Source organism: Polaromonas sp. LjRoot131, from assembly GCF_964252805.1.
Taxonomy (GTDB): Bacteria; Pseudomonadota; Gammaproteobacteria; order Burkholderiales; family Burkholderiaceae_C; genus Polaromonas.
The window spans coordinates 367,501-482,086 of record NZ_CAXUPF020000004.1 but is presented as its reverse complement, the minus strand read 5'-3'; the positions used below and the strand labels follow the sequence as shown (position 1 = coordinate 482,086).

General features: G+C 66.6%; 94 protein-coding genes (1 of these 94 cut by a window edge). 64 read left to right on the top strand and 30 right to left on the bottom strand.

Annotated elements, in window-relative coordinates:
• The 3 genes in view from ACSQ27_RS19730 to glnE are tightly spaced (at most 45 nt apart) and all read right to left on the bottom strand, a layout consistent with a single transcriptional unit that may run on beyond the window.
• Positions 1–330 carry the 5' portion of an efflux transporter outer membrane subunit gene (locus ACSQ27_RS19730; RefSeq protein WP_436157177.1) on the bottom strand. It extends 1,203 nt beyond the left edge of the window, so only the first 330 of its 1,533 coding nucleotides appear in the window; it begins with the start codon at positions 328–330; its stop codon lies off the left edge, out of view.
• Positions 317–1,075 carry a CerR family C-terminal domain-containing protein gene (locus ACSQ27_RS19725; RefSeq protein ID WP_436157176.1) on the bottom strand — a complete coding sequence of 253 codons (759 nt, stop codon included), beginning with the start codon at positions 1,073–1,075 and terminating at the stop codon, positions 317–319. Before ACSQ27_RS19725 ends, ACSQ27_RS19730 begins: the two co-directional genes overlap by 14 nt.
• A 45-nt stretch (positions 1,076–1,120) precedes the next feature.
• Positions 1,121–3,892, bottom strand: a complete 2,772-nt coding sequence (glnE, locus tag ACSQ27_RS19720; RefSeq protein ID WP_436157175.1) for a bifunctional [glutamate--ammonia ligase]-adenylyl-L-tyrosine phosphorylase/[glutamate--ammonia-ligase] adenylyltransferase — start codon at positions 3,890–3,892, stop codon at positions 1,121–1,123.
• Positions 3,893–3,965: 73 nt separating this feature from the next.
• On the opposite strand from glnE, the gene ACSQ27_RS19715 reads away from it, so the two are divergent.
• The 4 genes from ACSQ27_RS19715 to ACSQ27_RS19700 are packed head-to-tail and all read left to right on the top strand — an operon-like array spanning position 3,966 to position 11,726.
• The gene (locus ACSQ27_RS19715) at positions 3,966–8,180 is read left to right on the top strand and encodes a YhdP family protein (RefSeq protein ID WP_436157174.1); all 4,215 of its coding nucleotides are present in this window, start codon (positions 3,966–3,968) and stop codon (positions 8,178–8,180) included.
• A gap of 2 nt (positions 8,181–8,182) precedes the next feature.
• On the top strand, positions 8,183–8,989 hold the full coding sequence (locus ACSQ27_RS19710) for a carbon-nitrogen hydrolase family protein (RefSeq protein WP_436157173.1): 807 nt from the start codon (positions 8,183–8,185) through the stop codon (positions 8,987–8,989).
• Between the two features lie 13 nt (positions 8,990–9,002).
• A complete protein-coding gene (locus ACSQ27_RS19705; RefSeq protein ID WP_436157172.1) occupies positions 9,003–11,090 on the top strand; it encodes a two-component system sensor histidine kinase NtrB in 2,088 nt (695 codons plus the stop codon).
• Positions 11,091–11,099: 9 nt separating this feature from the next.
• A complete protein-coding gene (locus tag ACSQ27_RS19700) occupies positions 11,100–11,726 on the top strand; it encodes a response regulator transcription factor (RefSeq protein WP_436157171.1) in 627 nt (208 codons plus the stop codon).
• A 2-nt stretch (positions 11,727–11,728) separates the two neighbouring features.
• On the opposite strand, the gene ACSQ27_RS19695 is transcribed toward ACSQ27_RS19700, so the two are convergent.
• Complete coding sequence (locus ACSQ27_RS19695) at positions 11,729–11,872, bottom strand: hypothetical protein (protein ID WP_436157170.1); 144 nt, start codon at positions 11,870–11,872, stop codon at positions 11,729–11,731.
• On the opposite strand from ACSQ27_RS19695, the gene mltA reads away from it, so the two are divergent.
• Together mltA and ACSQ27_RS19685 are read left to right on the top strand one after the other, a co-directional pair.
• Complete coding sequence (mltA, locus tag ACSQ27_RS19690) at positions 11,820–13,061, top strand: murein transglycosylase A (protein WP_436157169.1); 1,242 nt, start codon at positions 11,820–11,822, stop codon at positions 13,059–13,061. The genes ACSQ27_RS19695 and mltA overlap by 53 nt on opposite strands.
• Positions 13,062–13,081: 20 nt before the next feature.
• Positions 13,082–13,408 (top strand): hypothetical protein, encoded by a 327-nt coding sequence (locus ACSQ27_RS19685; protein ID WP_436157168.1) that lies wholly within the window; start codon positions 13,082–13,084, stop codon positions 13,406–13,408.
• On the opposite strand, the gene ACSQ27_RS19680 is transcribed toward ACSQ27_RS19685, so the two are convergent.
• Complete coding sequence (locus tag ACSQ27_RS19680) at positions 13,405–14,064, bottom strand: hypothetical protein (RefSeq protein WP_436157167.1); 660 nt, start codon at positions 14,062–14,064, stop codon at positions 13,405–13,407. The two genes, ACSQ27_RS19685 and ACSQ27_RS19680, sit on opposite strands and share 4 nt — an antisense overlap.
• A gap of 11 nt (positions 14,065–14,075) precedes the next feature.
• Here ACSQ27_RS19680 and ACSQ27_RS19675 point away from each other — a divergent pair, with 11 nt between their 5' ends.
• Positions 14,076–14,564 (top strand): hypothetical protein, encoded by a 489-nt coding sequence (locus tag ACSQ27_RS19675; protein WP_436157166.1) that lies wholly within the window; start codon positions 14,076–14,078, stop codon positions 14,562–14,564.
• 15 nt (positions 14,565–14,579) lie between these two features.
• On the opposite strand, the gene ACSQ27_RS19670 is transcribed toward ACSQ27_RS19675, so the two are convergent.
• On the bottom strand, positions 14,580–15,053 hold the full coding sequence (locus ACSQ27_RS19670; RefSeq protein ID WP_436157165.1) for an Lrp/AsnC family transcriptional regulator: 474 nt from the start codon (positions 15,051–15,053) through the stop codon (positions 14,580–14,582).
• Positions 15,054–15,234: 181 nt separating this feature from the next.
• Between ACSQ27_RS19670 and ACSQ27_RS19665 the strand changes: the two genes are divergently transcribed.
• The 6 genes from ACSQ27_RS19665 to ACSQ27_RS19640 all read left to right on the top strand — a co-directional run bounded on the left by ACSQ27_RS19665 (position 15,235) and on the right by ACSQ27_RS19640 (position 25,222).
• The gene (locus tag ACSQ27_RS19665) at positions 15,235–15,396 is read left to right on the top strand and encodes a hypothetical protein (protein ID WP_436157164.1); all 162 of its coding nucleotides are present in this window, start codon (positions 15,235–15,237) and stop codon (positions 15,394–15,396) included.
• Entirely contained in the window at positions 15,393–18,959 is a 3,567-nt protein-coding gene (locus ACSQ27_RS19660; protein ID WP_436157163.1) for an indolepyruvate ferredoxin oxidoreductase family protein, read from the top strand. The genes ACSQ27_RS19665 and ACSQ27_RS19660 overlap by 4 nt, the downstream gene beginning before the upstream one ends.
• A gap of 214 nt (positions 18,960–19,173) precedes the next feature.
• Positions 19,174–19,515, top strand: coding sequence for a preprotein translocase subunit YajC (gene yajC / locus ACSQ27_RS19655; RefSeq protein ID WP_436157162.1), 342 nt, complete (start codon positions 19,174–19,176; stop codon positions 19,513–19,515).
• A 116-nt stretch (positions 19,516–19,631) separates the two neighbouring features.
• Positions 19,632–21,509: a protein translocase subunit SecD gene (gene secD / locus ACSQ27_RS19650; protein ID WP_436157161.1), complete on the top strand. Its 1,878-nt coding sequence runs from the start codon at positions 19,632–19,634 to the stop codon at positions 21,507–21,509.
• Between the two features lie 35 nt (positions 21,510–21,544).
• Positions 21,545–22,498, top strand: coding sequence for a protein translocase subunit SecF (gene secF / locus ACSQ27_RS19645; protein ID WP_436157160.1), 954 nt, complete (start codon positions 21,545–21,547; stop codon positions 22,496–22,498).
• Positions 22,499–22,525: 27 nt separating this feature from the next.
• On the top strand, positions 22,526–25,222 hold the full coding sequence (locus ACSQ27_RS19640; protein WP_436157159.1) for a DUF1631 family protein: 2,697 nt from the start codon (positions 22,526–22,528) through the stop codon (positions 25,220–25,222).
• 67 nt (positions 25,223–25,289) lie between these two features.
• Here ACSQ27_RS19640 and ACSQ27_RS19635 read toward each other — a convergent pair whose 3' ends face one another.
• The 3 genes from ACSQ27_RS19635 to ACSQ27_RS19625 form a co-directional block, all read right to left on the bottom strand.
• On the bottom strand, positions 25,290–25,808 hold the full coding sequence (locus ACSQ27_RS19635; protein WP_436157158.1) for a DUF494 domain-containing protein: 519 nt from the start codon (positions 25,806–25,808) through the stop codon (positions 25,290–25,292).
• 78 nt (positions 25,809–25,886) lie between these two features.
• Positions 25,887–26,993 carry a DNA-processing protein DprA gene (dprA, locus tag ACSQ27_RS19630; RefSeq protein ID WP_436157157.1) on the bottom strand — a complete coding sequence of 369 codons (1,107 nt, stop codon included), beginning with the start codon at positions 26,991–26,993 and terminating at the stop codon, positions 25,887–25,889.
• 96 nt (positions 26,994–27,089) lie between these two features.
• Complete coding sequence (locus ACSQ27_RS19625) at positions 27,090–28,313, bottom strand: LysM peptidoglycan-binding domain-containing protein (protein ID WP_436157156.1); 1,224 nt, start codon at positions 28,311–28,313, stop codon at positions 27,090–27,092.
• Between the two features lie 229 nt (positions 28,314–28,542).
• On the opposite strand from ACSQ27_RS19625, the gene def reads away from it, so the two are divergent.
• The 6 genes from def (at position 28,543) to pyk (ending at position 34,059) form a co-directional block, all read left to right on the top strand.
• Entirely contained in the window at positions 28,543–29,064 is a 522-nt protein-coding gene (gene def / locus ACSQ27_RS19620) for a peptide deformylase (RefSeq protein WP_436157155.1), read from the top strand.
• A 65-nt stretch (positions 29,065–29,129) separates the two neighbouring features.
• Positions 29,130–30,116 carry a methionyl-tRNA formyltransferase gene (gene fmt / locus ACSQ27_RS19615; RefSeq protein WP_436157154.1) on the top strand — a complete coding sequence of 329 codons (987 nt, stop codon included), beginning with the start codon at positions 29,130–29,132 and terminating at the stop codon, positions 30,114–30,116.
• 7 nt (positions 30,117–30,123) lie between these two features.
• Entirely contained in the window at positions 30,124–30,870 is a 747-nt protein-coding gene (locus ACSQ27_RS19610; RefSeq protein ID WP_436157153.1) for an AzlC family ABC transporter permease, read from the top strand.
• Positions 30,867–31,202 (top strand): AzlD domain-containing protein, encoded by a 336-nt coding sequence (locus ACSQ27_RS19605; protein ID WP_436157152.1) that lies wholly within the window; start codon positions 30,867–30,869, stop codon positions 31,200–31,202. Before ACSQ27_RS19610 ends, ACSQ27_RS19605 begins: the two co-directional genes overlap by 4 nt.
• A gap of 114 nt (positions 31,203–31,316) precedes the next feature.
• Positions 31,317–32,510: a phosphoglycerate kinase gene (locus ACSQ27_RS19600; protein WP_436157151.1), complete on the top strand. Its 1,194-nt coding sequence runs from the start codon at positions 31,317–31,319 to the stop codon at positions 32,508–32,510.
• 115 nt (positions 32,511–32,625) lie between these two features.
• Positions 32,626–34,059, top strand: a complete 1,434-nt coding sequence (gene pyk / locus ACSQ27_RS19595) for a pyruvate kinase (protein WP_436157150.1) — start codon at positions 32,626–32,628, stop codon at positions 34,057–34,059.
• Positions 34,060–34,192: 133 nt separating this feature from the next.
• On the opposite strand, the gene ACSQ27_RS19590 is transcribed toward pyk, so the two are convergent.
• The gene (locus tag ACSQ27_RS19590) at positions 34,193–34,936 is read right to left on the bottom strand and encodes a phosphatase PAP2 family protein (RefSeq protein ID WP_436157149.1); all 744 of its coding nucleotides are present in this window, start codon (positions 34,934–34,936) and stop codon (positions 34,193–34,195) included.
• A 129-nt stretch (positions 34,937–35,065) separates the two neighbouring features.
• Between ACSQ27_RS19590 and ACSQ27_RS19585 the strand changes: the two genes are divergently transcribed.
• From ACSQ27_RS19585 to ACSQ27_RS19560, 6 genes are all read left to right on the top strand, one after another.
• Positions 35,066–35,761, top strand: a complete 696-nt coding sequence (locus tag ACSQ27_RS19585) for a response regulator (protein WP_436157264.1) — start codon at positions 35,066–35,068, stop codon at positions 35,759–35,761.
• Positions 35,758–37,095: a histidine kinase dimerization/phospho-acceptor domain-containing protein gene (locus tag ACSQ27_RS19580; protein WP_436157148.1), complete on the top strand. Its 1,338-nt coding sequence runs from the start codon at positions 35,758–35,760 to the stop codon at positions 37,093–37,095. The genes ACSQ27_RS19585 and ACSQ27_RS19580 overlap by 4 nt, the downstream gene beginning before the upstream one ends.
• A gap of 144 nt (positions 37,096–37,239) precedes the next feature.
• On the top strand, positions 37,240–38,304 hold the full coding sequence (fba, locus tag ACSQ27_RS19575) for a class II fructose-bisphosphate aldolase (protein WP_074579197.1): 1,065 nt from the start codon (positions 37,240–37,242) through the stop codon (positions 38,302–38,304).
• A 102-nt stretch (positions 38,305–38,406) separates the two neighbouring features.
• The gene (locus ACSQ27_RS19570) at positions 38,407–39,315 is read left to right on the top strand and encodes a phosphoribosylaminoimidazolesuccinocarboxamide synthase (protein WP_436157147.1); all 909 of its coding nucleotides are present in this window, start codon (positions 38,407–38,409) and stop codon (positions 39,313–39,315) included.
• Positions 39,316–39,433: 118 nt separating this feature from the next.
• On the top strand, positions 39,434–40,015 hold the full coding sequence (locus ACSQ27_RS19565; RefSeq protein ID WP_436157146.1) for a DJ-1/PfpI family protein: 582 nt from the start codon (positions 39,434–39,436) through the stop codon (positions 40,013–40,015).
• A gap of 86 nt (positions 40,016–40,101) precedes the next feature.
• Positions 40,102–40,497 (top strand): ribbon-helix-helix domain-containing protein, encoded by a 396-nt coding sequence (locus ACSQ27_RS19560; protein ID WP_436157145.1) that lies wholly within the window; start codon positions 40,102–40,104, stop codon positions 40,495–40,497.
• A gap of 50 nt (positions 40,498–40,547) precedes the next feature.
• Here the strand turns inward: ACSQ27_RS19560 and trxA are convergent, their stop codons facing one another.
• On the bottom strand, positions 40,548–41,438 hold the full coding sequence (gene trxA / locus ACSQ27_RS19555; RefSeq protein WP_436157144.1) for a thioredoxin: 891 nt from the start codon (positions 41,436–41,438) through the stop codon (positions 40,548–40,550).
• A gap of 181 nt (positions 41,439–41,619) precedes the next feature.
• Between trxA and purE the strand changes: the two genes are divergently transcribed.
• The 5 genes from purE to ACSQ27_RS19530 all read left to right on the top strand — a co-directional run bounded on the left by purE (position 41,620) and on the right by ACSQ27_RS19530 (position 46,718).
• Positions 41,620–42,129: a 5-(carboxyamino)imidazole ribonucleotide mutase gene (gene purE, locus ACSQ27_RS19550; protein WP_436157143.1), complete on the top strand. Its 510-nt coding sequence runs from the start codon at positions 41,620–41,622 to the stop codon at positions 42,127–42,129.
• The gene (locus tag ACSQ27_RS19545; protein WP_436157142.1) at positions 42,126–43,367 is read left to right on the top strand and encodes a 5-(carboxyamino)imidazole ribonucleotide synthase; all 1,242 of its coding nucleotides are present in this window, start codon (positions 42,126–42,128) and stop codon (positions 43,365–43,367) included. Before purE ends, ACSQ27_RS19545 begins: the two co-directional genes overlap by 4 nt.
• Positions 43,368–43,376: 9 nt before the next feature.
• The gene (locus ACSQ27_RS19540; RefSeq protein WP_436157141.1) at positions 43,377–44,375 is read left to right on the top strand and encodes an L-threonylcarbamoyladenylate synthase; all 999 of its coding nucleotides are present in this window, start codon (positions 43,377–43,379) and stop codon (positions 44,373–44,375) included.
• 210 nt (positions 44,376–44,585) lie between these two features.
• On the top strand, positions 44,586–46,049 hold the full coding sequence (locus tag ACSQ27_RS19535) for a hypothetical protein (protein WP_436157140.1): 1,464 nt from the start codon (positions 44,586–44,588) through the stop codon (positions 46,047–46,049).
• Between the two features lie 45 nt (positions 46,050–46,094).
• Positions 46,095–46,718: a LysE family translocator gene (locus ACSQ27_RS19530; RefSeq protein ID WP_436157139.1), complete on the top strand. Its 624-nt coding sequence runs from the start codon at positions 46,095–46,097 to the stop codon at positions 46,716–46,718.
• 114 nt (positions 46,719–46,832) lie between these two features.
• Here the strand turns inward: ACSQ27_RS19530 and cutA are convergent, their stop codons facing one another.
• Positions 46,833–47,234: a divalent-cation tolerance protein CutA gene (gene cutA / locus ACSQ27_RS19525; protein WP_436157138.1), complete on the bottom strand. Its 402-nt coding sequence runs from the start codon at positions 47,232–47,234 to the stop codon at positions 46,833–46,835.
• 167 nt (positions 47,235–47,401) lie between these two features.
• Positions 47,402–48,922 (bottom strand): D-alanyl-D-alanine carboxypeptidase/D-alanyl-D-alanine endopeptidase, encoded by a 1,521-nt coding sequence (gene dacB, locus ACSQ27_RS19520; protein ID WP_436157137.1) that lies wholly within the window; start codon positions 48,920–48,922, stop codon positions 47,402–47,404.
• Positions 48,923–49,033: 111 nt separating this feature from the next.
• On the opposite strand from dacB, the gene tsaB reads away from it, so the two are divergent.
• From tsaB to ACSQ27_RS19505, 3 genes are read left to right on the top strand one after another with little or no spacing between them, the layout of a single operon-like run.
• Positions 49,034–49,783, top strand: a complete 750-nt coding sequence (gene tsaB, locus ACSQ27_RS19515) for a tRNA (adenosine(37)-N6)-threonylcarbamoyltransferase complex dimerization subunit type 1 TsaB (protein WP_436157136.1) — start codon at positions 49,034–49,036, stop codon at positions 49,781–49,783.
• Positions 49,780–50,259, top strand: a complete 480-nt coding sequence (gene rimI, locus ACSQ27_RS19510) for a ribosomal protein S18-alanine N-acetyltransferase (protein WP_436157135.1) — start codon at positions 49,780–49,782, stop codon at positions 50,257–50,259. Before tsaB ends, rimI begins: the two co-directional genes overlap by 4 nt.
• Positions 50,256–51,026, top strand: a complete 771-nt coding sequence (locus ACSQ27_RS19505; protein ID WP_436157134.1) for a uracil-DNA glycosylase family protein — start codon at positions 50,256–50,258, stop codon at positions 51,024–51,026. The genes rimI and ACSQ27_RS19505 overlap by 4 nt, the downstream gene beginning before the upstream one ends.
• Here ACSQ27_RS19505 and ACSQ27_RS19500 read toward each other — a convergent pair.
• Positions 51,023–51,910: a DMT family transporter gene (locus ACSQ27_RS19500; protein WP_436157133.1), complete on the bottom strand. Its 888-nt coding sequence runs from the start codon at positions 51,908–51,910 to the stop codon at positions 51,023–51,025. The genes ACSQ27_RS19505 and ACSQ27_RS19500 overlap by 4 nt on opposite strands.
• A 163-nt stretch (positions 51,911–52,073) precedes the next feature.
• Between ACSQ27_RS19500 and pyrF the strand changes: the two genes are divergently transcribed.
• Entirely contained in the window at positions 52,074–52,910 is an 837-nt protein-coding gene (pyrF, locus tag ACSQ27_RS19495; RefSeq protein WP_436157132.1) for an orotidine-5'-phosphate decarboxylase, read from the top strand.
• Positions 52,911–53,545: 635 nt separating this feature from the next.
• Here the strand turns inward: pyrF and ACSQ27_RS19490 are convergent.
• From ACSQ27_RS19490 to ACSQ27_RS19470, 5 genes are all read right to left on the bottom strand, one after another.
• Positions 53,546–54,367, bottom strand: coding sequence for an amidohydrolase family protein (locus ACSQ27_RS19490; RefSeq protein ID WP_436157131.1), 822 nt, complete (start codon positions 54,365–54,367; stop codon positions 53,546–53,548).
• A 41-nt stretch (positions 54,368–54,408) separates the two neighbouring features.
• Positions 54,409–55,416 carry an NAD(P)-dependent oxidoreductase gene (locus tag ACSQ27_RS19485; RefSeq protein ID WP_436157130.1) on the bottom strand — a complete coding sequence of 336 codons (1,008 nt, stop codon included), beginning with the start codon at positions 55,414–55,416 and terminating at the stop codon, positions 54,409–54,411.
• Positions 55,417–55,449: 33 nt separating this feature from the next.
• Positions 55,450–56,499, bottom strand: a complete 1,050-nt coding sequence (locus tag ACSQ27_RS19480; RefSeq protein WP_436157129.1) for a LacI family DNA-binding transcriptional regulator — start codon at positions 56,497–56,499, stop codon at positions 55,450–55,452.
• Positions 56,500–56,539: 40 nt separating this feature from the next.
• On the bottom strand, positions 56,540–58,339 hold the full coding sequence (locus ACSQ27_RS19475; RefSeq protein ID WP_436157263.1) for a TRAP transporter large permease: 1,800 nt from the start codon (positions 58,337–58,339) through the stop codon (positions 56,540–56,542).
• Positions 58,340–58,488: 149 nt separating this feature from the next.
• Positions 58,489–59,517: a TRAP transporter substrate-binding protein gene (locus ACSQ27_RS19470; RefSeq protein WP_436157128.1), complete on the bottom strand. Its 1,029-nt coding sequence runs from the start codon at positions 59,515–59,517 to the stop codon at positions 58,489–58,491.
• Positions 59,518–59,992: 475 nt separating this feature from the next.
• Here ACSQ27_RS19470 and ACSQ27_RS19465 point away from each other — a divergent pair, with 475 nt between their 5' ends.
• The 8 genes from ACSQ27_RS19465 (at position 59,993) to ACSQ27_RS19430 (ending at position 67,683) form a co-directional block, all read left to right on the top strand.
• Entirely contained in the window at positions 59,993–61,597 is a 1,605-nt protein-coding gene (locus ACSQ27_RS19465) for an ABC transporter substrate-binding protein (protein WP_436157262.1), read from the top strand.
• Positions 61,598–61,611: 14 nt separating this feature from the next.
• The gene (locus ACSQ27_RS19460) at positions 61,612–62,706 is read left to right on the top strand and encodes an ABC transporter permease (protein WP_436157127.1); all 1,095 of its coding nucleotides are present in this window, start codon (positions 61,612–61,614) and stop codon (positions 62,704–62,706) included.
• Positions 62,703–63,617 (top strand): ABC transporter permease, encoded by a 915-nt coding sequence (locus tag ACSQ27_RS19455; protein ID WP_436157126.1) that lies wholly within the window; start codon positions 62,703–62,705, stop codon positions 63,615–63,617. The genes ACSQ27_RS19460 and ACSQ27_RS19455 overlap by 4 nt, the downstream gene beginning before the upstream one ends.
• Positions 63,614–64,462, top strand: coding sequence for an ABC transporter ATP-binding protein (locus tag ACSQ27_RS19450; protein ID WP_436157125.1), 849 nt, complete (start codon positions 63,614–63,616; stop codon positions 64,460–64,462). Before ACSQ27_RS19455 ends, ACSQ27_RS19450 begins: the two co-directional genes overlap by 4 nt.
• A 26-nt stretch (positions 64,463–64,488) precedes the next feature.
• Positions 64,489–65,238, top strand: a complete 750-nt coding sequence (locus tag ACSQ27_RS19445; protein ID WP_436157261.1) for an ABC transporter ATP-binding protein — start codon at positions 64,489–64,491, stop codon at positions 65,236–65,238.
• Between the two features lie 73 nt (positions 65,239–65,311).
• A complete protein-coding gene (locus tag ACSQ27_RS19440; RefSeq protein WP_436157124.1) occupies positions 65,312–66,280 on the top strand; it encodes a dipeptidase in 969 nt (322 codons plus the stop codon).
• Between the two features lie 27 nt (positions 66,281–66,307).
• Positions 66,308–66,754 carry an acyl-CoA thioesterase gene (locus ACSQ27_RS19435; protein WP_436157123.1) on the top strand — a complete coding sequence of 149 codons (447 nt, stop codon included), beginning with the start codon at positions 66,308–66,310 and terminating at the stop codon, positions 66,752–66,754.
• Between the two features lie 23 nt (positions 66,755–66,777).
• A complete protein-coding gene (locus tag ACSQ27_RS19430) occupies positions 66,778–67,683 on the top strand; it encodes an EamA family transporter (RefSeq protein WP_436157122.1) in 906 nt (301 codons plus the stop codon).
• On the opposite strand, the gene ACSQ27_RS19425 is transcribed toward ACSQ27_RS19430, so the two are convergent.
• Entirely contained in the window at positions 67,670–68,617 is a 948-nt protein-coding gene (locus ACSQ27_RS19425; RefSeq protein WP_436157121.1) for a LysR family transcriptional regulator, read from the bottom strand. The two genes, ACSQ27_RS19430 and ACSQ27_RS19425, sit on opposite strands and share 14 nt — an antisense overlap.
• A 100-nt stretch (positions 68,618–68,717) precedes the next feature.
• Between ACSQ27_RS19425 and ACSQ27_RS19420 the strand changes: the two genes are divergently transcribed.
• Positions 68,718–69,362: an NAD(P)-dependent oxidoreductase gene (locus ACSQ27_RS19420; RefSeq protein WP_436157120.1), complete on the top strand. Its 645-nt coding sequence runs from the start codon at positions 68,718–68,720 to the stop codon at positions 69,360–69,362.
• 697 nt (positions 69,363–70,059) lie between these two features.
• Here ACSQ27_RS19420 and ACSQ27_RS19415 read toward each other — a convergent pair.
• The gene (locus ACSQ27_RS19415; protein WP_436157119.1) at positions 70,060–71,553 is read right to left on the bottom strand and encodes a PLP-dependent aminotransferase family protein; all 1,494 of its coding nucleotides are present in this window, start codon (positions 71,551–71,553) and stop codon (positions 70,060–70,062) included.
• Positions 71,554–71,675: 122 nt separating this feature from the next.
• On the opposite strand from ACSQ27_RS19415, the gene ACSQ27_RS19410 reads away from it, so the two are divergent.
• The 13 genes from ACSQ27_RS19410 (at position 71,676) to ACSQ27_RS19350 (ending at position 81,816) form a co-directional block, all read left to right on the top strand.
• Positions 71,676–72,287, top strand: a complete 612-nt coding sequence (locus ACSQ27_RS19410; protein ID WP_436157118.1) for a LysE family translocator — start codon at positions 71,676–71,678, stop codon at positions 72,285–72,287.
• Positions 72,284–73,222 carry a DMT family transporter gene (locus ACSQ27_RS19405; RefSeq protein WP_436157117.1) on the top strand — a complete coding sequence of 313 codons (939 nt, stop codon included), beginning with the start codon at positions 72,284–72,286 and terminating at the stop codon, positions 73,220–73,222. Before ACSQ27_RS19410 ends, ACSQ27_RS19405 begins: the two co-directional genes overlap by 4 nt.
• Positions 73,222–73,569, top strand: a complete 348-nt coding sequence (locus ACSQ27_RS19400; RefSeq protein ID WP_436157116.1) for an antibiotic biosynthesis monooxygenase family protein — start codon at positions 73,222–73,224, stop codon at positions 73,567–73,569. Before ACSQ27_RS19405 ends, ACSQ27_RS19400 begins: the two co-directional genes overlap by 1 nt.
• Entirely contained in the window at positions 73,566–73,895 is a 330-nt protein-coding gene (locus tag ACSQ27_RS19395) for a DHCW motif cupin fold protein (protein WP_436157115.1), read from the top strand. Before ACSQ27_RS19400 ends, ACSQ27_RS19395 begins: the two co-directional genes overlap by 4 nt.
• A 147-nt stretch (positions 73,896–74,042) precedes the next feature.
• A complete protein-coding gene (locus ACSQ27_RS19390; protein WP_436157260.1) occupies positions 74,043–75,236 on the top strand; it encodes a PLP-dependent aminotransferase family protein in 1,194 nt (397 codons plus the stop codon).
• Complete coding sequence (locus ACSQ27_RS19385) at positions 75,233–75,871, top strand: LysE family translocator (protein ID WP_436157114.1); 639 nt, start codon at positions 75,233–75,235, stop codon at positions 75,869–75,871. The genes ACSQ27_RS19390 and ACSQ27_RS19385 overlap by 4 nt, the downstream gene beginning before the upstream one ends.
• Before the next feature lies 1 nt (position 75,872).
• Complete coding sequence (locus ACSQ27_RS19380; protein WP_436157113.1) at positions 75,873–76,493, top strand: glutathione S-transferase family protein; 621 nt, start codon at positions 75,873–75,875, stop codon at positions 76,491–76,493.
• A gap of 35 nt (positions 76,494–76,528) precedes the next feature.
• Positions 76,529–77,452, top strand: coding sequence for a PhzF family phenazine biosynthesis protein (locus tag ACSQ27_RS19375; protein WP_436157112.1), 924 nt, complete (start codon positions 76,529–76,531; stop codon positions 77,450–77,452).
• A gap of 16 nt (positions 77,453–77,468) precedes the next feature.
• The gene (locus tag ACSQ27_RS19370) at positions 77,469–78,182 is read left to right on the top strand and encodes a VOC family protein (protein WP_436157111.1); all 714 of its coding nucleotides are present in this window, start codon (positions 77,469–77,471) and stop codon (positions 78,180–78,182) included.
• Position 78,183: 1 nt separating this feature from the next.
• Positions 78,184–78,825, top strand: a complete 642-nt coding sequence (locus ACSQ27_RS19365) for a LysE family translocator (protein WP_436157110.1) — start codon at positions 78,184–78,186, stop codon at positions 78,823–78,825.
• Complete coding sequence (locus tag ACSQ27_RS19360; protein ID WP_436157109.1) at positions 78,822–79,832, top strand: threonine dehydratase; 1,011 nt, start codon at positions 78,822–78,824, stop codon at positions 79,830–79,832. Before ACSQ27_RS19365 ends, ACSQ27_RS19360 begins: the two co-directional genes overlap by 4 nt.
• Before the next feature lie 52 nt (positions 79,833–79,884).
• Positions 79,885–80,553: a histidine phosphatase family protein gene (locus ACSQ27_RS19355; protein ID WP_436157108.1), complete on the top strand. Its 669-nt coding sequence runs from the start codon at positions 79,885–79,887 to the stop codon at positions 80,551–80,553.
• A 102-nt stretch (positions 80,554–80,655) separates the two neighbouring features.
• Positions 80,656–81,816: a hypothetical protein gene (locus ACSQ27_RS19350; RefSeq protein WP_436157107.1), complete on the top strand. Its 1,161-nt coding sequence runs from the start codon at positions 80,656–80,658 to the stop codon at positions 81,814–81,816.
• Positions 81,817–81,825: 9 nt separating this feature from the next.
• On the opposite strand, the gene ACSQ27_RS19345 is transcribed toward ACSQ27_RS19350, so the two are convergent.
• The 4 genes from ACSQ27_RS19345 to ACSQ27_RS19330 all read right to left on the bottom strand — a co-directional run bounded on the left by ACSQ27_RS19345 (position 81,826) and on the right by ACSQ27_RS19330 (position 86,788).
• A complete protein-coding gene (locus tag ACSQ27_RS19345; protein WP_436157106.1) occupies positions 81,826–83,163 on the bottom strand; it encodes a PQQ-dependent sugar dehydrogenase in 1,338 nt (445 codons plus the stop codon).
• A 113-nt stretch (positions 83,164–83,276) separates the two neighbouring features.
• The gene (locus ACSQ27_RS19340; RefSeq protein WP_436157105.1) at positions 83,277–83,735 is read right to left on the bottom strand and encodes an Lrp/AsnC family transcriptional regulator; all 459 of its coding nucleotides are present in this window, start codon (positions 83,733–83,735) and stop codon (positions 83,277–83,279) included.
• 201 nt (positions 83,736–83,936) lie between these two features.
• Complete coding sequence (locus tag ACSQ27_RS19335; protein ID WP_436157104.1) at positions 83,937–86,066, bottom strand: ATP-binding protein; 2,130 nt, start codon at positions 86,064–86,066, stop codon at positions 83,937–83,939.
• Positions 86,063–86,788, bottom strand: coding sequence for a response regulator transcription factor (locus ACSQ27_RS19330; protein WP_436157103.1), 726 nt, complete (start codon positions 86,786–86,788; stop codon positions 86,063–86,065). The genes ACSQ27_RS19335 and ACSQ27_RS19330 overlap by 4 nt, the downstream gene beginning before the upstream one ends.
• Before the next feature lie 223 nt (positions 86,789–87,011).
• Between ACSQ27_RS19330 and ACSQ27_RS19325 the strand changes: the two genes are divergently transcribed.
• Together ACSQ27_RS19325 and ACSQ27_RS19320 are read left to right on the top strand one after the other, a co-directional pair.
• Positions 87,012–88,298, top strand: coding sequence for an SPFH domain-containing protein (locus ACSQ27_RS19325; RefSeq protein ID WP_436157102.1), 1,287 nt, complete (start codon positions 87,012–87,014; stop codon positions 88,296–88,298).
• Entirely contained in the window at positions 88,298–89,719 is a 1,422-nt protein-coding gene (locus ACSQ27_RS19320) for a hypothetical protein (RefSeq protein ID WP_436157101.1), read from the top strand. The genes ACSQ27_RS19325 and ACSQ27_RS19320 overlap by 1 nt, the downstream gene beginning before the upstream one ends.
• On the opposite strand, the gene ACSQ27_RS19315 is transcribed toward ACSQ27_RS19320, so the two are convergent.
• Positions 89,716–90,552, bottom strand: coding sequence for a creatininase family protein (locus ACSQ27_RS19315; RefSeq protein WP_436157100.1), 837 nt, complete (start codon positions 90,550–90,552; stop codon positions 89,716–89,718). The genes ACSQ27_RS19320 and ACSQ27_RS19315 overlap by 4 nt on opposite strands.
• A gap of 1,145 nt (positions 90,553–91,697) precedes the next feature.
• On the opposite strand from ACSQ27_RS19315, the gene ACSQ27_RS19310 reads away from it, so the two are divergent.
• The 4 genes from ACSQ27_RS19310 to ACSQ27_RS19295 all read left to right on the top strand — a co-directional run bounded on the left by ACSQ27_RS19310 (position 91,698) and on the right by ACSQ27_RS19295 (position 105,056).
• Positions 91,698–92,198 carry a hypothetical protein gene (locus tag ACSQ27_RS19310; protein ID WP_436157099.1) on the top strand — a complete coding sequence of 167 codons (501 nt, stop codon included), beginning with the start codon at positions 91,698–91,700 and terminating at the stop codon, positions 92,196–92,198.
• 62 nt (positions 92,199–92,260) lie between these two features.
• Positions 92,261–94,903, top strand: a complete 2,643-nt coding sequence (locus ACSQ27_RS19305; RefSeq protein WP_436157098.1) for a beta strand repeat-containing protein — start codon at positions 92,261–92,263, stop codon at positions 94,901–94,903.
• A 116-nt stretch (positions 94,904–95,019) separates the two neighbouring features.
• Positions 95,020–101,070: an SdrD B-like domain-containing protein gene (locus ACSQ27_RS19300; RefSeq protein WP_436157097.1), complete on the top strand. Its 6,051-nt coding sequence runs from the start codon at positions 95,020–95,022 to the stop codon at positions 101,068–101,070.
• Positions 101,067–105,056 (top strand): beta strand repeat-containing protein, encoded by a 3,990-nt coding sequence (locus tag ACSQ27_RS19295; protein WP_436157096.1) that lies wholly within the window; start codon positions 101,067–101,069, stop codon positions 105,054–105,056. The genes ACSQ27_RS19300 and ACSQ27_RS19295 overlap by 4 nt, the downstream gene beginning before the upstream one ends.
• A gap of 20 nt (positions 105,057–105,076) precedes the next feature.
• Here the strand turns inward: ACSQ27_RS19295 and ACSQ27_RS19290 are convergent, their stop codons facing one another.
• The 4 genes from ACSQ27_RS19290 to ACSQ27_RS19275 all read right to left on the bottom strand — a co-directional run bounded on the left by ACSQ27_RS19290 (position 105,077) and on the right by ACSQ27_RS19275 (position 111,263).
• Positions 105,077–105,409 (bottom strand): hypothetical protein, encoded by a 333-nt coding sequence (locus ACSQ27_RS19290; RefSeq protein WP_436157095.1) that lies wholly within the window; start codon positions 105,407–105,409, stop codon positions 105,077–105,079.
• Between the two features lie 43 nt (positions 105,410–105,452).
• The gene (locus ACSQ27_RS19285) at positions 105,453–106,748 is read right to left on the bottom strand and encodes a flavin monoamine oxidase family protein (RefSeq protein WP_436157094.1); all 1,296 of its coding nucleotides are present in this window, start codon (positions 106,746–106,748) and stop codon (positions 105,453–105,455) included.
• Between the two features lie 768 nt (positions 106,749–107,516).
• Entirely contained in the window at positions 107,517–109,214 is a 1,698-nt protein-coding gene (locus tag ACSQ27_RS19280; protein ID WP_436157093.1) for a phospholipase D-like domain-containing protein, read from the bottom strand.
• Positions 109,215–109,334: 120 nt separating this feature from the next.
• A complete protein-coding gene (locus ACSQ27_RS19275; RefSeq protein WP_436157092.1) occupies positions 109,335–111,263 on the bottom strand; it encodes an ATP-binding cassette domain-containing protein in 1,929 nt (642 codons plus the stop codon).
• Positions 111,264–111,473: 210 nt separating this feature from the next.
• On the opposite strand from ACSQ27_RS19275, the gene ACSQ27_RS19270 reads away from it, so the two are divergent.
• A complete protein-coding gene (locus tag ACSQ27_RS19270) occupies positions 111,474–111,953 on the top strand; it encodes a (2Fe-2S)-binding protein (RefSeq protein ID WP_436157091.1) in 480 nt (159 codons plus the stop codon).
• Complete coding sequence (locus ACSQ27_RS19265; protein WP_436157090.1) at positions 111,950–114,262, top strand: molybdopterin cofactor-binding domain-containing protein; 2,313 nt, start codon at positions 111,950–111,952, stop codon at positions 114,260–114,262. The genes ACSQ27_RS19270 and ACSQ27_RS19265 overlap by 4 nt, the downstream gene beginning before the upstream one ends.
• The last annotated feature ends 324 nt before the right edge of the window (positions 114,263–114,586 follow it).

Genomic DNA, 114,586 nt, shown 5'->3' with positions numbered 1-114,586 from the left:
CGAAGCCCGCGCCTGCTCGATGTTGGAGCGCGCCGTCGAGACGCTGGGGCTGACGGCTTCCGCCGCCATGATCAGCTCGACCAGCAAGGGGTCGTTCTGCTGTCCCCACCACCGGGACAGCCCGGCCAGGCTGCCGTCGTGGGGCAGGGCTGCGGTGGTGCCCGGCGCCGCGGCCGGCAGGGGCGCCTGCCACTGCGTGGGAATCGGCGCGGCCGGCATGCTGTGGGGAGAAAGGTCTGTGGCGCAACCGGCCAGCAGCAGTGCGCAGGCGGCCAGAAGCCCCAGCGCCGGCAGGCGGGACGGCTCGCGCCGGAAATCAGGTTTTTTCATGGCTTGCGGTTTTCAGGCGCGGCGTGCCGGCCGCGGAGTGGTCAGGGAGGTGTTTTCGGCGTGCTGTTTCGACGGCCACCATGGCTTCGGCGTACGCCACCAGGCTCTCGGCCCACTGCTCCACCGCGTCGGGCCCGCCGAACAGCTGGGGCCGGATCGCGTCCACCACCTCGCGGCTGATGAACATGTGGATCGCCAGGCCGGTGATGGAAAACGCCAGCCGGTGCACCTCGTCATCGGCTTTGCTGAGCCCCAGGTGGCGGCACAGCACCTTCACCAGTGCCGCGTGCGCGGGCTTGAAGCCCTGGTCGATTTCTTCGGCCCAGAGCCCTGTGGGCTCCAGCATCTCGCGGAAATGCAGCTTGGTCGAGAGCTGTACCAGCTCCCCCTGGCGCAGGGGTTCCAGGAAACCCGAGAAAAATCCCTCCAGCGACTGGCGCAGCGTGAAGTGCGGCTGGTTGTACAGCGCGATGTCGTCGCGCGCGCTGCCCAGCGGCTCGGTGAACACCGCGCGGTAGAGCCCGGCCTTGTCGCCGAAGTAATAGCTGACGGCCGCCACGTTGGCGCCCGCGGCCTGGGCAATGTCGCGTATCGAGGTCTTGGCAAAGCCTTTTTCGGAGAACAGGCGCAGCGCCGTGTGCAGCAGGTGCGCCCTGGCGTGGGCGCCGTCGGAGCGCTGCTTGCGGGTTTCGCCTTCTGGGCCGGCGGCGCGCGAGGCTGTTTTGGGGCGGGGATCGGCATTCATGTGCCCGCATTAGAGCACATGAATCAAACAAATGATTGAATTAAATCAGTCGTTTGATTTGAAGGTGGAAATCCACAGCTGCCGGATGGCGTCGCACTCGGCCTGGAGCGCCGGCGGGCTGACCTGGGTCGGCTCTTCGTTGAGGCGCGCGTGGTGCTGCACGCGCCGCAGTTCGCGGTAGGCGGCGGCGGCACGCTGGCCTACGCCGGCCGGCAGCAGGCCGGCGGCCTCGGCGCGCTGCAGCAGGGAGATGTTGCCCACGTTGGCGATCAGCTCCGGATGCCGGGCGGACTCGGACAGCACCAGGAACTGCACTGCGAACTCGGCGTCCACCATGCCGCCGGGGCTGTGTTTCACGTCGAATTTGTCGCCTCGCACCGGGCGCGCGCTGCGCACCTTCTCGCGCATGGCGACGATTTCGCCGCGCAGCGCCGTGGTGTCGCGCGGCGCCGTGATGACGGTTTCGCGCACCTGGTCGAAGCGCTGGCGCAGCAAATCGCCGCCGAGCACGCAGCGCGCACGCGTCATGGCCTGGTGCTCCCAGGTCCAGGCGGTGTTGCTGCCGCGCTGCTGCTGGTAGCGGGTGTAGGCCTCGAAGCTCGTGACCAGCAGGCCCGAATTGCCGTTGGGGCGCAAGGCCGTGTCGATCTCGAACAGGTCGCCTTCGCCGGTCTTGATGGTCAGCCAGTTGATCAGCTTGCGCACAAAGGCCGCATAGACCTCGGGCGCGCGCTCGTCCTCGTCCTCGTAGACGAACACGATGTCCAGGTCGCTGCCGTAGCCCAGCTCTTTGCCGCCCAGCTTGCCGTAGGCAATGATGGCGAACTGCGGTGTCTCGCGATGCCGGTTTTTCAGGCGCTGCCAGCACCAGCGGGTGGTGATGTCCAGCACGGCTTCGGCCAGCGCGCTCAGGTCGTCGGCCACCTGCTCGACCGTGAGCACGCCTTCGAGGTCGCGCGCCAGCGTGCGGAAGACCTCCGCGTGGTGGGCGCGGCGCAGCAGGTTCAGACAGGTTTCCTCGTCGTCCTCGCCGGTGCTGCGCAGGGCTGCCAGCCGCTGCTCCACGTCGCGGGCGAAGGCCGCGCCGTCAAAGCGCTCCTTGAGCAACTCGTCGCTGGCCAGTTCGTCGATCACGCCGGGGTGCTGCAGCAAATAGCGGGCGGGCCACTTGGCCGCGCCCAGCAGGCGCAGCAGGCGCTCATGCACGGCCGGCCGCTCCAGCAGCAGTGCCAGGTAGCTTTCCCGCCTGAGCAGGGGCTCTATCCAGTCGATGATGCGCACGGCCGCTTCTTCGGTCACCGCGCCCTCGGCCAGCCAGGCCGCAGTGCGCTGCACCAGCCGCGTCAGGCGCGCGCGCGAATCCTCGCGTAGGGCCAGCACCCGGGGATGCTGGCGCCACAGCGCCAGGCGGGCGCGGAACTGCTCGGGCCATTGTTCGGAGAGCTGATCCAGCAGGTCGTCGAGCTGCTGCGGCGGGGCCTTGGCCTTGCCGCCGCAGCCCTTGCAGTCGGGCTTGCCGCCCAGCAGTTTGTCGAACTCGCCGGCCACCAGTTCGCGGTGCGCGTCGAGTTCGCTGAGGAAAGGGCAGCAGTTGCCGTAGCCCAGCGTCTCCGCGATCCAGGCCAGGTCGTCGTCGCGTGTCGGCAGCACGTGGGTCTGCTGGTCGTCCAGGTACTGGATGCGGTGCTCCACCCGGCGCAGGAAATCGTAGGCCCGCGCCAGCGCGTCGGCGGTTTCCTGCGGCATCAGGCCCGCGCGGGCCACGCGCTGCAGGGCGTCGACGGTGGGGCGGGTGCGCAGTTCCGGAAACTGCCCGCCGCGCACCACCTGCAGCAGCTGCACGGTGAATTCAATCTCGCGTATGCCGCCGCGCGACATCTTGACGTCGTTGGCGCGCTCGGGATGGCCGGCGCAGCGCTTGGCCGCGTGCTCGCGGATCTGCCGGTGCAGGGTGCGCAGCGCGTCGAACACGTTGTAGTCGAGGTAGCGCCGGAACACGAAGGGCAGCACCGAGCCGCGCAGGGCCTGGGCGGAGCCGCTCTGTATGCACTCCAGCGGCGCCACCACCCGGCTCTTGAGCCAGGCGAAACGCTCCCATTCGCGGCCCTGCGCCTGGAAATACTCTTCCAGCGCGCTGAGCGAGACGGCAGCCGGCCCGGAATTGCCGTTGGGCCTGAGCGCCAGGTCCACCCGGAACACAAAACCGTGCTCGGTGGCGTCGCCGATCAGGCTGAAGACGGCCTTGACCTGGTGCGCGAAGTATTCGTGGTTTGATATCTGGCCGCGCCCGTCGGCGCGCCCGGCAGTTTCGCCGTCGTGGTCATACACGTAGATCAGGTCGATGTCGCTGGAGACGTTGAGCTCGCGCGCCCCCAGCTTGCCCATGCCGACGACCCACATCTGGGCCCGCACCCCGTCGGGGCCCTGCGGCGCGCCGTGCTGGGCGTCGAGCGTTCTGGCCGAGTCCTGCATCGCGACGTCGAGGGCGAGCTCCGCCAGTTCGGTCATGGCCCGCGTCACCACGGACAGCGGCGCCTGGTGTTCGCAGGCGCCGTCACAGTCGAGCACCACCAGCCTTTCCATGACCAGCTGGCGCAGCACCCGCAGCGCGGCGCCGGTTTCCAGGCCCCGCGCCAGCAACGCGTCCAGGGCGAACTGCATGCCAGCGCGCACCGGTGCGCCGGGAGGCAGCAACGCAAGCCATTCGGCATAGCGGCGGCGAACGCGCTGGACGAAGCGGGAATAGCCTGACGCGCCCGGTGCAGCCGATCCGGCGGCGGAAGGAGAGTCAGGGCTGGCGGTCAGAGCAACGGTCATCACACTACTTCACAAAACTTCATGGGTCCCCGCCGGGCGGATAAGGGCGCCGGCGGTCATAATTCTCTGGTCAATGCCAACGATCCCCAGTCCGTCCACCCTGCCGTCGCGCCGCCTGCAATGGCTTGCCTTCATCCTGCGCGTGTTGTTGTGGCTTGTCGCCGCGGCCTGGCTGCTCTTTGGCCTGAGCTGGTTCGTGCTGCATGGCTGGATTGTGCCGCGAATCGGCGAATTCCGTCCGCGCCTGGAAATAGAGGCCAGCAAGGCTTTGGGGGTGCCTGTCCGCATCGGTGCCATCACCGCGCACACCCAGGGGATGATCCCGTCCTTCGAGCTGCGCGACGTCACCCTGCTGGACGCGCAGGGCCGCGAAGCCCTGAGGCTGCCGCGCGTGCTCGGCGCCCTGTCGCCCTCCTCCATCTGGGGACTGGGCTTTGAGCAGATCTCCATCGACAAGCCCGAGCTGGACATCCGCCGCGCCGCGAACGGAAAAATCTATGTGGGCGGCCTGGACGTCTCGCAGGACCGGGCGGGCGGCGAGAGCGCCGCGGCCGACTGGTTTTTCTCGCAAACCGAATTTGTCATGCGCGGCGGTACCGTGCGCTGGACCGACGAATTGCAAGGCGCGCCGCCGCTGGCGCTCACGCAGGTCGACTGGGTGATGCGCAACGCGCACCGCCGGCACCTGCTGCGCCTGGACGCCACGCCGCCCGCGGAATGGGGTGACCGTTTCAGCGTCAGGGGCATGTTCCGCCAATCCCTGCTGTCGGGCGGCGCCGGCGACTTCGACACCTGGACCGGGCAGCTGTTCGCCGAATTCGGCCGCGTCGACGCTTCCCGCGTGCGGCAATACGTCAGCGTGGACACGCTGGGCGTGGAATTGGCGCGCGGCAACGGCGCGCTGCGCGCCTGGGCCGACGTGAACAAGGGCCGGATCACCGGCGGGACGGCCGACGTGGCGCTGCGGGACGTGGATGCCCGCTTCGGCACCAAGCTCCAGCCGCTGGCTTTCGAATCCGTCGCGGGACGCATAGGCGGCAGCCAGCGCGCCAACGGGTTTGACTTCAACACCGAGGGCCTGCGCTTTCGCACCCGTGACGGCCTGCAGTGGCCCGGCGGCAACGTGACTCTGGTGCACACCGGCGATGAGGCCGGCGCGCCGCAGCACACGGAACTCAAGGCCGACAAGCTTGACCTGGCCGCGCTCGCGCAGATCGCCAACCGCCTGCCGCTGGATGCCGCCACGCACGGCTTCATCACTTCCTTCGCGCCCAAGGGGCTGGTGGAGGCCGTCGAGGCGCGCTGGCAGGGGACCATGGCCGCGCCCAGCAGCTATGCCGCGAAAGGCCGGGTTGCGGGCCTGAGCGTTGCCGCGCTGCCGGCGCCGGCCGCCGCGGCATCCGCGCCGCATGCCATGCCCGGCCGGCCGGGCATCAGCGGCGCCGCGATCGACTTCGACTTCACGCAGGACGGCGGGCAGGCCAAGGTCAGGATCGCCAATGGCGCGCTCGACCTGCCCGGCGTGTTTGAGGACTCGCTGGTGCCGTTTGACCAGCTGGCCGTCGATGCCCAATGGAAATTCTCGGGCCGGAAAATCGAGGCCCAGCTGCGCAACCTGCAATTCGCCAATGCGGACGCCGAGGGGGAGGCGCAGGTCAGCTGGCGCACCCAGGACGCCGCCGGCCCGGCGCCTGCCGTGGGCGCGCCCGACCACCGCTTCCCCGGCGTGCTCGACCTGCAGGGCAGCCTGAGCCGGGGCGACGGCACGCGCGTGCACCGCTACCTGCCGCTGGTGCTGCCCGACCCCGTCCGCCACTACGTGCGCGATGCGGTGGTGCAGGGCCAGGTCAGCGACGTGAAGTTCAAGGTCAAGGGCCCGCTCGAGCACCTGCCTTTCACCAACCCCGCGCAAGGGGACTTCCGGGTGTCCGCGAAAATCCGCAACGGCCACTTCGCCTATGTGCCCAAGAGCGTGCAGCCGGCCGGCGCGGCGCCATGGCCGGCCCTGACCGAGCTCGGCGGCGAACTGGTCTTCAACCGCGCGGCGCTTGAAGTGAACGGCGCCAGCGGCAAGGTCGCCGGCCTGCCGGGCCTGCAGCTGGTCAAAGGCGAGGCGCGCATTCCGGACCTGACCCACAACTCGACGGTCAATGTGAACGTCGACCTCAAAGGTGCGCTGGCCGACGCGCTGGGCTTCGTCAACCAGTCGCCGGTGGGCGCCATGACCAGCCACGCGCTGGCCGGGGCCACGGCCACCGGCACGGGCGACTACCGCTTCCGCCTGGAGCTGCCCATCCATTCGATCGACAAATCCCGCGTGGAGGGCAGCGTCACGCTGCCCGGCAACGACGTGCAGTTCGCGGCCACGGCACCCATGCTGGCCAAACTCAAGGGGGTGGTCAACGTCAGCGAAAAAGGCTTTTCCGTCGCCGGCGGCCAGGCCAAGCTGCTGGGCGGCGATGTGCGCTTTGACGGCGGCCTGCGCTCACAACCGCGCGCCGCGGGCAGCGCCGAGACGGAAACCGTCGCCACCTTCAAGGCGCAGGGCAATGTCACCGCGGAAGGCTTGCGCCAGGCCAGGGAATTGGGCCCGCTGGCGCGCATGGCGCAAAACGCCTCGGGCAGCACGGCCTACACGGCAACGCTCGGCTTTCGCCGCGGCATGCCGGAGCTGACAGTCATCAGCAGCCTGCAGGGCATGGCGCTGGACCTGCCTGCGCCCCTGAACAAGACCGCCGACGCGGCCCTGCCGCTGCGCTTTGAAAACGCCCTGCTCCAGGCTTCCATGGCCCCGGGGCAAAAACTCGAAGACCAGATGTCGGTCTCGGTCGGGCGCGCGGCCTCCATCGTCTATGTGCGCGACCTGAGCGGCGCCGAACCGCGCGTGATTCGCGGCGGCATCGCCGTGGGGCTGGAGCCGGGCGAGACCGTGCCGCTGCAGGAGGCCGGCGTGGCCGCCAACATCAACCTGGCCCACGTCGACCTCGACGCCTGGCAGAAGCTGCTGGGCGACTCGACGGTGGGCGGCACGCTGCAGGCGGCCCCGCCGGCCGCATCCGCCGCGCTCAACCGCGCTGCCGCGACCGCCGCCATGAGCTACCTGCCGACCACCATGGCCATACGCGCCAAAGAGCTGGTGGTGGAGGGGCGCAAGCTCAACAACGTGGTGGTCGGCGGCTCGCGCGAAGGCCTGACCTGGCGCGCCAACATCGACGCGACCGAACTCAACGGCTATGTTGAATTCCGCCAGCCCGGCGGCATAGGCGCCGGGCGCGTCTACGCGCGGCTCTCGCGCCTGAGCCTGGAGCCCGGCACCGCCAGTGATGTGGAAGCCATCCTGAACGAGCAGCCCGCCAGCATCCCGGCCCTGGACATCGTTGTGGAGGACATGGAGCTGCGCGGCAAGAAGCTGGGCCGGGTCGAGATCGAAGCCGTCAACCGCGGCGCGTCGGCCGCGGCGCGCGAGGGCGTGCGCGAATGGCGGCTGAACAAGCTCAACGTGATCCTTCCCGAGGCCGTGCTGACGGCCAACGGCAACTGGGTGGCGCTGAACGCGCAGGCCGCCGCCGCGGCGGGCGCCAACCGCGCCGCTGCGCGCACGGCCGCCGAACGCCGCCGCACGGTGATGAATTTCAAGCTGGAAATCTCCGACTCGGGGGCGCTGCTCAAACGTTTCGGCATGGGCGAGGTGATCCGCCGCGGCAAGGGCAAGCTCGAAGGCCAGGTGGCCTGGGTGGGCTCGCCCCTGAGTTTTGACTACCCGTCCATGAGCGGGCAGTTCAACGTCAACGTCGAATCGGGGCAGTTCGTCAAGGCCGACCCGGGCATCGCCAAGCTGCTGGGCGTGCTGAGCCTGCAGTCCCTGCCCCGGCGGCTGGCGCTGGATTTCCGCGACGTTTTCTCCGAAGGCTTCGCCTTCGATTTCGTCCGCGGCGACGTCAACATCAACCAGGGCGTGGCCTACACCAACAACCTGCAGATGCGCGGCGTCAACGCCGCCGTGCTCATGGAAGGCTCGGCCGACATCGCCAAGGAGACGCAGGACATCAAGGTCGTGGTGGTGCCGGAAATCAACGCCGGCACGGCCTCGCTGATCGCCACCGCCATCAACCCGGCCATCGGCCTGGGCAGCTTCCTGGCGCAGATGTTTTTGCGCCGGCCCCTGATGCAGGCGGCGACCCAGGAGTTCCACATCGACGGCACCTGGTCCGACCCCCGGGTCACCAAGCTGGACCGCAAGGCCCAGGCCGACAACAAGCCCAGCCAGGCTTCCACGGAGACGCGCTGACCATGAAAGTAGCCGCTGTTCAAATGGTGTCGGGCACCCGCATCGAGGACAACCTCGAGGTGGCGCACCAGCTGCTCGGGCAGGCCGCGGCGCAGGGCGCCGAGCTGGCCGTGCTGCCCGAGTATTTCTGCATCATGGGCCGCAAGGACACCGACAAGCTGCAGTTCCAGGAAACGCCCGGCCAGGGCCCCCTCCAGGATTTCCTGAGCCGGTCGGCGCGCGAACTCGGGCTCTGGATCGTCGGCGGCACCCTGCCCATGGCCACGGCCGACCCGGCCCGCGCCCGCAACTGCTCGCTGGCCTACGCACCTTCGGGCGAATGCGCGGCCCGCTACGACAAGATCCACCTGTTCCGTTTCGCCCAGGGCCAGGAAGACTACGACGAAAGGCGCGTGCTGGAGCCCGGCGCGCAGCCCGTGCGCTTCGAGCTGGCCTCGCGCGACGGCCACACCTACACCATAGGCATGAGCGTCTGCTACGACCTGCGCTTTCCCGAGCTCTACCGCGCCTTGAAGGCCGACGTGCTGCTGGTGCCCAGCGCCTTCACCTACACCACCGGCCAGGCGCACTGGGAAATCCTGCTGCGCGCGCGGGCCATCGAAAACCAGGCTTACGTGCTGGCGGCGGCCCAGGGCGGCACCCACGAAAACGGGCGCCATACCTGGGGCCACACCATGGCCGTCGATCCCTGGGGCCAGATCCTGGCTGCGCGCGAAGAGGGCGCGGGGGTGGTGATGGCCGAAGTCCAGGCCGCCAACCTGCAGGGCGTGCGCGACCGCCTGCCGGCCTTGCGCCACTGCGTGCTGTGAGGAGCCGCCGGGCGTGAAGTTTCCGCGCATCAACGTGAGCCGGGCCAGCCGGCGCTGGTCGCTGTGGGCCCTGCTGCTGGTGTTGGTCGCGGCTTTGCTGGGCATCCTGGTGTGGCTTGCGGGGCGCTACGAATCCAGCATGGTGCAAAGCCGGCTCGAGCACGATGCCGCTGAAACCGTCACCGACATCCGTTCGGGCCTGACGCGCAACATCCAGACCTTCCAGGCGCTGCAGTCCGGCGAACGCTCCCCCGGGGCATGGCATGCGCCGGCTAGCGAAGTGCTGCGCGAGCACCGCGAGATCATGCGGCTCGAGTGGCGCAGCGAGTCGCTGGACGTGTTGGCCTTTGTCGAAACGCCCTACCGCACCTCGGTGTTCGAGCGGATCGGCAGGGCGGGCATGCAGGCCGACGTGGCCCTGACCTGCACCACCGCCCGACGCCTGAGCGGCTCGGCCTACTCCACCAGCTATTTCATGCCGCAGCCCGACGGCCTGGGCCTGGAGGTGCTGGACATGTGCCTGCCCATCGTGGTGGCCGGCCGCCTCACCGGCTACACCGTCGCCACCTATTCACTGCAGGACATCCTGGGCGAGCTGGTGGGCCGGCAGCTGGCGCGCGGCGTCGGCCTGTCTTTCACCGAAGCCGACGGCACGCGGCTGGCGCTGCACGGCGTGCCCTCGCGCGGCAACCGCATCTACATCGCGCAGCAGCTGCTCGATTTGCCGGGCAACACGCTGGTGGTCCGGATGGAAAGCCGCCTGGGCACGCCGGCCCTGTTTCCCAACGTGCTGACGGCGCTGGTGACCGCCATGTCGCTGGCGCTGATGGCGGTGCTCTTCCTGCTGGCCCGGGACATGCGGCGCAGGCTCAAGGTCGAGCACGACCTGGGTGAGGCGCTGGCCTTTCGCAAGGCCATGGAAGACTCGGTGCTCACGGGCCTGCGCGCGCGCGACCTGCAGGGGCGCATCACCTACGTGAACCCGGCGTTCTGCAAGATGGTGGGCGTCGAAGCCAAGGATTTGCTGAACCAGAGTTTTCCTTCGCCCTACTGGCCGCCGGAGCTCGCCGGCGTCTACCAGCAGCGCCAGGAGATCCGTCTGGCGGGCAGCAACCTGCCGCGTGAAGGCCATGAGTCGGTGTTCATGCGGCGCGACGGCACGCGCTTTCCGGTGCTGATCATGGAAGCGCCGCTGATCAACGCGGTGGGCAAGCACACCGGCTGGATGAGCGCCATCCTCGACGTGAGCGAGCAGCGCCGCGTCGAGGAGCTCTCGCGCGCCAGCCAGGACCGCCTTCAGGCCACCGCCAGGCTGGCCATGGTGGGCGAAATGGCCTCGCTGCTGAGCCACGAGCTCAACCAGCCGCTGGCGGCGATCTCCAGCTACGCCACAGGCTCGCTCAACCTGCTGCAGGACGAAACCGGCGAGCGGGCCCACGCCGCCGCCCCGACGCCGGCGCCGCTGTCCGAAGACCTGCAGCTGGCCATGCGCCGCATCGCCGAGCAGGCCGAGCGTGCCGGCAAGGTCATCAAAAGCGTGCACGACTTCGTGCGCCGGCGCGACCAGGTGCGCGAGGCGGTGCAGCCGCGCGCGCTGCTCGACGCCATCATGCCGCTGGTGAGCCTGCAGGCGCGCAAGCTCGGCGTGCGCGTGGTGATCGAGGTCGACCCGGCCTGCGAGCCCGTGCTGTGCGACCGCACCATGGTCGAGCAGGTGCTGCTCAACCTCTCGCGCAACGGCATGCAGGCCATGCATGGGCAGCCGGAAGGCGCGGAGCCGGCCGGCGGCGCGGCGCAGCAGGCCGAAAAGGTGCTGACCCTGCGCATACGCCCCGCTGCTTCCAACGCGCACAGCCGCTGGGTCGAGTTCGCGGTGATCGACCGCGGCGAGGGCATTGCCGGGGACGTCGCGGAGCGCCTCTTCACGCCCTTTTTCACCACCAAGGAGGAGGGCATGGGCCTGGGGCTCAGCCTGTGCCGCACCGTGATAGAACAGCACGGCGGTTTCCTCGGATTTGAAGCGGCCGAACCGCAGGGTACGATTTTCAGTTTCACCCTGCCCGCGGCGCCGGCCCGGGACGACGCATCATCGCAAGCCTGAAGGACAGCCATGGAACCGATCCACAATGCCACCGTCTACATCGTCGACGACGACGCCAGCGTGCGCGACGCGCTGGCCTGGCTGCTGCGCTCGCGCCGCCTGCTGAGCGAAACCTTCGACAGCGCCGAGGCTTTCGACGCCCGGGTGTCCACGCGCTTCGAGGTGCGCTCGCCCTCCTGCGTGCTGCTGGACGTGCGCATGGCGGGCCTGAGCGGGCTGGCCATGTTTGAAAAACTCATCGGCTACGGCCTGCTGCCGACGCTGCCGGTGATCTTCCTCACCGGCCATGCCGACGTTCCCACCGCCGTCGACGCCGTCAAGCGCGGCGCCTTCGATTTTTGTGAAAAACCGTTCTCGGATAACGCGCTGGTGGACCGCATCGAGCAGGCGCTCAAGCATTCCGCCGCGGCGCTGGCGCAGCACAGCGAGTCCACCGGCCTGCAGGCGCGTATCGACGGCCTCACTGACCGCGAGCGCGACGTGATGCGGCTGGTGGTGGGCGGCCTGCCCAACAAGCTGGTCGCGGACCAGCTGGACATCAGCGTGCGCACGGTGGAGGTTCACCGCGCGCGGGTGTTTGACAAAATGGGTGTCAAATCGGCGGTGGAACTCGCCAACCTGTTGCGCAACCTGTAGCCTTATTTTTTACCGGGTTCTTCGCCGGGCGCCGGCTGTTCCGGCTCCTTCAGTTCGCCGTTCTTGCGGCCCGAGAACATCGTCCACCACACAATGAACACCAGCAGCAGCAACGCCCCCAGGGCTTCCAGCAAAAGTAAGGCCATGACATTTCCTTGGATACCGTCGATACGCGCCGGGCATGAAAAACGCTCCATTCGGCTTGGGACGATTATCGCCATCACGGCCTTGCTGGCTTCTTGCGCCAGCCCGCCGCTGCCGCCTTCATCGGCGCCGCAGGGGGAGCCCACGGCGGCCGGCAGCCGCCCCGGCGATTCGGGTCCCTTGCCCGCGCCGCTGGTCCAGGGCAAAAGCCGCTGGGTGGCGGTCCGCTGGGCCGAGTTGCCGGGCTTTGAGGAAGATGCACTGTTCGAGGCCTGGAACGCCTGGCTCAAGAGCTGTGAGCGGCCGGGCCCGGTCTTCGCGCCCCTGTGCGCCGAGGTGCGCCGCCTGAGCATCGCGTCGCCCGACGCGCAGCGCAACTGGATGGTGAGCCGCTTGCAGCCCTACCGGGTCGAGAGCCTGCAGGGCGCGGCCGACGGGCTGCTGACCAGTTATTACGAGCCCGTGCTCAAGGCCAGCCGCCAGGCCGGCGCGGGCTACGAGGTGCCGCTGTACCGCCCGCCGGCCTCGCTGGCCAGCCGCAAGCCCTGGTTCTCGCGGCAGGAGATCGAGACCTCACCCGAAGCGAGGGCTGCGTTGCGCGGCCGCGAGATCGCCTGGCTGGCCGACCCGGTCGAGGCGATGTCGCTGCACATCCAGGGTTCGGGCCGGCTCAGCCTGACCGAGGCCGACGGCTCGCAGCGCATGGTGCGCGTGGCCTATGCCGGCTCCAACGAACAGCCCTTTCGCAGCGTCACCCAATGGCTGCTGGACCAGGGCGAGGGCCGCATGACGGCGCCCTGGGTCGAGTCCACCAAGGCCTGGGCCGCCAAAAATCCTCCACAACGCGTGCAGCAAATGCTCTGGAGCAACCCGCGCTACACCTTTTTCCAGGAGCAGCCCCTGAGCGAACTCGACACGGCCTTCGGCCCCAAGGGCGCGCAGGGCGTGGCGCTCACGCCGGGACGCTCCATCGCGGTCGACCCGGGCAGCATTCCCTACGGCACACCGGTGTGGCTGGCCTCTCGCGGCGCGGCCGGCAGCCTGCAAAAACTGGTGCTGGCGCAAGACACCGGCAGCGCCATCGTGGGCGCGGTGCGGGCCGACTATTTCGCTGGCACCGGGCCGGAGGCCGGCCAGTTCGCCGCGCGCATGAACCAGCCGCTGCGGCTGTGGGTGCTCTGGCCCCGCTGAACCTTTCTTCAGGAGTCATCATGAACAAGGCAAGGAATACCTTCGCGGCGCTGCTGGCGATGGCGGCATTGGGCGGCTGCGCCGGCGGCAACTGGCAGGATGCCGGTCCGCTGTACCGCTGCGAGCACGGCATCGAGTTCCGCGCCAAATTCATCGACGACACCGCGCTGCTGGAAGGCCCCGGCGGTCGTGACCTGCTCCAGCGCGACGCCGGCGGCGAAGGGCCGCGGCAGACGGTTTACAGCAACCCGCGCATGCGCGCCGAGTTCGGCCTGGGTGCCAGCGGGCGTGAAGCGGTGTTGCGTTATCCCTTGCTGCCGTTAGTAGCACGTTGCGTGCGTGACTAACGCACTGAGAGGCGAACCTCGACCCGCATTCCGTCGCGCCGCGTCGACTGGCGGCTGTCGGCGATGCCGCTGCTGTTGCCGGCGCTCGCATCGTCCGACTCGGCCACGGTGACCCATTCCCCGAGGCGCACGCTCAGCGAGGTGCTGGTGGACGATGAGGACAAGGGCGCCATCGGCGACGAGCCTGCGCGGCTCGCCTGTCCCGCGGCCAGCTCGAGCTCCACACTGTCGCCGCCGTACCAGAGCGGCCGTGCCGAAAAACCGCTGTTGGCATCGATGAACACGGTGGCGGCCTGGCGCCCCTGCACCAGGCGCAGCGGCTGGCTGTTGCCCAGGTTGATGTTGGCGGGGCGGCCGTTGAGCACTAGCACGCGCTGCACCAGGTCGCGCGTGTCGCTGCGCTGGCTGTCCTGGGCCGTGATGTGGGCATTGGCACCCGAGCGCCCCGGTTGCAGCACGATACCGCCTTGCGCGCCCAGGGCGCTTTGGGAGCGCAGGCTGCTGCCGGCCTGCCGCACTTCGATCTGCAGGTTGCGCATGGGCAGGGCTTCGGCGCCCTGATTCGGATTGCCCGCGGGTTGCGCCATCAACCAGTCGGGGGAAAACAAGAAGGGCATCAAGCCCAGGGCGCAAACGGCGGTTCGGAATTTCATCATGGAGATCTCCAATGCAAGCTAACATGGTACTGAAGTCAGTTGCCCGCCCGCCGTTTCACGCCATCAGAGGCCGTGAGCGCCGTGATTCACACCCGTGCCCCATGAGCCCAAAAGCAAAAGTTATCGCCTGGATTTTTGGCATTGTTGCCGCGTATGCCGCGAGCGTCGGCATCGGTGCCTATCGCATCGTCTCCTCGGACATGTTTCCGCTGGCCAAGAAGGGCTTGGCGGCCTACCTTATCGCCACGAAGTCCAGCGAGGCAAACAAGCCGATTCACTTCAAATGGTGGTCGTCCTGGTATTTCAAAAACAGCACCTCGGATGGGATGGCGCAGTTTTTACTCTGCACCGCTTCCGCCCCGCGTTGTCACAGCATCATTGCCTACGGCGCCGCCGGCAAGTGGCACATCACGGTTGACGGCCACCTGGTCAATACCGACCACTGGATAGTCCAGGCCGACGGCCGCCTGGTGAATGCCGAAAAACCGCCGCTGAAATAAGCCGCGGCTGGGCGATCAGGCTAGATGCCCGAGGGGCAGCGCGCTGCTGGCCTTGACCTCGCCCAGTGAAAAGCTGGTGTGCAGGTCTTTCACATTGGGCAGGTTGATCAGGTTCTGCAGCGCGAACTTGCTGAAGGCCTCCAGGTCCTGCGCCACCACCTGCAATTCAAAAGTGCCGGTGCCGCTGATGTAGTGGCAGGAGACGATCTCCGGCAGTTTCTTGATGGCCTCCTCGAGCTGGCGCGTGGCGTCGCCGCTGTTGCGGTCGGCGTCCAGGCGCACAAAGGCCAGCACGCCCAGGCCTATCTTGTGGCGGTTGATCTCGGCCCGGTAGCCGGTGATGAAACCGCTTTCTTCCAGCGCCCGTACGCGCCGCCAGCAGGGGGCGGCCGACAGGCCCACACGCGAGGCCAATTCGGTGTTGGTCAGCCGCGCGTCAAGCTGCAACTCATTCAGGATGGCGATGTCAAACTTATCTAATCTTTCCATGTTTGCCATTTTGCAGCAATATTCTTTCCAGAACCACCCTAAATCAGGCAAACAAAGCAAAGACATATCAGGGCCGGCGGCATACACTTTGCATGCATATAGAGGGCCGGCCCTAACCGGGCTGTCCTTGCCAGCCTGCCCACAAGGCGGTACTAACAAACAGTCCTGGAGACCCACGAACATGAACGCGCCCCTACCTGAACACATCCGCAAAGCGCTGGAAACCGTCACGCTGGATGAAAACCCGCAAAGCGGGTTTCGCCGAAGGCACAAGTACTCAGGCGGCGAAGCCGGCTGTGCTGGATTTGTCGTCGAGCTTGTTCGTATGGGAGTTGCAGCATGAACGCCCCGCTTCCCGAGCACATCCGCAGGGCGCTGGAAACCGTCACGCTCGACGACAAATACAGCCTGGAGCATGGCCGCGCCTTCATGAGCGGCGTCCAGGCGCTGGTCCGCCTGCCCATGCTGCAGCGCACGCGCGATGCCATGGAAGGCCTGAACACGGCGGGTTTTGTCAGCGGCTACCGCGGCTCGCCGCTGGGCGGCTATGACCAGGCGCTGTGGGCCGCCAAAAAGCACCTGGCCGCGCAGAACATCGTGTTCCAGCCCGGCGTCAATGAAGAGCTGGGCGCCACCGCCGTCTGGGGCACGCAGCAGCTGGACCTGTACCCGCAAAGCAAAAAATTCGACGGCGTGTTCGGCATCTGGTACGGCAAGGGCCCGGGTGTGGACCGCTGCTCGGACGTCTTCAAGCACGCCAACATGGCGGGCACCGCGAAACACGGCGGCGTGATCGCGATTGCCGGCGACGACCACGTGTCCAAGAGCTCCACCGCCGCCCACCAGAGCGACCACATCTTCAAGGCCTGCGGCCTGCCGGTGTTCTTCCCGTCGAATGTGCAGGATATCCTGGACATGGGGCTGCATGCCTTCGCCATGAGCCGTTTTTCGGGCGTCTGGTCGGGCATGAAAACCATCCAGGAAGTCGTCGAGTCCTCGAGCTCCATCCTGGTCGACCCGGACCGCGTGAAGATCATCATCCCCGAAGACTTCGAAATGCCGCCCGGCGGCCTGCACATCCGCTGGCCCGATGCGCCGCTGGAGCAGGAAGCGCGGCTGATGGACTACAAGTGGTATGCCGCGCTGGCCTACATCCGCGCCAACAAGCTCAACTACAACGTCATCGCCGGCCCCAAGGACCGCTTCGGCCTGATCGCCAGCGGCAAGGCCTTCAACGACACGCGGCAGGCGCTGGCCGACCTGGGCCTGGATGAAGAGACCTGCCACCAGCTGGGCATACGCCTGCACAAGGTCAACGTGGTCTGGCCGCTGGAAGCCACCATCACGAGGGACTTCGCCGAAGGCCTGCAGGAAATCCTGGTGGTGGAAGAAAAACGCCAGGTCATCGAATACCAGATCAAGGAAGAGCTCTACAACTGGCGCGCCGACGTGCGGCCCAATGTGCTGGGCAAGTTCGACGAGCCCGAGGGCGATGCCTCGGGCGGCGAATGGGGCCGCTCCAACCCGAGCGACAACTGGCTGCTGCGCGCCAAGGCCGACCTGACGCCGGCCATCATCGCCAAGGCGATCGCCAAGCGCCTGAAAAAACTCGGCGTGCCGGCCGACGTGATCTCGCGCATGGACGAGCGCCTGGCCGTGATCGAAGGGCGCGAACGGGCGCTCGCCGAAGGCAAGGCCGACACCGGCGAGCGCGCGCCCTGGTTCTGCAGCGGCTGCCCGCACAACACCAGCACGCGCGTGCCCGAAGGCTCGCGCGCCGTGGCCGGCATTGGCTGCCACTACATGGCGACCTGGATGGACCGCTCCACCTCCACCTTCACCCAGATGGGCGGCGAAGGCGTGACCTGGGTGGGCCAGGCGGCCTTCACGACCGACGCGCACATTTTTGCCAACCTCGGTGACGGTACCTACTTCCACAGCGGGCTGCTGGCGATACGCCAGGCCATCGCCTCGGGCGTGAACATCACCTACAAGATTCTTTACAACGACGCGGTCGCCATGACGGGCGGCCAGCAGGTCGGTGAGCGGCCCGAAGGCCACTCGGTGCTGCAGATCATGCAAAGCCTGCGCGCCGAAGGCGTGGCCAAACTGGTGATCGTGACCGACGAGCCGCAGAAGTACGACGGCGCGCCGCTGCTCGAGGGCGTGACGGTGCACCACCGCGACGAGCTGGACCGCATCCAGCGCGAGTTCCGCGAACTCAAGGGCACAACCGCCATCATTTACGACCAGACCTGCGCCACGGAGAAGCGCCGCCGCCGCAAGCGCGGCACCCTGGTGGATCCGGAAAAGCGCGTGGTCATCAACGAGCTGGTCTGCGAAGGCTGCGGCGACTGCTCGGTGCAGTCCAACTGCCTGTCGGTGGAGCCGCTGGAGACCGAATTCGGCCGCAAGCGCCGCATCAACCAGAACAGCTGCAACAAGGACTATTCCTGCGTGAAGGGTTTCTGCCCCAGCTTCATCACCGTTGAAGGCGGCCAGCTGAAGAAGCCGAAAAAAGAAAAGAAGGGCGGCATTTCCAGCCTGCCGCCGGTTCCCGAGCCGGTGCTGCCCGTGGCCGAAAACGCCTGGGGCATCGTGGTCGGCGGCGTCGGCGGCACCGGTGTCATCACCATAGGCCAGCTGCTGGGCATGGCCGCGCACATTGAAGGCAAGGGCGTGGTCACCCAGGACGCCGGCGGCCTGGCGCAAAAAGGCGGCGCGACCTGGAGCCACATCCAGATCGCCAACCGTCCTGAAGCGATTTACACCACCAAGGTGGACACCGCCAAGGCCGACCTGGTCATCGGCTGCGACCCGATCGTGGCCGCCAGCAAATACACGCTCACCGTCATGCAGCCGGGCCGCACCTATGTGGCCATGAATTCGCACGGCACGCCGACGGCGGCCTTTGTGACCAACCCCGGCTGGCAGTTCCCTGGCGGCAATTGCGAAACGGCCGTGACTTCCGCAGTGGGCGCTGACTTGTTGGGCAGCTTCGATGCCGAACAGGTGGCGGTGCAACTGGTGGGCGACTCGATCTACACCAACCCGCTGATGCTCGGCTTTGCCTGGCAAAAGGGGCGCGTGCCGCTGTCGCATGCCGCGCTGATGCGCGCCATCGAGCTCAACGGCGTGCAGGTCGACAACAACAAGGCGGCTTTTGAATGGGGCCGTCGCTGCGCGCACGACCTGGCCTCGGTGCAGGCATTGTTCAAGGCGGCGCAGGTCATTGAATTCGTGAAGAAGCCGGCTCTGGCCGAAATGCTGGCCAAGCGCGTGGACTTCCTCACGGCCTACCAGAACGCCGCCTACGCCCAGGCCTACCAGTCCTTTGTCGAGCAGGTACGTGGCGCCGAGGCGGTGCTGGGCAAAACGACGCTGACCGAAGCCGTCGCGCGTTACCTGTTCAAGCTGATGGCCTACAAGGACGAGTACGAGGTGGCGCGCCTGCACACCGACACGGCCTTCCTGGGCAAGGTCAACGCCATGTTCGAAGGCGACTTCAAGCTCCATTACCACCTTGCGCCGCCGCTCATCGCGCCGAAAAACGACAAGGGCGAGCTGCAGAAGAAGCAGTTCGGCCCCTGGATGCTGGGTGCGTTCAAGGTGCTGGCCCGCCTGAAGGGCCTGCGCGGCACGCCGCTGGACATCTTTGGCCGCACCGAAGAGCGGCGCACGGAGCGGGCGCTGATCGAGGAATACAAAACCAGCCTGGAAGAAGTGCTGGCGGGGCTGACAGCCGAAAACCACGCCACGGCGCTGGAAATCGCCCGGATTCCCGAAATGATCAAGGGTTACGGCCATGTCAAGGCGCGCCACCTGGCCGCCGCGCGGCCGCAGTGGGCTGCGTTGATGCAGTCCTTTCGTACCCCCGGATCTACCGTCCAGCGGAAAGCCGCCTGAGCCCGGGGCCGCTCCGGCCCCGGCCTTTTCCCGGCAAGCCGGCCTCGCGGCAAAGCCCGCGGCGGCCCGCTGCGCGTAAACCCGGCTTGAAAAGCCCCTGGGGCGCGCCAGTTACCCCTTGGTGCGGCTGCCCTGCCGCATACAATCGTGGACTCCGTGCGCCGTCCGTGCTGGACGGCGCGCGCGCCTTCTTTAATATGTTGTGGAGTTAGCCGTGTTCATTTCTTCCGCCTTTGCCCAAACCGCTCCAGCCGCAGCCGCCGGTGGTGACATGATGTCCTCGCTGACGGGCATGCTGCCCCTGGTGCTGATGTTTGTGGTGCTGTATTTCGTCATGATCCGCCCGCAGATGAAAAAGCAGAAAGAGCACCGCTCCATGATCGACGCGCTGGCCAAGGGCGATGAAGTCGCGACGGCCGGCGGCCTGCTCGGCAAGGTGACCAAGCTGGGCGACGTCTACCTGACCCTGGAACTGGCCCCTGGCGTTGAAGTCCAGCTGCAGCGCAGCGCCATCATCCAGGTCCTGCCCAAGGGCGCGATCAGCACGGCCAAGTAAGGCCATCAAGGCCCTTGTGAAGATCCACAGGGGCTTGCGGTATATCGGGGCTGCTGCCGTCACCATGTGAAGCAGGCGCCCCTTTTGTTCATTTGTCCACCAGGAACAGCCCTCCCATGAATCGTTACCCGGCCTGGAAGTACGCCATCATCGTGGTCGCACTGCTGATCGCGGCTCTGTACACACTGCCCAATTTCTTCGGTGAAGCACCTGCGGTCCAGGTGTCCAGCGGGAAATCCACAGTCAAAGTCGACACCACGACCATGGCAAAGGTCGAGCAGGTGTTAAAGGATGTCGGCGTGACAGCGAACGCCATCACCTTTGATGGCAATTCAGTGAAGGCGCGCTTTAGCGACACCGACACTCAACTCAAGGCGAGGGATGCGATCCAGAAGAGCCTTGTGCCTGACGCGAATGACCCTGACTATGTTGTCGCGCTCAATTTGCTGTCTTTGTCGCCATCCTGGTTGGCTCAACTCCATGCTTTTCCAATGTACCTGGGTCTCGATTTGCGCGGCGGCGTGCATTTGATGCTGCAGGTGGACATGCAGGCCGCGCTTACCAAGCGGGTCGAGTCCCTGGCCGGAGACATCCGCCTGTCGCTGCGCGAGAAGAACATCCGGCACGGCGGCATCAGCCGCAATGGGCAGGCCATTGAAATCAAGGTGCGCGACTCCGCCACCCTGGCCTCGGCCAAAGGGCTGATCCAGGACCAGTTTGCCGACCTGCAGACCGTCGATGCGCCGGAGGGCACCGAGTACAAACTGACGGCCACCATCAAGCCCGAAGCCGCTCGCCGCATCCAGGACCAGGCCCTTAAGCAGAACATGGTGACGCTGCACAACCGGATCAACGAACTGGGCGTGGCCGAGCCGGTGATCCAGCAACAGGGCATAGACCGTATCGTGGTGCAGCTTCCGGGTATCCAGGATCCTGCCCGGGTCCAGAGAATTATCGGCCGCACCGCCACGCTGGAAATGCGCCTGGTGGACGACAGCGCCGAGGCCCAAGCCGCTGTGAACAACGCCGGCGCCGTTCCTTTCGGCGATGAGCGCTTCTTTGAGCGCAACGGCCAGGCCGTGATCGTCAAGAAGCAGGTGATCCTGACCGGCGAGAGCCTGACGGATGCGCAGCCCGGCTTCGACTCGCAGAACCAGCAGCCCAAGGTGGACCTCACGGTCGATGCCAAGGGTGGGCGCATCATGCGCGATACCAGCCGCGAAAACCTCAAGAAGCGCATGGCCATCGTGCTGTTTGAAAAAGGCAAGGGCCAAGTCCTGACGGCACCGGTCATCCAGGGTGAACTCGGCAACCGCTTCCAGATTTCCGGCTCCATGAGCGTCACCGAAGCCAACGACCTGGCGCTGCTGCTGCGCGCCGGCTCGCTGGCCGCGCCCATGGAAATCATCGAAGAGCGCACCATAGGCCCGACCCTGGGCGCCGACAACATCCTCAAGGGCTTTCACAGCGTGTCCTGGGGTTTTGTCGTGATCGTGGCTTTCATGGCGGCGTATTACATGCTCTTCGGCCTGTTCTCGGGCCTGGCGCTGGCCGTCAACCTGCTGCTGCTGGTGGCGGTGCTGTCCATGCTGCAGGCGACCCTGACCCTGCCCGGCATGGCGGCCATGGCGCTGGCGCTGGGCATGGCCATCGATTCCAACGTGCTGATCAACGAGCGGGTGCGTGAAGAGCTGCGCAGCGGGGCGTCGCCGCAGGCGGCCATCCACGCGGGCTACGAACGGGCCTGGGCCACCATCCTGGACTCCAACATCTCGACGCTGATCGCCGGCCTGGCCTTGCTGGCCTTCGGTTCCGGCCCGGTCCGCGGTTTCGCGGTGGTGCATTGCATCGGTATTTTGACCAGCATGTTCTCGGCGGTGTTTTTCTCGCGCGGCCTGGTCAACCTCTGGTACGGCCGCCAGAAAAAGCTCAAGTCGGTTTCCATCGGCACCGTGTGGCGGCCCGCCGCGTCCGGCGACGTGGCGACCAAATAATCCCGGCCTTTTCCTGAGTTTCCCAAGGACCCCAAATGGAATTCTTCAAAATCCGGCGCGACATTCCGTTTATGCGGCATGCCTTGATTTTTAACATCATCAGTTTTGCGACTTTCGCGCTGGCCGTCTTCTTCCTGATCACGCGCGGCCTGCACCTGTCGGTGGAGTTCACCGGCGGCACGCTGATGGAGGTGAACTACACCCAGGCCGCCGACGTCGGGAAGATCCGCGACACCGTGTCCGGCCTGGGGTTCACCGACGTGCAGGTGCAGAACTTCGGCACTTCGCGCGACGTCATGATCCGCCTGCCCGCCCAGAAGGGCGTGAGCACCGCACAGCAGAGCGACAAGGTGCTGGGCGCCCTGAAGGCCGCCAGCCCCGACGTGACGCTGCGCCGCACCGAGTTTGTCGGCCCGCAGGTCGGCGAGGAGCTGGCCCACGACGGGCTGAAGGCGCTGGCCATGGTGGTCTTCGGCATCATGGTCTACCTGGCCTTCCGCTTTGAATGGAAGTACGCGGTGGCGGCCATCATCGCCAACCTGCACGACGTCGTCATCATCCTGGGCTTCTTCGCCTTCTTCCAGTGGGAATTTTCGCTCGCCGTGCTGGCCGCCGTGCTGGCGGTGCTGGGTTACTCCGTCAATGAGTCGGTGGTGATTTTCGACCGGATCCGCGAGAACTTCCGCCGCTACCGCAAGATGAACACCGTGGAGATCATCGACAACGCGATCACCTCCACCATCAGCCGCACCATCATCACCCACGGTTCGACCCAGATCATGGTCTTGTCCATGTTGTTATTCGGCGGCCCTACACTTTTTTACTTCGCCCTGGCACTGACCATCGGTATCCTGTTCGGCATTTATTCCTCGGTTTTTGTGGCGGCTGCGATCGCGATGTGGCTGGGCATCAAGCGGGAAGACCTGGTCAAGGCGCCGGCCAAAAAAGGCGAAGATCCCAATGACCCCAACGCAGGGGCCACGGTGTAAGCTATAGGCTAATCATCCAGGGCGGTCGTGGCTCCAAGCAACAAAAATAACAGTCTTCTGGTCGAGCAGGCTCGTGCGCTGTTTACGGAGCGTGCCGCACGGATATTGCCCGCACTGGCCAAAACCATCCAGGACAAGCTGTCCGCGCTCGTCGACCAGCCTGGCAGCGCCCGCGACATGCAGGAGCGGCGCGACGGCTGGATGGCCTTCCAGAAAAGCGGCGATGCCTGGGTCCGCGGCACCGCCGCGGCCTGGACCAACGCGCAGTCCATTCCCGCCGCCAACTCGCCTGCCCGCTTCCTGGACAGCGGAAAATTCGAACTGATGGGCAACGACGTGATGGAGGACAAGATCCTCGCCTCACGCCTGGCCCTGCGCCTGCTCGATTTCGCCAGCTGGGAGCTCAACGACCTTCGCTTGCGCATCCAGAACCTGGAAGGGATTTCCGAACTCCACAAGCAGGACATCCTGCGTCCCGAAGTGCTCGCCCAGCATCTGGTCGAGCAGTGGAGCATTGCCGCCCTGCCCCGCGAAGTCTGGGTCACGGTCCAGAGCGCCATCCAGAAGGACATGGGTGAGCACCTGCTCGAAACCTACCACGCGACCAACGAATTCCTGGTGCAGCAGGGCGTGATGGCCGAAATCGACCTGAGGCCGCTGGTCAAGCGCACGCCTTCGGCCGTCGGTGCCGCTTCTGGCACCCCCGCCAAGACGGCCGCTGAAGCGCAGAGAGACAAGGCCCCGCAGGGCGGCGACCCCCGGGCTGGGTCCGGCATGGCGGGTGGCGGTGCTTCAGGCGGTGGTGCGGCCTACGGCGGCCCCGGCGGGAACAATGCCTCATCTTCCTATGGTGACTCCGGCGGCCGGGGCCCGGCTTCCGCGGGCGGTGCCCGGGGAGGCAGTTCCGGCGCAGCTTCATCTTCATCCTCCAGGGGCGGCACCGCCTCCCCCTACGGCGGTACCGGCAGCGGAGTGACAGGCGGCGGCCCGCGAGGCGCCGGCGGCGCGGCCGGCGGCGGCGTGCCGGGTGGGCCGGCAGCGGGCCGTTTCTCGGGCGGTGGCGCAGCGGCTCCCGGCGCGGTAGGCCGTCCCGGCGGCCCCGGCAATGCGGGCAACGGCGCCCAGAGCGCCGGCAGGCCCCCTGCGGCACAAGGCCCGGAAGCCACCACGGGTCCCGGCCAGGGGGTGCACGAAGAAACCCGCATGCAGACCGCCACCACGCCCCTGGCCAGGGCACGCATGCGCGCCCAGGGCGTGATGGGGCAACTCAAGCGCCTGCTGACGAACCAGGCGGTGGGTTTCGACGATACACGGCCCAGCCAGGCCTCGCCGCAGCTGGCGCAGGCCATGGCCAGCGTGGAGCGCGCGGAAGAAACCGGCGCGGAACGCACGCTGCTGGCGGATGCCCAGGGCCAGGTCTATGGACAGGCGCAGGTGGACCAGGCCGCGGGCGTCCTGCGCGAGCGCACCACCAAGCTCAAGGAGGCTGCCTCCACCTCCTCCGAAAAAGCGACGATTGAAATTGTGGCCTTGATGTTCCAGAGCATCCTGGCCGAAGACCGCATTCCCGCAGTGATCCGTGTCTGGTTTGCGCGCCTGCAGATGCCGGTGCTGCGCGTGGCGATCTCCGAGCCCGAGTTCTTCGAGTCCCTGCAGCACCCTGCGCGCCGCCTGATAGACCGCATGGGCTCCTGCGTGCTCGGCTTCGACGTCACGGTGGCGGGCGGTGTGCTCGAGGCCGAAATCAAGCGCGTCGTGCAGGTGATCGAGCAATACCCCGAAACCGGGCGCCGGGTGTTCCAGCTCGTCTACGATGAGTTCGATAAATTCCTGTCCAGGTTTCTGTCGGAGCACGGCAGCACCGCCCGCGTGGTGAGCGTGGCCCAGCAGGTCGAACAAAAAGAGACCATGACCATCCAGTACACCATTGAGATGCGCAACATGCTCAATGACATGCCGGTCCGCGATGAAATCCGCGAATTCCTGTTCAAGGTGTGGGCCGAAGTGCTGGCGATCGCCGCCATGAAAAACGGCCCGCAGCATGAGGAGACCCTCACGCTCAAGCGGGCCGCCGCCGACCTCGTATGGGCGGCCAGCGCCAAGCCCAACCGCAACGACCGCGCCCGCGTGATCGCCGACCTGCCCAAATTGCTGCAACTGCTGCGCCTGGGCATGTCCATGCTGGGCCTGGGCGTGGCCGACCAGGACGGGCATCTGAAAATCATCAGCGACACGCTGGCCGACGCCTTCATGTCCAAGACCGACGCGATTCCCGTGGAGAAGGTGGAGGCCATGGCCAAGCGCCTGACCAACCTCGAGGATTACCTGTCCGACGAGGATGTCGGCGATCTGCCGCTGGATACCGAGAGCCTGGTCACCATGATAGGCATAGACTCCACCGACATCGAGGTGATTGCCGACGGCGGCAGCCATCCCACCGAGGCCATGCGCGCCTGGGCCAAGGAGCTGCAGCTGGGTTCCTGGTTCAGCCTGGACCACAACGGCAAGGTCAGCCACGTGCAGTTCGCCTGGTGCAGTGACCGCAAGCAGTTGCACCTGTTCGCCTCCGTCGAGGGCCGCAATTTCCTGATCCAGGCGCGCCGCCTGGCCGCCTACCTGCAGGCGGGCTTGCTGGTGCCGACGGAAGAAGAAGCGTTGACGGTGCGCGCCACGCGCGATGCGCTGGCCAAGCTCGACGCCAATCCCGAGCGCCTGCTGGGCTAGGCTTTCAATTCCGAATTGGAAGGGCGCCTTGGAGCGCGGAGCCGGCCACCGGCGTTCAGCGCCCGGTTCAGTGGGCCAGGCGAAATTCCGAGTCGTCGCACAGTTCGTCGAGCACCAGCGCATCGGGCTCTTCGCCAAAACTCCAGTACACCATGAGGACGATGATTTTCAGGTCGTCCAGCGACACCGGGTCGCCGGGGGCCGCCATGGCGCGGTCGATAACGATCTCGCGCATGTGCGGCGGCAGCACGCCGGAGGATTCAAGGAAGCTCACAAAACCCAGGCTTTGCGCGCCCAGGTGCACCTGCTCGGCGACGGAGTACACACGCAGGCTGCCGGCAGATTGCGGCTGGATGGCGTGAACGGTTGCGGGGGATACATCGCTGGTGTCTTGCGGGGCTTTGGCCGGCAGGCTGATCTGTGTGCCCTGGGCCGCGGCATTCAGGCCGTCGAGCCAGACAAGGGCTGCCTGGATTTCCTCGGCATCGAAGCCCGCCGCGGTGAGTTTGCGGCCCAGTCGGTGGAGTTCGGGGCAAGCGTCACCTTGCCAGTAATTCTCGTAGACGTACACCAGTACTTCAAACATGCACCCAATATAACGCAGATGCAGCCGGCCGTGTCAATCATCCGGCCAGGGGCTTGAGGCGCATCGGAATTCGCCGCGTCAACCCGCTGCGAGACGCTGGAACAGCCCGCCCGGCAAGCGCACCACCTGCCCGCACAGTTCGAGTTCCAGCAGGCTGGCCTGCAGCCGCGCGGTGTCCAGCCCGGTGCGCGCCTGCAAGGCGTCCAGGCTGACGGGGTCAAAGCCCAGGGCAGCGATCAGCGGGTCACCGGCGTCCGGGCCGCCCTCCGGCTCATCGTTGCCGGCTGGGCGAGGGGCGGTGGAAAGCCTGAGCTCTTCCAGCACGTCCTGCGCCACTTCCACAAGCTTCGCGCCCTGCTTGATCAACGCATGGCAGCCGCGGGACTGGGGCGAGTGGATGGAGCCGGGAATGGCAAAGACCTCCTTGCCCTGCTCCGCCGCCAGCCGTGCCGTGATCAGCGAGCCCGATTGCAGCGCCGCTTCCACCACCAGGGTGCCGCGGGACAGGCCCGAGATGATGCGGTTGCGCCGCGGGAAATTGGCCGCCAGCGGCGGCGTGCCGAGCGGAAATTCGCTGACGATCATGCCGTGCTGCGCAATCCGGTGCGCCAGCGCGAGATGCTTCTTGGGATAGACCCTGTCCAGCCCGGTGCCCACCACGGCAATCGTCTCGCCGCCGCCCAGCAGGGCGCCATCGTGCGCCGCGCCGTCAATGCCCAGGGCCAGCCCCGAGACCACGCAAAGCCCGGCGCCGCCGAAGGCCTTGGCGAACTGCCGGGCATTGGCCTCGCCTTGCGGCGTCGGGTTGCGGCTGCCGACGATGGCGATAAGCGGAGCCGCCGTTGGCTGCGCGGCCAGCGTGCCCAGCATGTAGAGCATCAGGGGCGGGTCCTCGATGTCGAGCAGGGCTGTGGGGTAGGCGGCGTCGCCCAGCGTGGCGACCCGCCTGTCGTCGCCGGCCTGCAGCCATTCGAGGGTGAGCTGCAGCTGGGCCGCCAAAGCCGGCGGCTCTGCCTGGATGGCCTTGGCCAGCTTGGTGGTGCCGAGTTGTGTGAGGGCGGCCGCGCTCTGTCTGAAGACGGCCTGCGCCGACCCAAAAGCTGCCAGCAGTTTGCGCGCGGTGTCGTTTCCCACGCCGGGGGAAAGGGTCAATCGCAGCCAGGCCTGGAGCTCTTGCGTGTCCACGTCGGTCTGGCTTTGGGAGAGGGCCGGCGATGGGCGGGCGTGTCGGCGCCGCGTCCGCGGGCCGCGCCGTGGCGGGCCCGGACGCAGGCGGCGCGCTTAATTCGGGTTGACGAAGCGGTCGCCGACCTTGACGCCGTCGGTGATCTGCAGGATCAGCGCGTAGGAGAGCTTGTCAAAGGTGCGGAACACCATCATCAAGCCGTTGCGCTCGTTGGGCAGCTTGATCTGCGGCCGTGCGCTGTCGGTCTTGTCGGCCAGGCGCTCGCCGTCCTTGAGGATGGCCATCACATGGCCGCGCTCAAGCCCGTCCGCGGCGCCCCGGTTGATCACCACGACCTGGTTTTCAGCCGCATTTGCCACGGCGCTGCCGTAAATGGAGACGATCTGGCCCGTGATAGGGGTGGCGGGCGCGTGCGGGACGTAGCTGACCAGCTCCCGGGCGGGCTCGGGCAGCAGGCGGTCGCCCACCCGCATTTCTTCCTTGGTGGACACGATGTCAATCGTGGCGGGCACGATTTCCGGCTGGGGCTTGCCGTCCTTGCCTGGAATCTGGGTGACGGATTCGCCGCGCATGAGTTCGGCCTTGCCGATGTATTGCGCCTCGTAGCCCAGGATCTGCTGGGTGGTCGGGTCTTTCAGGGCCGTGGCATTGCGGTAGACGCGGTAATCCAGCGGCTGGCCTTTTGCGTCGCTCAGGGGAGTGCCGGTGGCAACGCCGCCCACGTACTCGCCGCGCGCATAGGCGCGGTCGCCACGGCTCAGCAGCACGCGCCCTTCCTGGGCGGCGACGATGCGGGGAGCCCTTGAAAAGGTCGCATCGTCAACCAGGACGGCTTCCGAGAGGAAGGGTTCGATGACATTGTTCGCCAGCGTGGGAATCGAGTTGTCGGCCAGGGATTCGTAGCGGGTGCGGGGCGACACGCGCACCGTGTCCGTCGGCGGGCCGTCGCTCGAGGCCTGGCGCGTGCGCAGGGTGGCGCGGCCACCAGTCTTGTCCAGGTAAAGGTGCTGCCCGGGGTAGATGCGGTGGGGGTTGCGGATGTCCTGCAGGTTCATGCCCCACAGTTCCGGCCAGCGCCAGGGGCTTTTGAGGAACATGCCGGAGATGGCCCACAGCGTGTCGCCGCGCTTGACGGTGTATTCGTCCGGGGCGTTGGGCGCCAGTTCGCTGAGCGGGACGCCCGCCTGGGCCACCTGGGTGGCTGTTGCTTTTTGGCCCGGTGTGATGGGGAAATTCTGGGCATGCAGGCCGCCGGCAATGCCCAGAAGGGCGGTGGCGGCTATTGAAATTTGACTGAAACGACCAAAAATTGTTTGCATCTTTGTAGGCCTTCGGCGCTTTTAGGGGACTGGCACGGCATGATCCGCAACGGTTACAGGCGGAAAAGACCGTGTCATATCTTGATAAATTACTAACGATTTTGTACCTAAGCCCTTGATTAAGCAACGAATACACGATTCTGGGAATATCAGGATGCTGAAAAACCGAGAAAAGTGGCGAAAATAGCGACATCTCCCCTTCGCCCCTCCTTTTCCCTTGCCTTCCCCCATGAGCCAGCTGACCATTCTTCGTTACCCCGATCCCCGCCTGCACACGGTGGCCAAACCCGTGGCGGCCGTGGACGCCCGCCTGCGCAAGCTGGCCGACGACATGTTTGAAACCATGTATGAGGCGGCGGGCATAGGCCTGGCCGCCACCCAGGTTGACGTGCATGAGCGCCTGATCGTGATCGACGTCAGCGAGGACCGCAACCAGCCCATGGTGCTGATCAACCCCGAAATCGTCTGGGCCAGTCCTGAAACGCGCGTCGGCGACGAAGGCTGCCTGTCCGTGCCCGGCATTTATGACGGGGTGGAGCGCTCCACGGCGATCAAGGTCCAGGCCCTGGACCTGGACGGCAAGCCGCAGGTCTACGAAGCCGAAGGCATGCTGGCGGTCTGCATCCAGCATGAGATGGACCATCTGCTGGGCAAGGTGTTTGTCGAATACCTCTCTCCCTTGAAGCGCAACCGCATCAAGACCAAGATGATCAAGCAGAAAAAGGATGAGGACCGCGACGCCGCCCGCTGAGCGCCCGCGGGGCTTTGGCGCCCCCCGGTCCGGGATTTCCCTAGGACTCTTTAGAATCAGGCGCCATGCGCGTCATTTTTGCCGGTACCCCTGAGTTCGCCCGAGTCGCCGTCGAAAGATTGCACGCAGCCGGTTTTGAGATCCCCCTGGTCCTGACCCAGCCCGACCGCCCCGCCGGCCGCGGCATGAAACTGCAAGCCTCCCCCGTCAAACAATGGGCTGAAACCGCCCATATCACGGTCGCCCAGCCCCGCAGCCTGCGCCTGGACGGCAAATTTCCCGATGACGCAGCCAGCGCCCGTGAGGCCATCACCGCCGCGCGTGCGGACCTCATGGTGGTCGCGGCCTACGGCCTGATTCTTCCGCAATGGGTGCTGGACGCCCCCAGGCTCGGCTGCCTCAATATCCATGCGTCCTTGCTGCCGCGCTGGCGCGGCGCCGCCCCCATCCACCGCGCCATCGAGGCCGGCGACACGGAGACCGGCATCACCATCATGCAGATGGATGCCGGGCTGGACACCGGTGACATGCTGCTGGTGGACCGATTGCCCATCGCCGCGCAAGACACCACAGCCTCCCTGCACGACAGGCTGGCCGGCCTGGGCGGGCGGCTCATCGTCGAGGCGCTGGAACTCGCGGCCTGCGGCGGTCTCACGGCCACGCCCCAGCCTTCGGAGGGCGTGACCTACGCCCACAAGATTGAAAAGCACGAGGCCATGATCGACTGGACGCAAAGCGCTACCGTGCTGGAACGCCGTATCCGCGCTTTCAATCCCTTTCCAGGTGCGGCCGGGGTGTTGGCGGGCCAGACCCTCAAGTTCTGGCGCGCCGAAATCCTCGCCGGTGCGGCCCGGCCCGCCGGCGCAGAGGCCGGCCAGGTGCTGGCCGCCGGCGCTGAAGGCATAGACATCGCCGCCGTCGACGGCGTGCTGCGTGTAAGCCGCCTGCAAAAAGCCGGCGGCAAGGCGCTGGATGCGGCCGATTTTTTACGCGGTTTCGACATCCGGCCCGGCATGGTGTTCAGCCAGGCGCCGGCAGATCAACAGGAATGAGGGTTTTGTGAAAACATTGTTCAAGCATCCGGAGTTCCGGGTGGGCGCCAGCGAACTCGCGGCGGTGGCGCCCGGCATTGCCGCCTGGGGCCTGATGACGGGCGTGGCCATGGCCAAGTCGGGCATGAGCCTGATCGAGGTGCTGCTCATGGCCATCCTGGTGTTTGCCGGCAGCTCGCAGCTCGCGGCGCTTCCGCTCATCGTGGCCGGCGCCCCCATGTGGGTGATCCTGGCGACCTCGTTCTGCGTCAACCTGCGTTTTATGGTCTTCAGCGCCCACCTGCGTCCCTATGTGATGCACCAGAGCCTGTGGCAGCGCCTGATATACGGCTACGCCATGGCGGACCTCAACTACGTGCTGTTCACCAAGCGCTTCCCGCACCCTTCCACCGACCCGCTGGTCATCCGCGGGCAGGAGGCCTACTGGGTCGGCAGCTGCGGGGTCAGCTGGGTCAGTTGGGTCAGCGCCAGCCTGCTGGGCGTCGCGCTGGCCAACTCCATTCCGCTGTCCTGGGGCCTGGGCTTTGCCGGCATCCTCGCGCTGCTGGGCATCATGTGCTCGCTGGCCACCACACGGCTGCGCGTGGTGTCGGCCGGCATTGCAGGCGCGGCCGCCGTGGCCACCTTTGCCTTGCCGCTCAAGCTCAACATCCTGGTGGGCATCGCCGCCGCGGTGGCCGTCTGCCTGCTGCTTGAAAAACCGGTGCCGGCCAAGCCCGCCGCACCCGCGCCCGGCACCGGAGACGCCGCATGAACCAGACCGATCTCTGGACCGTGGCCACCATCCTCGGCATGACGGCGATCACCGTCCTCACGCGCTGCTTCTTTTTCCTGTCGGACAAACCCTGGACCCTGCCGGCCTGGGCCCAGCGCGGCCTGCACTACGCGCCCATCGCCGCATTGGCGGCGGTCATCGTGCCGGAAATGGTGATGACCCAGGGCCACCTGATCGCCACCTGGAAGGACGCCCGCCTTTTTGCCGTCATTGCGGGCACCGCCTGGTATTACTGGCGCCACGGCGTGCTGGGCACCATCCTGGCCGGCATGGCGGTTTACCTGCCGCTGCACATCCTCCTGGGTTGGTAGGTAAGCAAACGCAAAGGTGCTTCGCGGCAGGCTTCAGGGAAAAACGCCCGCCTACAATTGCGGCAGCTCAGGCCGGCACCGGCCTGAAGATCCACATCCCTTGCGAGCCTTTCCATGAATTTCATCCGTTTCTCCGACCTGTGCGCCAGCGGCAAAGTTGCCGGCAAGCGCGTGTTCATCCGTGCCGACCTCAACGTGCCGCAGGACGATGCCGGCAACATCACCGAAGACACGCGCGTGCGTGCTTCCATCCCCTGCATCCAGATGGCGCTGGACGCCGGCGCGGCTGTCATGGTGACCTCCCACCTCGGGCGTCCGGTGGAAGGCGAATTCAAGCCGGCCGACTCGCTGGCGCCCGTGGGCAAGCGCTTGGGTGAACTCATGAAACGCGAAGTGCCCGTGATGTCCAACTGGGTGGATGGCGTGGATGTCAAACCCGGCCAGCTGGTGCTGCTTGAGAACTGCCGCCTCAACAAGGGCGAGAAGAAAAACAGCGAAGAGCTGGCCCGCAAGATGGCGGCACTCTGCGATATTTTTGTGCACGACGCCTTCGGCACCGCGCACCGCGCCGAAGCCTCCACCTACGGCATCGCGCAGTTTGCGCCCGTGGCCAGTGCCGGCCCGCTGCTGGCCGCCGAAATGGATGCGATCTCCAAGGCGCTGTCCAGCCCGCGCCGGCCGCTGGTCGCCATCGTGGCCGGCAGCAAGGTGTCGACCAAGCTCACCATCCTCAAGTCGCTGGCCGCCAATGTGGACCAGCTCATCGTGGGCGGCGGCATCGCCAACACCTTCATGCTGGCCGCCGGCCTGAAGATAGGCAAAAGCCTGGCCGAAGCCGATTTGCTGGCTGAAGCCAAGGCCGTGATCGAAGCCATGAAGGCGCGCGGCGCCGAAGTGCCGATCCCGACCGACGTGGTCACCGCCAAGGCCTTTGCCGCCGACGCGCCGGCCACCGTCAAAGCAGCCACCGACGTCGCCGACGACGACCTGATCCTCGACATCGGCCCGCAAACCACTGCCCGGCTCGCGGCGCAATTGATGGCCGCCGGCACCATTGTCTGGAACGGCCCGGTCGGCGTGTTCGAGTTCGACGCGTTTGCCAAAGGCACCGAAGGCATCGCGCGCGCCATTGCCGACAGCAGCGCGTTCTCGATTGCCGGCGGCGGCGACACGCTGGCTGCGATCGCCAAGTACGGCATTGAAAAGCAGGTGGGCTACATCTCCACCGGCGGTGGCGCTTTCCTCGAAGTGCTGGAAGGCAAGACGCTGCCAGCTTTTGAAATTCTGCAGAAACGCGCCGCGGGCTGAGCGCTTTCGCGGGGCGCCGCAGGGGTCGGTAATGGCCCCGGGCGCCAAATTGGTAACGCCTCCGTAACTGTTTCCGTGTGAAAATCAGAAACTAAATTACATGGAGACATTCCCTATGCCGCGTCGCGCCACCAAGATCGTTGCCACCCTCGGACCCGCCTCCAGCGACCCCGCACTGCTGGAGAAAATGATCCGCGCCGGCGTCAACGTGGTGCGCCTCAATTTCAGCCACGGTACCGCCCAGGACCATGTGGACCGGGCCCAGCTGGTGCGCGAAGCCGCCCAGCGCGCCGGCCGCGAAGTCGCCATCATGGCCGACCTGCAAGGCCCCAAGATCCGCGTCGGCAAGTTCGCCGAAGGCAAGGTCCAGCTCGAGCCCGGCGAGAAATTCATCCTCGACGCCTCCCGCACCGAGCCCGGCGACCTGAGGGGCGTGGGCCTGGACTACAAGGAACTGCCGCGCGACGTCAAAGCCGGCGACGTGCTGCTGCTCAATGACGGCCTGATCGTGCTCACCGTCGACGTGGTGCGCGGCGAAGAAGTGCACACCACCGTCAAGCTGGGCGGCGAGCTGTCCAACAACAAGGGCATCAACAAGCAGGGCGGCGGCCTGACCGCCCCGGCGCTGACCGCCAAGGACATGGAAGACATCAAGACGGCCATGAGTTTCCAGGCCGACTACGTCGCCGTGAGCTTTCCCAAGAACGCCACCGATATGGAAATGGCGCGCCAACTGTGCAACGTGGCCGCCGCGCCCTACAAGCACAAGCCCGGCCTGATCGCCAAGATCGAGCGCGCTGAGGCCATTCCCAAGCTTGAAGAAATCCTGCGCGTCAGCGACGGCATCATGGTGGCCCGCGGCGACCTGGCCGTGGAAGTCGGTAACGCCGCCGTGCCGGCGCTGCAAAAACGCATGATCAAGATGGCGCGCGCCGGCGACAAGGTCGTCATCACCGCCACGCAGATGATGGAGTCCATGATCGTCAACCCGGTGCCCACGCGCGCCGAGGTCAGCGACGTCGCCAACGCGGTGCTGGACGGCACCGACGCGGTGATGCTCAGTGCCGAAACCGCCGCCGGCAAATACCCGCTGGAGACGGTTGAGGAAATGGCCAAGATCTGCGAGGAAGCCGAGAAAGCCGAATACAAGGAGCTGGAGGGCGATTTCTCCGGCAAAACCTTCAGCCGCATCGACCAGTCCATCGCCATGGGCGCGCTGTTCACGGCGCACCACCTGGGCGCCAAGGCCATCGTCGCGCTGACCGACAGCGGCTCCACCCCCCTGTGGATGAGCCGCCACGACATCCGCGTGCCGATCTACGCGCTCACGCCGCGCCTGGCGACGCAGCGCAAGATGGCGCTGTACCGCAACGTGCGCCCCCTGCTGATGGACACCAGCGCCGACCGCGACACCGCGCTCGAGCAGGCCGAAGGCCATCTCTTGCGCCGCAACATCGTGCAAAGCGGCGACGTGTACGCCATCACCTGCGGCGAGCCCATGGGTGCGCCGGGCGGCACCAACATGCTCAAAATCTGCAGAGTGGCTTAGATATAGAGCCCCCACGGTCGCTCACTTCGTGTAGCTCCCTGCCCCCCGAGGGGGCCGCCCGCCTGCGGTCTGGCAAAGCCAGTCCCGCGGCTCATGCTGGTGGAATACCAGCCCTCCGCGGCGGTCGCTGGGTTTATGACCCTGGCGCCGCGAGTACAGGCACCTGCACCTGAGCCGGCGACGGCTTTTGTGAAAGCATTTGGCTGACGATGTTGTCGACCAGCGCCGCCGAGACCCAGCACAGCCAGGCGGTCCAGAGCGTATGGCTCATGTAATGGGCGCCGCGCACCTGTTGCGCCAGGCCCAATATGAAACCTGCCAGTAGCGCTCCCGCCAGCCAGCGCCGCGCCGCGCGGGGCCGGGCGTGGCGGAACGCAAAAAAGCCACCGAGGAAAGCAAAACCCGCCGAGGCATGGCCGGCAGGAAAGCAGCCGCCGCTGCCGCCGTCGTGCACGCCCCAGGCCCAGTGCGATACATAGGCCACCGTGCCGCCGAATTCATGCAGTTCCCAGGGGCAGCTCGTCAGGCTGTGCAGCTTGAGGGTGGAGACCGCCAGCAGCGACACCAGTGTGGTCAGCGCCAGTTGCACGCGCCGCTCCACGGCCAGCCGGCGCAGGGCGCCGAAAGGCCGCACGACGGCCGCCAGCAGCGCCAGTTCCACCCCCCAGGGCAGCCAGCGGATGTCGTCGTGCAGGGTGCCGCGCCAGAACCAGTGGTCTTCCAGGGGAAAACCGGCCGGGGTGCCGAACCCGTGTGCCATCCACAGGTCCAGGCCTGAATGGTCCCAGGCCAGCAGCAGCGCGAGGCCGAGCAGCGTTGCCAGGAAAACACGGGACGCGCGGGGGGCGCTGTCGCCAGCGAAGGAGTAAGCGGTCATGGGAGTTTCGCGCAAGCGAGTGGCCAAGGGGAAGCCGCAAGATAGTGGGAGCTTCTTAACTCACCCTTAAGGCCTTGCAGGCGGCCTGCGATATCCCCCGCCATGGCCCGCAGCGCCGACAATGGGCCCATGCGAATCCTGGTGGTGGAAGACGATGCCGGCATCGCCCTGGGCCTGCGGACCAACCTGCAGCAGCGGGGCTATGCGGTTGACGCCTGCGCCAGCCTGGCTTCGGCGTGGTCAGCCCTGTCCGGCGAGCCCTTTGACCTGGTGCTGCTGGACCTGGGCCTGGCGGACGGCGACGGCGGCGACCTGCTGCTGCAGCTTCGGCAGGCCCGCGCGGGCGCGGCCGGGGCTCTGCCCGACCCGCTGACGCCGGTGCTCATCATGACCGCGCGCGACCAGGTCGCCGACCGCATTTCGGGCCTCAACCTGGGCGCCGACGACTATCTGGTCAAACCCTTCGACCTGGATGAACTCGAGGCTCGCATGCGCGCGCTGCTGCGGCGCGCGGCGGGCCGCGCCCATCCGCTGCTGGTCCACGGCGAGCTGGTGATAGACCCGGCGGCCCGCACCGTGCTGCGCGCGGGTGCGGCCGTTGAGTTGGCGCCGCGTGAGTTCGCCTTGTTGCTCCTGCTGCTGGAGTCGCGCGGCCGGGTGCTGTCGCGCCAGCAGCTCGAAGCGCGCCTTTACAACTGGCAGGACGCCGTCGGCAGCAACGCGGTTGAGGTGCATGTGCACCACCTGCGGCGCAAGCTGGGTGAGGGCCTGATCCAGACCATGCGCGGCGTCGGTTATTTCATTCCGCGGGAGGATGGCGCATGAAGCCGGTTGTGCGTCCGCAGGCTTCGCTCACGCGCCGCCTTCTGCTGTGGGTGCTGGCGGCGCTGCTGCTGGTCTGGGCCGGTTTCGTGGCGGTGGGTTACCGGACAGGCGTCCATGAGGCCGGCGAGCTGACCGACGGACACCTGGCCGGTACGGCGACGCTCATGCTCAACCTGGACCTGCCGCCTTTTGTGGACGCCGCCCGGGAAACCGTCCGTCCCGTCCTTCCCGCGCTGAAGAGCCACGACTACCAGCCCTCCCTTAGCGTGCTGGTGCGCGATGCCGGCGGCCGGCTGCTGGCCCGCTCGGGCGACGCGCCCCTGCCGCCGTTCAGTGGGCAAGCCGGTTTCGCCGACCTGGAACTCGGCACGCCGCCGGCCATCTGGCGCAGTTTTTCGCAGTGGGATGCCTCGCACACGCGGCAGGTGATGGTGCTGGTGCGCGCCGACGAGCGCGATGAAATGGCCGCCGACGTCGCCGGCCAGCTGGCCGAGCCGGGCTTGTGGCTGCTGCCCGTGGTGGCGCTCGCGCTGGGGGCGGCCATCTGGCGCGGTTTGCGTCCCCTGCAGGCGCTGTCGCGCGACGTGGCTGAGCTTGAGGTGGACAAGGCCGAGCGCCTCGAGGCCCGCCATCCCTATCGCGAGTTCAACTCGGTCGTGCGTTCCATCAACACGCTGGTGGGCCAGCAGCAGGCTTCGCTGGAGCGCGAGCGCCAACTCGCCAGCGAGGTGGCGCACGAGTTGCGCACGCCGTTGGCTTCCATCGCCCTGCAGGCGGCCTCGCTGCGCGGCGAACTTTCGCCCGAGGCGCGCGAGCAGGCGCTGGCGCAGATAGGCGCCGACGCGATGCGCGCCGGGCACGTCATCGCCCAACTGCTTTCGCTGGCGCGGGCCAGCCGCGCCGACCTGCAGCAGCAAATGCAGCGCCTGGACCTGGGCGCGCTGGCCGGGCAGGTAGTGGCCGGCTACGCGCAGGCCTCCTGGGAAAGCGGCCACACGCTCAGCGTGCAAGGTGAGGAGGGGCTGCAGGTGCTGGCCCATCCGCTGCTGCTGGAGCTGGCTCTGCGCAATCTCGTCGATAACGCCCTGCACCACACGGCCCGCGGCACGGCTGTCTGCGTCCAGTGGGGTCGTGACGAAGGCGCGACGTGGCTGCAGGTCTGCGATGACGGCCAAGCCTCCCAGGGCACCGCGGCGCCCTCGGCCGAAAGGCTGGGCCTGGGCCACAAAATCGTCGGCCGCGTAATGGACGTGCACGGCGGCCGATTCACGCAGCCAGCTGCACCCGCGCCTTTTACACGCTGTTACCGCATGGTTCTGCCGCTAACTCCTTAAATAAGTGGTCTTTACGCAGCCGGTAGAATGAAGGCCTCGGTTACTTCGCGGTTACGGCCTTTGCATGCAGCCCTCGTGCTGCGCGGCCCTCTGCGGGGACCTCGCCTTTTTCGGCAGCGTTTTAACTTTCTGGGGATTCTGATCATGGCACTCGTTTCGATGCGCGAGCTGCTGGACCATGCGGCAGTCAACGGCTACGGCATTCCGGCTTTTAACGTCAACAACCTCGAGCAGGTGCAAGCCGTCATGGAAGCGGCCAAGGAAACCGGCGCACCGGTGATCCTGCAGGCCAGCGCCGGCGCCCGCAAATATGCCGGTGAACCCTTCATCAAGCACCTGATCCAGGCGGCCATTGAGATGTACCCCAACATCCCGCTGGTCATGCACCAGGACCACGGCCAGAACCCCGACGTCTGCCAGGGCGCCATCGACCTCGGTTTTTCGTCGGTGATGATGGACGGCTCGCTTGAAGCCGACGGCAAGACCATCGCCAGCTACGACTACAACGTCGAGGTGACGAAAAAGGTCTCGCAGCTGGCCCATAAATACGGTGTTACCGTGGAAGGTGAACTCGGCTGCCTCGGCTCGCTTGAAACCATGAAGGGCGACAAGGAAGACGGCCACGGCACCGATGCCACCATGACGCGCGAACAGCTGCTGACCGACCCTGAGCAGGCCGCCGACTTCGTCAAACGCACGCAGATCGACGCGCTGGCCATCGCCATCGGCACCAGCCACGGCGCCTACAAGTTCACCCGCAAGCCCACCGGCGACATCCTGGCCATCGACCGCATCAAGGAAATCCACAAACGCATTCCGAGCACCCACCTGGTGATGCACGGCTCCTCCTCGGTGCCGCAGGAGCTGCTGGCCCTGATCCGCCAGTACGGCGGCAACATGAAGGAAACCTACGGCGTACCGGTCGAGGAAATCCAGGAAGCCATCAAGCACGGCGTGCGCAAGATCAACATCGACACCGACATCCGCCTGGCCATGACGGCCGCGGTGCGCAAGTTCCTGGCCGAGAACCCCGAAAAGTTCGATGCCCGCGAATGGCTCAAGCCCGCGCGCGAAGCCGCCAAGCAGATCTGCAAGCAGCGCTACATCCAGTTCGGCTGCGAAGGCCAGGGCGCCAAGATCAAGGGCGACACCCTGCAGGTCGTGGCCGCCAAATACGCCAAGGGCGAATTGGCTCAAGTCGTCCACTGAAAATTCCCGCCGTCCGCCCGCGCGGATTGGCGATAATTCAAAGCCCGCGGACTCTTGCAAGTCGCGGGCTTTTTACTTGACCCCTCTCCCATGCCCCCCACCATGACCCAAGCACTCCATACCTCCGCCCTGACCTCCCTGCCCCTGCTCGCGCGCGGCAAGGTGCGCGATAACTACGCCGTGGGCAAGGACAGGCTGCTGATGGTGGCCAGCGACCGGCTCAGCGCCTTCGACGTCATCCTGGGTGAGCCGATTCCCGGCAAGGGCGCGCTGCTCACGCAGATGGCGCTGTTCTGGTTCGGCAAGCTGGGCCACATCTGCCCCAACCATCTGACCGGCGAATCGCCCGAAAGCGTGGTCACGCCGGCCGAAATCCCGCAGGTGGTGAACCGCTCCATGCTGGTCAAGCGCCTGAAGCCCATCCCGGTCGAGGCCGTGGTGCGCGGCTATCTTGCCGGCAGCGGCTGGAAGGAATACCAGGAAAGCCAGGCGGTCTGCGGCGTGCCCCTGCCCGCGGGCCTGAAGAACGCCGGCAAGTTGCCCGAGCCCATCTTCACGCCAGCCGCCAAGGCCGAAGCCGGCGAGCACGACGAGAACATCAGCTATGAGCAGGTGGTCAAGATCGTCGGCCCGGAGTTGGCCGCGCGGATCAAAAAAATCAGCATCGAGATCTACAGCACCGCCGCCGCCTTCGCGCTGACCAAAGGCATCATCATTGCCGATACCAAGTTCGAATTCGGCCTCGATGAAAACGGCACGCTGACGCTGATGGACGAGGTGCTGACGCCCGATTCCTCCCGCTACTGGCCCATCGAAGGTTATGAAGCCGCTTACGCGGCCGGCCAGAACCCGCCCAGCTACGACAAGCAGTTCGTGCGTGACTGGCTGGAAGCCGTGCGCATCAATGGCAAGCCCTGGGACAAGACCCCGCCCTCGCCGCACCTGCCGGCCGATGTGGTCGCCAAGACCGCCGCCAAGTACCAGGAAGCGTTGACGCGGCTGACGGCCTGAGGCCGCCGCGGGCCGGGCCCGTCCTCTGTACATTGATGTCACAGCCCGCTAACACCACGGATCGCCGTGGTGTGTCCAGAATCTGTCTGTTCCTTCATCCCATCCCCAGGAGACAGACATGGCAGGCAAAAAGATATTGATGATTTGCGGTGACTATTGCGAAGACTATGAAACCATGGTGCCCTTCCAGGCCTTGCTGGCCGTGGGCCACACGGTGCATGCGGTGTGCCCCGACAAGGCGGCTGGCGACACTATCAAGACGGCGATCCACGATTTTGAAGGCGCGCAGACCTACAGCGAAAAGCCGGGCCACAACTTCGCGCTGAACGCCACCTTCGCCCATGTCAAGACCGAGAGCTACGACGCGCTGCTGCTGCCGGGCGGGCGTGGACCGGAGTACTTGCGCACCTACCCGGCCGTGGTGGCCATGGTGAAGCACTTTTTTGAGGCCAACAAGCCGGTGGCCGCCATCTGCCATGCGGCGCAATTGCTGGCGGGCGCCGATGTGCTCAAGGGCCGGACCTGCTCGGCCTACCCGGCCTGCCGCACCGAGGTCGAACGCGCCGGCGGTCGCTATGCCGACATCGCCATCGACGCGGCCCATACCGAAGGTAACCTGGTGTCGGCGCCCGCCTGGCCGGCCCACCCGGCCTGGATTGCGCAGTTCCTGGTTTTGCTCGGGACGCGGATCACACATTGACGCCGGCCGGTGTGCGGCGCATGATTTCCTTGGCCTGAGAAAGTGACGGCGGTGCCGCCCGAAAAAACCGCAGCTGGAGACACATCATGTGCGAGGTATTCATCAACGCCGACCCGGCGCTCTACGAAAGCCGTATCCGCTCGGTCCGCCTGCACGGGGTGGCCACCAGCATCCGGCTGGAGAACCTGTTCTGGGACGTGCTGGGCGACGTCGCCCGGCGCGACGGCATGAGCGTGCCCCAGCTGTGCACCCGCCTGCACGACGAGTTGGTGGCCGAGCGGGGCGGGGTCGACAATTTTGCGTCCTTCCTGCGCGTGTGCTGCGGCCGTTACCTGGCGCTGCAGCTTTCGGGCGGAATCCCGCGCGACGCGTCCATTCCCATCCGCAGCCTCAATGCTCAGCGCGTGCTGGCTACGGAGCGGCGGCCTTTTTCATCTGGGGAAACGCGGGCCTGCGGCGATCCGCAAACACTGGCCGCGTAAAGCGCCTGAACGGTGCTTGACGCAGCGCCACGGCGACAGGCGCAGCCTTCTCAGCTGAGCACCACGCTGGACAGGCGCCGGCGGTAAGTCGCCACAACCGGATCCTCCGGCGGAATCTGCCCATCGGCGACCTTGGGTTTGGGCGCTTCCATGACGTCGAGGACGGCGATATAGGTCTTGCGCGCGAGGTCCTCGTTCCAGGCCTTGTCGCGCATCAGGATTTCCAGCAGCTCGTCGAGCGCGTCGGTCCAGCGCTGCCGGGCCATCAGCCCGCGGGCCTTGTCAAAACGCGCTTCGAAGTCGCGCCTGTTGGCGGCGATCCTGGCGTCCAGGCCGGCAGCGGCGCCCGCGCCCTGGGTGGCGGCGAAGTCCATGGCGTCCATCCAGCGCTTGAGCGAATCAAAACGCCGCACCACCGTGGTTTGCGCGATCACCGGCGCGAATGCCACCTTGGCGTCGTCCTCGCGGCCCATCTGCAGCAGCAGCTTGACGTAGTCGAAGCGAGCGTTGTCGTCGGCCGGGTTGGCGGCCACCGCGTGCTGCAGCTTTTCCAGGACGTCGGACGGGTCGGTGCTTTCTTCCTCGAGCGCCAGTTCCTGCTCCTCGGCCTCGCCTGCCGGGGGCAGGTGCTTGTCGAGGAATTCCTTGACCTTGCCTTCGGGCAGCGCGCCGGCAAAACCGTCCACCGGCTGGCCGTTCATCATCAGGATGCAGGTCGGGATGCTGCGGATACCGAAGGCCGCGCCCAGCTGCTGCTCCTGGTCGGAATCGACCTTCACGAGCTTGAAGCGCCCGGCGTATTCGGCTTCCACCTTTTCCAGGATCGGGCCCAGCGACTTGCAGGGGCCGCACCAGGGCGCCCAGAAGTCGATCAGCACGGGGGTGGTCATGGAAGCGGCAACGACTTCCGCTTCGAAATTGGCAAGGGTGACGTCTATCATGATTCTGTGAAAAATGGGGCTGGAATAAGGGGTTTCAACCGCCGCGGCGCGGCTGGCGTGGCCCGGGAGCAGGCCCAAACGATAGCATGCAGGCCCCGTTTGCCGCTGCCCGCCCGCCTGACCCTTAAAATCAGGGGTTACGGGCGAACGGCCTGCAAACCCCAAGACCCAGAAGGTCCCAATGACGACGACAAACAATACGGCCGCCCCGCTGGTGGGCGTGGTGATGGGCTCCAGCAGCGACTGGGAGACCATGCAGCACGCGGTGCAGATCCTCAGCCAGTTCGGCGTGGCGCACGAAGCCCGCGTGGTGTCGGCCCACCGCATGCCCGACGAACTCTTCGCCTATGCCGAAGCAGCCTCTGGCCGCGGCCTGCAGGCCATCATCGCCGGCGCCGGCGGTGCCGCCCACCTGCCCGGCATGCTGGCCGCCAAAACGGCCGTGCCCGTGCTGGGCGTGCCGGTGGCCAGCAAGCACCTGCAGGGCGTCGATTCGCTGCACAGCATCGTGCAGATGCCCAAGGGCATTCCCGTCGCCACCTTTGCCATCGGCAACGCCGGTGCGGCCAACGCGGCCCTGTTCGCGGTGGCCATGCTGGCCCTGCACGACAAGGCGCTGGCCGCCCAGCTGCAGGCCTTCCGCGCCGAGCAGACCGCCGCCGCCCACGCCATGACCCTGCCGCCCGCATGAGCCTTCCTTCCGGTCTCCCCGTTTTCCCCGGCACCGTTTCCGCCTCCGGCCAGCCCGCCACGCTGGGCGTGATGGGCGGCGGCCAGCTGGGCCGCATGTTTGTGCACGCCGCGCAGCGCCTGGGTTATTTCACCGCGGTGCTGGATCCCGACGCGCAAAGCCCGGCGGGCCTGGTGAGCCACCACCACATCCGGACCGGCTACGGCGACGAGCAGGGGCTCAAGCAGCTGGCCGCGCTGTGCGCCGCCATCACCACCGAATTTGAAAACGTGCCCGCCGCCGCGTTGCAGGCGCTGGCCGCCAGCCGCCCCGTGGCGCCGGGCGCCGCCGCCGTCGCCATCGCGCAGAACCGCATCGAGGAAAAATCGCACTTCACCGCCAGCGCCGCCGAATCCGGCGTGCTGGCCGGCGTCAGCTGCGCGCCCTATGCGGTGATTGAAACGCAGGCGCAACTCGAGGCTGTCCCTGCCGACCTGCTGCCAGGCATCCTGAAAACCGCGCGCATGGGCTACGACGGCAAGGGCCAGGTCCGCGTCAAAAATGCGGCCGAACTCGCCGCCGCCTGGGCCGGCCTGAAGCAGGCGCCCTGCGTGCTCGAAAAAATGCTGCCGCTCAAGGCCGAGTGCTCGGTCATCGTGGCGCGCGGCTGGGACGGCCGCATCGTGGGCTTCGCGCCCCAGCGCAATGTGCACGTGGACGGCATCCTGGCCGTCACCCAGGCCTACGAAGGCAATATGCCCGCGGCCCTTGCGCAGCGTGCATTGGCCGCCACCCGCACCATCGCGAATCACGTTGGTTACGTCGGCGTGCTCTGCGTCGAGTTTTTCCTGGTCGACGACGGCAGTGCCGACGGCGCGCTGGTCGTCAATGAAATGGCGCCGCGCCCGCACAACAGCGGCCACTACACCATGGACGCCTGCGACGTCTCGCAGTTCGACCTGCAGGTGCACGCCATGGCCGGCCTGCCGCTGCCGCAGCCGCGCCAGCATTCGCCGGCCATCATGCTCAACCTGCTGGGCGACGTGTGGTTCGACGCCCAGGGCAATCCGCGCACGCCCGACTGGCCGGCCGTGCTGGCGCTGCCCGGCACGCACCTGCACCTTTATGGCAAGACCGAAGCGCGCGCCGGCCGCAAGATGGGCCACCTGAACATCACCGGCGCCGACGTCGCCGCCGTCAAGGCCACGGCGCGCCAGGCGGCGGCCATCCTGGGGCTGCCGGGCCTTGAAGACATCTGATCGACGCCAATGATTCTGCCCGGCACCGATACGCAGGCCATAGCGGAGGCCGCCCGCCGCATCCAGGCCGGCGAGCTGGTCGGCTTTCCGACCGAAACCGTGTATGGCCTGGGCGCCGACGCGTCCAGCGACCAGGCCGTCGCCGGTATTTTTACGGCCAAGGGCCGGCCGTCCGACCACCCGCTCATCGTGCATGTGGCCGATGCGGCGCATGTAGAGGGTTACGCCAGCAGCGTGCCGCCTTTTGCGGCACGTTTGATGAAAGCCTTCTGGCCCGGGCCGTTGACCGTGATCCTGCCGCGCAAGCCCGGCGTGGCCGCGGCCGCGGCCGGCGGCCAGGATTCCATCGGCCTGCGCTGCCCCGCGCACCCGGTCGCGCTGGCTTTCCTCAAGGCCTGCAACACCGGCGTCGCCGGCCCCAGCGCCAACCGTTTCGGCCGCGTCAGCCCCACCACCGCCCAGCACGTGCAGCAGGAATTCGGCGACGGCCTGCTGGTGCTGGACGGCGGCCCGTGCGATGTCGGCATCGAGTCCAGCATCGTCGACTGCACACGCGGCCGGCCCGTGCTGCTGCGTCCGGGCGTACTCACGCGCGCGCAACTCGAAGCCGCCTGCGGCGAGGCCGTGCTGGGCAAGGACGAGTTCGAGCAGCAGGCCCTGGGCCTGGCGGGCGATGCGCCGCGCGCCTCCGGTACGCTGGAAGCGCATTACGCCCCCAACGCCAAGCTGCGCCTCATGGACGCCGGGCCGATCCAGACCGCACTCGATTTGCTGGGCGCCGAAGCCGCCCACATCGCGGTCTATGCCCGCAGCATCGTGCGCATCAAGTCCGAGCAGGTGCTGTACCGCCGCATGCCCGACGATGCGTTGGCCACGGCCCAGCAGTTGTTCGCCGTGCTGCGCGACTTCGATGCCAAAGGCGTCAAGCTGATCTGGGTGGAAAACCCGCCGCCGGAGGCCGAATGGGACGGCGTGCGCGACCGGCTGGGGCGGGCTGCCGCGAGCTGAGGCCCTTACCCGTGCCGGAACGCGCTGGGGTATAAACGGAGCTCCGCCAACCAGGCCGGTGGCTGCGCAGGATGCACGCGCTGTGCCAAAAGGTCGCTCGGTCAACCTCCACACGAGAAGCGCATTTTGGAACACTCCGCGTCACAACACTCCCTGGACAATGTGTCCGCGAATGCGCCTCATGCCAGCCCCTGGCTGAAGGGCTGGCGCATGGCGGCTTTGGCGATGATCATCATTGCGGTGGTCTTCATCAGCGTTGTGCCCCAGGTGTCCAACGACTTCTGGCTGCAGGCCAAGGTGGGGGAACTGATCGCCCGGGACCATGCCATCCCGAAGACCATCCTGTTTCCCTTCACGGAAATACGCGACGCCCGTTTCAACGCGCACGAATGGCTGCCGTCCCTGCTGTTCTACTGGCTCATCGGCCTGGTTGGCGAAGACGGGCTGCCCCTGGTCATGGGGGCCGCCGGGGTCGCGCTGTTCACCCTCATGGCCTGGCTTGCCTACCGGCGCAGCGGCAAGAATTTGCCGCTGGCCTTGCTGTTGGGCTTTCTGGCCGTGGGGATTGAGAACCAGCGCCACTTCCTGCGCCCCGAGCTTGTTTCCTTGTTCCTTCTGGGTTTTTACTGGCTCTTGCTGGATATCTGCAGGTCAAGGCCGCGGCCGCTTGCATGGGCCGGTGCCTTGCTGGTCGTGGTTCTTTGGGCCAACACACATGGCTCTTTTATCCTGGCGCCCATCATCGCGGCGATCTATGCCGTGGGCCTGTGGCTGGACGGGCTTCGTTCAGGTATTGCGGGGAATATGCGCCCAAAGCAGATTCCCAAGGCATTCGCCATCTTCTCCATTGCCGCCCTGGCCGCATGCCTGGTCAACCCCTTCGGCCTGGATCTGCTGCAGTTTGTCGTGAACTTCGGCCACGCCGACACCGACAAAATGATCATCAATGAGTGGATGCCAACCTTCAACCCGGGTTGGTACGAAGTCCCTGCCGTGTGGATGGGACTTGGCTGTGCCGCCGTCACCGCAACCGTGATGTGGGTCCAATGGCGCAGGCTCAGCGCCGTGGAGGCGCTGATGTTCCTGATGTTCCTGGTCCTGGCGCTGAAGACCGTCCGATTCCTGGTCTATCAGGGCATGGTCGCGGCATTTGTACTTTCGGCGCTGGCGGCGGCGGGACAACAGGGCGCAAAGACCCCTGTTCGGGTCTATGCCGTTTGTGCCTTCGCGGCGGCCCTTGTATTGGGGCTGGCTTCGAAGTTCGGCAACGCCTTCGGCGCGTTTCCGCATTCGGCGCTGGGGATCAGCCCAAGCTATACCAGCTTCATGATCAAGAAGTTGAGCGCCCCCGATTTGCAGGGCAACGTGATCAATTCATATGAGCTCGGAGCGGAGCTGGTGTATCGGGCCTACCCACGGCTTCGCCCTTCCATCGATTCACGCATTGACTCCTACGGAGGCGCCTACACCTGGCTCAACGGCCGCCTTTTTCAGGACGACGCACTGCTGGTTGACTACGTGCAAAAGTACGATGTACGCTACATGCTCTTGAGCCACCGGGATTTCAGGATGGTGGAAAAGCTGCCGAGCTGGACCAGCGGGCGCTGGACCATCCGGGCCATGGACCAGCGGGCCGTGCTGCTGCAAAGAAGCGACCTGCCCGCGGCACCTTGATCGGGCGGCGCCCGCGCTATCGACATCACTGCACCAGGGACGACCATGCTCTCCATCCTCCTCACCATCTGGTTTCTCCATGTCGCGGCCATGATGAGCCCCGGCGCCAACGTGCTGCTGGTCTCGCAGCTCGCGGCCAGCGACCGGGCGCGCAGCGCGGTGTTCGCGGCCCTGGGCGTGACGGCGGGGGCCGCCATCTGGGCGCTCTGCGCGGTGCTGGGTGTCAATGCCGTGTTCAAGATCTTTCCGGGGCTGCGCCTTGCGCTGCAAGTGGCCGGTGGCCTCTACCTGCTGTATGTGGCCAGCCGTCTCTGGCGCTCGGGCGGCCTTGCTTTAGGCAAGGGCGGCCCGTCGGTCTCATCGGCCGCCGCTTTCCGCCTGGGTTTTCTCACCAACATCACCAACCCGAAATCGGCGCTCTTTTTCGGCAGCGTGTTTGCCGCCTCGTTTCCGGCCGCGCCCAGTCCGGCCTTGCAGGGCGCGGCAGTGGCCATGATCGTGGCCAACGCGCTGTGCTGGCACACGCTGCTGGCCTATCTGTTTTCGCGCGAACGGGTGCGGCTGGCCTACGCCCGCACGCGGGGAACGGCTGACCGCATGGCCTCGGTGGCCGTGGGTGCGCTGGGGCTGGGCTTGCTGGCGGCGTCCTTGCGCGAGGCGCGGTCTTAGCGAGAGCTGCTCACAAAACCATCCTGGCGTTGTTGCGCCGCCTTGCCGTGCTGGAGCACTGTCTGCGGCGGCGCGCCTAGCCAGGACCGCTTCGCTGGGTTTTGTGAGCAGCTCTCAGGGAAGTGCGAATTGGGCGTCGGGCTCGGGCTCATCCTGCCCGCCCCGGCTTTCTTCAGCGACCCACTGAAGGTATTCTGCAGAGCCCGCGGTGATGGGTAGCTGCACAATCTCCGGCGTCTCGTAGCTGTGATGCTCCTGGATAAAACGCTCCAGCGCCGCATACCGCGCCTGGCGTGTCTTGATCGACAGGCGAAATTCAGATTCCTTGCACAGCGCGCCCTGCCAGCGGTAAATGCTCTGGATGGCCTGAATCTGCACGCAGGCGCCCAATCGGGCTTCAACGATGCCGCGCGCCAGGTGTTCCGCTTCCTCCGCCGTGGCCGTGGCGGTCAGCACCACGCAATAGGCCTGGCTGTTTCCGGGGGTATGGGGATGGGGTGTACGGGGGGCTTGCATCATGGCGCTCCGGTTCAGCCTGCCTTGCCGGGCAAGCCCTTGCCTAAATTTGAGGCATTGTGGCGCAGGCCGCGTCAAATGGGGTTTTGCCCCGCAAGCCGCGTGGTCATCAACAGCCTTGTCCACACCCGGCAGGGATAACTTGCGGCTTTGGCGGTAGCCAGGGACTATCGGGCGGCTTCTTTCACGGTCCATTCCAGCAGTGCATCCAGCGCCGGACGCGCGGCCCCGGCGTTCGGGTGGTTGATGAGCCCCACCACGATGTAGCGCGTGCCGCTGTTGCCGTTGGCGTAGCCGGCAATCGCGGTCACGTCGCGCAGCGAGCCGGTCTTCAAAAAGGCCTGTCCCACCACGCCCTTGCCGCGCTCACGCAGCGTGCCGTCCACGCCCGCCACGGGCAGCGAGTCGGCCAGGTCCGCGGCCAGCGGGCTTTTGGCGGCGTGCAGCAGCAGGGCCGCCAGGCCCGCCGCCGTTACGCGCTCATTGCGGCTCAGGCCCGAGCCGTTGTCCATCAAGGGTGCTGCCGTGCCCGGCAGGTTTTTTTTCCACCAGGCGGCCAGTGCGGCATGGGCAGCGTCCAGCGTGCCGGCTTTGGGCTGGCCCAGGCTGGCGTGCAGGCCCAGCGTCAGGAAGACGTGCTGGGCCATCACGTTGTTTGAATACTTGTTGACGTCACGCACCACCTCCAGCAGCGTCGGCGACTGGTGCTCAAAGCGTATCGCGGCTTTTTGGCCCGACAGCGTGCCGGTGCTGCGCAGCATGGCGAGTTCCTGCGGCGTGGCGTCGCGCGCCGTGCCGGTCAGCAGGCCGCCCAGTTGCCGCCACGAGCCTTCGATGGCGCGCGCGGCAAAGCTGGCCGGGTCGGCATAGGCACTGGGCCAGATTTTTTCACCGCAGGCCGACGAATAGGTGCCCAGGAATTCGATGTTGACCGGGTTCTCGACGCTGGCGCGCAGTTCGCTGCGCCAGTCGCCGCAGCGGGCCACGCGCACCAGCGGCACGCTGGCACCCACCTGCACGCCCGCCAGCGGCGGCTCGTAGCGCACCAGTGCGCGGCCGCTGGGCAGGTCCGGTGTGAACGTCATCACGATGGACTTGAAATTGATGAGCAGCGCATCGGGCCGCGCGTTGTAGGGACGCAGCGGCTCGCCGTCGAACTCGCCCGGGTCGGTGGCCGGCACGCTGAAGGCGCTGCGGTCCAGCACGATGTCGCCGCGGACCACCCGTGCGCCGCCGGCCTGCACCTGGGCCAGCAGGGCCTGCAGTCGCTCCACGACGAGTTTGGGATCGCCCCCGCCCTGCACCACCAGGTTGCCGTTGAGCAGCCCGCCCGAGGTGCTGCCATCCAGGATGATGCGGGTCTTCCAGGTGAAATCGCGGCCCAGCGCATCGAGCGCCGAATAGGTGGTCACCAGCTTCATGACCGAAGCCGGGTTCATCGGCGTGTCGATGCGCCAGCTCAGGCGCGGTACCGGTTTGCCGCTGGCCGCTTCGACCACCAGCATGGACACCGCGTCGCGCGGCACCTTGGCGCGTGCCAGGGCTTTTTCAATCGGGGCGGGCAGGCGCGGGGCTTGTGCCAGGGCGGCGCGGGGGGCGAAGGGCAGGGTGGCGGCGATCAGCGCGGCGGCCAGCAGGCGCAGCGCAACAAGGTGCGGCGTGCGCGGGCTCGGCGGGTCTTGGGTCATGCGGGGATTATCGCGGCAGCCCGCCGGCCATTGGCGGGGATAATCAGGTGCATATGCCCGCCAGCCTCTTGTTCAAGCGCTGCCGGCCCCTGACCGACCCGCCCCGACCGAATGCCGCAATTCCAGAAATTCCTCGCCTTTGACACCAGCACCGACCGCATGTCGGTGGCGGTGACCGACGGCGTGCGCAGCTGGCAGCACAGCGGCCCGGGCGGCGCGCAGGCCTCGACCACGCTGATCCCGGCCATCCTCGCGCTGCTGGCCGAGGCCGGCCTGGCGCTGGGCGAACTTGACGCGATCGCCTTCGGGCGCGGCCCGGGCTCCTTCACCGGCCTGCGCACCGCCTGCGCCGTGGCCCAGGGCCTGGCGCTGGGTGCACGCAACGGCGCGGGCATGCCGGTGCTGCCCATAGACACCCTGATGGTCGTGGCCGAAGAGGCGCGCTTCCAGCAAGCCGGCGCACAGCCGCTTGGCATCACGGCGCTGCTCGACGCGCGCATGGACGAGATGTATGTGCAGCGCTTTGAATTCAGCGGCGGGCAGTGCCGCGCGCTGGGTGAATGCGAGCTGGTCCGGCCCGAGGATTTTGTGCCCGGTTCCGCGGTCGACCTGCTGGCCGGCAATGTGTTTTCGGTCTACGCGGACCGCCTGCCGGCCGGCATGCCGGCGCAGGCCGAGGCCCTGCCCACGGCCGCCGCCCTGCTGCGCCTGGCGCCCGTGCTGGCAGCCGCCGGGCAGTGTGTGAGCGCAGACCTCGCCCTGCCGCTCTACGTTCGCGATAAAGTAGCGCTCACTACCGAAGAGCGCGAGCGGGTCAAGGCCGCCAAACTCCTCGCCGAGGTTCCGCCCCTTTCACCATGAACGCCATCCTCAAGCCCCTCGAAGCCCAGTTCGAAGCCATGACGCCCGCATGGCTGGACGCGGTGGTGCGTGTGGAGCAAAGCGCCTACGGCCAGCCCTGGACCAAGGGCAACTTCACCGACTCGCTCAATGCCGGCTACCAGGCGCAGCTGCTGACCGGCGGCAACGCGCCCGACGCCGAGCTGCTGGGCTACTTCGTGGCCATGAAGGGTGTGGACGAGGTGCACCTGCTCAACATCACGGTCGCGCCCGAACACCAGCGCCAGGGCTGGGCCCGCATCATGCTCGATGCGCTGGCCATCTGGTCGCGCGCGCAGGGCGCGCAATGGCTGTGGCTGGAGGTGCGTGTGAGCAATGCGCGCGCCAAGGCGATCTACGAACGCTACGGCTTTCGCCACGTCGGCACGCGCCGCAACTACTACCCGGCCGATGCGTCAACGCGCGAAGACGCCGTGGTCATGAGCCTGGCCCTATGAGCCTGGACCTCGACAAACGCCATCGCGCCATGCTGCGCGAAATGGGCGTGCGCGTGTGGCTGCCCGTGTCGGCGCCTGCTGATGCTCCTGCTGCCGAGGCGGTGGTGGAAGTGGCGCTTGCCTCGCAGGAAACCAGGCCGGCACCGGCTCCCACCGCGCCCGACGTGCGTGAGGCCCCGCCGCCTGTGCGCACCCCGCCTCCCCGCCCACCGGTGGCGGCCGCGCCGCCAGCCGAGGCGCGCGAAGCCGCCGCACCGGCCAGCTCCGGTGCCTGGAGCATGGGCGCCGCGCAGGCCTTGTACGCCGAGGCCGCCCATGACCAGGGCGCGCGCTGGCTGGTGCTGGCCGAAACGCCGGCGGCCGCGCTGCAGCGTGAACCCTTCAACCCGTTTGAGGGCGAGGCCGGCAAGCTGCTTGACAACATGCTGCGTGCCGCCCGTTTGCACAAGGCCGGCGTGGTGCTGCTGGCGCCGCTGGTGCGCGGCGCGGCGGCCGGTGTGGGCGCCGCCCTGCCCGAGGCGCTGCCGGCCCTGCTGGCCAGCGCGCAACCCGACGTGGTGCTGGTCATGGGCCGCCTGGCCGCACAGGCTTTGCTGCAGTCCAGTGAGCCTTTCGGCAAGCTGCGCGGCCAGGTGCACGGCCTGCATGGCGCGCACACGGTGGTGACCTACGACGCGACCTATTTGCTGCGCAACCCGTCCGACAAGGCCAAGGCCTGGGACGACCTGTGCTTGGCCATGAGCCGGGTGACTTCGCCCGCAGGCTAGGTCTTGGCGGCGTCCCGGCTGGGCGCCAGCACCGAGGCGATGGCCGCCACCATCAAGACCACCGCCGCCCAGTCCTGCCAGTGCAGCACTTCGCCCAGGCCCAGCGCACCTGAGAACACACCCAGGATGGGAATCATCATCACGCTCAGCGTCGAGGCCACAGGCGGCAGCGCGCGCGCCAGGGTGAACCAGGCCGCGTGGGCAAAACCGAAGATCAGCACCGCGTTGTAGAGAATCGCGCCCCAAGTCATGGGCGAGGGTGCCTTCCACTGCGGCATTTCAAAGACGATGCCCAGCACGGTCAGCATCACGGCCGTCATCACCGTCATCCAGAAGGACAGCGTGAGCGTGGCGGCCGCGATGGTGGTCTTGCGCAGCATCTGTGTGCCCAGGGCCCATACGGCAGCGGCTACCAGCGCGCACAGCACACCCAGTGGCCGGCCCGACAGGTTGGTCAGCTCATACCAGAGCAGCAGCGCCACGCCCAGCGCCGCGGCGGCGACCCCCAGCCAGTTGCGGGGTTTGAGCTTCGCGCCGAAGAACCAGGCGCCCAGCAGCGCCGAAAAAATCGGCATGGTGTAGCCCAGGATGGCCGCCCGCCCGCTGCTGAGGTTTTTCACCGCCAGGATGATGAGCGCATGCCAGACAAACATGTTCGCCGCCGCCAGCCAGAACAGTTCGCGCCACTTGTCGCGTGGAACGAAGAACGGAACCTTCAGCAGCACCATGGCCAGGCCCAGCACCGGAATGCCCAGCCAGATCGAGATCGCCCGGAAGCTCAGCGGCGGAAAGTCCGCGATGCCCATCTTCATGACCGGCCAGTTCAGGCCCCAGACCAGGGTGAGCAGGACGAGGAGTATGAGCTGACGGCGTGAGAGTTGCATGGGTGGGTGTGGCGGACGATGAAGAGTGCCGCTATTGTCCGGGCAGCAAGTAAATCTTGCTGCGGGCGTGTGTGGCCCCCTTTCCCTACCAGCCGGGGCCGCGGAACTGGCTTTGCCAGGCCGCAGGCTCGAAGTGAAAAGCGTGGGGGCCTAAAATGCCACTATGACCTTTCTTGACATGCTGGGCGCCGCAGAACGCCAGAACCACTCCATGCTCTGCGTCGGCCTGGACCCGGAACCGACCAAATTCCCCGGCAAGCTCAAGGGCGACGCCAACAAGATCTACGATTTTTGCGCCGCGATCGTCGATGCCACCGCCGATCTGGTGATTTCTTTCAAGCCGCAGATCGCTTATTTCGCCGCCCACCGCGCCGAAGGCCAGCTCGAACGCCTGATGGAACACATGCGCCGCGTCGCGCCCCAGGTGCCCATCATCCTGGACGCCAAACGCGGCGACATCGGCTCCACCGCCGAGCAGTACGCGAAAGAAGCGTTTGAACGCTACGGCGCCGACGCGGTGACGCTCTCGCCCTTCATGGGCTTTGATTCCGTCGCGCCGTACCTGAAATACGAAGGCAAAGGCGCTTTCCTGCTGTGCCGCACGTCCAACCCCGGCGGCGACGATTTGCAGAACCAGCGTTTTGCTTCCATCGAAGGCCAGCCGCTGCTGTATGAGCATGTTGCGCGATTGGCGCAAGGGCCGTGGAACCTCAATGGCCAGCTCGGCTTGGTGGTGGGGGCGACCTATCCCGCGGAAATCGAGCGTGTGCGTGCCGTTGCGCCTGTCCTGCCCTTGCTGATTCCTGGTGTGGGGGCGCAGGGTGGGGATGCTGTGGCCACTGTCAAGGCTGGCTGGCGGGCCGGGGCGCCCATCATCGTCAATTCTTCTCGGGCTATTTTGTATGCGTCGGGTGGGGATGATTTTGCTGAGGCTGCTCGGCGGGAGGCTGTGAGGACTCGCGATGTTCTTGAGGCGGCTCGCAGCGAGGCTTTGAAATAGGCCGGGTCTTGCGCCGGTCTTTGCGCGCTCCTCCCTCTGTGCTCTCTTCTTAGTTCTGCTGGCCGGGGGTTGCCCGGCGGCAACTTACTTTTCTTTTGCTTCGCCAAAAGAAAAGTAAGCAAAAGAAAAGGCGACCCTGGTTGCTGCGTCCCTACGCTTCGCTACGGGCAACCTGCGGTGCTCGGTCCAGACGGGGTCTCGCTAAACTCGCCTTCGGCTCAGACAACGCGATCCCTGATCCGTCCGGCCCTGCGCTCCTCGGCGCATCCACAAGGGGTGGGAGCGGGGAGAAGGAATCCAAATACTGAATACCTGAAGAAACAAGGACTCGCCTTGGCGAGTCCTTGTTTGTATTTGTCTTCTTTGTGTTTTCGTTTTCTGTCTTCTTTCCCCGCTTCCGCTTGCCCCGTCCTGGCTGGGCCGAGGAGCGCAGACGTAGGCGGATCAGGGATCGCGCTTGTCTGAGCGAAGCGAGTTTGCGCGAGACCCCGCCGTAGTCGAGCACCGCAGGTTGCCCGTAGCGAAGCGTAGGGACCCAGACTGCGGGTCGCCTTTTCTTTGGTGACTTTCTTTTGGCGAAGCAAAAGAAAGTTACTGGCCGCCGGGCCACCCCGGCCAGCCACCCTCAGCAGAGTTCACCGAAAGCCATACAACCCAGCCGGGTTATCAACAAGAATCTTCCTCCGAACCACATCACTCGAAACCCAAGAAAACAGCAAGTCATACAACTCCACTTCCGACGGCGGCGGATTCCGCCCCGGATGCGGCCAGTTACTCGCCCACAAACAGCGTTCAGGAAATTTTTCAGCCAGCGTGCGTGCGATCAGGCTAACGTCGTCGTAGCCTGGCGCGCCAACCTTGGAGGTTTCATAAGGCGCCGACAACTTGATCCACACCTTGCCGGTGTCCAGCACACGCAGCAGCGACTGGAATGAGGGATGGTCGGGCTTGACGGGTTCTAAAAACTTGCCGTTGTGGTCTATCACCAGCTTGCAGGGCAAGCGCTTGAGCAGCTCTTCATGCTCGGGGAAATTGCGGCCGTCCAGTTGCAGGTTGACCATCCAGCCCATGCTCGCCAGCCGTGCGGCCATGGGCTCCAGTGAACTCCATTGCAGTACCGGGTTGATCATCATGTAGCGCACACCGCAGATGCCGCCGTCATGCAGGCGGCGCAGTTCGGCATCCGTCACCTCAGGCGCCACCAATGCGATGCCGCGGCCCGACTCACCTAACTGTGCCACGGCGTCCAGCGTGCAGCTGTTGTCAAAGCCGTAGGCCGAGGGCTGGACGATGACGGCGCGGCTCAGGCCCAGGGCCTTTTGCACTTCGCGATAAGTCGATACCGGCAGGTGCGGCGGCACCCAGGCCACATTGGGGACCATGGGGTATTTGTCTTCATAGATGTGCACGTGGCAGTCGCAGGCGCCGACGTAAGTCGTGTTCTGGGTGGCTTGCATCAAAAAAGCTTTCGCAAAGGAGTTAAAAGTGATGGTGCGGCTCAGGCCGTTTGCGGCGCCTGGGTAGCCTGCTGCCAGCGCCTGGCCTCAGCCGCATTGACCGCGCCCTGCGGCGCGCGCCCTTGCAGCAACTCGGCCACCTGGGCTACCGTCTCCAGCGCCTGGTGTTCCACCGCCGGCGGCGTGAGGCCGCCTATGTGGGGCGAGGCAATCACGCGCGGGTGCGCGGCCACACGCGGCGAGGGCATCTGGTCGGGCGCGCGGCCCACGTCCACCGCGCAGCCGGCAATCGTGCCGGCGTCCAGCGCGGCGATCAGTGCCTCGTCATCGACCAGGTTGCCGCGCGAGGCATTGATGAAAAACGCGCCGGGCTTCATGGCCGCAAAGGTTGCCGCGTTCATCATGTTTTCGGTGGCCTCGGTCGCGGCGGCCAGGCAGACCACGTAGTCGGAGCGCTGCAGCAGCGGCAGCAGCTCGACCTGCTCGAGCTCCTGGCGGTTTGTGGGTGTGTAGGGGTCGTGCACCACGATGCGCATGCCCAGCGCGAGCGCCACGTCGCAGAGATAGCGGCTGATCTGTCCATATCCGATCACACCCAGCGTGGCGCCGCGCAGTTCGCGGCCCATGGCCGGCACCACGGGACGGCCCGCGTGGTAGTCGGCCGTGGTCGCACTGATGTGGCGGCTCAGATCGATCATCACGCCGATGATCCATTCGCTGACCGAGGGGATGAAACCCGCGCTGGCCTGGGTGACCAGCACGCCGTGGCGGCTGGCGGCCGGCACGTCGATGTTGCGGATGTCGATGGCGCAGCGCACAAAGGCCAGCAGCCGTGGCAGCCCGGCGAACAGGGCCTCGTCGCCCACCGTCTGGCGGTAGGAAATGATGACCTCGCAATCGCCGGCCAGCGCGGCCAGCTCGGAGGAGGAGAGGTCGGTGTCACCCGGGTTGAAGCGCACCTCGGCGACGGCCTTGAGCGCGGCGATGGCGCGGTCGCCGAAGTAGTGCGCGAGCTTGCTCTGGGGATGGCTGACAAAAACCGTCGTCATTCAAAAAGCCTTGTGTTTGTTGTGGGTTGACCGTTAGCGCTTGCCCGCGCGGCATTCGGCGACCGAATCGCGGGCCACCAGCGTGGGCTGGAAAATGAATTCCTGCGTCTCTATGGACGGGTCGGCCAGCCGGCTCATCACGCGTTCGACCATGACCTGCGCCATCTCGGGCACCGGCAGGCGTACGCTGGTCATGGCCGGGTGCATCAGCGTGGAGAGAAACACGTTGTCGATGCCGATCACCGACACGTCTTCCGGGACGGCCAGGCCGGCGTCGCGAAAACCCGCCATCAGGCCGAAAGCCATCAGGTCGTTGACGCCTATCACGCCGGTGGGCCGCTCGGGCAACTTGGCCAGCAGGCCGGCCTGGGCGCGGCCCACTTCGCTCATCATCGAATCGCCGTACTCGTCGACGGGTGTGCCTTCGACGACGCTGGCGCTGGCTTCCAGCCCCGCGCTTTTGGCGGCCGACAGGAAGCCGGCGATCTTCTCGTTGCGGCTCATGGTGCGGCCGGCCGGCGTGACGAAAGCCAGGCGGCGGTGGCCCAGGTCTATGAGGTGCTGGGTGGCGATGCGCGCGGACTCGAAGCTGTCCACCGTGACGTGGTCGACGATGGAGCGCATGTTCGGCGTGGCGCGCCTGTCGTAGCTCACCATCACCATGCCGCGTTCAGCCGCGGCCTCCACGTGCTGTTCGTCGATCAGCGAGGAGATGATGATCACACCGCGCACGCCGTGCGCCAGCAGGTCGTCGAAGAAGCGCGTCTCCTTGTCTCGGTCGCGGTAGGTGTTGCCTATCATGATGCGAAAGCCGTAGCGCTCCTGCGCCAGGGTCTCGATCTCGCGCGCGATGAAGCCGTACATCGGGTTGGCCATGGACGGCACCAGCAGGCCTATCAGCGGCGTGTAGCCGGTCTTGAGCTGGCGCGCCGTGGAGTTGGGCCGGTACTTGAGCTCGGCGATGGCGGCTTCCACGCGCGCCAGCGTCTCGGCGGCCATGCGGTTGGCGCGGCCGTTGAGCACGTTGGACACGGTGCTGGTGGAAACCCCGGCCAGGCTGGCGACATCTCGGATCTTGCTCACGTTTTTTGTCCTGTCTTTTTTAATGCGTCTGCTGGCATTTTCACAGGCCCATGCGAGTTGGCAGCCACAGCGAAAATTGCGGCACCAGCACCAGCAGGATAAGCGTGACGAACAGCACCGCCAGGTATTTCATCATGGGCCGGGCCACGTCCTTGACGTTGGTGCCGGTGATGGCGCAGGTGGCGAACAAGCCCAGCCCGACCGGCGGCGCGAACAGCCCCAATCCCATGGCAATCACCATGACGGTCCCAAAATGTAATGGATTGACGCCCAGCTGGGAGGCAATCGGCGTCAGCAGGGGCCCGAAAATGATCAGCGCGGGCGCGCCCTCCAGCACGGCACCGAAGACGATCATGATGAGCACCGACAGCAGCACGAACATGGTGCTGCCGTAGGAATGCGCAAAGCCGATCATGAAAGTCGACAGGTATTGCGGGATCTGCTGGATCGTCAGCGCAAACGACACACTGGACGCCGCCGCGACGATGAAGAGGATGCCGCCGGCCATGGAGGCCGAGCGCACGAAGAGCTGCGCTACCGACTTGACGGTGAGCTCGCGGAACGCCAGCCAGCCCACCACCAGCGCATAGACCACGGCAAAGGCCGAGACCTCGGTGGAGGTCGCGACGCCCGAGGTCACGCCCTTGCCTATCATGGCCACCATCACCAACGCCACGGTCGCGCCGCCCAGCAGGCGGAACATCGGCGTGCGCACGTCAAACGCTTCATCGGGGTTGATACGGGTGCCGACGTAAATCGTCACCGCCGCGAGCGACAGCGCCAGCACGGCGGCCGGCACCAGCCCGGCCATGAAGAGGCCGGCAATCGAGATGTTGGCGACAAAACCCATGATGATCATGTTGATGCAGGGCGGAATCGTTTCGGCCATCACGGCGGTACAGGCCAGGAGGCCGGCAGTTTCGTTCGGGTCCTGCTTGGTTTTGCGCACGGCCGGCATGATGATGCCGCCCACCGCCGCGATGTCGGCCAGCTTGGAGCCCGACACGCCCGAGAAAAAGGCGGTGGCGGTGATGGTGATCAGCCCCAGCCCGCCGCGCACCCGGCCGAACATGCGCAGCAGCAGTTCGATGAGGCGTGACGACATGCCGTTGGACTCCATCAGCAGCCCGGCCAGCACAAAGAAGGGAATCGCCAGCAGCACGTAGTGGTCGGTGCCGGCCATCACCTGCTGCGAATACACCAGCATGGGCAGCGAAGGGTCGGCCATGAAGAACACCAGCGACGACAGTCCCAGCACAAAGGCGATCGGCACGCCCAGCAGCAGGCCGCCGACGAAACCCACGGTCAGCAGCATCCAGGGCTTGATGGCCAGGCCGGGCAGCAGCATGTTCCAGCCCACCACCGCCGCCACCATGGCGATGCCGACGCCCAGCGTGGACCAGACCACGCGCGAAGGGCCGTTGACCGCGTTGGCCAGGCCGAACATGGTCATGAACAGGCTGCCGATGACCACCGGGAAGGTGTAGATCCACTGCGGCAGGCCTATGGGCGTGGTGCTGGACCAGGAGTCCACCAGCAGGCCGACGGACGAGACGAAGAGGCAGGCCGACACGGCCACGATGATCCAGCTCGCGAACTGCATCAGCGCCGGTTGCCAGCGCGCCGGCAGCAGGCCGCGGAAGATGTCCACGCCCACGTGCTGGCTGCGCGCCAGCACCGTGGCCGCCCCGAAGAAGACCAGCACGATCATCAAGGCGCGCGCCACCTCCTCGGCCCAGTCGAAGGGCTCGTGCAGGAAGTAGCGGAACACCACCGAGACAAACACCACCAGCACGTCAACCGCCAGCACCACGCCCGCGACGTACTCGGTCATGCGCATCAGCCAGGCCAGCCAGCGGCCGGGCGAATGGCCGACGCTGAAGCCGGGCGCGGACGCCTGCGCCGGGTTGTGCGAGAGGGCTTCGGGCAGGGCGGCGGGTGCCACGGGCGCCGTTCCGGGCAGGGCCGCGGACATGCGGGCTTCCATGCTCAGCCCCGCGCCGCACTGATCGCCGTGAACAGCGGCGCGGTTTCCGGGTACTGCTTGGCGAAGCCGGCCCAGAGTCTGGCTTCCATTTCCTTGCGGACCTGGTCGCGCTCGTTTTTGGCCATGGGCGTGAAGGTGATGCCCAGTTTCTTGAGGTCTTCAATGCCCTGCAGGCCTTTTTCGGTGCCGGTCTTGCGCAGCTGGACGGTCGAATCGGCGGCGGCCTTCATAAACGCCGGGCGCAGCTCGGCCGGGATTCTCTCAACGCCGCGTTTGCCCATGATGCAGACCATGGGGCTGAACAGGTGCTCGGTCATCCAGCAGTGCTTGACGACCTCGTTGAGCTTGCTGGCCAGCACCGTGCCCGAGTCATGCTCGAAGCCGTCGACCACGCCGGTCTGCGCGGCCATGTAGAGCTCGCCGAAGGAAATCGGCGTGGGGATGGCGCCCATGATCTTGAAGGTCTCGATAAAGGCCGGCGTCGGCAGCACGCGCAGCTTGACGTTCTTGATCTCGGCCAGCGACTTGACCGGCTGCTTGGTGTAGACGTTGCGCGCACCGTAATGGGCGCTCCAGGTGATGACCTGGCAGCCGGTGCTTTTCTGCAGCATCTCGTTGAGCTTGGCGCCCACGCCGCTGTCCAGCGCCTTGGCCACGTGCTCGTAGCTGTCGAACAGGTAGCCCAGGTCCAGCATGCCGAGCTGCGGCGTCACCGTGGCCCAGATGGACGAGCCGGTCAGCATCATGTCGATGGAGCCGACCTTGACCTGCTGCACCACGTCGCTTTCCTTGCCGAGCTGGTTGTTCGGGAAGTAGTCGATGCGGATCTTGTCGCCCACGGCCTTCTTGAGGTTGGCCTCCATGAGCTGCTGCCAGGCGAAGTGCGAGGAATTGAGGTCGGGCAGGTGCGCCGACGACAGGCGCAGCGCGACGGTGGACTGAGCGCTGGCCAGGCCCGAAAACCCCGTCGCCATGGCAACGGAGGCGGCGGACGTGGTCTGGACAAAGCGGCGGCGTGAAAGGGAAGTCATTTTTTGTCTCCTGAGGGTGTTTTGCGATGCGCTGGGGAATCTTGGCGTTCTGTAGTGTTCTTTGTAGAACGATTTACTGTATCGTTACACCAAATCGCCCGTCAAGCCGGGAGGAACGGGTTTTGATAGGTGTTTTCCTCCGTAAACGGGTGTTTTATGGCCTTCCGCCGCACGCGGGCTCGGTCTCAGCGGGGCGGCGGAAAAAGGAGGCACTGGCAGGACGTGCTGGGTTGGCCGACGGTTTTCAGCGAAGTCGGCAATCGCGGAAAACCCGGGTCTTGACGCGCGTGAACGGCGGCGCAGAATGCATCAGTCGCCAGGAGCCCAACTTGTATGTACAAGTTACCGGCGGCCATAACCCAGGGCATGGGCATGATTCCTGCTCACCTCTGATGACACCGGGGTGCTATCGCCACAAGCGCTTGGCCGCCATGTTTGTTTGACTGTCCAACCGAAGGAAACCATCTTGAATCACATGCTTCCCCTCCTCAGCCGCCGCGTCCTTTGCGCCACGGCAGCGGCCGCCATGCTGGCCTGCGGCGCCGGTGCCGCGCTGGCCGCCACGCCCAAGGACACGCTGGTGCTGGCTTTCGGCTTTGACGACATCATCACCATGGACCCGGCCGAAGCCTTCGAGCTGTCCGCCGGCGAAATCATGGGCAACACCTATGACCGCCTGCTGCGCCTGGACGTGAACGACCCTTCCAAGCTGGTGGGCGACGTGGCCAAGTCCTGGACAGTCTCGGCCGACGGCAAGACTTACACCTTCGAGATCAAGCCCGGCCTCAAATTCGCGTCGGGCAACCCGCTGACGGCCGAGGAAGTGGCCTACTCGCTGCAGCGCGCCGTGATGCTGGACAAATCCCCGGCCTTCATCCTGACGCAGTTCGGTTTTTCCAAGGCCAACGTCAAGGACAAGATCAAGGCCGTCGGCCCCGGCACGCTGACGCTGGAGACCGACAAGGCCTACGCACCGACCTTTGTCTTCAACTGCCTGACCGCCAATGTGGCCGGCATCGTCGACATGAAGCTGGTGCAATCGAAAGAGGTCAACGGCGACTGGGGTTATGCCTGGCTCAAGACCAATTACGCCGGTTCCGGCCCGCTGAAATTGCGCGAATGGCGCGCCAATGAAATCGTGGCGCTGGAGCGCAACGACAACTACTACGGCCCCAAGCCCAAGCTGGCGCGCGTGATCTACCGCCATGTGAAGGAATCGGCCACGCAGCGCCTGCTGCTGGAAAAAGGCGACATCGACATCGCCCGCAACCTGAGCCCGCAGGACATCGCGGCGCTCTCGGCCAACAAGGACATGAAGCTCGCGTCCACGCCCAAGGGCACGGTCTACTACATCAGCCTGAACCAGAAGAACCCCAACCTGGCCAAGCCTGAAGTACGCGAGGCCATGAAGTACCTGGTCGACTACGGCGCCATCGGCGACACGCTGGTCAAGAACATCGGCGTGATCAACCAGAACTTCCTGCCGCAGGGCCTGTTGGGCGCCAGCACCGAAAAACCCTACAAGCTTGACGTGGCCAAGGCCAAGCAGCTGCTGGCCAAGGCCGGCCTTCCCAACGGCTTCAAGGTGACCATCGACATGCGCACCATCCAGCCGGTGCAAGGCATCACCGAGGCCTTCCAGCAGACCGCCAAGCAGGCCGGCATCGACATCGAGATCATTCCCGGCGACGGCAAGCAGACGCTGACCAAGTACCGCGCACGCACCCACGACATGTACATCGGCCAGTGGGGCGCCGACTACTGGGACCCGCATTCGAACGCCGATACCTTCACGCGCAACCCCGACAACGCCGACGACGCCAAGGCCAAGCCGCTGGCCTGGCGCAATGCCTGGGCGATCCCCGAGCTGACCAAGCAGTCGGACGCCGCCGTGCTGGAGCGCGACGCCGGCAAGCGCAAGAAGATGTATGAGGACCTGCAGGCCGAGTTCCGCAAGACCAGCCCCTTCATCATGCTGTACCAGCAGACCGAAGTGGCAGCCTTCCGTAACAACGTGGACGGCCTGAAGCTGGGCCCGACCTTCGACAGCAACTACATGTTCAACGTGTCCAAGCGCTGATAGCTACTCCGACTTTGGCTATCCCCGACCCCACGGCAGCCGGCATGGCGCCGCTCACCACGGTGAGCACGCGCACGGCCGGCCAGCGCCTGGCGCCTCACGCCAAAAGTTTTGGCAACTTCCTGGTGGTGATCCTGCTCACCTACCTGGGCCTGCTCGCCGTGACCTTCTTCATAGGCCGGGTGATTCCCATAGACCCGGTGCTGGCCATCGTGGGCGACCGGGCGCCGGCCCATGTGATTGAGCGGGCGCGCCAGGAACTGGGCCTGGACAAGCCGATCTACCAGCAGTTCTACATCTACCTGAGCAAGGTGCTCAAGGGCGATTTCGGCACCTCGGTGCTGACCGCCAACCCGGTGATGACGGACATCAAGCGCGCCTTCCCGGCCACGCTGGAACTCGCCAGCCTGGGCATCTTGATAGGCGCGGGCCTGGGTGTTCCGCTGGGCGTGTGGGCGGCGGTGCGGCGCGGCAAATTCGTGGACCAAGTGGTGCGCGTGATCGGCCTGGTCGGTTATTCGGTGCCCATCTTCTGGCTGGGATTGATGGCGCTGGTGGTGTTTTATGCGCGGCTGGGCTGGGTGTCGGGGCCGGGGCGTATCGATGTGACGTATGAGTACACGCTCACACCGGTCACCGGCCTGCTCTTGCTCGACACCGCCATGGCCGGCGAGTGGGAGGCTTTCCGCAATGTGTTTTCGCACCTGATACTGCCGGCCTCGCTGCTGGGCTATTTCGCGCTGGCCTACATCAGCCGCATGACGCGCTCCTTCATGCTCAACGAACTCGCGCAGGAATACGTGATCGCCGCGCGCGCCAAGGGTTTGTCGGAGTCGCGCATTATCTGGCGCCACGCGCTGCGCAATGCCATGGTGCCGCTGGTGACGGTGATCGCGCTGTCGTACGCGGGCCTCCTCGAGGGCTCGGTGCTGACGGAGACCGTGTTTGCCTGGCCGGGCCTGGGCCTGTACATCACCAACTCGCTGCAGAACGCCGACATGAATGCGGTGCTGGGCGGCACCATCATCGTGGGCTCGATTTTTGTGGGCTTGAATCTATTGTCTGATGTGCTCTATAAATTGTTAGACCCAAGGACACGCATCCGATGAGCTCCAAAGCGGCATCCCTGCGCGACTGGCTCAGCACTGACAGGCCAGGCTCCCGCCGCCAGGCCTTTATGGGCCGGGTCTACCACGGCTGCCGTGATTTTTCGCGCAACCGGCTGGCCATGCTGGGCCTCTTCATCGTGCTGGGCCTGGTGCTGGTGGCCATCTTCGCCGACCTGCTGGCGCCCTATTCGGCCTACACCGGCGACCTGCGCACCACGCGCTTGTTGCCGCCTTCGTGGGCGCACTGGTTCGGCACCGACGACCAGGGGCGTGACATCCTCTCGCGCATCATCATCGGCTCGCGCATCACGTTGATGGTGGTGATCCTGGTGGCGGTGCTGGCCGCTCCGCTGGGGCTCATCGTCGGCACCGTGGCCGGTTATGCCGGCGGCTGGGTCGACGCGGTGCTGATGCGCATCACCGACATCTTTCTGGCGTTTCCGCGCCTCATCCTGGCGCTGGCCTTTGTCGCGGCGCTGGGCCCCGGCATCCAGAACGCGGTGATCGCCATCGCCATCACCTCCTGGCCACCCTACGCGCGCATGGCGCGGGCCGAGACGCTGACGATACGCCAGACCGACTACATCGCCGCCGTGCAATTGCTGGGCGCTTCGCCCTGGCGCATCGTGCTGGGCCACATCATGCCGCTGTGCCTGTCCTCGGTGATCGTGCGCGTGACGCTGGACATGGCCGGCATTATTTTGACGGCCGCCGGCCTGGGCTTCCTGGGCCTGGGCGCGCAGCCGCCCATGCCCGAGTGGGGCGCGATGATCGCCAACGGCCGGCTCTATGTGCTGGACCAATGGTGGGTGGCGGCCGCTCCGGGCGCGGCGATTTTTGTCGTCAGCTTGGCCTTCAACCTGCTGGGTGACGGCCTGCGCGACGCACTGGACCCCAAGGCCGCGAAATGACGGACGCCTCAACACCCCTGCTCGTCGTCGAGGACTTGCGCGTCAGCTTCCCGCGCCGCGACGGCGGCATGACGAACGCCGTGCGCGGCGTCTCTTTCACGCTGGGCCGCGAGCGCCTGGGCATCGTCGGCGAGTCGGGATCCGGCAAGTCGCAGACCGGCCGCGCCATCATGGGGCTGACCGCACCAGAAGGCCGCATCAGCGCCAGGCGCCTCGAATTTGCCGGCGTGGATTTGCTCAACTGCGCGCCGGCCCAGCGCCGCGAATTGCGCGGCGGCCGCATCGCCATGGTGCTGCAGGACCCGAAGTTTTCGCTGAACCCGGTCATGACCATAGGCGCGCAGATCGTGGAGACGTTGCAGGCGCACACCCGCGTGTCATCTGCCGAGGCGAAGAAGCGCGCGCTGGCTGCGCTGGAGTCGGTGCGTATCGACGATCCGGCGCGCGTCTACAAACTCTATCCGCATGAAGTGTCCGGCGGCATGGGCCAGCGCGCGATGATCGCCATGATGCTGATCGCCGACCCCGACCTGCTGATCGCCGACGAACCCACCTCGGCCCTGGACGTGACGGTGCAGCTGCAGGTGCTGTCCATTCTCGACACCCTGGTGGCCGAACGCGGCATGGGCCTGATCCTGGTCTCGCATGACCTGCGGCTGGTGTCCACCTTTTGCGACCGCATCCTGGTGATGTATGCCGGCCGGGTGGTGGAGGAGCTTGCCGCCGGCGGCCTCGCGAATGCGCAGCATCCTTACACGCGCGGGCTGATGGCCTGCCTGCCGCAGCTGGGCAGCTCGACGCATCCGCTGGCCACGCTGGACCGAAAACCGGAGTGGGCGCTGTGAACGCGGCGGCGGCCGCGCCAAACGCGCTGGGCCTGGAGGCCAGCGGCCTGCGCGTGGAGTACGACGGTTTTGTCGCGGTCGCCGATACGTCTTTTACCGTGAGTCCCGGCGAGAGCTTCGGCATCGTCGGCGAATCGGGTTCGGGAAAATCCACGGTGCTGCGCGCCATCTGCGGACTGGCGCCGCGCACCGCCGGCACGGTCCGGCTGCTGGGCCAGGACAGCGCGCCCGGCAGCAAGGCTTTCAGGCGGCAGGTGCAGATGGTGTTCCAGGACCCCTATGGCTCACTGCACCCACGCCACACGGTGGACCGCATCCTGGCCGAACCGCTGGCCATCCACGGCATCGGCGACGCGGAAGCGCGCATCGAGCGTGCGCTGGAGGAAGTCGGCCTGGGCACGGGCTTTCGTTTTCGCTACCCGCACCAGCTTTCGGGCGGGCAGCGCCAGCGCATCGCGATTGCGCGAGCCTTGATCCTGGAGCCGCAAATCCTGCTGCTGGATGAGCCGACCTCGGCGCTCGACGCCTCGGTGCAGGCCGAGGTGCTCAACCTGCTCGAGGAATTGCGCCGCCGGCGCGGCCTGACCTTCATCATGGTGAGCCACGACCTGGCCGTCGTTACCCACCTGTGCGAACGGCTGATGGTGATGCAGCGCGGCCAGACGGTCGAAATGCTGGCCTCGGCCGACCTCGCGGCGCACAAGGCCAGCAACGCCTACACACTGAGCCTGATGGAGGCCTCCACCGGTTTCAAGCGAGCACCGGCTACGACGTAAATCGTTACCGCACCCGCTGGCGTACCAGCCGGGCACATGCTTTAATTTCCCTTCAATCCACCGAACCACCGCCATGATCCACTGGGAAGCCCACGCCTGCCTGCCGCTGCATCCGGCGGCCGATTTTTCGCCCATGGACGCGCTACGCGCGGCGGGCGTCCACTACGTCTCCATCAACGTCGGCATGGACATGAACCCGGTGGCGCAGATCATGGCGGTGATCGCCGCCTTCCGCGCGAAGATCGCAGCGAACCCCGAGCGCTACCGTCTGGTGTCCAGCGTGGAAGAAATCCGCGAGGCCGCGGCGGCGGGCCGGCTCGCCATCGGCTTTGACCTCGAAGGCGCGATGCCGCTGCAGGAACATCCCGAGATGGTGGCCCTGTACCGCGACCTGGGCGTGCGGCAAATCCACTTCGCCTACAACCGCAACAACAGCGTGGCCGACGGCTGCCACGACGAGGCGCGCGGCCTCACGCCGCTGGGCGTGCGCATGGTGCGGGCCGTCAACGAGGCCGGGATGTTGATGGACTGCTCGCACACCGGCCGCCGCTGCAGCCTGGACATCATGGCGGCGTCGGCCAAGCCGGTGATCTTCAGCCATGCCAACCCGCTGGCGCTGGTCGAGCACGGCCGCAACATCAGCGACGAGCAGATACGCGCCTGCGCCGCGACCGGCGGCGTGGTCTGTGTCTCGGGCGTCTCGGCCTTCCTGGGCACGCGAACGCCCACCGCCGACGACATGGCGCGGCACGTGGCTTATGTGGCCGGCCTGGTCGGCGCGCAGCATGTGGGCATAGGCCTGGACATCAGCTTCCGGCAGGACGAACTCGACGACAACCCGCCCGGCGACTACGACCCCACTTATTGGTGGCCGAAGTCGGCCGGCTACAACCGCGCCGTGCAGCGCATGACCTACACGCCGGTTGAGACCTGGCAGTTGCTGCCTGACGCTCTGCGCCAGGTGGGCCTGGGTGCCGCCGAGATCGAAGGCGTGATGGGTGACAATATGATGCGTGTCGCCGCCACCGTCTGGCACGACTGAACATCCCGCAACCCACCGGCAGTCCCCATGTCCTCTATCACCCTCCGCTTCCTGGCCGAACCCAGCACCGTCAACTTCGGCGGCAAGGTGCACGGCGGCACCGTCATGAAATGGATTGACGAGGCCGGTTACGCCTGCGCCACCAGCTGGGCCAAGCGCTACTGCGTCACCGTCTCGGTGGGCAGCATCCGTTTCCAGCGGCCCATCATGATCGGCGACCTGGTCGAAGTCGAAGCCCGACTGGCCTACACCGGCACGACCAGCATGAACATCTCGGTGGAAGTGCGCGCCGGCGACATGAAAGTCGGCCAGATGCAGGTCATCACCGAGTGCCTGGTTGTCTTCGTCGCGGTGGATCTGGACGGCAAGGCCTTGCCTGCCCAGGAGTGGCGGCCCGAGACGCCCGGCGACGTTGCGCTGGCCCAGCGCGTCAAGGCACACCTGGACGCCGCGCGCGCCATGCAGCCGGCCTGAAGCGCAGCGCCCCCGACACCTCGATGCAAAACAATGCCCTGACGGGCCGCGATCTCGCGGCCGCCCTCACGGTGGTCATGCTGTGGGGCATCAACTTTGTGGTGATGAAATTCGCGCTGCGCGACTTCACGCCTTTCCAGTTGGGCACCGCCCGCTATGTGTTCGCGGTGCTGCCGCTGGTGCTGTTGGTCCGCCCACCCAAGGTGGCCTGGAAGTGGGTAGTGGGGTATGGCTTGCTGCAGGGCGTGGGGCAGTTCGGCATCCTGTTTTTCGCGCTCAAGGTCGGCATGACGGCCGCGCTGGCTTCGGTGCTGCAGCAGACCCAGGTGTTCTGGACCGCGCTGTTCGGTTTTGTGCTGTTGCACGAACGCGCCAGCCGCCCGCTGCAGGCCGGCCTGGGGCTCGCGGCGCTCGGCCTGGCCTGCTTTGCGCTCAACTACGTGGGCACGGAGGGCGGCGGCGCCACCACGCCGCTGGGTTTTGTGCTCACGCTGTGCGCGGCGGCCATGTGGGCCATGTCCAACATCGTGGCGCGGCGTGTGCAGCAGACCTACAAGGACTATTCGCCGCTGGCCTTTGTGGTGTGGAGCAGCCTGGTGGCCGTGCTGCCTTTTGCGGCGCTGTCCTGGGCTTTTGATCCCGAGGCCGTGCGCTGGCGCTGGCTGGAGGCGCGCGCCTCCAGCTGGGCGGCCGTGGCCTACCTGGGCTGGGCCGCCACCATCCTGGGCTACGGCCTGTGGACGAATCTGCTCAAGCGTCACCCCGCGAACCGCGTCGCGCCTTTCAGCCTGGGTGTGCCCGTGGTGGGCCTGGCCACCGGCATGCTGGTGCTGGGCGAAGTCGTCACGCCCTGGCAGTGGGCCGGCGTCGCCTTTGTGGTGGCCGCGCTGGCATGTGTGATGCTGGGCGGGCTGGTCAAGCGGCGTTAGCGCTTCGGGCGGCGGCAGCCATGCCGCCGTTGTCCTGCCGGGCAAACCAGGCTGCCAGCAAGTCCAGCGTATGCCGTACCTTGGCCGGCTGCTCGCCGCGCCGCGGTGTCACGGCATACAGCGGCATGTCCGTCAGCCGCCAGCTGGGCAACACCGGCAGCAGCCTGCCGTCGGCCAGCGCCTGGCGGTCGTCTTCACTCACCGCCATGCTGATGCCCCAGCCTGCCACGCACAGCGCATGCACGGCCGTGACCTGCGAGGCCTGCACGCGCGCGTCCAACCGCAAGATTTCACGCTCGCCGCCGGGGCCTTCCAGCTCGAGCATCTCCGCCCCCGTGTTTTGCGGCCGGCTGGCCAACCAGTCGTGCTGCAGCAAATCCTGTGGGTGTGCGGGCCAGTCGCGCTCGGCCAGGTAGGCCGGTGAGGCGCACAACACGCGCGTCATGCTGCCCAGCTTGCGCGCCACCAGCGATGAGTCGGCCAGTTGCCCTACCCGCAGGGCGATGTCCACCCGCTGCTCGATCAGGTCGATGACGGTGTCGTCCAGCAGCAGCCGCAGGCTGAGCCTGGGATGGCCGCGCAGCGGCGCCAGCGCCGATGCCAGCAGGCCGCCAAAGCCGATGGGCGCGGCCAGCCGCAATTCGCCCTCGGGTTCGTCGCGCAGGCGCACCAGCGCCTGTTCAGCCTCGCGCGCCGCGCCCACCATGGCGGCGCAACCCGCGTGGTAGCGCTCACCGGCCTCGGTCAGCGTCAGGCGCCGGGTCGAGCGGTGCAGCAGGGCCAGGCCCAGCGCCTGTTCAAGCTGGCGCAAATGCTGGCTCACGGCCGAAGGCGTCATGCCCAGGCGGCGCGCCGCCGCCGTCAGTGATCCCGCCGCCACGACCTCGGCAAAGACGGCCATGCGTTTGAGCTGGTCCAGGGATTTGTCAGTCATTGATTAGTAATGCTTCACAGTGTTGGCGAATTTTGCCGTCTATTCAGCTTGTTGTGAAGTAATCAAACTAACGGCTTCTTTCACCAACAGGGAAATTTCCATGAACATCGCACTCATAGGCGCCACCGGTTTTGTCGGCGCCCCTATTCTTTCCGAGCTGCTGAGCCGAGGCCACAAAGTCACCGTGCTGGCGCGCAACCCCGGCAAAGTCGCGCCGCAAACCGGCCTGAAGGTCGTGGCCGCCGACGCGCTGGATGCCGGCCAGGTCGCCAATGCCGTGGCTGGCCATGACGCTGTCATCAGCGCCTACAACCCCGGCTGGGGCGAGCCGAAGATTTATGACCTGCACCTGCAGGCCAGCCAGGCCATCGTGAAGGGCGTCAAGCAGGCCGGCGTCAAGCGACTGTTGGTGGTGGGTGGCGCGGGCAGCCTGTATGTGGCGCCCGGCCCGCAGCTGGTCGACACGCCGGAGTTTCCCGCGCAGTACAAGCAGGGCGCTTTGGCTGCCCGTGAGGCGCTGAATCAGCTCAAGCTTGAAAGCACGCTGGACTGGAGTTTTGTTTCGCCTCCCATTGGCCTGGCGCCCGGTGAGCGCAGCGGCAAATACCGGCTGGGTGCGGATGAGCTGTTGTCCGGCCAGGGCGAGCAGCCGGCGGGTATCTCTGTGGCCGACCTGGCCGTGGCTATCGTGGATGAGGTTGAGATGCCTCGGCATCTGCAGCGGCGGTTTACTGTGGCCAATTGAGGCTGATTGGCCTTGCAGCGAATGGGGGGGCCGGGTCTTGCGCCGGTCTTGCGCGCTCTCCTGTTCTCCTTGCTTAGTGCTGCTGGCCGGGGGTTGCCCGGCGGCAACTTACTTTTCTTTTGCTTCGCCAAAAGAAAAGTAAGCAAAAGAAAAGGCGACCCTGGTTGCTGCGTCCCTACGCTTCGCTACGGGCAACCTGCGGTGCTCGGTCCAGACGGGGTCTCGCTAAACTCGCCTTCGGCTCAGACAACGCGATCCCTGATCCGTCCGGCCCTGCGCTCCTCGGCGCATCCACAAGGGGTGGGAGCGGGGAGAAGGAATCCAAATACTGAATACCTGAAGAAACAAGGACTCGCCTTGGCGAGTCCTTGTTTGTATTTGTCTTCTTTGTGTTTTCGTTTTCTGTCTTCTTTCCCCGCTTCCGCTTGCCCCGTCCTGGCTGGGCCGAGGAGCGCAGACGTAGGCGGATCAGGGATCGCGCTTGTCTGAGCGAAGCGAGTTTGCGCGAGACCCCGCCGTAGTCGAGCACCGCAGGTTGCCCGTAGCGAAGCGTAGGGACCCAGACTGCGGGTCGCCTTTTCTTTGGTGACTTTCTTTTGGCGAAGCAAAAGAAAGTTACTTGCTGCCGGGCAACCCCCGGCCAGCAGAACTCAGCAAAGAGAACAGAGGGAGTGCGGACAGCCGGCGCAAGACCCGGCTACTTCCCCGCATCCCTAAGTCGCGCAAAAACCTTCCAGAACGCCGCCTCCTGCGTGGTCGCAAAATTGATCCGCATCAAGGTGCTGGGCGCCCGCACCGCATGGAACAGCGCCCCCGGGGCGATCAGGTAGCCCTCGTCGAGCATGCGCTGCGCCAGCGCGTCGGTGTCGACGCCGGTGTCCACCCAGCCGAACAGGCCCGCGGGCTCGGCCGCGAAGGTGCAGCCGTGGGCGACGGCCAGCTTGACGCTGCGGGCGCGGGCGGCATCCAGCCGGGTGCGTATGCGTTCGGCGTGGCGGCGCAGCTGGCCCTGGTCTATGCACCAGGCCAGCGCCTTTTCGAGCAGGGCCGGCGTCGTCAGCGTGGCCAGCAGCTTGGTGTCGAGCAGGCGCTCGACCAAATCGGGCGGCGCGGCCATGAAACCGACGCGCCAGCCGGGGGCGAGGATCTTGGCGAAACCGCTGACGTAAATCGTGCGCTGCAAACCGTCGAGTGAGCACAGCCGCGTGGCGTGTTCGGGTGCCAGGTGGCTGTAGGTGTCGTCTTCAACGATGTGGAAGTTGTGCTGCATTGCCAGCTGCAGCACGCGGTGGGCACTGCCCGGTGTGAGGCAGTAGCCGGTGGGGTTGTGGAACACGCTGACGCTGACAAACAGCTTGGGCTGGTGGATCTCGCAGTACTGCGCCATCACCTCCAGGTCGGGCCCGTCGGCGCGGCGCGGTACCGGCAGGATGCGCATGCCCAGCGCGTCCAGCCGGGCGAACTCGACGGCCCAGCCGGGCTCCTCCACCATCACGCAGTCGCCGGCGCGCAGCAGCGTGCGGCTCACGATGTCCAGCGCATGCGTGGCACCGACCGTGGTGATGATCTGCTCGGGCACGGCATGCACATTGAGCGCGCTCAGTTTCTGCGACAGCGCGCGGCGCAGGCCGCTGTCGCCCATGGGTTCGCCGTACTGCAGCGAAAAATCCCGCAGCGCGCTGACGCTGGTGACTTTGCGCACGGCCGTCGGCATGAAGCTGGTCTCCAGCCAGTCGGACGGGAACACGCCCATGCCGGGCTGGGGCTTGTTGCTGACCTTGTGGAACATGCCGCGTATCAGCGCGGTCGCGTCGACCGGCGCCTGGCGCGTGTGCATCCAGCCGGCGGTGCTCCAGGCGCCCAACGGCGCCAGGCCGGCGGCCATCGCCGGCGCTGTTCCTTGCTTTCCGGCCTGCGCCATGGCCGGGGCCTGGAGGGTCGGCGCCAGCGCCGCGTTGAGCGAGGCATCGCGCACAAAAAATCCGCGGTTCTTGCGCGCCACCACCAGGCCCTGCGCCAGCAGCTGGTCATACGCGGCCACCACGGTGGACACACTCACGCCCTGTTGTTCGGCGCACAGGCGCACCGAGGGCAGGCGGGCACCGGGCGCCAGCAGGCGGCTGCGGATGCGCTCGGCAAAGCGCGCCGAAAGCTGTTCGGTCAGGGAGAGGGAAGCGGTTTTCATCAACATGCTGCGAACCTTATGGCTCCTGGGACGGAGCGTGTGTGCTGACAATTTGACCAATACAGTTTTGAAATTTGTACCGATAACTGTATTGGTGGTGTATTGCTTTCAACTATAAAGTCTGAAACATGAACTGGCAAGAATTTACGGCTTTACTGGTGCTGGCCACGGCGATGAGTTTTTCGCCCGGGCCCAACACCACGCTGTCCACCGCGCTCGGGGCCAATCACGGTTTGCGCCGTGCGCTGCCTTTCGTCTGCGCCGTGCCCGTCGGCTGGGGCGCGTTGCTGCTGGTGTGCGCACTGGGCCTGGGCGCGCTGGTGCTCGCAGTGCCGCTGCTGACCTTGGCCGTCAAGGTCGTCGGCGTGGCCTATTTGCTGTGGCTGGCGTTCAAGGTCTCGCAGTCGCGCCAGCTCAGCGAGGCCGATGCGTCCCGCCTGAACGTCACCTTCTGGCAGGGCGCGGCCCTGCAGTTCGTCAACATCAAGGCCTGGATGCTGGCGCTGGCCATCGTCAGCGGCTGGATCGCCGGCCGCGAAGCGCCCGGCATGCGCCTGGCCATCGTGCTGCCCGTGATGCTGGCCTATGCCTTTGTGAGCAATCTGGCCTACGCCCTCGCCGGCTCGTTGCTGCGTGAATGGCTTACCGGCCCGGCCGGTAGCGGCCTGCGGCTGCGCTGGTTCAATTACGTCATGGCGGCCGTGCTGGTAGCCACCGCGATCTGGATGCTGTTTATATGAGCCCGAACGCGCAAATCACCAAGGGCCTCTGGCTGGGCCTGCTGGGCATCGTGATCTTCTCGGTCACGCTGCCGATGACGCGGCTGGCCGTCGGCACGCCCGACGCGCCGCAGATGTCGGGCGTTTTCATCGCGCTGGGCCGCGCCGTGGTGGCCGCGGCACTGTCGGCCGTGTTCCTGCTGGCCACGCGCGCGCCTTTCCCGAGGCGCGAGCAATGGTGGCCGCTGGCCGTCACCGCGGGCGGTGTGGTCTTCGGTTTTCCGCTGTTCACCTCGATCGCCATGCGCCACGTGGAGGCCATGCATGCGAGCGTCATCGTCGGCGTGCTGCCGCTGGCGACCGCGGCCGTCGGCGCGCTGCTGCACCGCCAGCGCCCTTCCGCCGGCTTCTGGCTGTGCGCGGCCCTGGGCAGCGCGCTGGTAGTGGCTTTTGCCATGCTGCGCTCGGGCGGCGGCGGCCTGTCCATCAGCCCGGCCGACCTGTTGCTGCTGGCCGCCATGCTGTGCGCCGCCGTCGGCTACGGCTACGGCGCCAGGCTCTCGCAAGGCATGCGGGCCGAGCACGTGATCTGCTGGGCATTGGTGCTGGCCCTGCCGCTGACCTTGCCGCTGGCCGCCTTCAGCTGGCCCGCCGGGCCCGTCAAGGCCGCCGCCTGGTGGGGATTCGGCTATGTCGCGGTGTTCTCGATGTGGCTGGGCTTTTTCGCCTGGTACCGCGGCCTGGCGCTGGGCGGCACGGTGCGCGTCAGCCAGGTGCAGCTGGTGCAGCCGTTTTTGTCCATGCTGTTCGCGGTGCCGCTGCTCGGCGAGCGCCTGGACGCCGTGACCGTGGGCTTCGGCCTGGCGGTGATCGCCACCGTGTTCATCGGCAAAAAAATGCCGGTGCACCAGCCGGCCGCCATGCCCCCCTCTTTGCTGCACCCGAGGAAGACCTGATGTACTGCGCCGCCTTTATTTTCGAACCCGGCACCTATGACGAACGTTTCCACGCGCTGGACGCGCTGATCGAGGAAGCCGCCCACGCCACGCCCGGCTACCTGGGCGCGGAAACCTGGCGTTCGCCCGACGGCACACGCAGCAACGCCACCTATTTCTGGGACAACCAGGAGGCACTGCGCGCTTTTTCGGTCCATCCGAAACACCTGGAGGCCAAGCGCCAGTACACCCAGTGGTACAAAGGCTTTCATATCGTCATCTCGCAGGTGCTGCGCTCCTACGGCGACGGCACCATCGCCCACATCACGCCCAACGAACGCGCACGCGAGGCGGGGCAGGCCGCATGAACGTCCATAACATCCCCTTCGGCATCACCGACTGGTCCGCGGTGGCCCGCACCGAACATTCGGCCCTGGAAGGCAAGGCTTTCTGGCGCACCCAGCAGTTCGGCGATGTGCGCGTGCGCATGGTCGAATACACGCCGGGCTACGTGTCCGACCACTGGTGCAAAAAGGGCCACATCCTGCTGTGCCTTCAGGGTCAGCTGCATACCGAACTCGAGGACGGCCGGCGCTTTACGCTGGAGCCCGGCATGAGCTACCAGGTCGCCGACCAGGCCGAAGCCCACCGTTCCACCGCGCCGCTGGGTGCCACCCTGTTTGTGGTGGATTGAGCGGCCCGCATGGACTGTCTCTTGCGTAAAACCGCCAGGCTGCGATCATGTTCCATGGCCGCGCGCTTCGGCGCCGTGAAATTTCAAACCATTGTGTGACCCGGGCCGCCCGCGGCGGCCCACAAGGAGGAGAGTGAGATGAGCGACATGACATGGACCCAGGCGCAACGCGCCAAAAAAATGAACCCCTCGGTGATCCGCGAGATCCTCAAGGTCACCGAAAAGCCCGGCATCATCAGTTTTGCCGGCGGCCTGCCGTCGCCCAAGACCTTTCCGGTCGCCGCCTTCCGTGAAGCCTGCGACAAGGTGCTGCGGGAAGACGGCCATGCCGCGCTGCAGTACGCGGCCAGCGAAGGCTATGCGCCGCTGCGCGAAATGGTGGCCGCCATGCTGCCCTGGGAGGTCGACCCGGACCAGGTGCTGATCACCACCGGCTCGCAGCAGGGCCTGGACCTGATCGCCAAAATCCTGATCGATGAAGGCAGCCGCGTGCTGGTCGAAACCCCCACCTACCTGGGCGCGCTGCAGGCCTTCACGCCCATGGAGCCCGAGGTCGTGGGCGTGGCCAGCGACGACGAAGGCGTGGACATCGCCGACCTGGCCAGCAAGGCCGCCGGCGCGCGCTTCTTCTACGTGCTGCCCAACTTCCAGAACCCCACCGGCCGCACCATGAGCGAGGCGCGCCGCGCTGCGCTGAGCGCCGAGGCCGCGCGCCTGGGCCTGCCCATCGTGGAAGACAACCCCTACGGCGACCTGTGGTTCGACACGCCGCCGCCGCTGCCGCTGACCGCGCGCAACCCCGAGGGCTGCGTCTACATGGGCTCCTTCTCCAAGATCCTGGCACCCGGACTGCGCCTGGGTTTCCTGGTCGCGCCCAAGGCGCTGTATCCCAAGCTGCTGCAGGCCAAACAGGCCGCCGACCTGCACACGCCCGGCTTCAACCAGCGCATGGTGGTCGAGACCATGAAAAACAATTTCCTGGACCGCCACGTGCCGACCATACGCGCGCTCTACAAATCCCAGCGCGACGCCATGCTGGCCGCGATGCAGCGCGACATGCCCGAGGGCGTGAGCTGGAACACGCCGGCCGGCGGCATGTTTTTGTGGGTGCGCCTGCCCGAAGGCATGAACGCCATCGACCTGCTGCCCAAGGCCGTGGAGCGCAACGTGGCCTTTGTGCCCGGCTGGGCCTTTTACGCCGACCATGCCGACATTCGCACGCTGCGCCTGTCCTTTGTGACCTCCAGCGTCGAGCAGATCAACATCGGCATCGCCGCGCTGGCCGCGGCCATACGCGAGCAGCTGCCCACGGGCGTTCCTGAATTGCGCGCGGCGGCATGATGGACACGGGCACGCTGTCGCTGTTTGTGCTGGCGGTTCTGGCGCTGTTCGCCTCGCCCGGCCCCAACATGGCCTTTGTGCTCTCGCACGGGCTGGCGCATGGCGTGCGCGGCGGCTTCGCGGCCGCCATCGGCATCTCGGCGGCCGACCTGGTGCACACGCTGTGCGCCGCAACGGGCGTGACCGCGCTGGTCGCGGCATGGCCGCCCTCCTTTGACGTGCTGCGTTATGCCGGTGCGCTTTACCTGCTGTGGCTGGCTCTGCAAGCCCTGCGCCCGGCCGGCGCGCGCCGTGATGCCGAGGCCGTTCCTGCTGGTTTCGCGCGTATCGTGCGCATGGCCTTGCTGAACAACCTGGTGAACCCGAAGGCGCTGCTGTTTTTCATGGTCTTCCTGCCGCAGTTCGTGAACCCGGGGCAGGGCCACGTCACGCTGCAATTGCTGGTGCTGGGCGCCCTGCTGTCGGCGATGGCGCTGGCCTTCAACACCGTGCTGGGCGCTTTCAGCGGGCGGATCGGGCGGCGCCTGCAGGTGCGCCCCGGCGCCGCGAAGTTCCAGCGCGGCCTGCTGGCTTTTGTCATGGCCGGGCTCGCGCTCAGGCTTCTTTTCCTCGACCGGCCTTCCAAAGGAATCTGACATGCTGCATCTCTGGGGGCGCCTCAGCTCCATCAATGTCCGCAAGGTGGTGTGGGCCGCGCAAGAGCTGGGCCTGACCCTGCAGCGTACCGACGCCGGCGGCCAGTTCGGCATCGTCAAAGAGCCTGATTACCAGCGCAAGAACCCGAACGCACTGGTGCCCTTGCTCGAAGACGGTGAGGCCCTGGTCTGGGAATCCAATGTCATCGTGCGCTACCTGTGCGCCAAATACTCGCAGGGCGACTTTTATCCTACGGCGCTGCCGCAGCGTTTTGCGGCCGAACAGTGGATGGACTGGCAGCAGACCACCTTCAACCCGGCCGGCCGCGCCGCCTTCATCCAGTGGATACGCACGCCGGCGGAGCAGCGCAATGCCGGGCTGATCGCGCAATCGGTGGCCGCCACCGAGCCGCTGCTGGCCTTGCTCGATGCGCACCTGGCTGACCACGCCTTCATCGGCGGCGACCACTTCGGCATGGCCGACATCCCGCTGGGCTGCGAAATGCACCGCTGGTTCGGCCTGCCGCAGCCGCGGCCCGCGCGGCCTCACCTGGACCGCTGGTACCAGGCCCTGCTGGCGCGGCCCGCGGCGCGCGGCGTGCTGGACCTGCCCCTCTCCTGAATCTTCAACCTCCCCCTGGAAAACTGAAACCTCCCATGAAGCCACGCGCATTCAAGCAAGTCGATGTATTCACGCCCACCCCTTACTACGGCAACCCCCTGGCCGTGGTGATGGACGGCAGCGGCCTGGACGATGCCGCGATGCAGCGCTTTGCCAAATGGACCAACCTGTCCGAAACGACTTTCCTGCTGCCGCCCACGGACGCCACGGCAGACTACCGCGTGCGCATCTTCACGCCGGGCGGTGAACTGCCTTTTGCCGGCCACCCCACCCTGGGCAGCTGCCACAGCTGGCTGGAAGCCGGCGGGCAGCCGCGCTCCAAAGACTTCATCGTGCAGGAATGCAAGGTCGGCCTGGTGAAAATCCGCCGCGAGCCGGGCACAAAACGCCTGGCCTTTGCCGCGCCGGCGCTCAAGCGCTCGGCGCCCAGCCCTTCGGTGCTGGCCCAGGTGGCCGCCGCGCTGGGGCTCAAGGCCACGCAGGTCCTGGCCGCGCAATGCCTGGACAACGGCCCGCTCTGGCTGGGCCTGCTGCTGGACAGCCCCGAGACCGTGCTGGGCCTGATGCCCGACCACAAGGCGCTGACCAAGCTGGACATCAAGGTCGGCGTCGCCGCGCGCTACCCGCATGAAGACGCGGCGCCGCTGATCGCACGCGCCAACCGCGAGGCCAAGGCTTTCGCCCAGGCGCCGGCTGCTTCCGCGGCCTTTGCGCCGGACATTGAAGTACGCGCCTTTGCCGCGCCCATAGGCGTGGACGAAGACCCGGTCACCGGCAGCCTCAACGCCAGCCTGGCGCAGTGGCTGATCGCCGAAGGCCATGCACCCGCGCGCTACACCGCCTCGCAAGGCGTGTGCCTGGGTCGCGCGGGCCAGGTGCACATCGAGCGTGATGCGCAAGGCCAGGTCTGGGTCGGCGGTGAATCGGTGAGCTGCGTGGACGGAAGCGTCACGCTTTAGCAACAGGCCCTAACCCATGGAACACACAGCACCCTCCCCGCCGTTGGCCGCGCAGGTCGACCACCTCGTGGTGGTGGCGGCCAGCCTGGAGCAGGGCGTGCAGTGGTGTGAGCGTGTGCTGGGCATCACGCCCGGCCCGGGCGGCGAACATGGGCTGATGGGCACGCACAACCGGCTGTTCACGGTGGCCTCGCCGGCCTTTCCGCGCGCTTATTTTGAAATCATCGCGGTCAATCCGGGAACACCCAACCCGCGTGTGGCGCCGGCCAGGCGCTGGTATGACCTCGACGACCGCGAACTGCAGCTGCGGCTGGCCAAAACCGGGCCGCAGCTCGCGCACTTTGTGGCCTCTACGCCCCGCGTCAGTGCGGCAGTGCGGGCGCTGGCCCGGCTGGGACTTGACCGCGGTGAAGTGCTCGAAGTCTCGCGCATGACGCCGCAAGGCCCGCTGGCCTGGAAGATCACCGTGCGCGAAGACGGGCAGCGGCTGTTCTACGGCGCGCTGCCCACGCTGATCCAGTGGGGCGACGCCCATCCGGCCGATGGCATGGCGCCTTCGGGCGTCACGCTGCAATCGCTGCATGCGAGCCACCCGCGCCCCGACGCGCTGCGCGGCGGCTACGAAGCCCTGGGCCTGGCGGGCGTGGGCCTGGCGGAAGGCCCGCCCAATCTCATCGCCACGCTGCAGACGCCGCGCGGCCTCGTCACGCTGGAATCCAAAGGAGTTTGAAATGCCGCTCAACACCACCGAACTCGCCTGGTTTGCCCTCGCCGCCCTGGTGCTGGTGCTCACGCCCGGGCCCAACATGATTTATTGCATCTCGCGCACGCTGTGCCAGGGCCGCGGCGCCGGCCTGGTGTCGCTGAGCGGCGTAGCGCTGGGTTTTGTGGTGCACCTGCTGGCCGCCTCCTTCGGGCTTACGGCCCTGCTGCTGGCCGTGCCGCTGGCCTTCGACGCGATCAAGGTCGCGGGCGCGGCCTACCTGCTGTGGATGGCCTGGCAGGCCGTCAAGCCGGGCGGCCTCGCGCCCTTTGAAACCCGCGAACTGCCGAACGACCCGCCGCGCACGCTCTTCCTCATGGGCTTTATGACCAACCTGCTGAACCCCAAGGTCGCGATGTTTTACCTCTCCTTCTTCCCGCAGTTCCTGCATCCCGAGCGCGGCAACCTGCTGCTGCAAAGCCTGACCCTGGGCGCGGTGCAGATCAGCGTGAGCACCGGCGTGAACACGATTTTGATCTGCTTCGCCGCGGCCATCGCCGGCTTCCTGAACCGCAACATCAGCTGGATGCGCGTGCAGCGTTACGTCATGGGCACGGTGCTGGGCCTGCTGGCGCTGCGCCTGCTGACCGAAAAGCGGGCGGCTGCATGAGCGCCGTGCTGGACCGCGCGCCGGGGCTGGAAAACGCCGGCAACGACATGCTGCCCTCGCTGCAAGAGATTGAAGACGCGGCCCGCATCGTCTACCGCGAATTCCAGGCGACGCCGCAATACCGGTGGGGTTTGTCCAGCCAGCGCCTGGGCACCGATTGCTGGATCAAACACGAGAACCACACGCCGGTCGGCGCTTTCAAGCTGCGTGGTGGGCTCACCTACTTTGACGGTCTCAGGCAAAGCGGCGAGATGCCGGCCGAAGTCATCAGCGCCACGCGCGGCAACCACGGCCAGAGCATAGGCTGGGCGGCGCGTGCCCACGGCGTGGCCTGCACCATCGTGGCCCCGCACGGCAACTCGCTGGAAAAAAACGCCGCCATGCGCGCGTTGGGCGTCACGCTGATCGAACACGGCGACGACTTCCAGGAAAGCCGCGAATTTGCGATGGCACTGGCCGCCGAACGCGGCGCCCACATGGTGCCCAGCTTCCATGCCGGCCTGCTGCGCGGTGTCAGCACCTACTGGTGGGAGTTCATGCTGGCAGTGCCGCAACTCGACGTGGTCTACGTGCCAATAGGCCAGGGCTCGGGCGCCTGTTCGGCGATTGCCGCCAAGCTGGCGCTGGGCCGCAAACTGCGCGTCGTCGGTGTGGTCAGCGCGCACGCCACCACCTATGCTGATTCAATCGCAGCCGGCCGCGTGGTGGAAGCGCCCGTCACCACACAGCTGGCCGACGGCATGGCCTGCCGCGTCGCCGATCCGGCCGCACTCGAGATCCTGTTGCCGCACCTGGACCACATCGTGAAAGTGACCGACGCCGAAGTGGCGCAGGCCATGCGCGACCTGTATGCCGATACCCACAATGTCGCTGAAGGTGCAGGCGCGGCGAGTTTTGCCGCAGCCATGCAGGAGCGCAGCCAACTCAAGGGCCTGGTCGTAGGAACCACCTTGTGCGGCGGCAACGTCGACACCGCCACTGTCGCCAAGGTGCTAAGCCAAGCCTGAACCGTCACAAGCGGGACTGAGGGCCGGCCCGACTGTCGCCCACAATCCGCCCATGGGAACCCTCTACCTCGTGCGCCACGGCCAGGCCTCGTTTGGCGAAGACGATTACGACGTGCTCAGCCCCATGGGGCGCCAGCAAAGCCTGCGCCTGGGGGAATACTTCAAGTACAAGGGCATCACGTTTGACGCGGCTTTCACCGGCACGCTGCAGCGCCAGATCGATACCTTTGCCGGCATCTGTGAAGGCATGGGCCTCAGCATGCAGGCCGAGCAGCGGCCCGGCCTCAACGAGTACGACAGTCATGCTGTCATAGGCGCGATCCATCCACACGAACTCAAAAAACCGACCACGCCTGAGGAATACCGCGGCCATTTCCGCCTGCTGCGCGACGGCCTGGCGCAGTGGATGGCCGGCGTGGTCAGCCCCAGGGGTATGCCCGGCTACACGGAATTTGTTTGCGGCATCACCGACGTGCTGGACCACATCCGCGGCACTTACACCGGCAACGTGCTGCTGGTCTCCAGCGGCGGGCCTATCTCGACGGCCGTGGGCCATGTGCTGGGCACCAGCCCGGAAACCACGATAGAGCTGAACCTGCGCATACGCAACTGCTCACTCACCGAGTTCGCCTTCACGCCCAAGCGCCATATGCTGGTGACCTACAACACCCTGCCGCACCTGGACGCGCCCGAACACGCAAGCTGGATCACCTACGCCTGAGAACCTGTTGACGGTCTAAACGCTGACGCAAACCTTGCACCGACTTCCGTGGTGTTTTTACCATTGCCGGGATCACGGCAAGCAAAGATACTTTGCGGCACCATGAGCGCCGCCCCCACTCCCAGCCTTGCCAGCCTCGTCATCGAAGGCATATTCCTTCATGCCGCCACAGCCGACGCGCTGGCCGCGGCGAGCTATGGCTTTCTGGTGCAACTGGAGCGGCTGGGCTTGCAGGACGCCGTGGAAACCGGGGAACTGGCGGCAGGCAACCGCCCCGGCGTGGTGCGGCGTTTCCGCCTTTCAGCCGGCCTGGCCGCGCAATGGGCGCCCGGCCTGGACACCCTGGGCCTGGCCGAAAAGCTGCAACTCGACACCGTGAGCAGCACCGACGACCTGGAGCGCGAAATCCTGCTGGCCATGCTGCTGAGCCCCATCGCCTTTGAATTTCCCAGCCATGAGGAACTGGCCTCGGCGGTGCGCGTGCGCCGCAACATCGTGCTGGCGGCGCGCAAGACGGCGTTGGAATTCCACACCACCGAAGTCAACCGGCCCGAGGACTGCTGGACCTACTCCGAGGACGACGGCTTCACCGTGCGGCCCGGCCATGCGTTGATTCCCGCCCTGCAAAAAGCCACCCAGCCCGAGGCCTCCGGCAAGCTGTATTCCTTTTCCTGCTACCGCGCGACCGAGTACGTGATCCTGCTGGCCATCGCGCAGGAGCTCGAAATCTGCAACCCGCCGCTGCTGGCCGGCCTGCAGCAGCGCTGGGAACGGCGCGCCATCATGTCGGGAAAATTCCATGACGTGTTCCTGCGCGAATACGGCTCGATGGAGCAACCCTTGCCGCCCAAATATTACGTACCCGGCGATCGCCTGTGGTTCCGCAACCCCGATGAACACTCCTCGGACGTTTCGGGTTACGAAGGCTCCTGGGTGTTTTACATCGGCAACGGCTTGTTCACCAATTTCTGGAAACGCGAGCAGCCCTACACGCTAACCGCCAAGTGCCTGGAACTGTTCCACTGGCGGCACGCGACCTATACCGACGCAGCCGGCGAACTGCGCATCAACGAAAGCATTGTCGAAGCCGGCGTCAAGGCCTCCAGCGCCGATCCGCTTGAGACTGCGAAAATTCTGGAACTGATGCTGCGCATGCGCGAGCCCAAGGGCGTCTACCAGTCGGGCGGCTGCATAGACACCTCACGCGAATACCCGCGCTGGGTATGCCCGGGCACCGCGGACATGATCCTGCCCCCCGCCTGAAGGCCTTCGCTATTTGGCGCCGCTGACGCGCCAGACCGCATTGCCGACATCGTCGGCCACCAGCAGCGCGCCGCGCTTGTCCATCGCCACGCCCACGGGCCGCCCGTAGGCATGGCCCTCGGGGCTCAGGAAGCCGGTCAGCACGTCGAGTGGCAGGCCGGAAGGCAAGCCGTTCTGGAAGGGCACAAACACCACCTTGTAGCCGCTGTGCGGCACGCGGTTCCAGGAGCCGTGTTCGCCGACGAACACGCCCGTGGCCAGCAAGGGTGGCAAGGCCTTGCCTTCGGAAAACGCCATGCCCAGCGGCGCCACATGCGAGCCCAGCGCATAGTCGGGCGACACGGCCTTGGCCACCAGGTCGGGCCGCGGCGGGCGCACCCGGTCGTCCACGTGGCTGCCGTAATAGCTGTAGGGCCAGCCGTAGAACACGCCGTCGCGCACCGAGGTCAGGTAGTCGGGCACCAGGTCGCTGCCGATTTCATCGCGCTCGTTGACCACCGTCCAGAGCGCGCCGGTCTCCGGCGCCCAGCCCATGCCGTTGGGGTTGCGCAGGCCGGAGGCGAACACGCGGTGCTGGCCGGTTTTGGCGTCCACTTCCCAGATGGCGGCGCGGCCGGCTTCGGCTTCCATGCCGCGTTCGCCGACGTTGCTGTTGGAGCCCACGGTGACGTAGAGCTTGCTGCCGTCGGCGCTGGCGATGATGTTTTTGGTCCAGTGGTGGTTGATGGGGCCGGCCGGCAAGTCCACCAGCTTCACGGGTGCCGCGGTGATGCTGGTCTGGCCCGGCAGGTAGGGAAAGCGCACCACGGCATCGGTGTTGGCCACGTAAAAATCGTTGCCGACCAGCACCATGCCGAAGGGCGAGTTCAGGTTTTCCAGGAAGACGCTGCGGCTTTCGGCCTTGCCGTCGCCGTCGGTATCGCGCAGCAGGGTGATGCGGTTGGCGGTGGGCGCGCCGGCGCCGGCCCGGCCCATGATCTTTTTCATGAACCAACCCCGCAGACCCTGGCCGTCTTCGGGCTTGGGCGGCGCATTGCTTTCGGCCACCAGCACGTCGCCGTTGGGCAGCACATAGACCCAGCGTGGATGGTCCAGGCCGGTGGCCAGCGCCGTCACGGCCAGGCCCGCCATGGGTGTGGGCATCTGGCCCTCGGGCCAGCCTTTGGCCGGCGCGATGTTCACAGTGGGGATCAGGCTTTTTTGGGGCGCGGGCAGCGTGGGGTTGGCACCCATGCCGGCTTCGGGCGGCAGCAGGGCGGTGTCGCCGCAGGCCACCAGGCCGCCGACGATGGCCGCGCACAGCAGGGGCGCAAGCCATGGTTTGGCGGAAAAATGGGGGGCGCGCATAGATTCTCCCTGGTACCGCGCCGCATCAGCACGGCGCCCCGTCGAGTGTGCGCGCCAGGCTTGGTTCGCGCTGTCAGCCGGCCCCACGGGGCACTGTCAGCGCCGGCCCCGCCTCAGCCCGGCAGCAGAGGGAGATCGGCCTTCTTCAGGGTGCGCAGCACAAAGCTGGACTTGCTGTGGCGTATGCCCTTGATCTTATAGAGCCGCTCGCGCAGCAGGCGCTCGTAGTCCTTGGTGTCGTGCACCGCGATGCGCAGCAGGTAGTCGTATTCGCCGGACACCAGCCAAGCCTCTATCACCTCAGGAATCGCGGCCAGCGTTTCGCCGAATCTCTCCAGCGTGTTGTCGGAATGGCTGTCCAGCGTGACCTGCACCATCACCGTGTCGCCCAGGCCCAGCGCCTGCGCATTGAGGCGCACCGTGTAGCCCTCGATCACGCCGGCTTCCTCCATCTTCTTGATGCGGCCCCAGCAGGGCGAGGGGCTCAGGCCCACGGCCTGGCCAATGTCCTGCAGGCTGGTGCGCGCATCGGCCTGCAAAACCTGAAGGATTTTCCGGTCTAAAGTGTCCATTCAGGTAATTTATCTGATTTTCCTGGGTTTGCAGATTTTTTATCTGTATCTGGTAAATCCAGCAGCAAATCAAGCAAATTCTTCGGTCGCGGCCGGGCGATACTTCTTCCATGGCAGCGGGCTTACCGGTCCGTCTGGCAAGACAAAGCCCCCAGCAAGTTACCGCTCGCTGGGGGCTCTGATTTTTGGGGCACTGGCAGCTCAGGCGCCCACGGCACACTGCAGCCGCAGCTCCAGGCAAACTCCGTTTTCCAGGTTGTGCGCGGTGATGGTGCCGCCCATCTTGGCCATATAGGTTTTGGCGACAAACAGGCCCTGGCCGCGCTGGCCCGGCGCGCCGCCTTCGGCATCCGGCAGGCCGGACACACCGTATTCGAAGATCTTGCCCAGCATGCCGGCTTCTATCTGGGGCCCCAGGTTGCTGATGGCAATCACCGCTTCGGGCGCCGTGCCTTCCTGCGCCTGCAGGGAGAGTGTGATGCGGATCAGGCTGCCGGGCAGGCGGTAACGCTCGGCATTGCGCAGCACGTGCGAGACCACGTCTTCCAGCGAATATTCGTCCGCGCGCACCGTCACCGGCTGGGCCAGGGGCTCGAAGGCCACGCCCGGAATGCCGGCCGCCGCAGCGTTGCGCGCCACGTGGCGCAGGAATTCGTTGGCGTCCAGGGTCTGCACATTGAGCGCGGTGGATTCAAACGCCTCGCTGGGCGAAGCGCTGCCGTAGAGCACACGCACGGCCTGCTGCATGCGGCTGATGTAGCGGTGCGCCGGGTCGTCCGCGCTGCCGTGGAGCACCATCAGCGACTGCAGCGGTGACATGATTTCATGGCCGACCGCGTGCCAGGTGTCTTTTTCCTGGGCCACGCGGATCTGCTCGCGGCGCACGTCCTCGTTCACGCGCTGCAGCAGGTCCTGCAGGCCGCCGGCCAGCACGCCCAGCTCGTCGCCGCCGCGCAGGTCGGCCAGGTCCACCGCCGCCAGGCTGTCGCTGGCGCGCACGCCCTTGGACACGGTGGCGGCGCGGCGGGTCAGCTCGGTGATGCGGCGGATGATGCGCAGCTCGATCGCCAGCCAGGTCAGGAAGATGGCCAGCAGCATGCCGCCGACAAACCAGGACACGCGGGTGGCCACGGCCGTGAGGGCCTTGTTGACGCTGCGGATGTCGCCGGTCAGCGTGAGCTCATAACGCCCCAGCGGCGTGCTGATGATGTCGGTGCTGGTGACGGGCGCGTCGTAGCCTTCCACCTGCAGCCGGCGTATCAGCCAGGCGATCAGCGGCGAGGAGCGCTCCGCGGCTTCCGCGCCCGACAACGCCACGACGTCGGTACCCGCGCCGGCGGCGCCCAGTTTGCGTATGCGCAGCTTTTCGCCGGGCAGCAGCAGGGGCGTCAGTTCGGACCACGAAAAAGGTGCGGTCGCGCCCGGGGCATTGCTGTCGAACAGGGGCTGGCCCTCGCCGGGCGCCAGCATTTCGACCTGCACCTTGATCTGGTCCAGGTCGGCCGGCGGCCAGACGATGCCCGCCGGCCCCTTGGCAAACAAGGCCTCGCGGAACAGCTCTACCGGCAGGCGCACGCTGACGAAGGCGCGCCGCGCGCAATCCGCGCCCGCGGCCGCGCCGTCCACGCAGCGGCCGTCCTGCCACAGCCAGCCGCGAAAATCGCGCACCGGCCGGCTGGCCGGCGTGATCGGGCCGTCATCGGCAAAACCCACCAGGCGGCCCCTGGCGTTGGCAAAGGGCGAGGCGTTGCGGCCTTCGTCCATCACCTGGAAAGGCGCGATCCAGCGGTAGCGCTGCCCGCGCATGTCCACCGTGATGCGGGCGCGGTGCGCCTGGCTCAAGTCCAGCGTGCCCGAGGTGTGCGACACCAGCGGCCCGCTGTTGAAGCTGCCCACGGCGTAAAGAAAGCCGCCGGCAAAGGGATTGTTGCCGACCGCCACGCACATCGAGGCTGCATCGGGGTATTGCACCAGGCAGCCGGCCATTTCCACCGCCTGCTGGGCCTTGTTGCGGTCGTCGAAATCGAGCGCCGAAAACGGCAGCACCAGCGGGCGCAGCGGCGTCACCGCATGGTCGTAGGCCGTGGGATTGAGCAGCACCAGCTGGCCGGTGGGGTGGCGCAGCTTGGCCGCGATCTGCGCCTGGTTCTTGCGAAAGCCGTCCTGGTAGTTGCGGTAGCTGCGTTCTTTTTCGTCCTGCAGCACGGCGACGGCCAGCGCGATGGTGGCCAGCCCCAGCAGGAAAAAAGCGCCGCGAAAGAAAACCCGCAGGCCGAAAGGCACGCGCGCCGGCAGCAGGCGCTCCACGCCCAGGCTGGTGGGCAGCTTCACGCCTGGCCCTTGCCGCGCACGGCCTGGTCCGCTTCGGCCCAGCGAAAGCCGCGCATGGGGACGTTTTCAATGCCGTCGAAGGCCGCGTCGATCTCCTTGAAGGCGTCGCGTATGGTGCTGACGTGCTTGCGGATGTTGTCGCGGTTACGCCCGCTTTTCACCACCAGGTACAGGTCGTCATAGCTGACCACCTCGCCGCGGCGCGCGTGCAGCGCCGCCAGGATGCGCTGCGCCGTCAGCGGCAGGTTCACGCGCTGGCCGCGCCAGATGGCGGTGTTCTGGCGCAGCGGGTCGAGCTGCAGCTCCTGGCTGTCGCCTGCGGGCGCCTTGCCCGTGGGTTTTGTCTTGGCGCTGCGCAGGATGTCCAGGAAGGTCTCGATGAAGTCGGCTTCCTCGAAGGTGGTTTTCTGCAGGTAGTCCCAGGCGTCCAGGGCTTTCATGATGCTGCGGTAGATGGCGGCCGGCATGGCCGAGACCACCAGCACCGGCGTGCCCTGCCGCTGCTTGTTGATGGCGTTGATGATGGCCACGCCGGCGTGGCGTTCGCGCCCCAGTTCGATGTCCAGCACCACGGCATCGTAGCCTTCACGGGCGATGGCGGCTTCGGCGTCGTCTCGGTTGAACCACTGGTCGACCTGTATGCCCGGCCTGGCCGATTCAATCCAGCCCTTGAGCTGCCTGCTCATCGGCAGGTCGTCTTCGATCACGGCAATTTTGGTCATGAGGGCGTGCGGAGTAGGAAGGTGGGGGTAGGGGCTGGCTTCATTATGGGTGCGGGCCGCGCCCGGCCGTGTGAGTGTTTCTTCCGTTGGCGGACGATTGCCGCCCGCCGCAGCGCGCAAAGACACCGCGTGGCCTCGTTGAATGCTCCGGGCCCGCTTCGAACAATGGAGGCCAGAGAGAACACAGTCCGTGCCTCTCGCCAAACCATCGGAGGAGCCCACCATGAATTTACGTTTCACCCGCATCGCCCTGCGCCTGCGCGCCATCTTTTCCAGGGGGGTGCACGGCACCCGCCGTATCGCCGCGACGGGAGTCAAGCGCGTCGCCGGTGCCGGCGGCCTGATGATCGCCACCGCGGTGGCGGCCGGCGCCGGCTACCTGCTGTGGGTGCACCCTCCCATGGAGTCGGTGGCGCGCGGCGACGTGGCGATACGCACCAACCAACTGACCGGCAGTGTCGATGAATTCCGTGAAGGCTCACTGTTGCTGCTGCCCGGCCTGCATGAAGTGCGCACCTTCTCGCTGCGCGACCAGGTGTATCGCCCCGAAGGCAGCAGCCGCGCCGACGGCCCCTCGCCCTTCCAGTCGGTCGAAGGCATGTCGCTGGGCGTGGACCTCACGGTGCGTTATGCGCTGGACCCGACCAAGGTCAACGCGCTGTCGAAAAACCTGCCCGACGACATCGCCGGCCAGATCGTGCAGCCCGCCGTGCAGGGCGTGATCTACAAGACCTTCACCCGCTACACCGTGCGGGAAATCTTCTCGAGCAAACGCGCCGAGATCCAGCAGCTCATCGAAGCCGAACTCAAACCCAAGCTGGCGGCCGACGGCATCTTGCTGCGCACGGTGCAGATGGGCAAGGTCGACTTGCCCGCCGACTACCGCCACGGGATGGACAATCTGCTGGCTGAAGAATTGGCCACGGAAAAGATGCGCTACACGCTGGCCCTGAAGGAAAAGCGCGTCAAGGAAACCGAGCTGGACGCGATGGCTGAAAAAGTCCGCCGCGAAACCAACGCGCAAGCCGCCGCCAGCGAACAGGTGATCGCCGCCAAAGCACAGGAAGAGGCCATGAAACACGTACTGCCCTTCAAGCAAAAGCAGATCGAGCAGCGCCAGCTTGAAGCCGAGGCCGACAAGCAGTCGCGCATCCGCACGGCCGAAGGCAGCGCCCAGGCCCGGCGCATCGAGGCCTCGGGCGAGGCGGATTCGCGCCAGAAGCTGGCGGACGCCGAAGCCTACCGGCTGGACCGCGTGGGCAAGATCAACAGCGAGCAGATGGCGCGCGAGGGTGTGCTGATCACACGACACCCGCTGCTGATCCAGAAAACCATGGCCGACAAGCTCAGCGACAAGATCACCGTCATCATCGCCCCGCCCTCCACCAGCGGCGGCTTTGTGGGGGCGGGCCTGCTGGGCGGCGCGCCCAAGGCCGGCCGCACCGTGGCGCAGGCGCCGCGCGGCGCCGGCACGCAAGAAGAAGACAACAACAAAGAAGAGGCCGAATAATGATCACCACCGCACTCCTGACTTTGGCCATCGTCACGCAAGACCAGGCCACCCTGCGCGCCGCGCCGCGCGATTCGGCCGCGCAGCAGGCGGCACTGTGGCAGGGCGACGCGCTCGAGATCCGCGGCCGGCGCATGGACTACCTGCAGGTCTACGACCACAGGCGCGAGCGCGCGGGTTTCATCCACATCAGCCAGGTGCGCAGCGTCTCGCTGCAACCCGAAGATGCACCGCAGCTGCTGTCGGTGCTGCGCTTCCTGCGCGAGAGCCCGGGCGCCGAAGCCCTGGGCATTGCCTACACCGCCGCCTACCTCAAGGCCGCGCCCGCCGAGGCCATAGGCGCCGAAGCCTTTGATGCGCTGGGCACCATGGCCGAGCGCCTGGCGCGCCGCGCCTCCATCAAACACGGCAAGGCCACCAGCGACGTGATCTCCGCGCACATGGAGGTGGCCTCTTTTTACGGCGTGGGCTTCAAGGGTTATGAGCAGGGCGGCAGCATGCAGCTTTGCTACAACGGCGAGGCTTTTCGCCGCGTGCTGGCCCTGCCCTCCGATGCGGAGCAGCGCACCCGCGCCGCCCTGGCCGTGACCCGCCCCGATTGCATGAGCCCCGACCTGCATCCGCAGGAGCGCCTGGCGCAAGACCAGTGGCGCGCCGAGGTGCTGGACAAAATCAGCGCCGCGCAGTTCAGCCAGCTGTCCGAAGTCAGCAAAAACCGCTTGCGCCTGCGCCGTGCCGGCGTGTTTGCCAGCCTGGCCTTTGAGCAGGCGCGCCGCGCCGAAGCGCCCACGGCCGCTGCTCAACGCGCGCTGGCGGAACTCGCCGCGGTGAACAAGCTGGAGCTGACAGACAACGACCGCCAGGACTACAACGACGCGGCCATCCGTGTGGGTGCCTCGCGCTGGGCCGCCGAGACCGCGCTGCCCCGCTTCGCGAAACTGACCCTGGCCACCGAGACGGGCCAGGCCGGCGAAACCTGCGTGGCGCTGTATGAAAACAAGGCCGACGGCAAACCCGGCAAGGAGGCCGTGGCCAAACGCTGCACCTACGGCATTGTGTGGACGGCTTCCGCCAGCGCCCACCCGGACGGCCAGGCTTTGGCGCTCGCGGTGCAGCCGCTGGACGCCTGGCGCGAACTGTGGGTGTTTCGCAAGAGCGCCGGGAAGTGGAGCATTGATGTGCTGCCGCCCGCCAGCAACGACCCCGAGCTCGGTTATGTGGAATTCGCCGGCTGGGTGCGCGGCGCGCCGCAAATGCTGCTGGCCCGCGAGACCCGCATTGCCGGGCGCCTGCGCCGCAGCTTCGAAGTGGCGCGCCTGGACACCTTGACGGCCGAGAAACAGGCCGGCGACCCCGGCACGCTTGCCGCGTTTCGCTGGCAGGACGCCGCGTGGAAGCGCCAGACGGTGATCCTGCGTTAGAACGCGGTCTTGTTGTTCAGCGTATCGGCCGGCAGCTGGTCGATCTCGATCAGCAGCCGCGCCAGGCTGCGGCCCGCCGCGCCCAGCAGGGCGCGGCCCTTGTCGGCGGTGGCGGCAGCGGCATTGCCGGCGGCGCCGTGGGGGTTGTAGTCCTGCATCTGCCAGGCCAGCTTGGCGCTGCGGCCGTCACCCAGGATGCTGAATTTTTCGGCGCGGTCCTGCGAGGTGGAGTGGAAGTTCTGCGCTTTTGCCATGTCGACCTGCTCCGGCTTGAGCGCCAGCATCATGGAGGTCTCGATTTCGCCCGCGTGGATGCCGAAGCGGTGCTCCATGGCGCTGAACAAATCGTTGACCGGCTTGCCGTCTTCACCCGTGAGCGGCAGGTTGAACCAGTTCACGCTGTAGACCAGCATGCCCAGCCGCGCCCGCAGGTCGCGTGCCACCACGTCCAGCAGGCCGACCTGGCCGCCGTGTGAGTTGAGCAGCACCAGCTTTTTGACGCCCGTCTGCGCGACCGATTCGGCCAGCTCGGTCCACAGCCGGATCACCGTTTCCGCTTTCAGCGTGAGCGTGCCGGCAAAGCGCGTGTGCTCGGGGCTGAAACCCACGGCCTGCGTGGGCAAAAACAGAACCGGCTGCGCGGCCGGCAGGTGCGGCAAGGCGGCTGCTATCACGCCCTCGACCAGCTTCGCATCCACATTGAGCGGCAGGTGCGGGCCGTGCTGCTCAATGGCGGCCACCGGCAGCACCGCGATGCATCGGGCCAGGTCCAGCTTGGCGAAGTCCGGGGTTTTGAGGTCGGACCAGTGGCGGGGAGGGGTTGGGGTGGGCATGGGGGTATTTTGGGGTATTTGCGCGATGGCGAAGGGGCTCTTTCTTATTAGTGCTGTCCTGGCTGGGTTCTGGTGGGGTGCTTTCTCTGTGGTCTCTTCTTGGTTCTGCTGGCCGGGGGTTGCCCGGCGGCAACTTACTTTTAGCGAAACCCGCAAAGCGGGTTTTCTTTTGTTCGCCAAAAGGCGCGCTACGCGCGCGGGGTTTGCTCACTTCGCGAAGCGAAGTTACGCAAACACCAAAAGTAAGCAAAAGAAAAGGCGACCCTGGTTGCTGCGTCCCTACGCTTCGCTACGGGCAACCTGCGGTGCTCGGTCCAGACGGGGTCAAAAACAACTCGCCTTCGGCTCAAACAAGTTTTTGCCCTGATCCGTCTGGACCTCCGCTCCTCGGCGCATCCACAAGGGTGGGGAAGGAATACCAATACCTGAAGAAACAAGGACTCGCCACGGCGAGTCCTTGTTTGTCTTGGTTTGTTCTTTGTATTTTGTCCCCGCTCCCGACCCCGATTGCCCCGTCCTGGCTGGGCCGAGGAGCGCAGACGTAGGCGGATCAGGGATCGCGCTTGTCTGAGGGAAGCGAGTTTGCGCGAGACCCCGCCGTAGTCGAGCACCGCAGGTTGCCCGTAGCGAAGCGGAGGGACCCAGACTGCGGGTCGCCTTTTCTTTGGTGACTTTCTTTTGGCGAAGCAAAAGAAAGTTACTTGCTGCCGGGCAACCCCCGGCCAGCAGAACTCAGCAAAGAGAACAGAAGCGCAAAGGCCGGCGCAAGACCCGGCCTATCAGCCCGCTTGTAACAACTCACCCCTCAGTCCCAAACCAAATTTCCTCACACATTCGTTTTCTGTGACTTTTTACCCAAAAACCACCCCTTACTACTTGTGACTACTTGTAAATCAAGCTGATGAAAAATTACAATAAGTCACATGTGAGGCTCGGATTTGCCCCGAATCCAGGTGTTTTCTCACAGAAATCCTGGTTTCTTTCTCGTTTTCGGGCGAAACGTGAATTAATCGAGCCAGGAAACAGTACTCAGTAACATAAAGTTACGCCATAAGAGCTGTAAACGCATAGAGACCGCGCCTCCCGCGCACTGTCAATCAATGGCGCTGTTGTCCGCCGATTTGTAACGAAAAGGATGTGAAACCATGAAATCAATTTTGAAGTTTTGTATTTTTGCCGCCGGCCTCGCCCTGGGGCAGGTGGTTTTGGCGCAAGCCTCGCCTGTGACGTCCCAGCTGCAGGCGCAGCGCGTCGAGATGGTGGCCGGCAAGCCGGTGCTCAAGCCTGCCGGCGACGGCAAGCCGGGCGACGTCCTGCAATACAGCGCGACCTACCGCAACACCGGCACCGCCGCGGCGGCCAAGCTGCTGGCCACCGTGCCGGTTCCGCCGGGCACCACCTTCATCGCCGCCAGCGACCAGCCCGCCCAGGCCCAGGCCTCGACGGACGGCAGCACCTTCGCGCCCATGCCGCTGACCCGCACGGTCAAGCAGGCTGACGGCAGCACGCGCAAAGAGCCCGTGCCTCTGGCCGACTACCGCGCCCTGCGCTGGGAAATCGGCAGCCTGCCCGCCGGCGCCACCTCGGTGGTCAGCCTGCGCGTGAGCATCGATTCGCCGGCCGTCGTGTCGGCGGCCAAACCCTGATTCCCAGTTCTTGTTAGTTGTCTGTCGATTCACCGTTGTCTTGTAGCCAGGAGTAATACGCCATGTATGCCAACCCCCCGAGTCCGCGGCCCTTAGGGCTGCCGCACTTCTTCACCCACTGGATTGTGGGTTTGTTCGTTGCCTTCGCGCTGGCGATGGCCGGTATGGCGGCACACGCCGCACCGCCGCCCGCCGGCACGTCGATCAGCAACCAGGCTTCGGCCACGTATTCGGATGCATCGGGCGTGACGCGCACGGTGACCTCCAACGTGGTGCAGACCACGGTGCAGCAGATCGCCAGCCTGACGCTGGCCGCCAACGGCGCGCAGAACGCGACGCCGGGCAGCGTGGTGTACTACCCGCATACCCTGACCAACACGGGTAACGGCACGGACAGCTTCGGCCTGACCACCAGCAACACCGGTGGCTTCTCGATGGCGAGCGTGCAGATCTTCGCCGACAACGGCAGCGGTTCGCCCACGGGCCCCGCCATCACCTCGACCGGCGCAGTCGCCGCGGGCGGCCAGTTCAAGTACATCGTGGTTGCCACGCTCCCGGGCACGGCCACGGCGGCGCAGACCAACACCATCACGGTGACCGGCACCAGCGTCTTCGACCCGACCAAGACCCAGTCCAACACCGACGTGACCACGGCCACGACCAACGCCGTCGTGACGCTGACCAAGTCGGCCAGCGTGTCCAGCGGCTCCGCCGGCACGGCCATCACCTATACCCTGACCTATACCAACACCGGTAACAGCACGGCCACCGCCGTGGCGATCACCGACGTTCTGCCGGCAGGCCTGACCTACACCGCGGGCACCGCACGCTGGAGCGTCACCGGCGCCACGGCGCTGAGCGACAGCGGCGGCGCCAGCGGCTCCGCACCCAACACCCTGACTTCGGGCTACACCCTGGGCACCAAGACCCTGCTGGTCACGCTCAACCAGGTGACGGCCGGCCAGTCGGGCACCATCAGCTTCGGCGTGACCGTGGCTGCGGGCACCGCACCCGGCGTGCTGAACAACACCGCCACGACCTCCTACAACAACGGCGCCGCCACGGTGACGGGTGGTTCGAACACGGTGCCTTTCACGGTGCTGCAGACCGCAGCCGTGACGCTGACCGGCACCACGGTGCCCGGCCCGGCCGCACCCGGCTCGACGGTGAGCTTCACCAACACGGTGACCAACACCGGCAACGGCTCCGACACCTTCAACATCACGCTGAGCTCGGGTAACTTCCCGGCCGGCACGACCTTCCAGCTGTTCAAGAGCGACGGCGTCACGCCGCTGGTCGACACCAACAGCGACGGCACGGTCGACACCGGCCCCCTGGCCGCAGGCGCGACCTACAACGTGATCCTCAAGGCCACGCTGCCGCCGAACGCGACCAACACCGGCGCGCCGTTCATCGTCGCCAAGACGGCAACCTCCGTGTTCGACCCGACCAAGACGGCCACCACCAACGACCAACTGACCGCCGTGGCCAACTCCGCGGTTGACGCCACCAACAACCTGCCGACCGCGGTGGGTGTTCCCGGCGTGGGCGTGTTCGCCAACGGTGAAGGCGCAGCGCAGGTCACCAACACGCTGAACCCCGGCGCCTCGACGGTGTTCACCGTCGTGGCCAACAACACCGGCCCTTCGCCGGACAGCTACAACCTGGGCGCCAGCACGGTCAACACCTTCGCCAGCGTGACGCTGCCGGCCGGCTGGACGGTCAGCTTCCGTGCCGACGGCGGCGCGGGCAACTGCTCGACCACCGGCGCGACCATCACCAACACCGGCTCCGTGGCCGCCGGCGGCAACGTCGTGGTCTGCGCGGTAGTGGGTGTGCCGGCCGGCTTCGCGGCAGGCACCACGCAGCTGTACTTCCGCACGCTGTCGCCCACCTCGAACGCCTCGGACACGCTGCATGACGCCGTCATCGTGAGCGCCGTTCGCTCGGTCACCCTGACGCCCAACGGCGCCGGCCAGACCTACCCCGGCGGTTCCTACGTCTACAGCCATACCCTGACCAACACCGGCAACGTGCTGGAAGGCAACGGCACGGTCAGCACGGTGACTCTGTCCGCCGCCGACAACCAGGCCGGCTGGACTTCCGCGCTGTACTACGACGCGAACAGCAACGGCGTGCTCGACGCGACCGATCCGCAGATCAGCAGCACCCTGCATGCCGCGGGTGTCCTGCCCGCGGGCCTGGCTCCCGGCGCTTCCATCACCGTGTTCAACAAGGTGATCGCACCGAGCGGCGCGACCCCCGGCGCCGTGGATGCCACGACCATCACGGTCACCACCAGCAACGGCAGCTACGTGACGACGGTTCCCGCCGTGGCCACCGCCGTTGACAGCACCACCGTGATCGCCGGCAACCTGACCCTGTCCAAGGCGCAATCCCTGGATACGGCCTGCGCCGGCCCCAACGGCGGCACGGTTTACGCGGCGGCCACCCTGAGCGCCCGTCCCAACCAGTGCGTGCTGTACCAGATCACGGTGACCAACGTGGGATCCGCGAATGCGACCTCCGTCGTCGTGTCCGACGCGACACCGAGCTACACCACGCTGAGCAGCGCCGCTGCCAGCACGGTGGGTACGGTGACCGGCCCAGCCGCGGCCGCAGCCGGCACCGTCACCGCCACGATCGGCACCCTGACCCCCGGTCAGTCCGCCATCGTGACGTTCGGCGTGCGTATCAACCCCTGATCCGGGACTGACCCTCTTGCGCGGGAAGCGAAAGCTTCCCCGCTTTTCCAAGGGCACGACAGCGTGCCCTTTGGAAAGCGACGCCCTGCCGCAACCCAACCATCCATCCAACCCACATGCTTTTTCGCCCGCTGCGCAAACTGCTGATTTCCTGCATGTTGCTGCTCTTCTGGGCAGCTGCACAGGCAGCGCCGAGCCCGGCGGGAACGGTGATCAGCAATACGGCCAGCGCGACCTTCGTGGACACCGCGACGGGCCTGTCGGTGCGCATCAACTCCAACACCGTGAACACCACGGTGGCGGCGCTGGAAGCGCTCACGCTGAATGCCAGCCAGAACCTGCTGATCGGCGTAGGCTCCTCCTTCACCATCAGCCATAACCTGGCCAACACCGGCAACATCACCACCAACTACCTGATCACGGCCAGCGTGGCCGGCGGCAGCGCTTTCACGCCGCTGAACCTGCAGGTGGTGCTGGACGTCAACGGCAACGGCCTGGTCGATGCCGGCGAGCCCGTGGTCCCCGCCGGCGGCGTGGTGCCGGTGGCCGTCGGCGCCAGTGCGGGCCTGCTGATCACCGGCCAGATCCCGGCCGGCGCGGTGCCCGGCCAGACCGCGCAGCTCAGCCTGCGCGCCGTCAGCCAGCTGCAAAGCGCCACGGCCACCAACACGGACACGATCAACCTGACCAACGGCGCGGCCGTGCAGGTCAGCTACGCCGCCTCGACGGCCACCGCGACCCAGGGCGTGGCGCTCAACTTCACAGCCAGGGCCACCAACAACGGCAACATGGCGGCCAGCCCCGCCAACGTGAACGTCGACGGCGCAGCCGCCACGCTGTTCATCCTGCGCGCGCCGGTGCCGGTGAACACCACCTTCACTTCGGCCCAGCCGGCCACCAATCCCGGTGCGCAGACGCTGTACCACCTGCTGGGCGGCGCGGCCAACAGCTACGTCACCACGGCGCCGGCCGGCGTCGCGGTGGATGCGGTGGCCTGGGCCATCGCCACCCTGCCGCAAGGCGGGCTGTTCCAGGGCCGCTTCAGCGTGACGGTCAATTCGAACGCCGCCGGCAACGTGAGCGGCGCGGCCTACGCCGACTGGACCGACGCCGCCGCCCCGCTGACCACCACCAGCAACACGGTGATCCTGCCGCTGCCCGCGCACGCGGCCGGCATCTTCTTCTATACCAACAACAGCTACAGCAACCGCGCCACCCAGAGCATTCCCGGCAATGCCCTGTTCGTGCAGACCGACGCGTCCATCTGCAACGCGGACCCGGCCACGGTCGGCACGATCCCCGTCACCATCGTGAGCCAGCTCACCGGCGATTCGGAAACCTACACGGCCGTGGAAACCGGGCCCAACACCGGCGTGTTCCGCATCCTGCCCAGCGTGCCCACGGCGAACGCGGCCACGCACATCGTGGCCTCCGGCGACGGCATCCTCGAGGTGCTGCGCAACGACACCGTGACCGCCACCATCACCGCCTGCGGCGGCATCTCGGTGTCGGCCACCACCACGCTGCTGGTCGACCCGTCGGGCACCATCTACAACTCCACGACGAACCAGCCCATTGCCGGCGTCACCGTGCAGCTGATCGACATCACCGGCGCCGGCAACGGCGGCAGCCCCGGCGGCCCCGCCGTGGTGTTCCAGATGGACGGCATCACGCCGGCGCCCAGCGTCGTCGTGACGGCGGCCGACGGTTTTTATGAATTCCCGCTGGTGCTCAACAGCACCTACCGCCTGGTGATCACGCCGCCGGCCGGCTTTACCTATCCTTCGCGGATTCCCGCCGCGCTGCAGCCGGCCGGCCGGCTGATCGACATCGCGGGCTCCTACGGCGGCAATTTCGCGGTGGCCGGCTTGCCGGTGCATTTCGACGTGCCCATGGACCCCGGCGCCACCGCGGGCGGCCTGTTCATCCAGAAAACCGCCAACAAGAAAACCGCCGAGGTCGGCGATTTTGTCGATTATTCGATCAAGCTCAACAACGTTGCCGCAGCGCCGCTGCCCGCCACTGTGGTCAGCGACATCCTGCCGGGCGGCTTTGCCTACGTGCGCGGCACGGCGCGGCTCAACGGCGCGGTGCTGGCCGACCCCGCGGGCGGCGCCGGCCCCAGCCTGCAATTCGCCGTCGGCAACCTCGCCGCCGGCGCGCAGCCCGTGCTGACCTACCGCGTGCGCGTGGGCGCGGGCAGCCAGAGCGGCAACGGCATCAACACCGCCCAGGCCGCCAGCGGCGCGGTGCGCTCCAACAGCTCCAGCGTGCGCGTGCAGGTGGTGGGCGGCGTGTTCTCCAACAAGGCCTATGTGATCGGCAAGGTGTTTGCCGACTGCAGCCGCGACGGCGTGCAGGACGCGGTCGAGCCGGGCATCCCGGGCGTGCGCATCTACCTGGAAGACGGCACCTATGCCGTGACCGACGAAGAAGGCAAGTACAGCTTCTACGGCCTGGAGCCGCGCACCCACGTGGCCAAGCTCGACAACATCACGCTGCCCGCGGGCGCCACGCTGGTGGTGCTGAACAACCGCAACGCCTTCGACGCCGGCAGCCGCTTCGTCGACCTCACCAACGGCGAGCTGCACAAGGCCGACTTCGCCATCGCCGAATGCACGCCCGGCATCCGCGACCAGATCGCCGCGCGCCGCAAGGCGCTGGGCAACCCTTCGGAAATCACCCAGGCCGCCGGCACGCTGCTGCAGGCCAACCGCGGCGCCGTCGCGGCCGACAGCCGCACGCTGCCCGCCGCCGGCGCCATGGGCCTGCCGGGCGCGCAGCAAAACAACGCCGGCAGCAATGCCGCGGCACCGGCTCCCTTGCAGGGCACGCTGGGCGCCGTGGGCGACACCGGCGGCCCCACCGCACCCAATGCCCGTTTGCCCAAGCCCATCTACACGCCGGCCAGCGTGGAGCCGGCACAGCCCGCCGTGCCCGCCGGCGCCGAACCGGCCGCGGCCGAGCAAGCGTTGCAGCCGCTGGAAGACCTGCTGCCGGACCTGGACGCGGCCACCGCCTTTGTGGGCCTGGTCGATGAGCAGCTGCTGCCGGTCGCGCAGACCCGGGTCCGCGTGAAAGGGCCGCTGGGCGCGCGCTTTGAACTGACCGTCAACGGCCAGCCCGTGCCCGCGACGCAGGTCGGCAAAAAAAGCAGTCTTGAGAAAAACAAGGTCCTGGCCTGGGAATACATCGGCGTGGACCTGAAACCCGGCCGCAACACGCTGGCCGTGCGCGCCCTCGATGGTTTCGGCAATGCCCGCGGCACGGCCCAGATCACGCTGCGCGTGCCCGGCGCGCTGGCCAAAATCGACATCGGCGCGCCCGCGCAGCTGGTCGCCGACGGCGCGACCGCCGTGCCCGTCACCATCATGCTGCGCGACGCGCAAGGCCTGCCCGTGGCCGCGCGCACCCAGGTCAGCCTGCAGGCCAGCCAGGGCCAGTGGCAGACCCCCGACCTCGATGCGCGCCAGCCCGGAACCCAGGTGTTTGTCGAAGGCGGCGAAGGCCGCTTCCTGCTGCTGCCGCCGGCCCAGCCCGGCAAGGCCGAACTCACCATCACCAGCGGCACCGTCAAGTCGGCGTCCACCATCGAGTTCATGCCCAACCTGCGGCCCATGATCGCGGCCGGCATCGTGGAAGGCACGATCAACCTGCGCAGCCTCAACCCCTCGGCGCTGCAGCCGGCCCAGAGCGGCGACGTGTTCGAGCGGCAGATCCAGAGCACCTCGCGCAGCTTTTCCGGCGGCAAGGGCGAGGCCGCCGCGCGCACCGCGCTGTTCCTCAAGGGCAAGGTCCTCGGCTCCTCGCTGCTGACGCTGGCCTACGACTCCGACAAGCCTTCGGACACGGCGCTGTTCCGCGACATCCAGCCCGGCCAGTTCTATCCCGTGTACGGCGACTCGTCGGCGCGCGGCTTCGACGCGCAGTCCACCGGCAAGCTCTACGTGATGCTGCAAAACGGCAGCAACTACGCGCTGCTGGGCGACTACTCGACGCAGAGCGACAACGCGGCGCGCCAGCTCACGCAGTATTCGCGGGCGCTCAACGGCGTGAAGGGCCGCTACCAGGACGGCGCGGTCACCGTGGAGGGCTTCGCCAGCCGCACCGCGACCACGCAACTGGTGCAGGAATTCCGCGCCAACGGCACCTCCGGCCCCTTCCTGCTGAACATCAACGGCGTGGTCAACAGCCAGCAGGTCAACATCCTGACGCGCAACCGCAGCCAGGCCTCGGTCATCGTCAACGACACGCCGCTCACGCAGTTCACCGACTACGAGATCGAACCCATGAGCGGCCGGCTGCTGCTGAAGTCGCCGGTGCCCAGCGTGGACCCCGACCTCAACCCCATCTTCGTGCGCGTGAGCTACTCGGTCGACACGGGCGGCGTGAAGCACACTGTCGCCGGTGCCGAGGCCCGCCTGCAGGTCACGCCGGACGTGACGCTGGGCGCTTCGACAATGCGGGACACCGATCCGGCCAACCGCCAGAACCTGGACGGCCTGAACCTGACGGCCCGGCTCGGCGAGAAGACCGTGGCCACCGGCGAGATCGCGCGCAGCAGCACCGACCTGCAAGGCAAGGGCACGGGCCAGCGCGTCGAGATCCGCCATGAGGACCAGGCGCTGCAGGCGCGCGTCTGGGGTGCCAAGACCAGCGCCGGCTTCTTCAACCCCAACAGCGTGCAGTCGGCCGGCCAGTCCGAGTACGGCGCCAAGCTCGGCTACGCGGTGGACGAAAAGAACCGCGTGGTCGGCGAAGCGCTGCGCACCGCCAACAGCGTGACCGGCGCGTCGCAGACCGGCGCCGAACTCAAGCTGGAGCACAGCATGGCCGGCAACGTCAAAGTGGAAGTCGGCGTGCGCTACAGCGCCGCCAACACCGCTGCCGCGCTGTCCGGCCCGGCCCTGCCGGGCTCCACCGTGCCCATCGTTCCCTCGGCCACGGCGCTGGCGGCGGGCTCTTCCGAAGAAGTCGGCACCACCACCGCGCGCGTCAAGGTGACGGTGCCCGTGCCCGACGTGCCGCAGGCCGACGTGTACGGCCTGGCCGAGTACGCCATCGACGGCAGCGGCGGCCGTGAAATCGGCGTGGGCGGCAACTACGCCATCAATTCGACGACGCGCCTGTATGCGCGCCACGACTTCATCAACAGCCTGAAGAGCATCTACACGCTCAACGCCTCGACCTCGCAGTACACCACCGTCGCCGGCATCAACACCGAGCTGGCCGACAGCACGCAGCTGTTCAACGAATACCGCATGGGCGACAGCATCAACGGCCGCACCAGCGAAGCCGCCCTGGGCCTGCGCCGGCTCTGGCGCCTGGACAACGGCGTGGGCCTGACGGCCAGCGTGCAGCGCATCAAGCCGATTTCGGGTGTGGTCGTCGACGATTCCAGCGCCGTGACGCTGGGCGCCGACTACACGGCCGCCGCCACCTGGAAGGCCTCGGGCCAGGTCCAGTGGCAGACCTCGACCAACTCGAGCAGCTGGCTGCTCACCGGCGCGCTGGCCAACAAGCTGGACGACAGCTGGACGCTGCTCAACCGCGGCCTTTACAGCGAGCAGACCAACCTCGGCGCCGGCGGCGGCAAGCGCGAACTCATCACGGCGCAGTCCGGCGTGGCCTACCGCCCGGTGGCGACCGACATGTGGAACGCGCTGGGCCGCATCGAGTACAAAAAGGATTCGGACAACACCCTGGGCCCGGGCCTGAGCCGCGACGAATCCGGTCTGATCCTGTCCACGCACCTCAACGTGCAGCCGAATCGCAACTGGGCCATGAGCGGGCGCTACGCCGCCAAGTGGGGCCGGGACCGCTCCAACGGCATCAGCAGCCGCTCCTTCACGCAGCTGATCGGCGGCCGTTCCACCTGGGACCTGACCCAGAACTGGGACGTCAGTCTGCAGGCCTACCGCATGTGGGGCGACGGCGCCGCCGAAACCGCCGCGGGCGTGGAAGTCGGCTACCTCGCCTGGAAAAACATGTGGGTGTCCGTGGGTTATAACTTCAAGGGTTTCAAGGCCTCGGACATGACGGGCGAGGCTTATACCCAGCGCGGCCTCTATCTGCGTGTACGCTTCAAGTTTGACGAGAACGTGTTCGGCGAGCCTTCCGGCGCGGCCGCGCCTTCTCCTACCCGCACGGCGGCCCCCCAATCATGATGCTTCTTCAACGCCCCGCTTCCCGCCCCGGCCTGCCGCGCAAGCCGGCGCCTTCACGCGGCCTGCGGCGGGCCGCATGGGGCGCCGCCTTGCTGCTGCTGGCCGCGCCCTGGGCGATGGCGCAGACCACCTTCAATTACACCGGCGCGGTGCAAACCTACACCGTGCCCGCGGGCGCGGGCGGGGTGACCATCCAGGCCAACGGCGCGGGCGGCGGCAGCGGCGGCAACGACTCCAACGGCTGGGGCGGCGCCGGCGGCGCGGGTGCGCGGGCCACCGGTACTTACTACGCGGCGCCGGGAACGGTGCTGAATATTTATGTGGGCCAAGGCGGCCGGGCGGGCAACACCTCGCAAGGGTCCTTCACCTGCGCCAATGCGGCGGGCGCCGGCGGCCTGGCCGGCGGTGCCGGCGGGTTTGCGGGCGGCTCCGGCGGCCAGGCCGGTTGTGATGGCTGGTCCGGCGGCGGCGCCGGCGGCGGCGCGGCCAGTGTGGTGGCAACGTCCGCCAATGCGCGGCTGGTGATCGCCGGTGGCGGCGGCGGCGGGCAGGGCGGTGCCCTGGACGTGCTGGGCCGCGCCGGCCTGGCCGCGCCGATCACGCCCATCGGTACGCTGCCGGGCTCCGCGGGCGTCGCGGGCACCACGCGCGTCGGCGACGGTTCGGGCGGCGGCGGCGGCGGCGGCGGCTGCCCCGGCGGTGCGGGCGGCGCGGAACTGGTGGACAGCAGCGGCACCAACAACACCCTGCAGTCCAGGGGCGGCAGCTCATGCAGCGACACCGCCGAGGTGACGGCGTTCAGCGTGACCGCGGCGGGTGCCGCCGGCGGTGCGTCCGTTACCGGCACAGCGCCGGCCAGCGGAAATAACGGCAGCAACGGCTCCGTTGTCATCACGCCCCTCAATCCGACACGGCTGATCACCAAGTCCCAGCCCAGCCCGGCGCTGGCCATGAACCGGGACAGCGTGTACACGCTGACGGTGACGGCCTCCACCTCGACGCCATTTTTCACCGCCACCATAGGGGACCAGTTGCCGGCCAACCTGACCTATGTCGGCTGGTCCGGCACCGGCTGGACCTGCCCGACAGCGACCGGCGGCACCGGAACCCTGGTGGCCTGTACCTACAGCAGCACCACCGAGACCACCACGGCCACGCTGGACATCACGGTGAGGCCGACATCGACCGCCAGCGTGACCAACCGCGCCTCGGTAGGTTCCGTGGGCAATGCCACCCGGCCCACGCCGTCCACCTGCACCGGAAACAACACGCCCGTGGGTTGCGCCACGCCGGTGACCAGCACCCCTACCAATGCGATCCTGAACCTGGTCAAGTCGGCGCCCAGCCCGGCCCTGAAAGTCGGCAGCAACAGCGCCTATACCCTCACGCTCACCAACACCGGCACGACGGTGAGCACCACGGCCCGCATCACCGACCAGTTGCCGGCCAACCTGACCTATGTCAGCGGCGCGGGCACGGGCTGGACCTGCTCCACGGCGCCCAGCGGCGGCGGCACGCTGGTGACCTGCGACTACACCGGTTCCATCGCCACCGGCGGCGGGACGGCCGCCGTCGTCATCACGGTCACAGCCACCAGCACGGCCAGCGTGACCAACTATGCCGCGACGGACCGCACGGGCGGCACCAATACACCGACGCCCACCACCTGTACCGCGGCCAATACGCCGACAGTGGGTTGCGCCGCCCCGGTCACGAGCACGCCGACCATTGTCACGCTGGGCCTTGTCAAATCCGCGCCCAGCCCCGCGCTGCAGGTCGGCATCAACAGCGCGTACACGCTGACGGCGACGAACAGCGGTACCGCCGCCAGCACCACCGCCCGCATCACCGACCAGTTGCCCGCCAACCTGACCTATGTCAGCGGTGTGGGTACGGGCTGGACCTGTTCGGCGGCCGCCGGATTGGTGACTTGCAACTACAGCGGAACCCTTGCCGCCGGCGGCGGAACGGCGGCCGTGGTCATCACAGTCACACCGACCAGCACGGCCAGCGTGACCAATTTCGCGTCGATAGACCCGACCGGCGGCACGGCGCCGCCCACACCCACGACCTGTACCGCCGCGAACACCCCCAGCGCCGGTTGCGCCGCGCCGGTCACGAACACGCCGACCAGCATCATCCTGGGCCTCGTCAAGTCGGCCCCCAGCCCCGCGCTGCAGGTTCTCAGCAACAGCGCCTATACCCTGACGGTGACCAACAGCGGCACGGCCGCCAGCACCACGGCGCGCGTCCTGGACCAGTTGCCGTCCACCCTGAGCTACGTCAGCGGCGTGGGCACGGGCTGGACCTGCTCCACGGCGCCCAGCGGCGGCGGCACGCTGGTGACCTGCAACTACAGCGGCAACATCGCCGCCGGCGGTGGGACGGCGGCCGTGGTCATCACGGTCACGTCAACCAGCAATGCGGCGGTGACCAATTACGCGTCGGTGGATCCCACCGGCGGTACGGCGCCCCCGGTCCCGACCACCTGCACCGCGGCCAATGCGCCGAGCGCAGGCTGCGCGGCGCCTGTGAGCAGCACGGCGGGCCGGCTGGTTGCCGGCAACGTGTACAGCGACCCCAACCACAACAGCAACCTGGACGCGGGCGAAGCCGGGCCGGGTGGTGCCGTTCCCTTGTTCGTCAAGCTGGCGCCTTTGTCGGGCGGCCTGTGCACGGGCCCGGCCACGGCGGCCGCGTCGGTCAACCTGAGCACCGGTGCCTACAGCCTGCCCAGCGTGGCGGAAGGCAGCTACTGCCTGATCCTCGATGGCAACGGCACCCTGAGCGACATCACGGCCGGCTACCCGGCCGGCTGGATCGGTACCCAGAACCCGAGCGGCGTGATCCAGCTTGCGGTCGGTGCCGCGCCGCCCTCGCCGCAGAACTTCGGCCTGTACAACGGCAGCACGCTCAGCGGCAATGTGTTCGCCGACAACGGCGCCGGCGGCGGCACCGCCAACAACGGCGTGAAAGCCGGGACGGAGCCGGGCCTCGCCGGCATCACCGTCAACGCCATGCAAGGCGCGACCACGGTGGACAGCGAACCCACGGCCAGCGACGGCAGCTTTATCCTGTGGATACCGGGAGCCACCACCGGCACCGTGGTCCTCACGCCCGTGCTGCCGGCCGGCTACACCGCCACCGGCGGCTCGGCCGGCACCACCGGCGGCAGCTACACCCGCCCGAGCGTGAGCTACACCGCCGGCTCCGGCGTGGCGCGCACCGGCATCAGCTTCGGCATGGTGGCGCCCAACACCCTGAGCCCCAACGGCGCCCAGACGGCCCAGCCCGGCACGGTCGTGTTCTACGCCCACACCTACAAAGCCGGCACCGGCGGGCAGGTCACGTTCTCGATCGCCAACACCGCCACGCCGGTCAGCCCGGTCTGGAACCAGGTGCTCTACCAGGACGGCGATTGCAACGCCGCGCTGGAGGCCAGCGAAACGCAGGTCACCACCGCCCTGACCGTCACCGCCGGGCAGACCGTCTGCCTGATCATCAAGCAGTTCGTGCCCGCGGGCTCCGGCCAGGGCGCGCAGAACAGCGTCACGCTGAGCGCCGCCTTCAGCTACAGCAACGCCGCTCCGGCGCTGGCCGTCAGCACCCTGGTCGCCACCGACATCACGACGGTGGGCCAGGCCGGCGACCTGTCGCTGGCCAAACTGGTAAGCAATGTGACCCAGGCCCTCCCCGCGGCGACCAGCGTGAACGCCAATCCCGGCGACACGCTGCAGTACACGCTGACGGCGACCAACAACGGCACGCAGCCGCTGTCCACGCTGTTCGTCAACGATTCCACCGCGGCCTTCACGGGTTTTGTGTCGGCGGCCTGCCCGGGCTCACTGCCCGCCGGCATCACGGCCTGCACGGTGACAACGCAGCCGGCGGTCAATGCGCAAGGGGCGCTGAAGTGGACTTTCACCGGTTCGCTGGCGTCGGGCGCGCAGCTGGTGGTCACCTACCGCGTCAAGGTCGACCAGTAAATCCGGCGAGGCCCGGAAATTCAGCGCACCACGCCGGTTGCGCCCAGAGCCGCCGCCCAGGTGGCGGGCAGATCGGCGGCCGAACGGCCTGCGGGAAAAGAGAAGTAGCCGTTCGCATCGTTGTGGTCCAGGCGGAACCAGAAGGCGTTGTTCCGCTTGAACGAGACATAGGTGACAAAGACGTTGCCGTCCTCGGCGAACCTCTGCTCATTGCCGTCGACGTAGCTGGTGGGCACGCCAAGGTGGATATGGTCGGTCTGGCTATTGGCCGGGAAGAAAGTGTTGGCCTGGGCCGGAGGGCTGCTGTAACCGGCATTGCGCAGCGTCTGTTTGGAAACCTGTAAGTAGCGCATCGTCATCTCCTGTGGTGGTGAAAAAATCTTGGCTCGCGGTGCTTCAGGCCAGCACGGCTTTGGCCGCGCGCACGCCTTCGAAATACGCGGCCTGCAGGGTGCCGTAGCACTTGAGGTTGGTGGCCTCGCCCGCGAAATGCAGCTTGCCCAGGGGCACGCCCAGGTCGCTGCGGGCCTTCAGGGGCCCGGGCTCGCTGGGGCCGCCGCCTATGAAGGCGGTGTAGGAATACGCGCCCTGGGCGTTGGGGTTTTTGCTCCAGTTGGTGATGGCCTTGCCGTTGGTGAAATACACGGCGTCGAAAGCCGACTGGACGTTGGCCTTGAAGAGGCTGAACACATCCTTGTCTTCCATCGCATCCAGCGCGGCGGCAAAATCGCCCGCCGCATGGGCCACCAGCACGTCGGGCGCGTGGGGCAGGCGGTAGCACTGCCAGACGCCTTCCGGCTCGGTCTCGATCAGGTAATAGTTGGTGCCGGGCACGATGTCCTCGGGGTCCGTGCGCAGCTTCAGGGCCAGCTTTTTGTAGGAGCCCAGCCGCAAGGCCTTGAGCGCATTGGTGTAGGCGGCGGGCAGGGCCGGCTCGAAGCTGATGGCGCCGCTGCCCAGCACCGACACCGGCACGGTGACGATGCAGGCATCCACCGCCAGGCTTCCGCCCGAGGTGCCCAGGGTCAGGGTGACGCCGCTGTCGCCGTGGGCGATGGAGGTGACGCGGGTGCCGAAACGCGTCTTGTAGCGGCCTTCGTACAGCGTCGGCAGGAGCTGGCCGTAGGCCGCGACCAGGGTGCCCACGCCGCGTTTGACAAAGAGGTTCTCCGCGCCGTCGCCCGCCGCTTCCCGGGCCCGGTCCGCCGCCAGGTATTGCCATGTCTCGGCCGATTCGGTGAACGGCCCATAGGGGGAGGTCGCGTGCCCGAACATTTCGGCCTGGGTGTCGAAGCGGGGTTTGGCGGCCACGACGACGTTGGGCTGGCTTTTGGCGGCGTCGTAGGAACGCTGGATCGCGTCGACGACGGCCTGCACTTCGGGTGTGTCCGTGTCGACGTCCGCCCAGACCCCGTCCTCGTCGACGCGCAGTTCATACAAGTCCTCTTCCTTCACGGTCTCGAAGCGCAGGTCTTTGGCGATGTCGGTCAACGGGTTGGTGGTCGGGTCCTGGATGTACTGCGCCCCCTTGTCGAAGGCAAAGCCCGGGATGGAGGTGCTGTCGGTCGAGGCGCGGCCGCCATAGCCGCCTGCGGCCTCCAGCAGGTGAACCTCGCTGACACCGGCGTCCCCCAGAAGCGTGTGCGCCGCGGCGATACCCGCCAGGCCGCCGCCGACAATGGCTACTTTCATGCGCTTGCCCTTTCGTCTTCCCGGCGCGAAAGACGTTCCGCGCAGCGTGGACCTTGACTTTAGGCAGGCACCCGCGTGGTGGCGATTACAGGGGATTACAGCGGGGATAGGGCGGGTCTTGCGCCGGCGGGCGCGCTCCCCGTGTCCTTTGCTTAGACCTGCTGGCCGGGGGTAGCCCGGCGGCTACTTACTTTTCTTTTGCTTCGCCAAAAGAAAAGTAAGCAAAAGAAAAGGCGACCCTGGTTGCTGCGTCCCTCCGCTTCGCTACGGGCAACCTGCGGTGCTCGGTCCAGACGGGGTCTCGCTAAACTCGCTACGCTGCGCTTCGCTCAGACAACGCGATCCCTGATCCGTCTGGCCCTGCGCTCCTCGGCGCATCCACAAGGGGTGGGGAAGGAATACCAATACCTGAAGAAACAAGGACTCGCCATGGCGAGTCCTTGTTTGTCCTGGTTTGATTCTTTGGTATTTGTCTTCTGTCCCCGTTCCCGCTCCCGATTGCCCCGTCCTGGCTGGGCCGAGGAGCGCAGACGTAGGCGGATCAGGGATCGCGCTTGTCTGAGCCGAAGGCGAGTTTGCGCGAGACCCCGCCGTAGTCGAGCACCGCAGGTTGCCCGTAGCGAAGCGTAGGGACCCAGACTGCGGGTCGCCTTTCTTTTGGGTACTTTTCTTTGGCGAAGCAAAGAAAAGTGCCTCGCCCGCCGGGGCGAGACCCGGCCAGCAGGACTAAGAAGAGAGAAGGAGCGCGCCCGTCGGAGCAAGACCCGGCTAAAGCATCTCATCCGGCGCAAACGGCCCAATCACCTTGAGCATCAACTTCAAACCCCAGCTCGCATCGGGCTCGACCCTGGAGTCCTTGAGCTGCGAACCCTGGGGGGGGCGCCAGACCATCTGGCCCTCGTCCAGTTCGACGCGGTAGGCGCCGGTGGACAGGGTCGGCTCGATCAGGCGCGTGGCTTCGGCCGAGATGGCGCGGTTGCGGATGACGATGGCGACTTCGCTGTTCTGCAACTGGGAACGCAGGTCCAGGTTCATGGAGCCGACCACCAGCAGCCGGTCGTCCATCACCACCACCTTGGAGTGCAGGCTGGCGCGCGAGCCGCTGGTGGAGCCGCCCGTGGAGCCGCCGCTCAGCGCCGAAGAGCCGAAGCTCGAGAAAGAACCCTCCTGCTCGGCACGCATTTCATACAGTTCTATGCCCAGGTCCAGCAGGGCCTTGCGGTAGCGCGCGTAACCGACGTGGGCGGCGGGCGCGTCGTTGGAGGCCAGCGAGTTGGTGAGCACACGCACGCGCACGCCGCGCTGGCGCAGGTCGGCGAACTGTTTCATCATGCGTTCGCCGGGCACGAAGTAGGGTGAGACGATGAGCAGATTGCTTTTGGCCTGCGACATCAGCTGCAGCAGCCCGTCCACCGTGGTGTCCTGGGATTCGCCGGTCGTGTCGGCATCGGCGGCGATCTTGGAGGCTTTGTCGACCAGCAGAATGGATGGCGCCCAGGTCCAGGTCAGCAGGCGCAGGTCGGTCGAGTCGGGCAAGGCGGCGGCCGCGGCGGCGGAAGCCGCGGAAGCATTCGACTCGGCGATGGCGGCCTGGGTGGCGCTTGCCAGTGCCGCGGGCTCTTCCCGGTTGAGGTTGGCGGGCTGGGTGCCGGGCGGTGGCCGCTTGAGGGCATTTATCTCCTCGGCGGTCATCAGCGACTGCACCGGGTAGGCCAGCGGGTTGTTCCAGTACTGGTCAAAACTCGCGGACAGGTCGCGCGCGATGCGGCCGGCGGCAATGATGTCGATGTCCACAAAATTCGTGCCCTGGCTCTGGCCGAAGTAGGTCTCGCCGAGGTTGCGGCCGCCGGTGATGGCGACGGCGTTGTCGGCCACAAAAATCTTGTTGTGCATGCGCCGCTGCATGCGCGCGGCATCCTTGAGGTTGCTCAGGATGCGCATGACCATGGAGCCGCGGCCGCCGGGCAGCGGATTGAACAGCCGCAACTCGAAGTTTTTCTCGAAAGCGAGCTTGAGCACCTGGGCGTTCTTGCCCGAAGTGTTGAAGTCGTCCAGCAGGATGCGGATGCGCACGCCGCGGCCGGCGGCCTCGCGCAGGGCCTCGAACATGCGTTCGGTGGTGTCGTCGGCAAAGATCGCGTAGTACTGGATGTCCAGCGTTTTCTGCGCCGCCTTGATCAAGGTCATTCGGCTGGTGAAAGCCAGTTCGGCGTCGCCCAGCAACGCGAAACCGGAGTCGTTGCGGGTGCCGGCTTTGGCGGCTCGGGCGGCGACCAGCGCGCCCAGCCGAGTTTCCGAGGGATTGGCCAGGGCGGTCGACACAGGCCGCTCCACTTCGCTGGGCAAGGAGGCGCATCCGGTGATCCACAGGCCCAGGAACAGCAGGGCCAGCCAGCGCGCGCCGGCGGCGGCACGAGAGGCCGTTAAGGAAGGGAAGGCGGAGCCAGCGGCAACAGGTGTCAGCATGATGCTGGTCACTGTAGCGTAAGCAGGTGTATTTACGCCCTGCGAAACCGGCTTTTCCGCCCACTCTTTTTGTAGGCGCCGGGCTTGACCCCGCATCGGCGGGCCGCCGCGGGCGCGGGGCTAGGAAGACAGGGTTTCCCAGCGCTGCAGCGCGGCCATCAGCTCTTCCTCAATCTTGCTGTTGCGCGCATTGAGCTCGGCCGCCCGCTTGGCATTGGTGGTGTAAAGCGTGCCGTCGTACAGCTCCTGCTCGATGGCTTTTTGCTGCGACTCGAGCTGCTGGATCAGCGCCGGCAGGCCGTCGAGTTCGCGCTGCTCCTTGTAGCTGAGTTTCTTTTTGGAGGAAGCCTCGGGCGCACCGCCATCCTTTTTCGGCTCGTTGCCGGTTTTAGCGGAGGGCTTGGGGATGGACGCCGCGGGCTTGGCGCTGCCGGTGATCTGCGCCGCGCGTTTGGACTGGGTGATCCAGTCGGTCACGCCGCCTTCGTACTCGCGCCAGAAGCCGGGGTTTTCGGGCGTGCCTTCATAGGCGATGGTGCTGGTGACCACGTTGTCGAGGAAGCGCCTGTCGTGGCTGACCAGGAAGACCGTGCCTTCGTAGTTTTGCAGCAGGTCTTCCAGCAGCTCCAGCGTGTCGATGTCCAGGTCATTGGTCGGCTCGTCCAGCACCAGCACGTTGGCCGGCCGCGCGAACAGGCGCGCCAGCAGCAACCGGTTGCGCTCGCCGCCTGAGAGAGTGCGCACCGGCGAGTTGGCGCGCGCGGGTGAGAACAAAAAGTCGGTCAGGTAGCTCTTGACGTGTTTTTTGGCGCCGTTGATCTCGACCCATTCGCTGCCGGGGCTGATGAAGTCTTCGAGCGTGGCGTCCAGGTCCAGGCTGTCGCGCATCTGGTCGAAGTAGGCCACCTGCAGGTTGGCGCCCTGGCGGATCTTGCCGGGCGGGTTCGTCACATCGGGCTGCAGTTCGCCCAGGATGAGCTTGAGCAGCGTGGTCTTGCCGGCGCCGTTGGGGCCCAGCAGGCCGACCTTGTCGCCGCGCAGCAAAGTACCGGTGAATTTGTTGACGATGAGCTTTTCGCTGCCGGGGTGACCGAAGCTTTTGCTCACGTCGGTGAGTTCGGCGACGATCTTGCCGCTTTTCTCGCCGCTGGAGACATCGAGGTTGACGCGGCCGACGGCATCACGCCGGGCCGCGCGGTTGTCGCGCAGCGCTTCGAGGCGGCCGATGCGGGCCACGCTGCGGGTGCGGCGCGCTTCCACGCCCTTGCGGATCCAGATCTCTTCCTGCGCCAGCAATTTGTCGGCCTTGGCGTTGATGACGGCTTCCTGCGCCATCTGCTCTTCTTTTTGCACCAGGTATTGGGCGAAGTTGCCGGGGTAGCTGTTGAGCTTGCCGCGGTCCAGCTCGACGATGACGGTGGCGACCTGGTCCAGGAAGGCCCGGTCATGGGTGATGGTGATGATGCTGCCGTTGAAATTGACCAGCAATTCCTCCAGCCAGGCGATGGAGTCCAGGTCCAGGTGGTTGGTCGGCTCGTCGAGCAGCAGCACGTCGGGCTTGGCGACCAGCGCCTGGGCCAGGGCCACGCGTTTTTTGGTGCCGCCCGACAGCGAGCCGACGATGGCGTCCTTGTCCAGGTGCAGGCGGTGCAATGTTTCCTCGACGCGCTGCTCCCAGGTCCAGCCGTCCAGCGCCTCGATTTCCGACTGGAGGGCGTCCAGGTCGGTGTTTTCGTCGGCCGCCAGGTATTGCTCGACGACGTGGCGGGTGCGCGCCAGGCCTGCGCTGGCCGCGATGAAAACGGTGGCGTGCGGGTCCAGGCTGGGCTCCTGCGGCACGTAGGCGATGCGCAGGTTTTGCTGCAGCTGCAGCGTGCCGTCATCGGGTTTTTCGAGGCCGGCGAGGATTTTGAGCAGGGACGACTTGCCGGTGCCGTTGCGGCCGATCAGGCCTATGCGCTGGTTGCTCTCAAGGGAAAAATCTGCGTGGTCCAGCAGTGCGACGTGCCCAAAAGCGAGTTGGGCGTCCAGAAGGGTAATAAGTGCCATATAGAAGACGGATTATCCGTCCCCGCGCCGGCTGTACCGATGGCGGGGTGTGAGGCTGCGGCGCAAAGGCCGCGCCGGCTGTGTATCCGGCCGGTGAATACAAGTTCTTACGATTGGCCGCCGCGCCGATGTGGTGTTGCCGCCCTATCGCCTGCCGGAGCTCGCCGATATAGTCATCGGCTTGGGCGACGGATCGCTGAGGGAGATTTCGTGGAATTGCAAATCAATGGCCGGCTCGTCCAGGCGGACGCCGATGCCGGCATGCCCCTGCTATGGCTGCTGCGCGACGTGCTGAACATGACCGGCACCAAGTTCGGCTGCGGCGTGGCGGCCTGCGGGGCCTGCACCGTACGGGTCGACGGCCAGCCGGTGCGTTCCTGCGTGGTGCCGGTGTCCGCCGTGCTGGGCAAGCGCATCCAGACCATCGAGGCGCTCGGGACGCCGGACAAACCCCATGCCCTGCAACTGGCCTGGATCGCCGAGCAGGTGCCGCAGTGCGGCTACTGCCAGTCGGGCATGCTGATGGCCGCCGCCGCCCTGCTCGACAAAACCCCCAGGCCGACGGATGCCGACATTGACGCGGCCATGACCAATATCTGCCGCTGCGGCACCTACCAGCGCATCCGCGTGGCCATCAAGCGCGCCGCCGGCATGCTGCCCGACGGCGCCGCCAGGAAAGCGAAGGCATGAAACGGCGAGCCTGGCTGTTCAGCGCGGCGGGCGGGGCCGGCGCGCTGCTGGTCGGCTGGGGCGTGCTGCCGGCGCGCTCCCGCCTGGGCAGCGCGGCACAACCCTGGCCGGCCGGCGCGGCGCCCGACCTCACGGGCGTGGTGTTCAACGGCTGGATCAAGATACGGGCAGACGGCGGCGTGGTGCTGGCCATGCCGCGCAGTGAAATGGGCCAGGGCGTGCACACCGCGCTGGCCATGCTGGTGGCCGAGGAGCTGGAGGTGCCGCTGGCGCGGGTCAGCCTGGAGCAGGCCGGCGCCGACACGATTTACGGCAACGTCGCCATGCTGGTCGGCCGCCTGCCCTTCCATCCGCTGGAGGTGGACGACTATGCGGCGGAAGGCGCGCCCCGCGTGCGCCCCGCCAAGGTCAGGCTTGGCGAATGGATGGTGGGCAAGCTGGCCCGCGAACTGGGCATCAATGCCACGGGCGCGTCCTCCAGCGTGGCCGACGCCTGGGAGGTGCTGCGCACGGCCGCGGCCACCGCCCGTGCCTCGCTGCTGGGGGCGGCATCGTTGGACTGGAAGCTGCCGGTGGACGAGCTCAGCATCAGCAAGGGCGTGATTTCCCATCCCTCCGGGCCTTCGGCCCACTATGGGGAACTGGCAAAGTTCGCCGCGGCGACGCCGCCGGGCGAAGTGAACCTCAAAAGCCGCAAGGACTGGAAGTTGATAGGGCGCAGCGCCCCGCGCCCGGATCTGCCCGCCAAGGTCAACGGCACGGCCGTCTTTGGGCTGGACGTGCGGTTGCCGGGCATGCTGTACGCGGCGATCCGGCTTTGCCCCATGCTGGGCGGTTCGGCCGGCGCCATTCATGCCGGCGTGGCGCTGGCCGCACCCGGGGTGGAGCGTCTCGTGCGCCTGCAGGCGTATGCGGGCTCCACCGCCGGTTTTGCCGTGGTCGGCAAAACCTGGTGGCAGGCGCAGCAGGCCGCCCTGGCCGTGCCGGTGGACTGGCAGCAGCGCCCAGCCGGGGGGCTGGACAGCGGCCGGATCGGCAAGGCGCTGGAAGCCGCGCTGGAGCGTGAAGAAGGCCATGTCTTTTATGAAAAGGGCGACGCCGGGCAGGCCGAAGCGGTGGCTATACGCAAGATTGAGGCGCTCTACAGTGCGCCTTACCTGGCGCATGCCACGTTGGAGCCCATGAACTGCACCGCGCAGGTCAAGGACGGTAAGGTCTGGCTGTGGGCGCCCACGCAGGTGCCGCAAATGGCGGTAGCCATCGCCGCCCGCGTGGCACGCGTGGCGCCCGAAGACGTCCATATCACCGTGACCCTGCTGGGTGGCGGCTTTGGCCGCAGGCTGGAAGTGGATTGCGTGGCGCAAGCCGTGCGGGTGGCGCTGGAATGCGGCGGCCGGCCGGTTCAGCTGATCTGGTCGCGCGAGGAGGACACCACGCACGACTTCTACCGGCCCATGCAGCGGGCCAGGCTCACGGCGGGGGTGGATGCGGCCGGCAAAGTCAGCAGCCTGCGCATCCGCTCGGCCGGAGATGCCATCACCCCCAGATGGATGGAGCGCAACCTGCCGGCGCTGGCCGCGCCTGTGGAGACGCCCGACAAAAGTGCTGCCGAGGGCTTGTTCGACCTGCCCTACGGCTTTCCCAGCCAGAAGATGTCGCATGTGGCGACGCGCTCCGGGGTGCCTGTGGGCTATTGGCGCTCCGTGGGGCATTCGCACAATGCCTTTTTCTCCGAAAGCTTTATCGACGAGCTGGCCAAGGACGCGGGGCAGGATCCGCTGGCCTTCAGGCGCTCTCTATTAGAAGAAGCGCCCCGGCACCTGGCCGTGCTGGATCTGGCCGCCGCAAAAGCCGGCTGGGGCACGGCGCCACCCGCCGGCCGGGCCCGGGGCTTGGCCTTGCACGAATCCTTCGGCTCCATCGTGGCGCAGGTGGTCGAGGTGTCCCTGTTAGACGGGGCCCCGCGTGTCCATCGCGTGGTGTGCGCAGTGGATTGCGGCACGGTGATTCATCCCGGCATCGTGGCGCAGCAAATGGAAGGCTCCGTCGTGTTCGCTCTGAGCGCCGCGCTGCATGGACGCATAGATATAGAAGAGGGCGTGGTCCGCCAGAAGAATTTTCCTCAGTACGCCATGCTGGGCCTGGCCCAGGCACCCATCGTGGAGACTTATCTTGTTTCTAGTGAAAGGGCGCCGAGCGGCGCCGGTGAGCCGGGCGTTCCGCCACTGGCGCCGGCACTGGCCAATGCACTGTGTTCATTGACGGGAAAGCGCCTGCGCTCACTGCCGCTGTCCTTGGGTGAAGCGTGATTTGAAAAGTTTTTGCGGAAGTATTCGAAAAGGCCAAAACAACCGTGCTATAGTCGATGGCTCTGCTGAACACAGCGAACAAATTCTTAGGGATTTGCAGCAATCGCGGAAGCGATAAGTTCAACAGAAAAAAGATCTTGAAAAGTTGACCGGGACTCAAAATTCGGTATAGAATTCAAGGCTCTGCTGAAAACGAAAGTGCTGATCGCCAAGCGGTCAGGCGGCAGAAAAAAGAGTCAAAAAAGTTTGACTGGTGATCAAAAACCGGTATATAATTTGAGGCTCTGCTGATCACAGCAAAGCGAGCAAAATTCTTCGGAATCA

What these genes read in the sequence shown, in the direction of transcription:
- ACSQ27_RS19725 (WP_436157176.1), bottom strand. Translation starts at nt 1,075, where the DNA reads ATGAATGCCGATCCCCGCCCCAAAACAGCCTCGCGCGCCGCCGGCCCA.
- glnE (WP_436157175.1), bottom strand. Translation starts at nt 3,892, where the DNA reads ATGACCGTTGCTCTGACCGCCAGCCCTGACTCTCCTTCCGCCGCCGGA.
- ACSQ27_RS19715 (WP_436157174.1), top strand. Translation starts at nt 3,966, where the DNA reads ATGCCAACGATCCCCAGTCCGTCCACCCTGCCGTCGCGCCGCCTGCAA.
- ACSQ27_RS19710 (WP_436157173.1), top strand. Translation starts at nt 8,183, where the DNA reads ATGAAAGTAGCCGCTGTTCAAATGGTGTCGGGCACCCGCATCGAGGAC.
- ACSQ27_RS19700 (WP_436157171.1), top strand. Translation starts at nt 11,100, where the DNA reads ATGGAACCGATCCACAATGCCACCGTCTACATCGTCGACGACGACGCC.
- mltA (WP_436157169.1), top strand. Translation starts at nt 11,820, where the DNA reads ATGAACACCAGCAGCAGCAACGCCCCCAGGGCTTCCAGCAAAAGTAAG.
- ACSQ27_RS19695 (WP_436157170.1), bottom strand. Translation starts at nt 11,872, where the DNA reads ATGGCCTTACTTTTGCTGGAAGCCCTGGGGGCGTTGCTGCTGCTGGTG.
- ACSQ27_RS19685 (WP_436157168.1), top strand. Translation starts at nt 13,082, where the DNA reads ATGAACAAGGCAAGGAATACCTTCGCGGCGCTGCTGGCGATGGCGGCA.
- ACSQ27_RS19680 (WP_436157167.1), bottom strand. Translation starts at nt 14,064, where the DNA reads ATGATGAAATTCCGAACCGCCGTTTGCGCCCTGGGCTTGATGCCCTTC.
- ACSQ27_RS19675 (WP_436157166.1), top strand. Translation starts at nt 14,076, where the DNA reads ATGCAAGCTAACATGGTACTGAAGTCAGTTGCCCGCCCGCCGTTTCAC.
- ACSQ27_RS19670 (WP_436157165.1), bottom strand. Translation starts at nt 15,053, where the DNA reads ATGGAAAGATTAGATAAGTTTGACATCGCCATCCTGAATGAGTTGCAG.
- ACSQ27_RS19665 (WP_436157164.1), top strand. Translation starts at nt 15,235, where the DNA reads ATGAACGCGCCCCTACCTGAACACATCCGCAAAGCGCTGGAAACCGTC.
- ACSQ27_RS19660 (WP_436157163.1), top strand. Translation starts at nt 15,393, where the DNA reads ATGAACGCCCCGCTTCCCGAGCACATCCGCAGGGCGCTGGAAACCGTC.
- secD (WP_436157161.1), top strand. Translation starts at nt 19,632, where the DNA reads ATGAATCGTTACCCGGCCTGGAAGTACGCCATCATCGTGGTCGCACTG.
- secF (WP_436157160.1), top strand. Translation starts at nt 21,545, where the DNA reads ATGGAATTCTTCAAAATCCGGCGCGACATTCCGTTTATGCGGCATGCC.
- ACSQ27_RS19635 (WP_436157158.1), bottom strand. Translation starts at nt 25,808, where the DNA reads ATGTTTGAAGTACTGGTGTACGTCTACGAGAATTACTGGCAAGGTGAC.
- ACSQ27_RS19625 (WP_436157156.1), bottom strand. Translation starts at nt 28,313, where the DNA reads ATGCAAACAATTTTTGGTCGTTTCAGTCAAATTTCAATAGCCGCCACC.
- def (WP_436157155.1), top strand. Translation starts at nt 28,543, where the DNA reads ATGAGCCAGCTGACCATTCTTCGTTACCCCGATCCCCGCCTGCACACG.
- fmt (WP_436157154.1), top strand. Translation starts at nt 29,130, where the DNA reads ATGCGCGTCATTTTTGCCGGTACCCCTGAGTTCGCCCGAGTCGCCGTC.
- ACSQ27_RS19605 (WP_436157152.1), top strand. Translation starts at nt 30,867, where the DNA reads ATGAACCAGACCGATCTCTGGACCGTGGCCACCATCCTCGGCATGACG.
- ACSQ27_RS19600 (WP_436157151.1), top strand. Translation starts at nt 31,317, where the DNA reads ATGAATTTCATCCGTTTCTCCGACCTGTGCGCCAGCGGCAAAGTTGCC.
- pyk (WP_436157150.1), top strand. Translation starts at nt 32,626, where the DNA reads ATGCCGCGTCGCGCCACCAAGATCGTTGCCACCCTCGGACCCGCCTCC.
- ACSQ27_RS19590 (WP_436157149.1), bottom strand. Translation starts at nt 34,936, where the DNA reads ATGACCGCTTACTCCTTCGCTGGCGACAGCGCCCCCCGCGCGTCCCGT.
- ACSQ27_RS19585 (WP_436157264.1), top strand. Translation starts at nt 35,066, where the DNA reads ATGCGAATCCTGGTGGTGGAAGACGATGCCGGCATCGCCCTGGGCCTG.
- ACSQ27_RS19580 (WP_436157148.1), top strand. Translation starts at nt 35,758, where the DNA reads ATGAAGCCGGTTGTGCGTCCGCAGGCTTCGCTCACGCGCCGCCTTCTG.
- fba (WP_074579197.1), top strand. Translation starts at nt 37,240, where the DNA reads ATGGCACTCGTTTCGATGCGCGAGCTGCTGGACCATGCGGCAGTCAAC.
- ACSQ27_RS19570 (WP_436157147.1), top strand. Translation starts at nt 38,407, where the DNA reads ATGACCCAAGCACTCCATACCTCCGCCCTGACCTCCCTGCCCCTGCTC.
- ACSQ27_RS19565 (WP_436157146.1), top strand. Translation starts at nt 39,434, where the DNA reads ATGGCAGGCAAAAAGATATTGATGATTTGCGGTGACTATTGCGAAGAC.
- ACSQ27_RS19560 (WP_436157145.1), top strand. Translation starts at nt 40,102, where the DNA reads ATGTGCGAGGTATTCATCAACGCCGACCCGGCGCTCTACGAAAGCCGT.
- trxA (WP_436157144.1), bottom strand. Translation starts at nt 41,438, where the DNA reads ATGATAGACGTCACCCTTGCCAATTTCGAAGCGGAAGTCGTTGCCGCT.
- purE (WP_436157143.1), top strand. Translation starts at nt 41,620, where the DNA reads ATGACGACGACAAACAATACGGCCGCCCCGCTGGTGGGCGTGGTGATG.
- ACSQ27_RS19545 (WP_436157142.1), top strand. Translation starts at nt 42,126, where the DNA reads ATGAGCCTTCCTTCCGGTCTCCCCGTTTTCCCCGGCACCGTTTCCGCC.
- ACSQ27_RS19540 (WP_436157141.1), top strand. Translation starts at nt 43,377, where the DNA reads ATGATTCTGCCCGGCACCGATACGCAGGCCATAGCGGAGGCCGCCCGC.
- ACSQ27_RS19535 (WP_436157140.1), top strand. Translation starts at nt 44,586, where the DNA reads ATGGCGGCTTTGGCGATGATCATCATTGCGGTGGTCTTCATCAGCGTT.
- ACSQ27_RS19530 (WP_436157139.1), top strand. Translation starts at nt 46,095, where the DNA reads ATGCTCTCCATCCTCCTCACCATCTGGTTTCTCCATGTCGCGGCCATG.
- cutA (WP_436157138.1), bottom strand. Translation starts at nt 47,234, where the DNA reads ATGCAAGCCCCCCGTACACCCCATCCCCATACCCCCGGAAACAGCCAG.
- dacB (WP_436157137.1), bottom strand. Translation starts at nt 48,922, where the DNA reads ATGACCCAAGACCCGCCGAGCCCGCGCACGCCGCACCTTGTTGCGCTG.
- tsaB (WP_436157136.1), top strand. Translation starts at nt 49,034, where the DNA reads ATGCCGCAATTCCAGAAATTCCTCGCCTTTGACACCAGCACCGACCGC.
- rimI (WP_436157135.1), top strand. Translation starts at nt 49,780, where the DNA reads ATGAACGCCATCCTCAAGCCCCTCGAAGCCCAGTTCGAAGCCATGACG.
- ACSQ27_RS19505 (WP_436157134.1), top strand. Translation starts at nt 50,256, where the DNA reads ATGAGCCTGGACCTCGACAAACGCCATCGCGCCATGCTGCGCGAAATG.
- ACSQ27_RS19500 (WP_436157133.1), bottom strand. Translation starts at nt 51,910, where the DNA reads ATGCAACTCTCACGCCGTCAGCTCATACTCCTCGTCCTGCTCACCCTG.
- pyrF (WP_436157132.1), top strand. Translation starts at nt 52,074, where the DNA reads ATGACCTTTCTTGACATGCTGGGCGCCGCAGAACGCCAGAACCACTCC.
- ACSQ27_RS19490 (WP_436157131.1), bottom strand. Translation starts at nt 54,367, where the DNA reads ATGCAAGCCACCCAGAACACGACTTACGTCGGCGCCTGCGACTGCCAC.
- ACSQ27_RS19485 (WP_436157130.1), bottom strand. Translation starts at nt 55,416, where the DNA reads ATGACGACGGTTTTTGTCAGCCATCCCCAGAGCAAGCTCGCGCACTAC.
- ACSQ27_RS19475 (WP_436157263.1), bottom strand. Translation starts at nt 58,339, where the DNA reads ATGCGCATGACCGAGTACGTCGCGGGCGTGGTGCTGGCGGTTGACGTG.
- ACSQ27_RS19470 (WP_436157128.1), bottom strand. Translation starts at nt 59,517, where the DNA reads ATGACTTCCCTTTCACGCCGCCGCTTTGTCCAGACCACGTCCGCCGCC.
- ACSQ27_RS19465 (WP_436157262.1), top strand. Translation starts at nt 59,993, where the DNA reads ATGCTTCCCCTCCTCAGCCGCCGCGTCCTTTGCGCCACGGCAGCGGCC.
- ACSQ27_RS19455 (WP_436157126.1), top strand. Translation starts at nt 62,703, where the DNA reads ATGAGCTCCAAAGCGGCATCCCTGCGCGACTGGCTCAGCACTGACAGG.
- ACSQ27_RS19450 (WP_436157125.1), top strand. Translation starts at nt 63,614, where the DNA reads ATGACGGACGCCTCAACACCCCTGCTCGTCGTCGAGGACTTGCGCGTC.
- ACSQ27_RS19440 (WP_436157124.1), top strand. Translation starts at nt 65,312, where the DNA reads ATGATCCACTGGGAAGCCCACGCCTGCCTGCCGCTGCATCCGGCGGCC.
- ACSQ27_RS19435 (WP_436157123.1), top strand. Translation starts at nt 66,308, where the DNA reads ATGTCCTCTATCACCCTCCGCTTCCTGGCCGAACCCAGCACCGTCAAC.
- ACSQ27_RS19430 (WP_436157122.1), top strand. Translation starts at nt 66,778, where the DNA reads ATGCAAAACAATGCCCTGACGGGCCGCGATCTCGCGGCCGCCCTCACG.
- ACSQ27_RS19425 (WP_436157121.1), bottom strand. Translation starts at nt 68,617, where the DNA reads ATGACTGACAAATCCCTGGACCAGCTCAAACGCATGGCCGTCTTTGCC.
- ACSQ27_RS19420 (WP_436157120.1), top strand. Translation starts at nt 68,718, where the DNA reads ATGAACATCGCACTCATAGGCGCCACCGGTTTTGTCGGCGCCCCTATT.
- ACSQ27_RS19415 (WP_436157119.1), bottom strand. Translation starts at nt 71,553, where the DNA reads ATGTTGATGAAAACCGCTTCCCTCTCCCTGACCGAACAGCTTTCGGCG.
- ACSQ27_RS19410 (WP_436157118.1), top strand. Translation starts at nt 71,676, where the DNA reads ATGAACTGGCAAGAATTTACGGCTTTACTGGTGCTGGCCACGGCGATG.
- ACSQ27_RS19405 (WP_436157117.1), top strand. Translation starts at nt 72,284, where the DNA reads ATGAGCCCGAACGCGCAAATCACCAAGGGCCTCTGGCTGGGCCTGCTG.
- ACSQ27_RS19400 (WP_436157116.1), top strand. Translation starts at nt 73,222, where the DNA reads ATGTACTGCGCCGCCTTTATTTTCGAACCCGGCACCTATGACGAACGT.
- ACSQ27_RS19395 (WP_436157115.1), top strand. Translation starts at nt 73,566, where the DNA reads ATGAACGTCCATAACATCCCCTTCGGCATCACCGACTGGTCCGCGGTG.
- ACSQ27_RS19390 (WP_436157260.1), top strand. Translation starts at nt 74,043, where the DNA reads ATGACATGGACCCAGGCGCAACGCGCCAAAAAAATGAACCCCTCGGTG.
- ACSQ27_RS19385 (WP_436157114.1), top strand. Translation starts at nt 75,233, where the DNA reads ATGATGGACACGGGCACGCTGTCGCTGTTTGTGCTGGCGGTTCTGGCG.
- ACSQ27_RS19380 (WP_436157113.1), top strand. Translation starts at nt 75,873, where the DNA reads ATGCTGCATCTCTGGGGGCGCCTCAGCTCCATCAATGTCCGCAAGGTG.
- ACSQ27_RS19375 (WP_436157112.1), top strand. Translation starts at nt 76,529, where the DNA reads ATGAAGCCACGCGCATTCAAGCAAGTCGATGTATTCACGCCCACCCCT.
- ACSQ27_RS19370 (WP_436157111.1), top strand. Translation starts at nt 77,469, where the DNA reads ATGGAACACACAGCACCCTCCCCGCCGTTGGCCGCGCAGGTCGACCAC.
- ACSQ27_RS19365 (WP_436157110.1), top strand. Translation starts at nt 78,184, where the DNA reads ATGCCGCTCAACACCACCGAACTCGCCTGGTTTGCCCTCGCCGCCCTG.
- ACSQ27_RS19360 (WP_436157109.1), top strand. Translation starts at nt 78,822, where the DNA reads ATGAGCGCCGTGCTGGACCGCGCGCCGGGGCTGGAAAACGCCGGCAAC.
- ACSQ27_RS19355 (WP_436157108.1), top strand. Translation starts at nt 79,885, where the DNA reads ATGGGAACCCTCTACCTCGTGCGCCACGGCCAGGCCTCGTTTGGCGAA.
- ACSQ27_RS19350 (WP_436157107.1), top strand. Translation starts at nt 80,656, where the DNA reads ATGAGCGCCGCCCCCACTCCCAGCCTTGCCAGCCTCGTCATCGAAGGC.
- ACSQ27_RS19345 (WP_436157106.1), bottom strand. Translation starts at nt 83,163, where the DNA reads ATGCGCGCCCCCCATTTTTCCGCCAAACCATGGCTTGCGCCCCTGCTG.
- ACSQ27_RS19340 (WP_436157105.1), bottom strand. Translation starts at nt 83,735, where the DNA reads ATGGACACTTTAGACCGGAAAATCCTTCAGGTTTTGCAGGCCGATGCG.
- ACSQ27_RS19330 (WP_436157103.1), bottom strand. Translation starts at nt 86,788, where the DNA reads ATGACCAAAATTGCCGTGATCGAAGACGACCTGCCGATGAGCAGGCAG.
- ACSQ27_RS19325 (WP_436157102.1), top strand. Translation starts at nt 87,012, where the DNA reads ATGAATTTACGTTTCACCCGCATCGCCCTGCGCCTGCGCGCCATCTTT.
- ACSQ27_RS19320 (WP_436157101.1), top strand. Translation starts at nt 88,298, where the DNA reads ATGATCACCACCGCACTCCTGACTTTGGCCATCGTCACGCAAGACCAG.
- ACSQ27_RS19315 (WP_436157100.1), bottom strand. Translation starts at nt 90,552, where the DNA reads ATGCCCACCCCAACCCCTCCCCGCCACTGGTCCGACCTCAAAACCCCG.
- ACSQ27_RS19310 (WP_436157099.1), top strand. Translation starts at nt 91,698, where the DNA reads ATGAAATCAATTTTGAAGTTTTGTATTTTTGCCGCCGGCCTCGCCCTG.
- ACSQ27_RS19305 (WP_436157098.1), top strand. Translation starts at nt 92,261, where the DNA reads ATGTATGCCAACCCCCCGAGTCCGCGGCCCTTAGGGCTGCCGCACTTC.
- ACSQ27_RS19300 (WP_436157097.1), top strand. Translation starts at nt 95,020, where the DNA reads ATGCTTTTTCGCCCGCTGCGCAAACTGCTGATTTCCTGCATGTTGCTG.
- ACSQ27_RS19295 (WP_436157096.1), top strand. Translation starts at nt 101,067, where the DNA reads ATGATGCTTCTTCAACGCCCCGCTTCCCGCCCCGGCCTGCCGCGCAAG.
- ACSQ27_RS19290 (WP_436157095.1), bottom strand. Translation starts at nt 105,409, where the DNA reads ATGCGCTACTTACAGGTTTCCAAACAGACGCTGCGCAATGCCGGTTAC.
- ACSQ27_RS19285 (WP_436157094.1), bottom strand. Translation starts at nt 106,748, where the DNA reads ATGAAAGTAGCCATTGTCGGCGGCGGCCTGGCGGGTATCGCCGCGGCG.
- ACSQ27_RS19280 (WP_436157093.1), bottom strand. Translation starts at nt 109,214, where the DNA reads ATGCTGACACCTGTTGCCGCTGGCTCCGCCTTCCCTTCCTTAACGGCC.
- ACSQ27_RS19275 (WP_436157092.1), bottom strand. Translation starts at nt 111,263, where the DNA reads ATGGCACTTATTACCCTTCTGGACGCCCAACTCGCTTTTGGGCACGTC.
- ACSQ27_RS19265 (WP_436157090.1), top strand. Translation starts at nt 111,950, where the DNA reads ATGAAACGGCGAGCCTGGCTGTTCAGCGCGGCGGGCGGGGCCGGCGCG.